Annotated in this window: 100 protein-coding genes, 5 tRNA genes and 1 pseudogene (1 of these 106 cut by a window edge); 25 read left to right on the top strand and 81 right to left on the bottom strand. The window is 72.4% G+C overall.

Annotated features, from left to right (window positions below; translation table 11 throughout):
* The 3 genes from secA to IEZ04_RS22940 form a co-directional block, all read right to left on the bottom strand.
* Positions 1–560 carry the start of a preprotein translocase subunit SecA gene (gene secA / locus IEZ04_RS22950; RefSeq protein WP_189218839.1) on the bottom strand. The gene continues 2,224 nt to the left of window position 1, outside the view, so only the first 560 of its 2,784 coding nucleotides appear in the window; its start codon is at positions 558–560; its stop codon lies beyond the left edge, outside the window.
* Between the two features lie 56 nt (positions 561–616).
* Complete coding sequence (locus IEZ04_RS22945; RefSeq protein WP_189218838.1) at positions 617–1,141, bottom strand: hypothetical protein; 525 nt, start codon at positions 1,139–1,141, stop codon at positions 617–619.
* A gap of 121 nt (positions 1,142–1,262) precedes the next feature.
* The gene (locus IEZ04_RS22940) at positions 1,263–3,200 is read right to left on the bottom strand and encodes an acyl-CoA dehydrogenase family protein (RefSeq protein ID WP_189218837.1); all 1,938 of its coding nucleotides are present in this window, start codon (positions 3,198–3,200) and stop codon (positions 1,263–1,265) included.
* Positions 3,201–3,533: 333 nt separating this feature from the next.
* Here IEZ04_RS22940 and IEZ04_RS22935 point away from each other — a divergent pair, with 333 nt between their 5' ends.
* A complete protein-coding gene (locus tag IEZ04_RS22935) occupies positions 3,534–4,547 on the top strand; it encodes a LacI family DNA-binding transcriptional regulator (protein ID WP_189218836.1) in 1,014 nt (337 codons plus the stop codon).
* 82 nt (positions 4,548–4,629) lie between these two features.
* On the opposite strand, the gene IEZ04_RS22930 is transcribed toward IEZ04_RS22935, so the two are convergent.
* From IEZ04_RS22930 to IEZ04_RS22905, 6 genes are all read right to left on the bottom strand, one after another.
* Positions 4,630–5,343 (bottom strand): glycoside hydrolase family 12 protein, encoded by a 714-nt coding sequence (locus IEZ04_RS22930; protein WP_189218835.1) that lies wholly within the window; start codon positions 5,341–5,343, stop codon positions 4,630–4,632.
* A 50-nt stretch (positions 5,344–5,393) separates the two neighbouring features.
* Positions 5,394–7,616, bottom strand: a complete 2,223-nt coding sequence (locus IEZ04_RS22925) for a glycosyl hydrolase family 95 catalytic domain-containing protein (RefSeq protein ID WP_189218834.1) — start codon at positions 7,614–7,616, stop codon at positions 5,394–5,396.
* On the bottom strand, positions 7,613–9,580 hold the full coding sequence (locus tag IEZ04_RS22920; RefSeq protein ID WP_189218833.1) for a beta-galactosidase: 1,968 nt from the start codon (positions 9,578–9,580) through the stop codon (positions 7,613–7,615). The genes IEZ04_RS22925 and IEZ04_RS22920 overlap by 4 nt, the downstream gene beginning before the upstream one ends.
* A gap of 91 nt (positions 9,581–9,671) precedes the next feature.
* Entirely contained in the window at positions 9,672–10,631 is a 960-nt protein-coding gene (locus IEZ04_RS22915) for a carbohydrate ABC transporter permease (protein WP_189218832.1), read from the bottom strand.
* On the bottom strand, positions 10,628–11,671 hold the full coding sequence (locus tag IEZ04_RS22910) for an ABC transporter permease (protein ID WP_189218831.1): 1,044 nt from the start codon (positions 11,669–11,671) through the stop codon (positions 10,628–10,630). Before IEZ04_RS22910 ends, IEZ04_RS22915 begins: the two co-directional genes overlap by 4 nt.
* Positions 11,672–11,700: 29 nt before the next feature.
* Positions 11,701–13,389, bottom strand: a complete 1,689-nt coding sequence (locus IEZ04_RS22905; protein WP_189218830.1) for an extracellular solute-binding protein — start codon at positions 13,387–13,389, stop codon at positions 11,701–11,703.
* 345 nt (positions 13,390–13,734) lie between these two features.
* On the opposite strand from IEZ04_RS22905, the gene IEZ04_RS22900 reads away from it, so the two are divergent.
* Complete coding sequence (locus IEZ04_RS22900) at positions 13,735–16,584, top strand: glycoside hydrolase family 3 C-terminal domain-containing protein (RefSeq protein ID WP_189218829.1); 2,850 nt, start codon at positions 13,735–13,737, stop codon at positions 16,582–16,584.
* Positions 16,585–16,627: 43 nt separating this feature from the next.
* On the opposite strand, the gene IEZ04_RS22895 is transcribed toward IEZ04_RS22900, so the two are convergent.
* The 3 genes from IEZ04_RS22895 to IEZ04_RS22885 form a co-directional block, all read right to left on the bottom strand.
* Positions 16,628–18,073, bottom strand: coding sequence for an aldehyde dehydrogenase family protein (locus tag IEZ04_RS22895; protein ID WP_189218828.1), 1,446 nt, complete (start codon positions 18,071–18,073; stop codon positions 16,628–16,630).
* Between the two features lie 170 nt (positions 18,074–18,243).
* Positions 18,244–19,851, bottom strand: coding sequence for a PucR family transcriptional regulator (locus IEZ04_RS22890; protein WP_189218827.1), 1,608 nt, complete (start codon positions 19,849–19,851; stop codon positions 18,244–18,246).
* A 92-nt stretch (positions 19,852–19,943) separates the two neighbouring features.
* Positions 19,944–22,349: an ATP/GTP-binding protein gene (locus tag IEZ04_RS22885; protein ID WP_189218826.1), complete on the bottom strand. Its 2,406-nt coding sequence runs from the start codon at positions 22,347–22,349 to the stop codon at positions 19,944–19,946.
* 238 nt (positions 22,350–22,587) lie between these two features.
* Between IEZ04_RS22885 and gabT the strand changes: the two genes are divergently transcribed.
* Positions 22,588–23,922, top strand: coding sequence for a 4-aminobutyrate--2-oxoglutarate transaminase (gene gabT / locus IEZ04_RS22880; protein WP_189218825.1), 1,335 nt, complete (start codon positions 22,588–22,590; stop codon positions 23,920–23,922).
* Positions 23,923–24,038: 116 nt separating this feature from the next.
* Positions 24,039–24,983 (top strand): phosphatase PAP2 family protein, encoded by a 945-nt coding sequence (locus IEZ04_RS22875; protein WP_189218824.1) that lies wholly within the window; start codon positions 24,039–24,041, stop codon positions 24,981–24,983.
* Here the strand turns inward: IEZ04_RS22875 and IEZ04_RS22870 are convergent.
* The 4 genes from IEZ04_RS22870 to IEZ04_RS22855 form a co-directional block, all read right to left on the bottom strand.
* Positions 24,889–25,689 carry an ABC transporter permease gene (locus IEZ04_RS22870; RefSeq protein WP_189218823.1) on the bottom strand — a complete coding sequence of 267 codons (801 nt, stop codon included), beginning with the start codon at positions 25,687–25,689 and terminating at the stop codon, positions 24,889–24,891. The two genes, IEZ04_RS22875 and IEZ04_RS22870, sit on opposite strands and share 95 nt — an antisense overlap.
* Positions 25,689–26,663, bottom strand: coding sequence for an ABC transporter permease (locus tag IEZ04_RS22865; protein WP_189218822.1), 975 nt, complete (start codon positions 26,661–26,663; stop codon positions 25,689–25,691). Before IEZ04_RS22865 ends, IEZ04_RS22870 begins: the two co-directional genes overlap by 1 nt.
* Positions 26,660–27,811, bottom strand: coding sequence for an ABC transporter ATP-binding protein (locus tag IEZ04_RS22860; protein WP_189218821.1), 1,152 nt, complete (start codon positions 27,809–27,811; stop codon positions 26,660–26,662). Before IEZ04_RS22860 ends, IEZ04_RS22865 begins: the two co-directional genes overlap by 4 nt.
* A 92-nt stretch (positions 27,812–27,903) precedes the next feature.
* Entirely contained in the window at positions 27,904–29,151 is a 1,248-nt protein-coding gene (locus tag IEZ04_RS22855) for a polyamine ABC transporter substrate-binding protein (protein ID WP_189218820.1), read from the bottom strand.
* A gap of 202 nt (positions 29,152–29,353) precedes the next feature.
* On the opposite strand from IEZ04_RS22855, the gene ybiA reads away from it, so the two are divergent.
* Positions 29,354–29,917: a riboflavin biosynthesis intermediates N-glycosidase gene (ybiA, locus tag IEZ04_RS22850; RefSeq protein WP_189218819.1), complete on the top strand. Its 564-nt coding sequence runs from the start codon at positions 29,354–29,356 to the stop codon at positions 29,915–29,917.
* Here ybiA and IEZ04_RS22845 read toward each other — a convergent pair.
* Complete coding sequence (locus IEZ04_RS22845; RefSeq protein WP_189218818.1) at positions 29,914–30,810, bottom strand: DUF4190 domain-containing protein; 897 nt, start codon at positions 30,808–30,810, stop codon at positions 29,914–29,916. The genes ybiA and IEZ04_RS22845 overlap by 4 nt on opposite strands.
* A 155-nt stretch (positions 30,811–30,965) precedes the next feature.
* Between IEZ04_RS22845 and IEZ04_RS22840 the strand changes: the two genes are divergently transcribed.
* Positions 30,966–32,093: an adenosine deaminase gene (locus tag IEZ04_RS22840; protein ID WP_229821196.1), complete on the top strand. Its 1,128-nt coding sequence runs from the start codon at positions 30,966–30,968 to the stop codon at positions 32,091–32,093.
* Positions 32,078–32,788: a glycerophosphodiester phosphodiesterase gene (locus IEZ04_RS22835; protein ID WP_189218817.1), complete on the top strand. Its 711-nt coding sequence runs from the start codon at positions 32,078–32,080 to the stop codon at positions 32,786–32,788. Before IEZ04_RS22840 ends, IEZ04_RS22835 begins: the two co-directional genes overlap by 16 nt.
* A 113-nt stretch (positions 32,789–32,901) precedes the next feature.
* On the opposite strand, the gene IEZ04_RS22830 is transcribed toward IEZ04_RS22835, so the two are convergent.
* A complete protein-coding gene (locus tag IEZ04_RS22830; RefSeq protein ID WP_189218816.1) occupies positions 32,902–34,350 on the bottom strand; it encodes a gamma-aminobutyraldehyde dehydrogenase in 1,449 nt (482 codons plus the stop codon).
* 421 nt (positions 34,351–34,771) lie between these two features.
* On the opposite strand from IEZ04_RS22830, the gene IEZ04_RS22825 reads away from it, so the two are divergent.
* The 4 genes from IEZ04_RS22825 to IEZ04_RS22810 all read left to right on the top strand — a co-directional run bounded on the left by IEZ04_RS22825 (position 34,772) and on the right by IEZ04_RS22810 (position 38,370).
* Positions 34,772–35,509: an ABC transporter ATP-binding protein gene (locus IEZ04_RS22825; RefSeq protein ID WP_189218815.1), complete on the top strand. Its 738-nt coding sequence runs from the start codon at positions 34,772–34,774 to the stop codon at positions 35,507–35,509.
* Positions 35,491–36,903 (top strand): hypothetical protein, encoded by a 1,413-nt coding sequence (locus IEZ04_RS22820; RefSeq protein ID WP_189218814.1) that lies wholly within the window; start codon positions 35,491–35,493, stop codon positions 36,901–36,903. The genes IEZ04_RS22825 and IEZ04_RS22820 overlap by 19 nt, the downstream gene beginning before the upstream one ends.
* A 118-nt stretch (positions 36,904–37,021) precedes the next feature.
* On the top strand, positions 37,022–37,429 hold the full coding sequence (locus tag IEZ04_RS22815) for a VOC family protein (RefSeq protein ID WP_189218813.1): 408 nt from the start codon (positions 37,022–37,024) through the stop codon (positions 37,427–37,429).
* Positions 37,430–37,671: 242 nt separating this feature from the next.
* Entirely contained in the window at positions 37,672–38,370 is a 699-nt protein-coding gene (locus IEZ04_RS22810; RefSeq protein ID WP_229821195.1) for an LAETG motif-containing sortase-dependent surface protein, read from the top strand.
* 109 nt (positions 38,371–38,479) lie between these two features.
* On the opposite strand, the gene IEZ04_RS22805 is transcribed toward IEZ04_RS22810, so the two are convergent.
* The 5 genes from IEZ04_RS22805 to IEZ04_RS36255 form a co-directional block, all read right to left on the bottom strand.
* Positions 38,480–39,514, bottom strand: a complete 1,035-nt coding sequence (locus IEZ04_RS22805; RefSeq protein WP_189218812.1) for an ABC transporter ATP-binding protein — start codon at positions 39,512–39,514, stop codon at positions 38,480–38,482.
* Entirely contained in the window at positions 39,515–41,206 is a 1,692-nt protein-coding gene (locus tag IEZ04_RS22800; RefSeq protein ID WP_189218811.1) for an ABC transporter permease, read from the bottom strand.
* Positions 41,182–42,267 carry a thiamine ABC transporter substrate-binding protein gene (locus tag IEZ04_RS22795; protein WP_189218810.1) on the bottom strand — a complete coding sequence of 362 codons (1,086 nt, stop codon included), beginning with the start codon at positions 42,265–42,267 and terminating at the stop codon, positions 41,182–41,184. Before IEZ04_RS22795 ends, IEZ04_RS22800 begins: the two co-directional genes overlap by 25 nt.
* A 248-nt stretch (positions 42,268–42,515) precedes the next feature.
* Complete coding sequence (gene rlmN / locus IEZ04_RS22790) at positions 42,516–43,622, bottom strand: dual-specificity RNA methyltransferase RlmN (RefSeq protein ID WP_189218809.1); 1,107 nt, start codon at positions 43,620–43,622, stop codon at positions 42,516–42,518.
* A 333-nt stretch (positions 43,623–43,955) separates the two neighbouring features.
* Positions 43,956–45,025, bottom strand: a protein-coding gene (locus tag IEZ04_RS36255) for an IS630 family transposase (RefSeq protein WP_428838057.1) whose coding sequence is annotated in 2 segments (ribosomal slippage) — positions 43,956–44,524 and positions 44,524–45,025 — 1,071 coding nt in all. Because the reading frame shifts where the segments join, the coding sequence is not laid out codon by codon here.
* Between the two features lie 102 nt (positions 45,026–45,127).
* On the opposite strand from IEZ04_RS36255, the pseudogene IEZ04_RS22775 reads away from it, so the two are divergent.
* Positions 45,128–45,358, top strand: a pseudogene (locus tag IEZ04_RS22775) (tyrosine-type recombinase/integrase); the annotation flags it as partial.
* Positions 45,359–45,775: 417 nt separating this feature from the next.
* Here IEZ04_RS22775 and IEZ04_RS22770 read toward each other — a convergent pair.
* The 5 genes from IEZ04_RS22770 to rpsB form a co-directional block, all read right to left on the bottom strand.
* On the bottom strand, positions 45,776–46,897 hold the full coding sequence (locus IEZ04_RS22770; RefSeq protein WP_189218806.1) for a phosphatidate cytidylyltransferase: 1,122 nt from the start codon (positions 46,895–46,897) through the stop codon (positions 45,776–45,778).
* A complete protein-coding gene (frr, locus tag IEZ04_RS22765; protein WP_189218805.1) occupies positions 46,897–47,454 on the bottom strand; it encodes a ribosome recycling factor in 558 nt (185 codons plus the stop codon). The genes IEZ04_RS22770 and frr overlap by 1 nt, the downstream gene beginning before the upstream one ends.
* A gap of 157 nt (positions 47,455–47,611) precedes the next feature.
* The gene (pyrH, locus tag IEZ04_RS22760; RefSeq protein WP_189218804.1) at positions 47,612–48,370 is read right to left on the bottom strand and encodes a UMP kinase; all 759 of its coding nucleotides are present in this window, start codon (positions 48,368–48,370) and stop codon (positions 47,612–47,614) included.
* A 211-nt stretch (positions 48,371–48,581) separates the two neighbouring features.
* On the bottom strand, positions 48,582–49,418 hold the full coding sequence (gene tsf / locus IEZ04_RS22755; RefSeq protein WP_189218803.1) for a translation elongation factor Ts: 837 nt from the start codon (positions 49,416–49,418) through the stop codon (positions 48,582–48,584).
* A 259-nt stretch (positions 49,419–49,677) separates the two neighbouring features.
* Positions 49,678–50,571 carry a 30S ribosomal protein S2 gene (gene rpsB, locus IEZ04_RS22750; RefSeq protein ID WP_189218802.1) on the bottom strand — a complete coding sequence of 298 codons (894 nt, stop codon included), beginning with the start codon at positions 50,569–50,571 and terminating at the stop codon, positions 49,678–49,680.
* Between the two features lie 309 nt (positions 50,572–50,880).
* Between rpsB and IEZ04_RS22745 the strand changes: the two genes are divergently transcribed.
* Positions 50,881–51,693, top strand: a complete 813-nt coding sequence (locus tag IEZ04_RS22745; protein WP_189218801.1) for a murein hydrolase activator EnvC family protein — start codon at positions 50,881–50,883, stop codon at positions 51,691–51,693.
* 145 nt (positions 51,694–51,838) lie between these two features.
* Here the strand turns inward: IEZ04_RS22745 and IEZ04_RS22740 are convergent, their stop codons facing one another.
* The 17 genes from IEZ04_RS22740 to IEZ04_RS22660 all read right to left on the bottom strand — a co-directional run bounded on the left by IEZ04_RS22740 (position 51,839) and on the right by IEZ04_RS22660 (position 65,351).
* Positions 51,839–52,396 (bottom strand): TetR/AcrR family transcriptional regulator, encoded by a 558-nt coding sequence (locus IEZ04_RS22740; RefSeq protein ID WP_189218851.1) that lies wholly within the window; start codon positions 52,394–52,396, stop codon positions 51,839–51,841.
* Positions 52,397–52,490: 94 nt separating this feature from the next.
* Positions 52,491–53,327, bottom strand: a complete 837-nt coding sequence (gene whiG / locus IEZ04_RS22735; protein WP_189218800.1) for an RNA polymerase sigma factor WhiG — start codon at positions 53,325–53,327, stop codon at positions 52,491–52,493.
* Positions 53,328–53,600: 273 nt separating this feature from the next.
* A complete protein-coding gene (gene dprA, locus IEZ04_RS22730; protein ID WP_229821194.1) occupies positions 53,601–54,800 on the bottom strand; it encodes a DNA-processing protein DprA in 1,200 nt (399 codons plus the stop codon).
* Between the two features lie 59 nt (positions 54,801–54,859).
* The gene (locus tag IEZ04_RS22725) at positions 54,860–56,482 is read right to left on the bottom strand and encodes a YifB family Mg chelatase-like AAA ATPase (RefSeq protein ID WP_189218798.1); all 1,623 of its coding nucleotides are present in this window, start codon (positions 56,480–56,482) and stop codon (positions 54,860–54,862) included.
* A complete protein-coding gene (locus IEZ04_RS22720) occupies positions 56,482–56,853 on the bottom strand; it encodes a YraN family protein (RefSeq protein WP_189218797.1) in 372 nt (123 codons plus the stop codon). Before IEZ04_RS22720 ends, IEZ04_RS22725 begins: the two co-directional genes overlap by 1 nt.
* Before the next feature lie 181 nt (positions 56,854–57,034).
* Entirely contained in the window at positions 57,035–57,343 is a 309-nt protein-coding gene (locus tag IEZ04_RS22715) for a DUF2469 domain-containing protein (protein ID WP_003965949.1), read from the bottom strand.
* A gap of 55 nt (positions 57,344–57,398) precedes the next feature.
* Complete coding sequence (locus IEZ04_RS22710) at positions 57,399–57,923, bottom strand: NUDIX hydrolase (RefSeq protein ID WP_373296346.1); 525 nt, start codon at positions 57,921–57,923, stop codon at positions 57,399–57,401.
* 213 nt (positions 57,924–58,136) lie between these two features.
* On the bottom strand, positions 58,137–58,883 hold the full coding sequence (gene lepB / locus IEZ04_RS22705; RefSeq protein WP_189218796.1) for a signal peptidase I: 747 nt from the start codon (positions 58,881–58,883) through the stop codon (positions 58,137–58,139).
* Positions 58,884–58,963: 80 nt separating this feature from the next.
* Positions 58,964–59,884, bottom strand: coding sequence for a signal peptidase I (gene lepB / locus IEZ04_RS22700; protein WP_229821193.1), 921 nt, complete (start codon positions 59,882–59,884; stop codon positions 58,964–58,966).
* Positions 59,823–60,950 carry a signal peptidase I gene (gene lepB / locus IEZ04_RS22695; RefSeq protein ID WP_229821192.1) on the bottom strand — a complete coding sequence of 376 codons (1,128 nt, stop codon included), beginning with the start codon at positions 60,948–60,950 and terminating at the stop codon, positions 59,823–59,825. Before lepB (IEZ04_RS22695) ends, lepB (IEZ04_RS22700) begins: the two co-directional genes overlap by 62 nt.
* Positions 60,943–61,785 (bottom strand): signal peptidase I, encoded by an 843-nt coding sequence (gene lepB, locus IEZ04_RS22690; RefSeq protein ID WP_189218794.1) that lies wholly within the window; start codon positions 61,783–61,785, stop codon positions 60,943–60,945. The genes lepB (IEZ04_RS22695) and lepB (IEZ04_RS22690) overlap by 8 nt, the downstream gene beginning before the upstream one ends.
* Positions 61,786–61,831: 46 nt before the next feature.
* Positions 61,832–62,182: a 50S ribosomal protein L19 gene (gene rplS / locus IEZ04_RS22685; protein ID WP_189218793.1), complete on the bottom strand. Its 351-nt coding sequence runs from the start codon at positions 62,180–62,182 to the stop codon at positions 61,832–61,834.
* Positions 62,183–62,315: 133 nt separating this feature from the next.
* Complete coding sequence (gene trmD, locus IEZ04_RS22680) at positions 62,316–63,149, bottom strand: tRNA (guanosine(37)-N1)-methyltransferase TrmD (protein ID WP_189218792.1); 834 nt, start codon at positions 63,147–63,149, stop codon at positions 62,316–62,318.
* Positions 63,149–63,703 carry a ribosome maturation factor RimM gene (gene rimM, locus IEZ04_RS22675; protein WP_189218791.1) on the bottom strand — a complete coding sequence of 185 codons (555 nt, stop codon included), beginning with the start codon at positions 63,701–63,703 and terminating at the stop codon, positions 63,149–63,151. Before rimM ends, trmD begins: the two co-directional genes overlap by 1 nt.
* Before the next feature lie 82 nt (positions 63,704–63,785).
* Positions 63,786–64,025, bottom strand: coding sequence for an RNA-binding protein (locus IEZ04_RS22670; protein ID WP_003973401.1), 240 nt, complete (start codon positions 64,023–64,025; stop codon positions 63,786–63,788).
* A 2-nt stretch (positions 64,026–64,027) separates the two neighbouring features.
* Positions 64,028–64,450, bottom strand: a complete 423-nt coding sequence (rpsP, locus tag IEZ04_RS22665) for a 30S ribosomal protein S16 (RefSeq protein ID WP_189218790.1) — start codon at positions 64,448–64,450, stop codon at positions 64,028–64,030.
* Between the two features lie 304 nt (positions 64,451–64,754).
* The gene (locus tag IEZ04_RS22660) at positions 64,755–65,351 is read right to left on the bottom strand and encodes a hypothetical protein (RefSeq protein ID WP_189218789.1); all 597 of its coding nucleotides are present in this window, start codon (positions 65,349–65,351) and stop codon (positions 64,755–64,757) included.
* A 485-nt stretch (positions 65,352–65,836) separates the two neighbouring features.
* On the opposite strand from IEZ04_RS22660, the gene IEZ04_RS22655 reads away from it, so the two are divergent.
* Positions 65,837–66,697, top strand: coding sequence for a class I SAM-dependent methyltransferase (locus IEZ04_RS22655; RefSeq protein ID WP_189218788.1), 861 nt, complete (start codon positions 65,837–65,839; stop codon positions 66,695–66,697).
* A 196-nt stretch (positions 66,698–66,893) separates the two neighbouring features.
* Here IEZ04_RS22655 and ffh read toward each other — a convergent pair whose 3' ends face one another.
* From ffh to nsdA, 5 genes are all read right to left on the bottom strand, one after another.
* Complete coding sequence (gene ffh, locus IEZ04_RS22650) at positions 66,894–68,456, bottom strand: signal recognition particle protein (protein WP_189218787.1); 1,563 nt, start codon at positions 68,454–68,456, stop codon at positions 66,894–66,896.
* Positions 68,457–68,579: 123 nt separating this feature from the next.
* Entirely contained in the window at positions 68,580–71,054 is a 2,475-nt protein-coding gene (locus tag IEZ04_RS22645; RefSeq protein ID WP_189218786.1) for a [protein-PII] uridylyltransferase, read from the bottom strand.
* Positions 71,055–71,073: 19 nt separating this feature from the next.
* Positions 71,074–71,412 (bottom strand): P-II family nitrogen regulator, encoded by a 339-nt coding sequence (locus tag IEZ04_RS22640; RefSeq protein WP_189218785.1) that lies wholly within the window; start codon positions 71,410–71,412, stop codon positions 71,074–71,076.
* Positions 71,409–72,773, bottom strand: coding sequence for an ammonium transporter (locus tag IEZ04_RS22635; protein ID WP_189218784.1), 1,365 nt, complete (start codon positions 72,771–72,773; stop codon positions 71,409–71,411). The genes IEZ04_RS22640 and IEZ04_RS22635 overlap by 4 nt, the downstream gene beginning before the upstream one ends.
* Positions 72,774–73,132: 359 nt before the next feature.
* The gene (gene nsdA, locus IEZ04_RS22630; RefSeq protein WP_373296344.1) at positions 73,133–74,653 is read right to left on the bottom strand and encodes a transcriptional repressor NsdA; all 1,521 of its coding nucleotides are present in this window, start codon (positions 74,651–74,653) and stop codon (positions 73,133–73,135) included.
* A 446-nt stretch (positions 74,654–75,099) separates the two neighbouring features.
* Here nsdA and IEZ04_RS22625 point away from each other — a divergent pair, with 446 nt between their 5' ends.
* Positions 75,100–75,756: a bifunctional DNA primase/polymerase gene (locus IEZ04_RS22625; RefSeq protein WP_189218782.1), complete on the top strand. Its 657-nt coding sequence runs from the start codon at positions 75,100–75,102 to the stop codon at positions 75,754–75,756.
* A gap of 144 nt (positions 75,757–75,900) precedes the next feature.
* Here the strand turns inward: IEZ04_RS22625 and ftsY are convergent, their stop codons facing one another.
* The 5 genes from ftsY to IEZ04_RS22600 all read right to left on the bottom strand — a co-directional run bounded on the left by ftsY (position 75,901) and on the right by IEZ04_RS22600 (position 83,709).
* Positions 75,901–77,100 (bottom strand): signal recognition particle-docking protein FtsY, encoded by a 1,200-nt coding sequence (gene ftsY / locus IEZ04_RS22620; RefSeq protein WP_189218781.1) that lies wholly within the window; start codon positions 77,098–77,100, stop codon positions 75,901–75,903.
* 207 nt (positions 77,101–77,307) lie between these two features.
* Complete coding sequence (locus tag IEZ04_RS22615) at positions 77,308–78,726, bottom strand: sugar porter family MFS transporter (protein WP_189218780.1); 1,419 nt, start codon at positions 78,724–78,726, stop codon at positions 77,308–77,310.
* 283 nt (positions 78,727–79,009) lie between these two features.
* A complete protein-coding gene (smc, locus tag IEZ04_RS22610; RefSeq protein WP_189218779.1) occupies positions 79,010–82,576 on the bottom strand; it encodes a chromosome segregation protein SMC in 3,567 nt (1,188 codons plus the stop codon).
* Between the two features lie 270 nt (positions 82,577–82,846).
* Positions 82,847–83,050, bottom strand: a complete 204-nt coding sequence (locus tag IEZ04_RS22605; RefSeq protein WP_189218778.1) for a hypothetical protein — start codon at positions 83,048–83,050, stop codon at positions 82,847–82,849.
* Between the two features lie 377 nt (positions 83,051–83,427).
* A complete protein-coding gene (locus IEZ04_RS22600) occupies positions 83,428–83,709 on the bottom strand; it encodes an acylphosphatase (RefSeq protein ID WP_189218777.1) in 282 nt (93 codons plus the stop codon).
* Between the two features lie 150 nt (positions 83,710–83,859).
* Here IEZ04_RS22600 and IEZ04_RS22595 point away from each other — a divergent pair, with 150 nt between their 5' ends.
* A complete protein-coding gene (locus IEZ04_RS22595; protein WP_189218776.1) occupies positions 83,860–84,858 on the top strand; it encodes a CAP domain-containing protein in 999 nt (332 codons plus the stop codon).
* A 116-nt stretch (positions 84,859–84,974) separates the two neighbouring features.
* Positions 84,975–85,409, top strand: coding sequence for a winged helix-turn-helix transcriptional regulator (locus IEZ04_RS22590; protein ID WP_189218775.1), 435 nt, complete (start codon positions 84,975–84,977; stop codon positions 85,407–85,409).
* Here IEZ04_RS22590 and mutM read toward each other — a convergent pair.
* From mutM to recG, 8 genes are all read right to left on the bottom strand, one after another.
* Positions 85,382–86,242: a bifunctional DNA-formamidopyrimidine glycosylase/DNA-(apurinic or apyrimidinic site) lyase gene (mutM, locus tag IEZ04_RS22585; RefSeq protein WP_189218774.1), complete on the bottom strand. Its 861-nt coding sequence runs from the start codon at positions 86,240–86,242 to the stop codon at positions 85,382–85,384. The genes IEZ04_RS22590 and mutM overlap by 28 nt on opposite strands.
* Before the next feature lie 584 nt (positions 86,243–86,826).
* Positions 86,827–87,633, bottom strand: coding sequence for a ribonuclease III (gene rnc / locus IEZ04_RS22580; RefSeq protein WP_189218773.1), 807 nt, complete (start codon positions 87,631–87,633; stop codon positions 86,827–86,829).
* Positions 87,634–87,652: 19 nt separating this feature from the next.
* Positions 87,653–87,826 (bottom strand): 50S ribosomal protein L32, encoded by a 174-nt coding sequence (gene rpmF, locus IEZ04_RS22575; RefSeq protein ID WP_003951102.1) that lies wholly within the window; start codon positions 87,824–87,826, stop codon positions 87,653–87,655.
* Positions 87,827–87,828: 2 nt separating this feature from the next.
* Entirely contained in the window at positions 87,829–88,482 is a 654-nt protein-coding gene (locus IEZ04_RS22570; protein WP_189218772.1) for a YceD family protein, read from the bottom strand.
* A 253-nt stretch (positions 88,483–88,735) separates the two neighbouring features.
* The gene (locus IEZ04_RS22565) at positions 88,736–89,842 is read right to left on the bottom strand and encodes a F0F1 ATP synthase subunit B (RefSeq protein ID WP_189218771.1); all 1,107 of its coding nucleotides are present in this window, start codon (positions 89,840–89,842) and stop codon (positions 88,736–88,738) included.
* A gap of 97 nt (positions 89,843–89,939) precedes the next feature.
* A complete protein-coding gene (coaD, locus tag IEZ04_RS22560; RefSeq protein WP_189218849.1) occupies positions 89,940–90,419 on the bottom strand; it encodes a pantetheine-phosphate adenylyltransferase in 480 nt (159 codons plus the stop codon).
* A 26-nt stretch (positions 90,420–90,445) separates the two neighbouring features.
* A complete protein-coding gene (gene rsmD / locus IEZ04_RS22555; RefSeq protein WP_189218770.1) occupies positions 90,446–91,033 on the bottom strand; it encodes a 16S rRNA (guanine(966)-N(2))-methyltransferase RsmD in 588 nt (195 codons plus the stop codon).
* 132 nt (positions 91,034–91,165) lie between these two features.
* Positions 91,166–93,391 carry an ATP-dependent DNA helicase RecG gene (recG, locus tag IEZ04_RS22550; RefSeq protein WP_189218769.1) on the bottom strand — a complete coding sequence of 742 codons (2,226 nt, stop codon included), beginning with the start codon at positions 93,389–93,391 and terminating at the stop codon, positions 91,166–91,168.
* A 172-nt stretch (positions 93,392–93,563) separates the two neighbouring features.
* On the opposite strand from recG, the gene IEZ04_RS22545 reads away from it, so the two are divergent.
* Together IEZ04_RS22545 and IEZ04_RS22540 are read left to right on the top strand one after the other, a co-directional pair.
* On the top strand, positions 93,564–95,402 hold the full coding sequence (locus IEZ04_RS22545) for an HSP90 family protein (protein ID WP_189218847.1): 1,839 nt from the start codon (positions 93,564–93,566) through the stop codon (positions 95,400–95,402).
* Positions 95,399–98,422, top strand: a complete 3,024-nt coding sequence (locus IEZ04_RS22540; RefSeq protein ID WP_373296343.1) for a tetratricopeptide repeat protein — start codon at positions 95,399–95,401, stop codon at positions 98,420–98,422. Before IEZ04_RS22545 ends, IEZ04_RS22540 begins: the two co-directional genes overlap by 4 nt.
* Positions 98,423–98,478: 56 nt before the next feature.
* Here the strand turns inward: IEZ04_RS22540 and fakA are convergent, their stop codons facing one another.
* Positions 98,479–100,209: a DAK2 domain-containing protein gene (gene fakA / locus IEZ04_RS22535; RefSeq protein ID WP_189218768.1), complete on the bottom strand. Its 1,731-nt coding sequence runs from the start codon at positions 100,207–100,209 to the stop codon at positions 98,479–98,481.
* 258 nt (positions 100,210–100,467) lie between these two features.
* On the opposite strand from fakA, the gene rpmB reads away from it, so the two are divergent.
* The gene (gene rpmB / locus IEZ04_RS22530) at positions 100,468–100,653 is read left to right on the top strand and encodes a 50S ribosomal protein L28 (RefSeq protein WP_003993230.1); all 186 of its coding nucleotides are present in this window, start codon (positions 100,468–100,470) and stop codon (positions 100,651–100,653) included.
* A 151-nt stretch (positions 100,654–100,804) separates the two neighbouring features.
* Here the strand turns inward: rpmB and thiD are convergent, their stop codons facing one another.
* The 3 genes from thiD to IEZ04_RS35020 all read right to left on the bottom strand — a co-directional run bounded on the left by thiD (position 100,805) and on the right by IEZ04_RS35020 (position 102,826).
* Positions 100,805–101,641: a bifunctional hydroxymethylpyrimidine kinase/phosphomethylpyrimidine kinase gene (gene thiD / locus IEZ04_RS22525; protein ID WP_189218767.1), complete on the bottom strand. Its 837-nt coding sequence runs from the start codon at positions 101,639–101,641 to the stop codon at positions 100,805–100,807.
* A 61-nt stretch (positions 101,642–101,702) separates the two neighbouring features.
* A complete protein-coding gene (locus IEZ04_RS22520; protein WP_189218766.1) occupies positions 101,703–102,668 on the bottom strand; it encodes a thiamine-phosphate kinase in 966 nt (321 codons plus the stop codon).
* Positions 102,665–102,826, bottom strand: a complete 162-nt coding sequence (locus IEZ04_RS35020; protein WP_229821190.1) for a hypothetical protein — start codon at positions 102,824–102,826, stop codon at positions 102,665–102,667. The genes IEZ04_RS22520 and IEZ04_RS35020 overlap by 4 nt, the downstream gene beginning before the upstream one ends.
* Positions 102,827–102,883: 57 nt before the next feature.
* Between IEZ04_RS35020 and IEZ04_RS22515 the strand changes: the two genes are divergently transcribed.
* A complete protein-coding gene (locus IEZ04_RS22515; protein ID WP_189218765.1) occupies positions 102,884–103,117 on the top strand; it encodes an Lrp/AsnC family transcriptional regulator in 234 nt (77 codons plus the stop codon).
* A 20-nt stretch (positions 103,118–103,137) separates the two neighbouring features.
* A complete protein-coding gene (locus IEZ04_RS22510) occupies positions 103,138–103,641 on the top strand; it encodes a DUF3515 domain-containing protein (RefSeq protein ID WP_189218764.1) in 504 nt (167 codons plus the stop codon).
* 15 nt (positions 103,642–103,656) lie between these two features.
* Here IEZ04_RS22510 and IEZ04_RS22505 read toward each other — a convergent pair whose 3' ends face one another.
* The 3 genes from IEZ04_RS22505 to IEZ04_RS22495 all read right to left on the bottom strand — a co-directional run bounded on the left by IEZ04_RS22505 (position 103,657) and on the right by IEZ04_RS22495 (position 106,732).
* The gene (locus tag IEZ04_RS22505; protein ID WP_189218763.1) at positions 103,657–104,814 is read right to left on the bottom strand and encodes a D-alanine--D-alanine ligase family protein; all 1,158 of its coding nucleotides are present in this window, start codon (positions 104,812–104,814) and stop codon (positions 103,657–103,659) included.
* An 80-nt stretch (positions 104,815–104,894) separates the two neighbouring features.
* Positions 104,895–105,905 (bottom strand): NAD(P)H-dependent glycerol-3-phosphate dehydrogenase, encoded by a 1,011-nt coding sequence (locus IEZ04_RS22500; protein ID WP_189218762.1) that lies wholly within the window; start codon positions 105,903–105,905, stop codon positions 104,895–104,897.
* On the bottom strand, positions 105,902–106,732 hold the full coding sequence (locus tag IEZ04_RS22495) for a lysophospholipid acyltransferase family protein (protein WP_189218761.1): 831 nt from the start codon (positions 106,730–106,732) through the stop codon (positions 105,902–105,904). The genes IEZ04_RS22500 and IEZ04_RS22495 overlap by 4 nt, the downstream gene beginning before the upstream one ends.
* 181 nt (positions 106,733–106,913) lie before the next feature.
* On the opposite strand from IEZ04_RS22495, the gene cofC reads away from it, so the two are divergent.
* Together cofC and IEZ04_RS22485 are read left to right on the top strand one after the other, a co-directional pair.
* Entirely contained in the window at positions 106,914–107,552 is a 639-nt protein-coding gene (gene cofC / locus IEZ04_RS22490) for a 2-phospho-L-lactate guanylyltransferase (protein WP_189218760.1), read from the top strand.
* A 9-nt stretch (positions 107,553–107,561) separates the two neighbouring features.
* Positions 107,562–107,765, top strand: a complete 204-nt coding sequence (locus IEZ04_RS22485; RefSeq protein WP_189218759.1) for a hypothetical protein — start codon at positions 107,562–107,564, stop codon at positions 107,763–107,765.
* Positions 107,766–107,910: 145 nt separating this feature from the next.
* On the opposite strand, the gene IEZ04_RS22480 is transcribed toward IEZ04_RS22485, so the two are convergent.
* From IEZ04_RS22480 to leuC, 4 genes are all read right to left on the bottom strand, one after another.
* Positions 107,911–108,594 (bottom strand): HU family DNA-binding protein, encoded by a 684-nt coding sequence (locus tag IEZ04_RS22480; RefSeq protein WP_189218758.1) that lies wholly within the window; start codon positions 108,592–108,594, stop codon positions 107,911–107,913.
* Positions 108,595–108,720: 126 nt separating this feature from the next.
* Positions 108,721–108,963 carry an SCO5555 family protein gene (locus IEZ04_RS22475; protein ID WP_189218757.1) on the bottom strand — a complete coding sequence of 81 codons (243 nt, stop codon included), beginning with the start codon at positions 108,961–108,963 and terminating at the stop codon, positions 108,721–108,723.
* A 312-nt stretch (positions 108,964–109,275) separates the two neighbouring features.
* Positions 109,276–109,869 (bottom strand): 3-isopropylmalate dehydratase small subunit, encoded by a 594-nt coding sequence (leuD, locus tag IEZ04_RS22470; protein ID WP_189218756.1) that lies wholly within the window; start codon positions 109,867–109,869, stop codon positions 109,276–109,278.
* 6 nt (positions 109,870–109,875) lie between these two features.
* Positions 109,876–111,306, bottom strand: coding sequence for a 3-isopropylmalate dehydratase large subunit (gene leuC / locus IEZ04_RS22465; protein ID WP_189218755.1), 1,431 nt, complete (start codon positions 111,304–111,306; stop codon positions 109,876–109,878).
* A gap of 228 nt (positions 111,307–111,534) precedes the next feature.
* Between leuC and ndgR the strand changes: the two genes are divergently transcribed.
* Positions 111,535–112,251, top strand: a complete 717-nt coding sequence (gene ndgR / locus IEZ04_RS22460) for an IclR family transcriptional regulator NdgR (protein ID WP_030577649.1) — start codon at positions 111,535–111,537, stop codon at positions 112,249–112,251.
* An 81-nt stretch (positions 112,252–112,332) separates the two neighbouring features.
* On the opposite strand, the gene IEZ04_RS22455 is transcribed toward ndgR, so the two are convergent.
* From IEZ04_RS22455 to IEZ04_RS22425, 7 genes are all read right to left on the bottom strand, one after another.
* On the bottom strand, positions 112,333–112,818 hold the full coding sequence (locus tag IEZ04_RS22455; RefSeq protein ID WP_189218754.1) for a DUF4188 domain-containing protein: 486 nt from the start codon (positions 112,816–112,818) through the stop codon (positions 112,333–112,335).
* 175 nt (positions 112,819–112,993) lie between these two features.
* Positions 112,994–113,066, bottom strand: a tRNA-Glu gene (locus IEZ04_RS22450).
* Positions 113,067–113,094: 28 nt separating this feature from the next.
* Positions 113,095–113,166 (bottom strand) — tRNA-Gln (locus IEZ04_RS22445).
* Between the two features lie 20 nt (positions 113,167–113,186).
* Positions 113,187–113,259, bottom strand: a tRNA-Glu gene (locus tag IEZ04_RS22440).
* 62 nt (positions 113,260–113,321) lie between these two features.
* Positions 113,322–113,394: transfer RNA gene (locus IEZ04_RS22435), tRNA-Glu, on the bottom strand.
* A gap of 55 nt (positions 113,395–113,449) precedes the next feature.
* Positions 113,450–113,521 (bottom strand) — tRNA-Gln (locus IEZ04_RS22430).
* Positions 113,522–113,614: 93 nt separating this feature from the next.
* A complete protein-coding gene (locus IEZ04_RS22425) occupies positions 113,615–114,349 on the bottom strand; it encodes an HAD family hydrolase (protein ID WP_189218753.1) in 735 nt (244 codons plus the stop codon).
* Between the last annotated feature and the right edge of the window lie 49 nt (positions 114,350–114,398).

Below are 114,398 nucleotides of genomic sequence, written 5' to 3'. Positions count from 1 at the left end.
CCGAACTCGGTGTTGGTGCCGTACGTGATGTCGCAGGCGTACGCGGCCCGGCGCTCCTCGGGGGTGGAGCCGGTGCGGATGACGCCCACGGTCAGGCCGAGGAACTCGTAGGCGCGGCCCATCCACTCGGCGTCGCGGCGGGCGAGGTAGTCGTTGACGGTGACGAGATGGACGCCGTCGCCGGTGAGGGCGTTGAGGTAGACGGGCAGGGTGGCGACCAGGGTCTTGCCCTCGCCGGTCTGCATCTCGGCGATGTTGCCGAGGTGGAGGGCGGCGCCGCCCATCACCTGCACGTCGAAGTGGCGCATGCCGAGGGTGCGGCGAGCGGCCTCGCGCATGGTGGCGAAGGCCTCCGGCAGCAGGTCGTCCAATGTCTCGCCGCCGGCGTACCGCTGCCTGTACTCGTCGGTGAGGGCGCGGAGTCCGTCGTCGCCCAGCCCGCGGAAGTCCTCTTCCAGGGAGGCGACCTGCCGGGCCGTGCGCTGGAGGCGGCGCAGGACACGGCCCTCTCCGGCGCGCATGATTTTTCCGGTGACGGAGGTGAGACCGAGAGCAGGCATTTCACTTACCCCCCAAGAAACCGACGGCCACGAAGCCGGGTCACTGATGCACCGGGTCACTGATGCACCGGATCGGTCGGCATTCCCGGAAGAGTCTCCTCCTCCGGGATATCCGCGAGGAGCCTGATCCACTGGTTGACCCGTTGCAGAATGCGGATGCTCCGCTGGTTGGCCTTGGATACCTCGCGCAGGACCGGGTCCGCGGCCAGGTCGAGCGCGTCGTGGAGCAGGTGGTGGATCACCGGTCGCTCGCCGGGGCGTCCGGCGGCCGGCAGGGCGTCGGCGTCGCGGGCGTCGAGTCTGCGGACGTGGAGGCCGTCGAAGCCGGTCACGGCTGGTCTCGGCGTCTCGTCGGCCACGGCCGGCGGGCACTCGTCGAGCAGGACGGCCAGGCTGTCACGGTGCCGCCGGAAGGCCTCGGGAGCCGCGGCGCGCAGCTCTCCGGCGAGGGGCAGTACCTCACCGCGTACCGTCCGCAGCGTTCCCGTCCGGTCGGCCCGCCGGAGACGGTGCCGTGCCTTTCGGCGGGCCCGTACGAGCTGTCCGGACATCCCCCGGCCGTTCGCGGAATTCTGGCGCATGTGCCGCCCCCGTTCACCCTTCGCTCATTGTTGACGCGTGTTTTCCCGGCGGCAAGCGGCGAGACGGCAACGGGGACGGCAGTGCATCACGGAGACGAATGGGGAAGTCGAAGGGAAAAGGTCAGCGAATGGGGCGGTGCACGTTCTCCCGCCTGCTCGGGCCGGGCGTCGCGTCGGCGATCCACGGTCCGTCGCCGGACGGGTCGACGACGCCGTCCTCCAGCCACTCGTACGTGCCGGACAGCACGCCCTTGACGACCTTGTGGTCGAGGTCGTCGGTGTTGGTCCACAGCCGGGCGAACAGCTCGTCGACGCGGATGCGGGCCTGCCGGCAGAAGACGTCGGCGAGCTGGTACGCCTCGCGGCCGTGGTCCCCGGTGGCGCGCAGGTGCTCGGCGCGTACGCAGGCCGCGCTCATCGCGAACAGTTCGGCGCCGATGTCGACGATCCGGCCCAGGAAGCCCTGCTTGGTCTCCATCCGGCCCTGCCAGCGGGACATGGCGTAGAAGGTGGAGCGGGCGAGCCTGCGGGCGCTGCGCTCCACGTGGCGCAGGTGGCCGGACAGGTCGACGTGGCCCTCCGGGTGGAACTCGGCGTACGCCCGCGGGAGCTGGCCCGGGCCCGCGACCAGCCTGGGCAGCCACTTGGCGTAGAACACGCCCGCGTTGGCGCCCGCCCTCGCCTTGTCGGCCAGGGTCTTGTCGGGGTCGATGAGGTCGCCGGCGACGGACAGGTGGGCGTCGACGGCCTCCCGGGCGATCAGCAGGTGCATGATCTCGGTGGAGCCCTCGAAGATGCGGTTGATGCGCATGTCGCGGAGCATCTGCTCGGCGGGGACGCCCCGTTCGCCGCGGGCGCGGAGGGACTCGGCGGTCTCGTAGCCGCGGCCGCCGCGGATCTGGACCAGTTCGTCGGCGATCGTCCAGGCCATCTCGGAGCCGTACAGCTTGGCGAGGGCGGCCTCGATGCGGATGTCGTTGCGGTTCTCGTCGGCCATCTGCGAGGACAGGTCCACCACCGCCTCCAGCGCGAAGGTGGTGGCCGCGATGAAGGAGATCTTCGCGCCGACCGCCTCGTGCAGCGCGACCGGCTTGCCCCACTGCTCGCGCGCCCCCGCCCACTCGCGGGCGACCTTCAGGCACCACTTGCCCGCGCCCGCGCACATGGCGGGCAGCGAGAGGCGTCCGGTGTTGAGCGTGGTCAGGGCGATCTTCAGGCCGGAGCCCTCCGGGCCGATGCGGTTCGCCGCCGGGACGCGCACCCGGTGGAAGCGGGTGACCCCGTTCTCCAGGCCGCGCAGGCCCATGAAGGCGTTGCGGTTCTCGACGGTGACGCCCGCGGAGTCCGCCTCGACGACGAACGCGGTGATCCCGCCCCGGTGCCCCTCGGACTTCGGCACCCGCGCCATGACCACGAGCAGGTCGGCGACCACGCCGTTGGTGGTCCACAGCTTCACGCCGTCGAGGACGTACTCGTCCCCGTCGGGTACGGCGGTGGTGGCGAGGCGGGCCGGGTCGGAGCCCACGTCCGGCTCGGTGAGCAGGAAGGCGGTGATGTCGGTGCGGGCGCAGCGCGGCAGGAACGTGTCCTTCTGCTCCTGGGTGCCGAACATCTTGAGCGGCTGCGGTACGCCGATCGACTGGTGCGCGGAGAGCAGGGCGCCGATCGCGGGGCTCGCGGAGCCGGCCAGGGCGAGCGCCTTGTTGTAGTACACCTGGGTGAGGCCGAGACCGCCGTACTTGGTGTCGATCTTCATGCCGAGGGCGCCGAGCTCCTTGAGCCCGTCGATCACCTCGTCGGGGATGCGTGCCTCGCGCTCGATGAGGGCCGAGTCGATCCTCGTCTCGCAGAAGTCGCGCAGTTTGGTGAGGAACTGCTCACCGCGCCGGGCGTCCTCGTCGGCGGGCATGGGGTGCGGATGGATCAGGTCGAGCCGGAAGCGGCCGAGGAAGAGCTCCTTGGCGAAACTGGGCCTCTGCCAGTCCTGCTCCCGGGCGGCCTCCGCCACTTGGCGTGCCTCACGTTCGGTGACACGGGGTTTGGCTGGTGCTGCGGACATGAGGGTCACCTCGCCGCGAATAGGGATCTTGGGGCCGGTACGTTACTCACCGGTTCTACTCGATCGTATTTACCCGATTCCGGGCACCGCCACCAGTCCTCGTGCAGCGATCGGCCGAATGGCGGCCGACGGCGCGTGGTCCGGCGCGCTCCGTACCGGCCGCGCCCCGACCGCGCGCCGACCGTGCGCCGACAAGACGTGTCGAAGCGCTTCGACAGTGGCGCCCTGCCTATGGACACCTTCAGACCGTCGAGTTACTGTCGACACACTCTCAGTCGCCCCACCCCACGACGCGCATCTGTCGAAGCGCTTCACAACCGCTTGGAGAGCCGGATGGTCACCCTCGCCGAGGTCGCCCAGCACGCAGGAGTCTCGGCGAGCACGGTGAGTTACGTCCTGAGCGGCAAGCGGTCCATCTCCGCGGGCACCCGGCAGCGGGTCGAGCGGAGCATCCAGGAGCTCGGCTACCACCCGAACGCGGGGGCCCGGGCCCTGGCGAGCAGCAGGTCCAACATCATCGCGCTGATGGTTCCCCTCCGCAGGGACATGTACGTGCCCGTGATGATGGAGATCGCCATCGCGGTGGCCACCTCGGCCCGCGCCCATGGGTACGACGTCCTGCTCCTCACCGGCGAGGAGGGCCCCGACGCGGTGCGCCGCGTCACGGGGAGCGGACTCGCCGACGCGATGATCCTGATGGACGTCGAGCTGGACGACGAGCGGCTGCCGCTGCTGCGGCAGACGGACCGGCCGTCGGTGCTGATCGGGCTGCCCACCGACACCACCGGACTGACCTGCGTCGATCTGGACTTCTCCGCGACGGGCGCGTTGTGCGTCGAGCATCTGGCGGCGCTCGGACACCGTGACATCGCCGTCATCGGCGAGGCACCCGCCGTCTACGAGCGGCACACCGGCTTCGCCGAGCGCACCCTCGACGGACTGCGCTCGCGCTCCCGCGAACTGGGGCTGCGGGTGCTGCACCGCCCCTGCGAGGGCGGGTACGACGCGATGGCCCTCACCCTCGCCCGGATCTTCGACGAACGCCCCGGCACCACGGGCTTCGTGGTGCAGAACGAGAACGCGGTCGAGCCGCTGCTCGCCCTGCTGCGCCAGCAGGGGCGCGCCGTGCCCGAGGACGTGTCCGTGGTCGCCGTCTGCCCCGACCAGGTCGCCACCCAGGCGTCGGTGCGGCTCACCGCGGTCTCCATCCCCGCGCAGGAGATGGGCCGGCGCGCGGTGGAGCACCTGGTCGCGAAGCTGGAGGGACACGGTGACGAGGAGATCGTGCTGCTCGCGCCGCGGCTGACGGTGCGGGCGAGCTCAGGGCCCGCGCCGAGCGGGTCCTGAGCCCCTCCGACGGGGGAGCCACCGGTCGACGGCGATCGCCTCCCGTCCGTGCTGCTCGTCCGGCCCGGCCGGCGCCGAGGCCTCAGCTGGAGGACACCGTCAGGTTGTCGGTCCGGAAGTCCAGGCCGCCGTTGGACGACGTGATCTCGTAGCCGAACTGCACGTCCCCGATGGTCTCGTTGCCGATCCAGCCCTTGGTGTCCTTGATCCACTTCAGGATCGGGAGGATGTTCACGGTGCCGGAGGTCGAGTCGGAGGTCCGCAGGAACGAGTAGACCTGGTTGGCGCCGTTGTCGCCCTTGTAGACGTTCCAGGTGTGGCCGCCGAGGGTGACGGTGCCCTGCGAGGTGCCGAGCGGGCCGACGGCGCCGTTGTGGTTGACCCAGAGCATGATCTCGTGGTCGTAGTCGGTGTCCCAGATGTCGTACGACGTGTTGTACGCGCCCGCCGACGGGACGGTGACGTTGTAGCTGCTGGTCAGCGAGGAGATCGAGGAGATCGGCTTGTTGATGATCTTCTTCGAGTTGGGGTACGACTTGATGCCGCCGGTGTCGGGGTGGTTCGCCCAGACGCCCCAGTTGGTGCCGGAGTTGGCCCAGACGCACTGGCTGCCCGCGCCGGAGCCCCAGATGTTGTTGTAGAGGATGTAGCCGTTCAGCGTGGTGTTGCCCCACTGGTCGCAGGTGTTCCAGACGGCGGCCTGCGCGGGGGCGGAGGCGAGGCCGACGGTGGCGCCGAGGGCGAGGGCGGGGGCCAGCAGGGCCTTGACGGCCTTGCCGAGGGTGCGGGTTGCCATGGTGTTCCTTCCATGGGGGGTGGGGGGATTGCGGGGGGTGTGGTGCGGGTTCACTGCGGCCCCAGGTCGAGGACGCGGTCCTCCCCGGCGCGCAGGTCGAGCGGTGACGCGCCGGAGGGAGTCCGGAGTTCGATGCGGTGGGTGCGGGTGGGGCGGAGGGTGGCCCGGAGACGGCCCGGCCCCCACTCCAGGTCGAGTCCGGCGGCGAAGCGCGTGCGGACGCCGCTCAGCCGGCCCTCGGGATACGCGTCGGGCAGTGCGGGCAGCAGTACCAGCCGGCCGGGCGTGGAGTGGACGAGCATCTCGATGATCACGGCGGGCAGGGCGTGGGCCGCGTCCGCGTTGTAGACGTCGCGGTGCGGGTAGTGCGCGCTCATCAGGGAGGCGTGGAAGTAGTCGCCGGTCAGAAGGTGGGCGAGGGCGGCGCCGACCCGTGTCCCGTCGCCGAGCCGGGCGGCGACGAGGGCGTGGTGCAGACGGCCGTGCGCGGAGTCGTTCCCGGCGCCGCGCAGTTCGAGCGCCCGGTGCGCGGCGGCGGCGAGCTCCGGGGTGTCGTACGGGGTGATCTCGTCGAGCGGCCAGACGCCGTACAGGTGGCTGAGGTGCCGGTGGTCGTAGCTGTCGTCGAGGCCCGGCCACGCCCATTCGGCGAGGGCTCCGTCGGCGTTGACCCGGTGCGGCGGGAGCCGGTCGGCGAGGGCGAGCCAGCGGTCCGCCCCGGTGGTGCCGGGGTGGTACGCGGCGGCGGTGCGCAGCGCGTGGCGGGCGGCGGAGAGGTCCATGGCCGCGTCGACCGCGCCCCAGCTCGCGTTGGCGGGACGGTTCTCCGGGGAGTAGGAGGGGACGACGGCGAGGCGGCCGCCGGCGTCGGTACGGGTCAGGAAGTCCTCGTAGAACAGGGCGACCTCGGCCAGGGCCGCGCCGGTGCGCGGGTCGCGTGCGCCGTGTGTCTCGTCGTGGTCGACGAGCGGCTTGAGCAGCCAGTCGGCACCGGCGGTCCACAGGTGGAGCGGGTACTCGCGGCTGAAGTGGTAAGTGTGCCCGCTCTCGCCGTCGGTGTGGGAGGGGGCGACCACACCCCGGGCGCCGAAGATCGCGCGAGCGTTCTCCCGCCAGTCGGGCAGCTGGCCGTGGACGAGCCGTGCGTGCGCCTCCGTGACCTCGGGGAGCGCCGCCGCTGCCGCCGAGGCGGTCTGCAGGTTGAGGTTGGCGTTGGTGGTGAAGGCACCGGACCAGGCCGTCTCCCAGTCGCCGGTCCACAGGCCCGTCAGCCGGGGCGGGAGCATCCCGGCGGAGGAGAGCAGGTGGTAGCGGCCGGCCGCGTGGAGCCGTTCGAGCAGGGCGGGGCTGTCCGGCCGCTTCAGCAGTTCGCTGCCGGGGAGCGCGCGGTCGGCGGGGCCGGCGGCCAGGTCGAGGGTGACGCGGGCGTAGGCGGTGCGGTGGAGGGCTGTGTGGCGGGAGAGGAGGTGGGTGTACGGGTCGCTCCCGGTGTGCGGCTCGTCGCCGGCGCCCGGGAGCAGTTCGCGCAGGGCCCGGCCGAGGGCCGTCACGTCCGGTTCGCCGGTGTGCCGTACGACGCGGGTGAGCAGCAGGACCGACCGCGCGCCCGCGATCCGTACGCCCGGCGGGACGAGGCCGGTGTGGCCGCCGGTCACCGCCACGAGGGTCACCCCGGTGTACGCGCGGTCGCTGTCCGGGTAACGGACGCACAGGCTGAGCAGGGCGCCCTCGGCGGTGAGGACGGCACCGTGGCCGGCGGCGAGGTCCGGCGGCGCGCCCGGCAGCCGGTGGTCCAGGGCGATGTCCAGCTCGGTGGCGGTGACGTGCTGGACGATCGCGTCGTCCGCGCGGGAGACGAAGACCCTGCTGCTCCAGCCCTCGCAGACCGCCTCCGTGACGCCTGTGGTGAAGTCGACGGAACGGCGGTAGCCGCGCGCGCCGGCGGACCGGGACCGTCGCAGCCGTACCTGGAAGGCGGGGTGGAACGGCTGCACCCACTGCAACCCGCGCCCGTCCGTGAACTCCTCGGCGGCGGTCGGGTCCCCGGCGAGCAGCCGGTCCTGTATCCCGGGCAGCCGGTCCGCGAGGCGCGGCGGGCGGGCCCGCTCCCCGCCGTTCGGACGGACCAGCGTGTGGTGGGTCACGACGGCCCGGTCGTCGTCCGGGTCGCCGAACACGAGGGCGCCGTGGCGGCCGTTGCCGGTCAGGAAGGCGTCCTCCCAGCGTTTCGCGGGGCGCGGTTCCCAGGTGCCGTGCGCCAGGGTCCCGGTCATGACGACAGCACCGCCACGCCGTACCGGCCGAGCACGACCGACCCGTCGGCCACCTCGCCCGTCAGCAGGTCACGATGCGTACCGGGCACGTCGACCGTGACCTCGTCCCGCCCGTGGTTGAGCAGGAACAGCGCGTCGCCCCGGCGGACCGCCTCCACCCCGTCGGGCAGCCCGTCGAGCACCGGCCGTACGCCCGCTCCCTCCGCGATCCGGGTCAGCAGGGTGCGCAGCGCCTCCGGCTCGGGGAGCGTGGAGAGGTACCAGGCGCGGCCCTTGCCCAGCACGGCGGGCAGTCCGTCCAGTTCCCCGCCCCGGTAGGGGACGGTCTCGTCGGCGGTGCCGTCGGCCTCCAGCTCCTCCGACCACAGGGTGCCCCGGAAGCCGTCGCACGGGACCGTCCCGCCCGCGGGCAGCGGCCACCATTCGTGCAGGGTGCGGATGCCGAACAGGCCGCGCAGCCGGGCGTCCATGCCGCCGGGCCGCACCCGGTCGTCCTCGTCGGCGATGCCGGTCAGGAAGCCGCAGACCAGGGTGCCGCCGCCGTGGACGTACGCGAGGAGGTTGTCGACGGCCGCGTCGGTGAGGAGGTAGAGCTGCGGGACGGCCACCAGCCGGTAGCGGGACAGGTCGTGCGTGGGGTGGGCGAAGTCGGTGGTGAGGTGCGCCTCCCACAGGGCGCGGTGCCAGGCGCGCAGGACGACGGGCAGGTCGGCGTGGGCGAAGGGGCGGGCCTCCTGGGTGCCGGCCCACCAGGAGTGCCAGTCGTGCAGGACGGCGACGTCCGCCTCGATCCGGGTGCCGGACACCCGGGGGCCGAGCGTGGCCAGGTCGGCGCCGAGCCGCTTGACCTCCTGGAAGACGCGGCCGTGCTCGCCCGCGTGGCCGAGCATCGCGGAGTGGAACTTCTCCGCGCCCTGGCGGGACCGGCGCCACTGGAAGTAGCAGACGGCGTCCGCGCCACGGGCCACGGCCTGCAGCGACCAGAGGCGGTTCAGGCCGCGCGGTTTGGGCTGGTCCACGTCCCGCCAGCCGACCGCGCCGGTCGCCTGCTCCATGAGCATCCAGGGGCCGCGGGCCTGGGAGCGGGTCAGGTCCTGGACGAGCGCCCCTTCCTGGGCGCCGTACGGGTCGCGCGGGTCGGGGTAGAGGTCGACGGAGACGACGTCCTCCTCGCCTGCCCAGCGCCACGCGTCCTGCCCGAACCACAGCGGCATGAAGTTGGTGGTCACCGGGATGTGCGGGGTGTGCCGGCGGACGATGTCGCGTTCGGCGGTGTAGCACTCGAGGAGCATGTCGGAGGTGAAGCGCCGGAAGTCCAGGACCTGGGTGGGGTTCTTCAGGTAGTGGGCACGGCGGGACGGCAGGATCTCCTCCCAGTCGCCGTAGCCCTGGCTCCAGAAGGCGGTCCCCCAGGCGGTGTTGAGGGCGTCGAGGGTGCCGTAGCGGTCCCGCAGCCAGCCGCGGAAGCGGGCGGCGGCCTCGTCGCCGTGGTCGTAGGTGCAGTACTCGTTGTTGATGTGCCACATCGTGAGGGCGGGGTGGCCGCCGTAGCGGGCGGCGAGGGCCTCGGTGATGGCGGCGGCGTGGCGGCGGTAGGTGGCGCTGGAGTGCGAGAAGTGCTGACGGCCGCCCCACCACTCGGTGCGGCCGTCCTCGTCGACGGGCAGGGTGTCCGGGTGCAGCCGGCCCAGCCAGGGCGGGGGCGCGGCGGTGGGGGTGGCGAGGACGACGCCGATGCCGTGTCCGTGCACCAGGTCCAGCAGCCGGTCCAGCCAGCCGAAGTCGTGGACGCCCGGGCGGGGTTCGAGTCGGGCCCAGGAGAAGACGCCGACGGTGACGGAGTTGACCCCGGCGTCCTTCATGAGGCGGACGTCGTCGTACCAGGTTTCCTCCGGCCACTGCTCGGGGTTGTAGTCGCCGCCGAGGAGAACGCGGCCGCGGGTGGCATCGCTGAGCTGAGGCATCAGGGCTTCCGGGACTTGGGCCCGCCGTGGCCGGCCGGGGACAGGCACGGCCGGCCACGGCGGGAGCGGGAGGGCGTGGCGGAGATCTGACTCATCCCTTGACCGCGCCGGTGAGCATGCCCTTCCGGAAGTGCTTCTGGACGAAGGGCGACAGGACGGCGACGGGCAGCAGGGCCATGACCATGACGGCCATCTGCACGGCGAGACCGGACAGTTCGCCGGTCTTGATGGCCTGGCCGAGGCCCACCGGTGCCTCCTGCTTCTGCACGAGCTGGATCATGACGTTCTGCAGCGGCATCATGTCCTGGTCGTTGAGGTACAGGGAGGCGTTGAACCAGGCGCTCCAGTAGCCGACGGCGTAGAACAGGGTGATCACCGCCAGGACCGCGCGCGACAGCGGCATGACGATCCGCCACAGGATGCGGACGTCGCCCGCGCCGTCGATGCGGGCGCTGTCGATCAGTTCCTGCGAGATGCCCATGAAGAAGCCGCGCAGGACCAGGATGTTGAAGACGCTGATCGCGCTCGGCAGGATCAGCGCGAGGTAGGTGTCCGTCAGGCCGATCGACTGCACCAGCAGGTAGGTCGGGATGAGTCCGGCGCTGAAGAACATGGTGGCCAGCAGCGTCATCAGGATCCAGCGGTGGCCCGGTGAGCCGGTGCGGGAGAGTCCGTAGGCGCAGAGCACGGACACCGTCATCGAGAACAGCGTGCCGACGAGCGTGATCCCGAGGCTGACGGCCGCGGCGCGGGTGACCTGGCCTCCGCTGAGCAGTTCCTGGTAGGCGACGAAGGTGATGTCCTCGGGGATCATCACCAGGCCGCCGGCCTCGTCGATGGTCCTCCGCGAGGACAGGCTGGTGACGACGACGATCCAGAGCGGGAAGACGATCGCGAGGCAGGCCAGGGCCAGGACGAGGCCCTTGCCCGCGAGCCCCGCCCTGCTGGGCTCCTCCTCCCAGACCGGCCGGGGCGGGGCGGCCCAGCGGCCGGGTCTCCGGGCGGGCTCCCGCACCGGCTGCCGTACGTCCTTGCCGATGACGGCGGTCATTTCTTGTACACCCCCTGCTCGCCCATGAGGTGGGCCACCTTGTTCGCGGCGAGGACCAGGCCGAGGCTCACGACGCCCTTGACGAGCCCTGCGGCGGCCGCGTAGCCGAAGTCCTGGTTGCGTACGCCGTTCCACCAGACGAAGGTGTCGAGGACCTCCGCCGCGCCGGGTCCGACGGCGTCCCGTTGCAGCAGGATCTGCTCGAAGCCGACGGTGAGCGCGTCGCCGACCCGGAGGACCAGCAGCAGGGCGATCACCGGGCGCAGCGCGGGCAGGGTGACGTGCCACATGCGGCGCCAGCGGTTAGCGCCGTCCATCGCGGCGGCCTCGTACAGGTCGGGGTTGACCGAGGCCAGCGCCGCGAGGAAGACGATGATCCCCCAGCCGGCGTCCTTCCACACGCTCTGCGCGGTGATCAGGAAGGCGAAGGTGTCCGGGTTCGTCATGATGTCCAGGCCGTCGTACCCGTTCTCCCGCAGCAGTTGGGAGAGGAGTCCCGCGCCGCCGAGGAGCTGCTGGAAGACGGCGATGACCAGCACCCACGAGAAGAAGTGCGGCAGGTACAGGACCGCCTGCGAGATCGCCCGCACCCGGGGCCGGACGACGCTGTTGATGAGCAGCGCGAGCAGGATCGGGATCGGGAAGTAGAGGACGAGCTGGAGGAAGAAGAGCACCAGTGTGTTCTTCACGGCGTTCCAGAAGGCGGAGTCCTCGATGATCCGCTGGAAGTTCTCCAGTCCGACGAAGGGGCTGTTCAGGATGGAGACGATGCCGTTGTCGCTGATGTAGGGGTCGTAGCTCTGGAAGGCGACGACGTTGCCGAGGATCGGCAGGTAGTTGAAGAGCAGGACCAGCAGTACGGCCGGCAGTGTCATCAGCAGCAGTACGCGGTCGCGTCTGAGCCTGGTTCTCAGGCCCGGTCTTCCGGTGGGCGGTCGCCTCCGGCGTCGGGGGCCGGTGGCGCCGCCGGACGCCACCGGGGTCTCGTTCTCCTTCGTCACGGCCTCGGCTCTGCTCCGGGGCACCGTGCTGTGGGACACGGCCGTCCTCCTCGCCTCGCGTGCGCCGGTCAGCTCGCCGCCGGGCCGTTCTCGTCGAGCAGCTTCCGGTACCAGTCGCGCAGTTCGTCGCCGCCCTTGCTGCGCCAGTCGGAGACGGCCTGCTGGACGTCGCTCATCTTCTTGCGGCCGCGGACGAAGTCGTCCTCCAGCTGTTCGAAGTCGTTGGAGAGGTTGGTCCAGCGGGCGGGCTCGGTGATCTGCATGCCGTAGAAGGACGACTTGCGGGTGAAGGCGCCCATCCGCTGCTGCCACTCGACCTGGCCCTTGGCGACCTCGGGGAAGTCCGGGTGGGCGATGGTCGCGGCGGGGCTCGCGATCATCACGTAGGCGTTCATCACGTCGATGTTGCCCTGGTCGGTCTTGGTGGGGACGCCGTCCTCGACCGTGTAGTGGGTGCCCTCTACGCCGTAGTTGGTGGCCATGTACTCCTTGGTGCCGTACGGCGCGGCGGTGACGTTGGCGACGGCCAGCACGTCACGGATCACGGACTCCTTCGCCTTCTTGTTGACGAAGGCGAAGATGGTCGCCGGGTTCTTGGCCCACAGCGTGGGGTCGCCGCCGTCGTGGCCGAAGACGTCCATGCCCCAGATCCTGAACTCCGGGTTCTGCACGGCCTGTTCGGCGGTGCGGCTCCACCACTGCGACAGATCCTGGGCGTAGATCAGGAACTCGCCGGCGGCGAACTTCGGGCCGGCGTCCTGGGCGCTGCTCTTGCCCAGCTCGGCGTCGGGGTGGACGACACCGGCGGCGAACAGCTTGCGCGTCCACTCCAGGGCTTCCAGGTACTCGTCGGTCTCGACGCGGTGGACCAGCTTGCCGTCGGTCTCGTTCCAGCCGAGCGACTTCTCCTCGCCGGAGGGCACGCCGAAGGCCTGGAACGCGGTCCACTTCATGTCCAGGCAGGCCCACCGCTTGGCCCTGGCGTTGGTGATGTCCTTGGCCAGCGCCATGAACGCGTCGCAGGACGTGGGGACCTCGTAGCCCTCCGCCTCGAAGACGTCCTGCCGGTACAGGGGCACGATGTTGGTGACGTACGAGGAGGGCATCGGCAGGCCGCGCAGCGCGCCGCCGAAGATCGAGCGCTGCCAGGCGTCGCTGGGGATCGCCGCGAGGTTCGGGTAGTCCTTGACCGCGTCCCCGGAGAGGTAGGGGCCGAGGTCGGCGAACTTGCCGATGACGGCGCTGGGGATCTTGCCGGACATGTTCCAGCCGGGGACGACCACCACGTCGGGGACGTCGCTGGAGGCGAGGACCGCGCCGAGCTTCTGGTCGTAGGTGTTGCCGTCCTGGTTCTGCCAGACCACGTCGACGCCGATGAGCTCGTTCATCGCCTGGTAGTAGGCGTTGTCCGCCTTCGGCGGGGAGCCCCAGAACGGTGACATGACGGTGACCCGGCTGCCCTTGCCGAGCTTCCGCGGTACGGAGGTCCTGAGGTCCGCCAGGTCGAGCTTGCCGGTGAAGCCGGCCGCCGAACCGTTCTTGCTGGGGATGTCGGGGGTGACGACGTTGCCGGCCACGTACGCCGGTAACAGCTTCTTGGCGTCCTTGCCCGAGGTGGTGCCGTCGCGGGAGCCGCTGTCCGGTCCACCGCAGGCGGTGAGCAGCGGCGCCCCTCCGGCCACTGCGGCGGCGGCGACCGCCGTCGAGGCGAGGAATCTTCTCCGGCTGGGAGCGGAGGCGGCGGAGTTCGGCGTCATTGCGTCAACCCTTCGTGGCGCACACCAGGACACCCGGCGGGGAGGCCGTCGGCTGCGGTGTCTTGAGCGGAACTGGCTGTGCAGAGACCGGTGCCCATCAACTCCGGAGCATCGGAACATCGGAGGGCTGTGCACACGGAGAATGTGCCCCTCGGCGTCGAAGCGCTTCGAAGTTGCTGCGAGGTTAAGTGAACCGCTGGGGGTGCACAAGGGGCGTACACGCAATTCCTCGGAGGTTTGAGAGAGGTCTGAGGGGACGGTGTCTTGACACTCGTACGGGGGGCGAATGAGCATCGAAGCGCTTCGAAAGGCGCCTCGCCGCTCCATCGCAAGGGGAACCCCACAGTGACCGCACAGACGCCACCCGTCCTGCCTTTCCGCGACCCGCGGCTGCCGCTCGCCCGACGCGTCGACGATCTGCTGGAGCGGCTGACGCTCGACGAGCGCATCGCGCTCCTGCACCAGTTCGCCCCCGCGGTCGAGCGCCTCGGCGTCGCCGCGTTCCGCACCGGCCAGGAGGCCCTGCACGGGGTGGCGTGGATGGGCCCGGCCACCGTGTTCCCGCAGGCGGTGGGCCTGGGCGCGACCTGGAACGAGGACCTCGTCCGGCGGGTCGGGGAGGCGGTGTCCACCGAGGCCCGCGCCATGCGCGCCCGCGACGACCGCGTGGGACTCAACGTCTGGGCGCCCGTGGTGAACCTGCTGCGCCACCCGCTGTGGGGCCGCAACGAGGAGGGGTACTCCGAGGACCCGGGGCTGACGTCCGCCATCGCGACCGCGTACACCCGCGGCCTGCGCGGTGATCACCCGGTGTTCTGGCGCACGGCGCCGGTCCTCAAGCACTGGCTCGCCCACAACAACGAGACCGAGCGCGACCTGACCTCCTCCTCGGTCCGCCCGCGGGTGCTGCACGAGTACGACCTGCGCGCCTTCCGCGACACGGTCCGGGCGGGCGCGGTGGCCGGGGTGATGCCCGCGTACAACCTGGTCAACGGCCGCCCGAACCACGTCTCCCCCTACCTGGAGGAGCATCTGCGCACCTGGACCGACGAGGACCTCCTCGTCTGCTCGGACGCGGGCGCGCCCTCGAACCTGGTCGACTCCGAGCACTACTTCGACACCCACGCCGAGGCCACGGCGGCCGCGCTGCGCGCCGGGGTCGACAGCTTCACCGACCACGGCACGGACAGCTCGAAGACCATCGACCGCGTCCGCACCGCCCTCGCCGAGGACCTGCTGAGCGAGGACGACATCGACCGGGCCGTGCGCCGCCAGCTCTCGGTCCGCTTCCGGCTCGGCGAGTTCGACCCCGAGGCGGACCCGTACGCGCACACGCGGGACTTCGACACCCCCGCCCACCGGGCGCTCGCCCAGGAGGCGGCCGAACAGGCGGTCGTCCTGCTGAAGAACGAGGGCGGTCTGCTGCCCCTCGCCGAGGGCACCCGCGTCGCCGTCGTCGGGCTCCTCGCCGACGAGTGCAAGCTCGACTGGTACAGCGGCACGCTGATCCACCGCTCCACCCCGCTGGAGGGCCTGTACGAGCGGTTCGGCGCCGGGCACGTCACCTTCGCCGAGGGGGTGGACCGGGTACGGCTGCGGACCCCCGCGGGGACGTACCTGACGGTCCGGGAGGCCGCCGGCGCCGGGGACGAGGCGCGCGGCGCGGACGGCGCCCTCGACCCCGCGCTGCTCGCGGGCCGCACCGACCTGCCCCCGCTCACCGCCGACGCCGACGGCACCGAGCTGGCCATGGCCGACTGGGGCGACGGCGTCCTCACCTTCCGCGCACCGGACGGCCGCTACCTCTCGGTCGCCGACGACGGGTACGTACGCGCCTCCGCGGACCAGCCCGGCGGCTGGGTCGTCCAGGAGACCTTCCGCCTCGAACCCCATGCTCACGGTCACCTCCTCAGGCACACGGGAACGGGTGGCCATGTCTCCGTCGCCGCCGACGGGGTGAAGGTTGCCGCGGCGGGCGAGGAACATCCGACGGTCTTCGAGCTCGTCGTCGCCGAACGCGGCGAGGACGCCGTCGCCCGGGCCGCCGCCGGGGCCGACGTGGTCGTGGTCGTCGCGGGCAACGACCCGCACATCAACGGGCGCGAGACCGAGGACCGCACCACCCTGCGCCTGCCCGCGCACCAGGAACGCCTGCTGCGCGCCGCCCGCGCCGCCAACCCGCGCACGGTCCTGGTCCTGACCTCGGCGTACCCGTACGCGGTCGACCACACCGGCCTGCCCGCGCTGCTGTGGACCGCGCACGGCGGCCAGGCCGCGGGCACCGCCCTGGCCCGCGTCCTCGCCGGCGACGTCTCCCCCGCGGGCCGCCTGCCGCAGACCTGGTACGCCTCCGACGCGGACCTGCCCGGCCTGCTGGACTACGACGTGATCGGCAGCCGCCAGACGTACCTGTACTTCGAGGGGACGCCGCTGTTCCCGTTCGGGCACGGGCTGTCGTACGGCGACTTCCGGTACGACGGCCTGGAGTGCGGTACGGAGGACGGCGGCGTCCGGGTGGCCTTCACCGTCACCAACACCGGCGACCGGACGGCCGACGAGGTGGCCCAGCTGTACGTGCGGGCCGTGGACCCGTCGGTGCCGCGCCCCCGCCGCGAGCTGGCCGCCCACCGCCGCGTCACCCTCGCGCCCGGCGCCTCGGCCCGGCTGGTCCTCCACGTCCCCCAGGAGGCGTTCGCGTTCTGGGACGTGGCGCAGGGCCGGTACCGCGTGGCGCCCGGTGCGTACGAGCTGCTGGCCGGCGCGTCCAGCGAGGACGTCCGCCTGACCGGCACGGTCCGGCTGGGCGGCGAGCCCGCCACCCCCCGTCCGGTCCTGGTGCGCGGTCTGGACGCCGCCGACTTCGACGACCAGCGCGGCACGGAGATCGTCGACCGGGCGAAGGCGGCGGGCGACGCGGTGACGCCCGTCGGCGCCGGCACGGGCGAACTGCTCTTCCAGGACTGCGACTTCGGCGACGGCGTCGCGCGGGTCACGGTGGAGGCGGCGGGCGAGGGCGAGATCGCGTTCTCCCTCAACGGCGGACCGGTCCTCGCGGTGCTGCCGCTGTCCCCCGGCACCCCGGGCCCGTACGACTACACCACGCTGAGCGCCGACGTCACGGCCGCGGGCGTGCACGACGTCCACCTCGGGCTGCGCGGCCCGCTGCGGCTCGCGCACGTCGGCTTCTCCGGGTGAGGAGCCCGTGGCGTGTCCCCGGCCGGGGACACGCCACCACGGTTCAGAGCTCGATGCCGGTGAGCACCAGCACCCGCTCGTACGTGTAGTCCTCCATCGCGAACCGCACGCCCTCGCGCCCGACGCCGGACTGCTTGACGCCGCCGTACGGCATCTGGTCGGCGCGGTAGGAGGGGACGTCGCCGACGACCACACCGCCGACCTCCAGCGCGCGGTGCGCCCGGAAGGCGGTCTGCAGGTCGTGCGTGAACACACCTGCCTGGAGACCGTACTTGGAGGCGTTGACGGCGGCGAACGCCTCGGCCTCGCCGTCCACCTTCTGCACCGAGAGCACCGGCCCGAAGACCTCCTCGGACGCGAGGGTCACGTCGGCGGGCAGGTCGGTGAGCACGGTCGGGGCGTAGGCGGCGCCGTCCCGCTCGCCGCCGGTCAGCAGCTTCGCGCCCGCGGCGACGGCCTCGTCGACCCAGGACTCCACCCGCTTCGCGGCGTCCTCGCTGACCAGCGGCCCGACGTCGGTGGCGTCGTCCTCCGGGTCGCCGGTGACCTGCGCCTCGACGGCGGCGACGATACGGGGCAGCAGCCGGTCGTACACCGCGGCGTGCGCGATCACGCGCTGCACGGAGATGCAGGACTGGCCGCCCTGGTAGTTGGAGAAGGTGGCGATGCGCGCGGCCGCCCGGTCCAGGTCGGCGTCGCTCGCCCAGTCGGCGAGGACGACGGCCGCGCCGTTACCGCCGAGCTCCAGGGTGCAGTGCTTGCGCGGCACCGAGTCCATGATCGCGTAGCCGACCTGCTCGGAGCCGGTGAAGGAGATGACCGGCAGCCGCTCGTCCTGCACGAGGGCGGGCATGCGGTCGTTGGGTACCGGCAGGATGCTCCACGACCCGGCGGGCAGCTCGGTCTCGGCGAGCAGCTCGCCGATGACCAGCGCGGACAACGGGGTGGCCGGGGCGGGCTTGAGGATGATCGGCGCGCCGGCCGCGATCGCCGGGGCGACCTTGTGGGCGCACAGGTTGAGCGGGAAGTTGAAGGGCGCGATACCCAGTACGACGCCCTTGGGGAAGCGGCGGGTGAGGGCGAGCCGGCCCTGGCCGCCCGCGTCGGTGTCGAGGCGCTGGGCCTCGCCGCCGTTGAACCGCCGGGCCTCCTCGGCCGCGAAGCGGAACACCGACACGGCCCGCCCGACCTCGCCGCGGGCCCACTTGACCGGCTTGCCGTTCTCGGCCGAGATCAGCCGGGCTATCTCCTCGGTACGCTCGGCCAGGCGCCGCGAGACGTGGTCGAGAGCCGCGGCGCGCACGTGCGCGGGCGTGGCCGCGAACTCGTCCCGTACGGCGTGGGCGGCGGCCACGGCCTCCTCGGTCTGTGCCTCGGTGGGCACGGAGACCGTGCCGACGAGCCGTCCGTCCCACGGCGAGGTGACGTCGTATCCGGTCTCACCGGTGGCCTGACGGCCGGCGAGCCAGAAGGCGTGGGTGGCAGTCATAGTCGTCCCGGCCCTTCCGCGCTTTCCGCGCTGGAGTGGTGTTCTGCGCCGCGTGTCCGCTGCGTGTCCGCCGCGCGTGTGCTTCCGGGCACCACCGTAGGACGCGTACACCAGGGGGTCGTTTGTCCGTCGTGTAGCACTCCGGGACGCGAACGCGCCGTTCCGTCGCGCTACTCCCCCGGTCCCGCCGTGGCCTTCAGCGCCAGCCACAGCTCCATCCGCGCGTCCGGGTCGTCCAGCGACCGGCCGAGGATCTCCTCCACCCGCCGCATCCGGTACCGCAGCGTGTGCCGGTGCACCCCGAGGTCGGCCGCCGCCGCGTCCCACTGACCGTGGTGCGACAGCCAGGCCCGCAGCGAGGCCACCAGGTCGCCGCGCCCGGTCGCGTCGTGCTCGCGCAGGGCCCGCAGCAGCCCCTCCGCGAACGCCCGTACCGCCTCGTCGGCGAGCAGCGGCAGCACCGAACCGGCGGCCACCTCCTCGTGCTCCACCAGCGCCCGGCCCCGCCGCCGGGCCACCGACAGGGCCTGCCCGGCCTGCCGGTACGCGGTCGGCGCGCCGGCCGGACCGGTGGGCGCGGACAGCCCGACCACCAGCCCGTCGCGGTCCTGCGGCCGCCCCTTGGCGCCGCCCGCGCCGGTGCGCGCCGCGCGCGTCCGCAGCGCGCACTCCCCGCAGGCGGCCACCGCCTCACCCCCGTCCGCGGCCAGGATCACCAGCCGCTCCCCCTCGGGCACGAGCAGGACCGGCTCCCCCGCCCGGGCCGCCGCGGCCTCCACGGCCTCCGTCAGCCGGGCCAGCGGCTCGCCGTCCGTTCCGGCGGGCGCCTCGGCGACGGCCAGCCGGAACGGCGCGTCCAGCAGGTCCCCGTACAGGTCCCCCGCCACCGCCCGGGCGTGGTCCGGCTCCGCGGCGAGCAGCATGCGCAGCACCGCCGCGCCGACCCGCTGCTCGGCCGCGGACAGCGACCGGGACCGCTCCGTCGTCAGCGTGAGCAGGGCGACGGCCGAGTGGACGGCGTACCGTTCGGCGGTGCCGAGCGCCGCGGCCGTGCCCACCGCCAGCGCGGCCCGGGTGCGCCGCCCGGTCCCCAGGGAGTGCAGCTCGACCCGGTCGTCGCCGCCCCCGCCCTCCGCGGCCTCGCCCCCGACCACCGCGCTGGCCGGCACCGGTCTGCTCCGCAGCCGCTCGACGTGCGCGGTGAGCCGCGCGGCCCGCCGCCCCGCCCACTCGGGGGCCGCCGCCACCACGGCTCCGGAGGCGTCGTACAGCGCGGCCCACCCGTCGACCTGCGCCGCGAGCGCCGCGAGCAGCCCCTCGGGGCCCGCGCTCAGCGCCTGCCGGGTGAGCTCGCGCTGTGCGGCGAAGCCGGCGGTCACGGCCCGGTACTGGTCGGCGGCGATGGCGGCGGAGACGGCCTTGCTGATCGCCAGGAACGGGGTGCGCCGGGGCACCTCCAGGAGCGGCAGGCCCTCCGCCTCCGCGGCGTCGACGAGCGCCCGGGGCACCGCCTCGTAGTGCACCCCGACGGCGAACCCGAGTCCGGCGACCCCGGCACCCACCAGCCGCCGCACGTACCGCCGCATCGCCTCCGGGTCCTCCGCGTCCAGCTTCAGCGCGGTAATCAGCAGCAGCTCCCCGCCCTCCATGTACGGCACGGGGTCGGCGAGCTCGCTCGCGTGCGCCCAGCGGACGGGGGCGTCCAGCCGGTCGGCGCCGGCGCGGACGGTCAGCTTGAGCGCGGAGTGGTGGACGAGGGAGGCGAGCGTGGGTGGCATGGGGCTTCGCGTTCTCTGGGCCGGGACGTGCCCACAGCCTATGCCGGTCGGCCTGCCCGGTACCGCCGCCTCCGGGCTCCCGCGAGCGCCGCTCAGCTCCGCAGGTCCACCAGCAGCGGCGGCGCGTGCTCGCCCCCCACGGTGGTCAGCGACAGCACCGCGTGCCCCGGCGGCACCTGGTGCGCGAGCTCGGAGGCGGACCACCGCTCCCGCTCGACCTGCCGTACGGTGACCGCCCTGGTGGTGACCTCCTTGCCGGTGACCATCTTGCGCAGGCGGTGCAGGGCACGGGTCATCGGCTGGTCGGCGAAGACGGTGTGCTGGGCCACGTCCTGGGTCTCCACCCACTCCGTGCCCCAGGCGTCGGCGAACCGGCTGCCGTCCCAGGTGGTGACCCCGGAGCAGGCCATGCGGCAGCCGACCGCGCCGTACAGCGGGCCGTGCAGGGGCTCGGGGACGTCGGCGATCGAGCGCAGCGCGAGCACGACGCCCGCGTTCCGGGTGCGCAGCCGCTGGATGCGCCGGACCGACTCCTCGGTGACCGCGCCCGCGGCGTCGTCGAGGAGGAGGCAGGCGAAGTGCTCCCGCCCGTCCCCGTGCGCGACGGCGGTGAACTGGGCCAGCACGAGCCGCGTGATCAGCCGCGCGGCCTCCTCGTGTCCCTGCCCGGGCAGGTCGATGCGGACGCGCAGCGGATGGTGGGCCACGGCGCGCAGCGAGAACGGCCGCACGGAGCCGCCGGCCGCGCCGAAGAAGTCGGCGAAGACGGGGCGGTCCAGCAGGGCGAGCCGGTCGGCGAGTTCCGGTCCGGGGTCGCCCGGGGCGCCGGCCTGGCGGAGGCGGGCGTCGAGCTCACGGCGCATGACGGCGCCCCGCTCGTCCGCCAGCGCCTCGCGCAGCGGCGTCAGCAGCGACGCCTCGCCCAGCAGGAGCTCCCGCAGGACGGGCAGCGTGGGGAAGGCGCCGTACGCGGCCCGGTACGGGCCGAGCAGCTGGGCGAGCGCGGTGACGGCCCGCCGCCGGGCGCCCGTGGCGTCCAGGTCGCCGACCAGGGCCTCGGCGAGAAACGCGGCCGCCTCGTCGGGGTCCTCGGCCCCGGCGTACGGGTCCAGGTCGTGGACGGACGCCCGGTCGCCGATGCGCACCACGACGTCGAACGCGGCGTCCGGCCCGAGCGGTGTCCCGGCCGCGCACACGGCGACGACGGCACAGCTGCCGGTCAGCGCCTGCAGGGCGAGCGACTCGGCCAGCGGGGCGATCACCCGCCGGGTCTTGCCCGAACCCGACGGTCCCACGACGAGGAGCGACGTGCCGAGGGTGTCCGGGCCGAGTGCCGCGCCGACGCCGCCGTAGGCGGGCGGTGTGCGCTCCCCCGCCGCCCACTGCCCGATGCGGACCTGCCCGGCGAGCAGGTCGTGCCGGGCGGTGCGGCCGGGCAGGTCGCGGGCGCCGGACGGGTGGGTGAGCGCGGCGGCGCCGTGGCGCAGGACGGCCTCGGTGAAGTCCGCGAGCCGTCCGCCGGACCGGGCCGTCGTCCAGGCGTGCGTGACCCGGGCGACGTCGACGTCGTTCATGCGGCCCGCCGCGACCTCGGCGGTGAGGACCTCCGCGGCCTCGTGCTGTCCGGCGTCGCGCAGCGCGGGCCAGCGGGCGGGGAGCTCTCCGGCGGGCGGCTGCGCGGCTTCGTCGCCCGCGGTGCCGCCGCGTCCCGCGAACCGGCTCCGCAGCAGCGGCCACCAGCCGCCGAGCCGGGCGAAGGGCCACAGCAGGAGCAGGGTGACGACGGCGTAGAGCAGGTTCGTGCGCCAGGGCGAGAAGAAGAAGTCGTACCCGCCGGTGATCAGCGTGACGAGCGAGAACAGCGGGCTCACGACGGGCAGTGGGCTCCAGCCGACGAGCGGGAAGGCCGAGGGGAAGACGAGGCTGAGCGTGACCAGGGCGGCCAGGGCCGCGAGGCCCGCGCGCGCGGGCTGTTCCCGGCGTCCGATGAGGTGCCGGACGATGCCGGCCCAGCTGCCCAGCCGTGCCATGGCGTAGACGAGCACGGCGAAGAAGAGCCCGTCGTAGACCACTCTGGCCTCCACGCCCTGCCATTCCCTGGGCGAGGCGAGGGTGCCTCCCCACCACCAGTCCTCCGGGGTGAAGACCCTGAGCAGGGCGAACTGGTACGGAATGGCGCCCCGGCGCCAGAACGACCACAGGACCAGCGCCACCACCAGGGGGATCAGCACGCCGGCGATGGTGACCGGGGAGAGGCGCTCCACCGCCTGGGCCGCCTTGGGCATGCGGTAGCCGAGGCGCCAGATGCCGGGGCGGGCGGCCGGACGTGACTCGTTGAGCCAGTCGGCGACCGCGGACGGGGGCCGCTCCGCGGCGGGCGGCGTACCCGGGGCGTACCTCGGCCTGGGCGGCGCCGCGGGCGGCTCCGGCGGCACCGCCGGACGCGGCACGGGATGCGCCTGCTTGCCCCAGGTGTCCTGCGTCCCGTCGCCGTTCATCGCCCCTGCCCCCTGACCAGCCGCTCCGTCCGCCACAGCGAGTCAATCTAACGTGCGAACCCGGGCAGTTCACCGTTTACGCGGCCGGAACCGCGCGGCCGGTCGCCGCTATGTCCACCGCGGACAACCCGGCGCCGCGACACCACCCACATGGAGCATGCCCAGCGCCTTCTCCCCGTCCTAGCCTGCGGGGGAAGAGGACAGTGACCAGCGACCGAAGACCCCCCAGGAGCCCCGCATGACCGCACTTCCGCAGGAGCGCCGCGTCGTCACCGCCATCCCCGGTCCGAAGTCACGGGAGCTCCAGGCCCGCCGTACCGCCGCGGTCGCGCGGGGCGTCGGCTCCACGCTGCCGGTCTTCGTCACGCGCGCGGGCGGCGGGATCGTCGAGGACGTCGACGGCAACCGGCTGATCGACTTCGGCTCCGGCATCGCGGTGACCACCGTCGGCGCCTCCGCCGAGGCCGTCGTACGCCGGGCGTCCGCCCAGCTCCAGGACTTCACCCACACCTGCTTCATGATCACGCCGTACGAGGGCTACGTCGCCGTCGCCGAGGCGCTGGCCGAGCTGACGCCGGGCGACCACGCCAAGAAGTCGGCCCTGTTCAACTCGGGCGCCGAGGCCGTCGAGAACGCGGTCAAGATCGCCCGTGCGTACACCGGGCGGCAGGCGGTCGTCGTGTTCGACCACGGCTACCACGGCCGGACCAACCTCACGATGGCCCTGACCGCCAAGAACATGCCGTACAAGCACGGCTTCGGCCCGTTCGCGCCCGAGGTGTACCGGGTGCCGGTGGCGTACGGCTACCGCTGGCCGACCGGCCCTTCGAACGCGGGTCCGGAGGCCGCCGCCCAGGCCATCGACGAGATCACCAAGCAGGTCGGCGCGGACAACGTGGCCGCGATCGTCATCGAGCCGGTCCTCGGCGAGGGCGGCTTCATCGAGCCGGCCAAGGGCTTCCTCCCGGCCCTGCGCGAGTTCGCCTCCGAGCACGGCATCGTCTTCGTCGCGGACGAGATCCAGTCCGGCTTCTGCCGCACCGGCCGGTGGTTCGCCTGCGAGGACGAGGGCATCGTCCCGGACCTGATCACCACCGCCAAGGGCATCGCGGGCGGGCTGCCGCTCTCCGCGGTGACGGGCCGCGCCGAGATCATGGACGCCGCGCACGTCGGCGGCCTCGGCGGCACGTACGGCGGCAACCCGGTCGCCTGCGCGGGCGCGCTCGGCGCCATCGAGACGATGAAGGAGCTCGACCTCAACGCGAGGGCGCGGGACATCGAGGCCGTCATGAAGGCCCGCCTGACCGCCATGGCGGAGAAGCACGAGATCATCGGTGACGTCCGCGGCCGGGGCGCCATGATCGCCGTCGAGCTGGTCGAGGACCGCGCCACCAAGGAGCCGGCCCCCGAGGCCACCGCCGCGCTCGCCAGGGCCTGCCACCAGGAGGGCCTGCTGGTCCTGACCTGTGGCACGTACGGCAACGTGCTGCGCTTCCTGCCGCCGCTCGTCATCGGCGAGAACCTGCTCGGCGAGGGCCTCGACATCCTCGAGCAGGCCTTCACCCGGATCTGAGCACGCGGTGGGCGCGCGACCCGGGGGCGGAGGCCGTGAAGAAGGTGTGCAAGGTGGATGGCAGCACGCCGGTCCGCCTGTCGTCGCCCCCGCTCCCTGTCGTAGGTTCTAGCCGGATGAGAGACACACCCCGCCCGCGGGCGACCACGGGCGGCACCAGGCCGGGGCCTCCCCAGCTCCGTCCCGGTCGCGCGGTCGCGCACAACACCGGGGCCTCCGGCTCCGGGTCTCCTCACCGATCGGACGGCTGCCCGCCCCAGACCCCCCGGGGCGCGCGGCACACCGGTCCGGTCGGCCGCTCCGGAACACTCCCCCCTGTTCCGGGGCGGCCGACCACCTCCCGCTCCCGCCGGAGCCGGGTCCTGTGGGCGCTCGTCGCGCCGCCCGCCCTGCTCCTCGTCCTGATCACCTGGCAGGTGGCCGCCCACGGTCCCCTCGCCCGCGCCGACGAGCGGATCGGCGGCCGTCTGGTGCGTCCCGGCGGTGTGTCGCAGTTCCTCGCCGATCTCGGCGGCATCCCGGTCGCGGTCCCGGTGCTGGCGGCCGTGCTGGCCGTCGCGGCGCTGCTCGCCCGCCGGGCGGAAGCCGCCCGCTGGTGGCTGCCGTCCCTGGTCGCGGCCCTGCTGATGGCGGCCGTCCCCCTGCTGGTCGTCCCGCTGAAGGAGCTGATCGACCGCCCGGGTCCGCCGGTGATGGCCCCGGAGACGGGCTTCTACCCGTCCGGGCACTCGGCGACCGCCGCCGTCGCGTACGGCGGGGCGGTCCTCGTGCTGTGGCCCTGGCTGCGCGGCGCGTTCGCCCGGACCGCGGCGCTGCTCGTGTGCGGCGCGCTGAACGCCGGGACCGGGTTCGGACTGGTCCGCCACGGCTACCACTGGCCCCTGGACGTGCTGGGCGCCTGGTGCCTGTGCGCGCTGCCGCTGACCGGTCTCGGGGTCTTCCTCTCCGCCCGGTCCCCCCGGGTCCCTACCCGCGCAGCTTCCTCCGGCGGTTCGCGCCGGCCGTCCCCGCCAGGACGACCAGCACGGCGAGGGCGAACATGGCCGTGCCGACGACGTTGATCTGCACCGGCGTCCCCCGCTGCGCCGATCCCCACACGAACATGGGGAAGGTCACGGTGGAGCCCGCGGTGAAGTTGGTGATCACGAAGTCGTCGAAGGAGAGGGCGAACGCCAGCAGCGCGCCCGCGCCGATCCCGGGCGCCGCGATCGGCAGGGTGACCCGCAGGAAGGTCTGCGCGGGCCCCGCGTAGAGGTCCCGCGCGGCCTCCTCCAGCCGGGGGTCCATCGACATGACGCGCGCCTTCACCGCCACGACGACGAAGCTCAGGCAGAACATGACGTGGGCGATCAGGATCGTCCAGAAGCCGAGCTCTGCGCCCAGGTTCAGGAACAGGGTCAGCAGGGAGGCCGCCATGACGGCCTCGGGCATCGCCATGGGCAGGAAGACCAGCGAGTTGACCGCCCCGCGCGCGCGGAAGCGGTACCGCGCCAGCGCGAAGGCGGTCATGGTGCCGAGGACCGTGGCGCCGAGCGTGGCCCAGAGGGCGATCTGCAGGCTGACCGCGAGCGAACCGCACAGCCCGGACACCCCGCACGGGTCACGCCACGCGTCGGCGGAGAACCCCTGCCAGGTGTAGTTGAAGCGGCCCTTCGGGTCGTTGAACGAGAACACGGTCACGACGAGGTTCGGCAGCAGCAGGAACCCGAGCGTCAGCAGGCCCGCGAGGACGACGAGGTGGCGCCGCAGCCGGTGCAGGAGAGCCATCAGACCAGGTCCTCCGTCCCTGCCCTGCGGATGTAGAGGGTCACCACGAGCAGGATGGCGGCCATGAGCAGGAAGGACAGCGCCGCCGCCGTCGGGTAGTCGAGCACCCGCAGGAACTGCGTCTGGATCACGTTGCCGATCATGCGGGTGTCCGTGGAGCCGAGCAGGTCGGCGTTGACGTAGTCGCCGACGGCCGGGATGAAGGTCAGCAGCGTGCCGGAGACGACCCCCGGCATCGACAGCGGCAGCGTGATCCGGCGGAAGGTCGTGAACGGGGTCGCGTACAGGTCGCCCGCCGCCTCGTGCAGCCGCCCGTCGATGCGCTCCAGGGAGGTGTAGAGCGGCAGCACCATGAACGGCAGGAAGTTGTACGTGAGACCGCAGACCACCGCGAGCGGGGTGGCGAGCACCCGCTCCCCGGCGGTGAGGCCGAGCCAGCCGGTGACGTCGAGGACGTGCAGGGCGTTCAGGGCGCCGACGACCGGGCCGCCGTCCGCGAGGATCGTCTTCCAGGCGAGCGTACGGATCAGGAAGCTGGTGAAGAAGGGCGCGACCACCAGGACGAGGACCAGCCCCCGCCAGCGGCCCGCGCGGAACGCGATCAGGTACGCCAGCGGATAGCCGAGCAGCAGGCACAGGACGGTCGCGGAGCCCGCGTACAGCACCGAGCGCAGGAACTGCGGCCAGTACGTGGACAGCGCGTCCCAGTACGTCGCGAAGTGCCAGGTGACCCGGTAGCCGTCCTCCAGGGAGCCGGTCTGCACGGACGTGGAGGCCTGGTACACCATCGGCAGCAGGAAGAAGACCAGCAGCCACAGGATGCCGGGCAGGAGCAGCCAGTACGGGGTGAACCGGCCTCCCGCGCGCGCGGGGAGCCGTTCGACGCCCGGGTACGGGCCGGCGCCCGGACGTTCGTCCGGGTCCTCGTCCAGGAAGCGGGCCGGGGGCGGGGGCGCCTTGGTGAGCATCGTCATGTGCGGGCTTCCTCCCCCGCCTCCGCGGCACCCGCCCGGGCGGCCGGGGCGGTGTCGAGGCCGAAGGTGTGCGCGGGGTTCCAGTGCAGGACGACCTCGGCGCCGGGGACGAGCCGGGGATCGCGGTCGATGTTCTGCACGTACGCCTCGAACCCCGGGCAGGCCGCGCTGTCGACGACGTAGCTCGTGGCGACCCCGGAGAAGCTGGTCGCGGTGATCCGCCCGGCGACACGGTTGCGGCCCGCGGGTATCCCGGCGGAGTCGTCCGCGTGGGTGAGGGACGTCTTCTCCGGGCGTATGCCGAGCAGCACCCTGCCGCCGGTCCGGACGGGCGCCGCGCACCGCGCGCGGGGCACGGCGAGCCTGCCGCCGCCCGCCGTGAGCACGACGTCGTCGCCGTTCGTGGAGTGCACCTCGGCCTCGATCAGGTTGGACGTGCCGAGGAAGTTCGCGACGAACGCCGTCCCCGGCCGCTCGTAGAGGTCGGCGGGCGCACCGAGCTGTTCGATGCGGCCCGCGTTCATCACGGCGACCGTGTCGGCCATCGACATGGCCTCCTCCTGGTCGTGCGTGACGTGCACGAACGTGATGCCGACCTCGGTCTGGATGCGCTTCAGCTCCTGCTGCATCCGCCGGCGCAGCCGGAGGTCGAGGGCGCCGAGGGGCTCGTCGAGGAGCAGTACCTCCGGGTGGTTGATCAGCGCGCGGGCGACCGCGACGCGCTGCTGCTGGCCGCCGGAGAGCAGGTGCGGCCTCCGCCGGGCCTGCTCGCCGAGCTGGACGAGCTCCAGCATCTCCTCGACCTGCTTCTTCACCGACCTGATGCCGCGCCGCCGCAGCCCGAAGGCGACGTTCTCGAAGACGTCGAGGTGCGGGAAGAGCGCGTACGACTGGAAGACCGTGTTCACCGGCCGCTTGTGCGGAGGCAGGCGGGTCACGTCCCGGTCCCCCAGGCACACGGTGCCCGCGGTGGGTTCCTCCAGGCCCGCGATCATGCGCAGGGTGGTCGTCTTGCCGCAGCCCGAGGCGCCGAGCAGGGCGAAGAACGAGCCCTGGGGCACGGTCAGGTCGAGGGGGTGCACGGCGGTGAGGGAGCCGTACGTCTTGCTGATGCCCGTCAGGCGGACGTCACCGCCGCGGTTCGTCATGGTCCTTGTCGTGCTCTCTGTCGTGCTCTCTGTCGTGCTCTTCGCCGTGTTCTTCGTCGTGTTGCGCGCCGTGCTGCTCGTCGTCACCGTCGTCACGCTCCCGTGAGCTTCGCGAAGGCGTCCTCGAAGGCCGTCTCCTCGGTGCTCGTCAGCGAGCGGAAGGCGAAGGATCTCGCGGCCAGGTCCCTGTCGGGGATGATCAGCGGGTTGTTCGCCGCGTCCGGGTCGATCTTCTCCAGCTCGGCCTTCGCCCCGTCCACCGGGCACACGTAGTTGATGTAGGCGGCGAGTTCGGCGGCCGCCCGCGGCTCGTAGTAGTGGTCGATGAGCCGCTCGGCGTTCGTCTTGTGGCGGGCCTTGTTCGGCACCAGCAGCACGTCGGTCGACGTGATGCAGCCGCTGTCGGGGATCAGGTAGCCGATGTCCGGGCTGTCCGCCCGGAGCTGGACGACGTCACCGCCCCAGGCGAGGCACGCCGCGAAGTCGCCCCTGGCGAGGTCGGCGGTGTAGTCGTTGCCGGTGAAGCGGCGTATCTGGCCGCGGTCGACGGCTTTCTGCAGCCGGGCGAGGGCCGCGTCGTAGTCGTCGCCGGTGAACTTCTCCGGGTCCTTGCCCATGTCCAGCAGCACCATGCCGACGGTGTCGCGCATCTCCGCCAGCAGACCGACGCGGCCCTTCAGCCTCGGGTCGTCGAGCAGGTCGGAGAAGGAGGTCACCTCGATGCCGTCGAGGGCCTTCTTGTTGTACGCGACGACGGTGGGGACGGCCTGCCACGGGTACGAGTAGGCGCGGCCGGGATCCCAGTCGGGATCGCGGAACTGGGCGGACAGGTTCGCGTAGGCGTGCGGCAGGTTGGCCGGGTCCAGCTTCTGCACCCACCCGAGGCGGATCAGGCGGCCGGCCAGCCAGTCGGTGAGCACGATGATGTCCCGGCCGGTCTCCTGGCCCGCGGCGAGCTGCGGCTTGATCTTGCCGAAGAACTCGTTGTTGTCGTTGATGTCCTCGGTGTACTCGACCTCGATGCCGGTGCGCCGGGTGAAGTCCTCGAGCGTCGGGTGGCGCCGGCCGCTGTCGTCGACGTCCATGTACTCGGTCCAGTTGGAGAAGGAGACGGTCCGCTCCCTCTCCGAGTGGTCCTCGGTGGACTCGCCGCCCCGGCTCCGGCCCGCCGGGGGGATCCCGCAGGCGCTCAGGGCCCCGAGGCCGCCGAGTGCGAGCGCGCCACCCGTGGAGGCGCGCAGCAGCGACCGGCGGGTCAGGGCGGCCCTGCCGTCTCTGAGGCTGCGCCGCACAGCGGCCCGGCGGGCCGGGGTCAGGCGGGCGGGCTCGTACTGCTCCATGCGTGTTGGTGCCCTTTCGAAAGGTACGGCCGCGGTCGGCGGCCCCTGGTCACGGTCGGGAGGTTCCCGGAGAAGGTGCGGTGCCGGTCCTTCCGGGCCACCGCCGTATTGTCCCGGATGGGGCAGGTGACACAGGCGACGCAGGAGGCGGACGAAAAAGGAAAACACATGATGTCAGTGCCGCGTGCCAGACTCCTCCCCCATGGGGAAGATCGATTCGTGGACCACCCTGACCGGGGAGGTCCGCGCGGGGGCGAGGGTCAGGTACCTGCACTTCTGGGGGCACCGGCCGCGGCCCGACGGGCGGGTCGGGGCGGGCTGTCTGAGCCAGTGGTGGCCGTCGCCGTTCACGGTGGACGGCGTGGAGTACGCCACGGCGGAGCACTGGATGATGGCGTCGAAGGCCCGGCTGTTCGGGGACGCGGAGGCGGAGCGGCAGGCGCTGACCGCGGGACATCCGGCCGCGGCGAAGAAGGCGGGGCGGCTGGTCCGCGGCTTCGACGACGCCCGGTGGGAGCGTGAGCGGTTCCGGATCGTCGTCGAGGGCAGCGTCCACAAGTTCACCGCGCACCCCGACCTGCGGGACTTCCTGCTCGGCACGGGGGACCGTGTGCTCGTCGAGGCCAGTCCGCTGGACCGGGTGTGGGGCATCGGACTGGCCGCGGACGACGAGCGCGCCTCCGACCCAGGACGCTGGCGCGGGCCGAACCTCCTGGGCTTCGCCCTGATGGAGGCACGGGAGCGGCTGCGGGCGGACGGCTCCTAGCCGACGGGGGACGCCGGGCCCGGCACGTCCGCCGCGTCGCTCGTCGTGTCGTACGGCACGACGAGCGACGTCGAGTAACCGTCGTCGAAGGGGTCGCTCTCGGTGGAGTCGAAGTCGTCCGGCAGCATGATGACGAGGACGAACAGGGCCAGGCCCAGGACGATGCCGGCCGCCCCGCAGATGATGCCGGCCAGCGCCTGTCCCGGGTTGGACGCCTCCCCCCGGCGGGCCTTGCCGCGCGCGATCACGCCGAAGACGATGGCCAGCACGCCCAGCAGGATGGTCACCGGCCACATGCAGAAGACCGCGGCCGAGACGATCCCGAGCGACAGCGCGGCGACCCCCATGCCGTTGCTCTGCCCGTACGGCGGTATGGGCCACCCGTACCCGGCGGCACCGGGGTACGGGGCGAACTGGCCACCGGGCCCGGGGTGGCCCGGGTACTGGCCCTGCGGGTACTGATGCGGCGGGTACTGGTGGGGCGGGTACTGGCCCGCGTACGGGGGCTGGCCGTACTCCGGCAGACCCGGGCCGTCCGGCGCGATGGGCGGCGGCGGAACGGGCCCGCCCGGGGCGGGCGCGGGGTAGGGCGGCGCGTAGGGGGCGCCCGCCCCCGGTATGGAGGTGAGCGTCCGCTGGTCGTGCGGGAAGGGCGGCCGGGGGGCGTCGGCGGGCGGCGCCCACGGGTCCGGGTCGGCGGGCTTGCCCAGGGGAACACCGGACGCCGTGGGTGCCGCGGGCGCGGCAGCCGTCGGAGGCGCCGGGACCGGGGGCCGGCCGGACGGGGAGGCGCCGTCCCGGGGCACCGCGTCCCGCGGGGCATCCCCCGGACGCGGATCCGGATGCGGGACCGGGCTGTCCGGCGCTCTGGGCGGCTGTGCCTCGTCGGACATGCGAAGGTCCCCTCTGTTGTACGTTCCGTCATGCTACGGCCCGCACCTCACGCGCGCGGACCGCCGCCTACGATGATCCCTGAATCACCGATCAGCCGATCATCCGCGTCCCCCGGCTCCGTACCGGACCGGGGACCCCGTTCCGGGGAGGAACCATGACCGACCACCACGCAGCACCCGACGGCCCCGCCGCGACCGGGCTCACCAGACCCGGGACCGCGCCCGGCCCCACCGGCCCCGACGCCGCCGTCCGCCCCGGCCTGCGGGAGTTCATCGCCGGACTGCCCAAGGCCGAACTCCACGTGCACCACGTCGGCTCCGCCTCCCCCCGCATCGTCTCGGAGCTCGCCGCCCGGCACCCCGACTCCAAGGTGCCCACCGACCCCGAGGCCCTGGTCGACTACTTCACGTTCACGGACTTCGCCCACTTCGTCGAGGTGTACCTGTCCGTCGTCGACCTCATCCGCACCCCCGAGGACGTCCGGCTGCTGACGTACGAGGTGGCGCGGGACCTGGCCCGGCAGCAGGTGCGCTACGCCGAGCTGACCGTCACCCCGTACTCCTCCACGCGCCGGGGCATCGACGAGCGCGCCTTCATGGACGCCATCGAGGACGCCCGCAAGGCGGCCGAGGCGGAGTTCGGGACCGTACTGCGCTGGTGCTTCGACATCCCCGGCGAGGCGGGACTCACCTCCGCGGAGGAGACCGCCCGGCTCGCCACCGACGACCGGCTGCGCCCCGAGGGCCTGGTCTCCTTCGGGCTCGGCGGACCGGAGATCGGCGTACCGCGCCCGCAGTTCAAGCCCTACTTCGACCGGGCCGTCGCGGCCGGACTGCACTCCGTGCCGCACGCGGGCGAGACCACCGGCCCCGAGACGGTCTGGGACGCGCTGACCGAGCTGCGCGCCGAGCGCATCGGCCACGGCACCAGCTCCGCGCGGGACCCGAAGCTCCTCGCCCACCTCGCCGAGCACCGCATCCCGCTGGAGGTCTGCCCGACCTCGAACATCGCCACCCGCGCGGTCCGCACCCTCGACGAGCACCCCATCAAGGACTTCGTGCGCGCCGGGGTCCTCGTCACCGTCAACTCCGACGACCCGCCGATGTTCGGCACCGACCTGAACAACGAGTACGCGGTGGCCGCCCGCCTCCTCGACCTCGACGAACAGGGCGTGGCCGCCCTCGCGCGGAACGCCGTGGAGGCGTCCTTCCTGGACCCGGCCGGCAAGGCCCGCGTCCTGGACGAGATCGACACGTACGCCTCCGCATGGCTCGCGGGCTGACGGGGGACGCCGTGCGCCCCGTGACGGCCGTGGCGCACCGCGGCGACCCGTACCGCCACCGGGAGAACACGCTGGCCTCGCTGCGCTCGGCCCTCGAGCGCGGCGCGGACGCCGTGGAGGTCGACGTCCGCCTCACCCGTGACGGCGTACCGGTGCTGCTCCACGACGCGACGCTGAGGCGGCTGTGGGCGCACGACCGGACGCTGGCCTCCCTCTCGTCGGCGGAGGTGCACGGCCTCACCGACGGCGGGGTGCCGACTCTGGCCGACGCGCTGCTCGCCGCCGAGGACGCCCGGCTGATGCTCGACCTGCCGGGCCTGGCCGGTGTGCGGGCGGCGCGCCGGATCATGGACGTCGTACGGGAGTGCGGGGCGGAGGACCGCGTGTACTACTGCGCGGGGCCGGGCGCGATGCTCGCGGTGCGCGCCGCCGACCCGGGCGCCGAAACGGCTCTGACCTGGAACTCGCTCGCCCCGCCGCGTCCGGCCCTGCTCGACGCCGTGCGCCCGCGCTGGCTGAACTACCGCTTCGGCCTGATCACCCCGGAGCTCGCCGCCCGCGTCCACCGGGACGGCTACCTGCTGTCGGTGTGGACGCCCGACACCCGGCGGTCGATGCGCCGGCTGCTCGCCGCGGGCGTCGACTCGATCACCACCAACCGGATCGACACGCTGAGCGCGCTGCGCACGACGTGAGATCCGCACGGCCCCGCACGGCGCGGCCCCGGGCGGAACGGTTCCGCCCGGGGCCGCGCCGTGCTCGTGCCTGGTGCCTCGTGTCTCGTGCTGTGTGTGCCTTGAGGGTGCCGTCACCCGTCCAGGGACGTCATCACGTGCTTGATCCGCGTGTAGTCGTCGAACCCGTACGCCGAGAGGTCCTTGCCGTACCCCGACTTCTTGAAGCCGCCGTGGGGCATCTCCGCCACCAGCGGGATGTGCGTGTTGATCCACACGCAGCCGAAGTCGAGCGCCCTGGACATGCGCATCGCGCGCGCGTGGTCCTTGGTCCACACCGAGGAGGCGAGTGCGTACTCGACGCCGTTGGCCCACTCCACGGCCTGCGCCTCGTCCGTGAAGGACTGGACGGTGATGACCGGCCCGAAGACCTCGTTCTGGATGATCTCGTCGTCCTGCTTGACCCCGGAGACGACGGTCGCGGCGTAGAAGTAGCCCCGCTCGCCCACCCGGTGTCCGCCGGCCTCCACCTTGGCGTGGGCGGGCAGCCGATCGACGAAGCCGGCGACCCGCTCGAGCTGTCCTGGGTTGTTGAGCGGCCCGTACGCGACGTCCTCGTCGTCCGGCAGCCCCGTCCTCGTCTCGGCGGCGGCCTTGGCGAGCGCGGCCACGAACTCGTCGTGGACCGACTCCTGGACGAGGACGCGGGTGGCGGCCGTACAGTCCTGGCCCGCGTTGAAGAAGCCGGCCTCCGCGATGCCCTCGACCGCCTTGGCGATGTCGACGTCCTCGAAGACCACGACCGGGGCCTTGCCGCCGAGTTCCAGGTGGACGCGCTTGAGGTCCTTGGCGGCGGACCCGGCGACCTGCATGCCCGCGCGTACGGAGCCGGTGATGGACGCCATCGCCGGGACCGGGTGCTCGACCATCAGGCGGCCGGTCTCGCGGTCGCCGGTGACGACGTTGAAGACGCCCTTCGGCAGGATCGAGCCGACGATCTCCGCGATGAGGACCGTCGACGCGGGGGTGGTGTCCGACGGCTTGAGGACGACCGTGTTGCCCGCCGCGATCGCCGGGGCGAACTTCCACACGGCCATCATCATCGGGTAGTTCCAGGGCGCGACCTGGGCGCAGACGCCGACCGGCTCGCGGCGGACGATCGAGGTCAGTCCCTCCATGTACTCACCGGCCGAGCGCCCCTCCAGCATGCGGGCGGCGCCCGCGAAGAAGCGGATCTGGTCGACCACCGGCGGGATCTCCTCGGTGCGGGTGAGCCCGACGGGCTTGCCCGTGTTCTCCACCTCGGCCGCGATGAGGTCCTCGGCCCGCTCCTCGAAGGCGTCGGCGATCTTCAGCAGGGCCTTCTGCCGCTCCGCGGGGGTCGTGTCGCGCCAGCCCGGGAAGGCGCGCGCGGCGGCCTCCATCGCGGCGTCGACGTCCGCCGCGCCGGACAGCGGAGCGGTCGCGTACGCCTCGCCCGTGGCCGGGTTGACCACCTCCGTGGTCCGTCCGTCGGCGGCGTCCCGGAACTCACCGTCGATGTAGTTGCGGAGCTTGCGCAGCCGTCCCGGCTCACTGCTCACTGCGGGCCTCCTGGAATCTCGTCGGGTCGTGTCGCGTCTCGTGGCGTCTTGTCACGCCTTGCGGCGTCGCGGCGGGTCTCGTCGGGGACTTGCGGGGTCGGACTGTCCATTCCCTGAGACCGTCACACTAGTCCGGGCGCCCGGATCCGGTGAGGGGGCGATGCGCGGAGCCCCGGGGACGGCCACGAGGACGCGCACGCCCGCCGCCCGCGGGAGGCGCGCGGGAGATGATCTTCCGCCTTGATGATCAGCACAGGCACCCGTGCCGTCCGTTCGAGTGAGAAACGGCGGTCCGGGGCCACGTACTGTCCGGCCCGGCTCCGACGGCTGCCTAGCGTTCCTGTAACCGATCGGCCGCGTCTTCGTTCCCCCGTCCGGGGGACTCCCCACGGCATCCTGATCCGAACCGAGGTGTACGCCCATGGTGGCCCAGCCGGACAGCGACGTGCTCTGGGCACGCGCCCTCACCCACGCGCACAACGGCTCGCCCGCGCTGCGCGGCGTCTCGATCGGCGTCCGCGAGGGCGAGATCCTCGCCGTCAGCGGTCCGCGCGGGAGCGGCAAGACCACGCTCCTGCGCTGTCTGTCGGGCCAGTTCCGCCCGCAGGAGGGCGAGGTGTGGTTCAACAGCACGCCCGTGCACACCATGGCTCCGCTCATCCGCGAACGGCTGCGCCGCGACCGGTTCGGCTGGATCGACCCCGAGCCGGTCCTCGTACCCGAGTTGACCGCATGGGAGAACGCGGCCCTGCCGCTGATGCTGCGCGGCGCCGGCCGCCGCGCCGCCAAGAAGGCCGCCCTCGAATGGCTGGAGCGGCTGGACATCGGCGCCGGCGCCCGCAAGCGCCCGCACGCCCTGCTGCACTCCGAGCGCCAGCGTGTGGTGGTCGCCCGCGCCCTGGCCGGCACCCCCACCGTCCTGTTCGCGGACGAGCCCACGGCGCCGCTGCACCGCGCCGAGCGCGCCCATGTCCTGCGCACTCTCGCCACGGCGGCCCGCTCGCACGGCATCACGGTCGTCCTCGCCACCCACGACGCGGACACCGCCGAACTCGCCGACCGCACGGTGACCCTGCTGGACGGACGGCAGGTGAACACCATCCACCTCCCGCACGCCTCCGAGGCGGAAGGCCGGACCGCGTGCTCGCTCTCCGTCTAGCCCGCGGCGCCCTCCCGACCGTCCAGCTGCGCCGCCTCCTGGTCACCGCGGCGTCGGGCGGGACGGGGTTCCTGCTGCTGTGCGTCCTGGGCCACGCGCTCACCCACCCGGAGGCGCCCGCGCAGTCCGCGCTGCGACTGGCCTGGTGCGCGGTGCCCCTGGCCGCCACGGTCTACTTCGCGGTGACGGTCGCCCGTACGGACCCGGGCACGCGTCCGCGACCCGGACTGTCGGCGATCGGGCTCGGCCCGGGCCGGCTGATGGCCGTCTCGGCGCTGACGACCGCCCTGTGCAGCGTCCTCGGCTCGCTGCTGGCCCTGGTGCTCTTCCTGTACCTGCGCGGCGAGCCCGCGCGGGCGCCCTTCGAGGGCGACGCCGCCCGCTCCCTGGCCCCCGGCGTGCCCCTGCCGCTGCCGGCCGCGCTCACCCTGCTGTCGCTGGTGCCGGCCAGCATGTCCCTGGCCGTCGCGCTGACGCTGCGCCCCGTCGGCCAGGGCCGGTGGCGGGCACTGGCGGCCGGCCGCGGACCGCTCGGCACACGACGGGCCGGCGCCGGCGGGAAACGGCGCGCGGACACCGCCGGCACCGCGGTGCCCGGCCGCGGACGGCGCACGGAGGCGGCCCGGCACGCGAGCCGCAGGCACGCCCGTACCGGCGCCCGGCGCGGCGGCAACGGCTCGCACGCCCTGTCCACGGTGCTGGACTCCCGCGACCCGGCGTTCGCCCCCGCCGACGCGCCCGGCGCGGACCAGGACCCGTACGCCTCCGGCACGCCCCGCAACGCGCCCGGCGGACTGCCGTGGGGCGTCGCCGTCCTCGCCCTGGGCCTCATGGTCGAGGCGTACGCGAGCCGTTCGGACTCCCCCTCCGGGCTCGTCGTCCCCGGCGGCTTCGCGAACGGCTCCGCCGGGGTGCTCGCCGGCTGGCTGCTCACCGCGCTCGGCCTGGTCCTCGCCGGGCCGGCGCTGACCCATCTGTGCGGATGGCTGCTGCAGGCCGTGCAGCCGGGGGCGCTGCGGCTGCTCGCCGGGCGCGTGCTGCAGGAGGAGGCGCGACGGATCGGACGCCCGCTGGGCGTGCTGTGCGCGGTGGCCTCCGGCGCCTTCACCCTGGGCACCGTGTACTCCGGTACGTCCGGTACCCGCTCCTCCGTCGGCCCGTTCACCGTCCTGGGCGGTCTGCTGGTGATCGGCTGCACAGCCCTGACGCTGGCCATCGTCGCGACCGAGGCGAGGGACTCCCGCGCGCACACCACCGCGGCCCTGGTACGGATCGGAGCCCCCGCGACGATGCTCCGCAGCGCCGCCCTGCTCCGCGCGGGCGCCCTGCTGGCCCTCTTCGGCCCGCTCACCCTGGCGGTGGCGGCACTGGCGGCCGCGCCGCTGGCCGGCTGAACACCGTACGGACGACAGCCCGGACACGTTCGAAAAAAAGTTCGCGCACACCGATGAGTTCCGCGAGCCGCTCCCGTCTGCCCCACGTACACGACACCACCGACGGGAGAGAGCACGTATGTACCAGCAGATGATTTTCGTCAACCTGGCCGTCAGCGACCTCGACACCTCGAAGAAGTTCTTCTCGGAGCTCGGCTACACGATCAACCCGCAGTTCACCGACGACAACTGCGCCGCCGTCGTGATCAGCGACACGATCGTCGCGATGCTCCTCTCGAAGCAGCGCTACGCCGAGTTCACCAAGAAGGAGATCGCGGACTCCACGAAGACGAGCGAAGTCCTGCTGTGTCTGAGCGCCGAGAGCCGCGAGAAGGTCGACGAGCTCTGTGACAGGGCGGTCGCCGCGGGCGGCACGTCGCTCGGGGAGGCCCAGGACTACGGCACCATGTACGGCCGTGCCTTCGACGACCCGGACGGCCACACCTGGGAGGTCATGTGGATGGACCCGGCGGCCGTCCAGGGCTGAGCGCACCCGGGGCGTCGGGCAACCGACGCCCAACGGGCCCAAACCCAGGGACAGTTAATAACCAGGCAAAGCCGAGTGCGGGGGACCGCTGTCGGATTGACAGTGCTTACGGCGCGCTTATAAACCTGTGAGCCACATGGGGACGTCACCGCCACACAGCGGTGCCCCCGTCACACTTCACTTCACCCCCCGCATTCCCGTGAAGGGCAATCGTGTCCATAACTTCGCGTATCGCACGACCCGTGCGATCCCTGGGTGTTCTCTCCGCCTCCGCCGCGCTCGTGCTCGGTGTCGCGGGCAACGCCATGGCCTGCAGCATCCACGACTTCTCGGCCGAGGCCCTGTGCGACGCCGACGGCAAGGGGATCATCAGCGTCACCGACGTGGACCCGACCGGCGTCACCGCCGAGGTCACCGTCTACCTGGAGAACAACGGCGCCGACGTGCGGCAGGTCGGCGAAGCCCAGAAGATCAAGGGCTCGCGCGAGGGCGCCACCATCACCTTCGCCGAGGACTGGGAGCCGAACGCCGAGTACCGCATCCACGTCACGGCCGAGGGCAACATCGTCGACGAGGACATCAAGCCCCATCTGAAGGCCCCCACCGAGGCCTGCACCGCCTCGGACGACGAGCCGCCGGCCGAGGAGACCCCGCAGTCCCCGGACGAGCCGTCCGACGAGCCGTCCACCACCGCCCCGTCCGCCCCCGCCGAGGCCCCGGCGCCGTCGGCGTCCGAGAGCACCGGGCCGACGGCCCCCGGGGACGGCGGCACCACCCCCGAGGACGGCAACGCCCCCGCGCCCGCCGGGGAGTCGAACCTCGCGGAGACCGGCGCCGGGTCCAGCACTCCGGTGATCATCGGCATCGCGGCCGCCTTCGTCGTGCTCGGCGGCGGCGCCGTGTACTTCGGCATGCGCCGCCGTGGCGCCTCGTCCCGCTGACGCACCGCCGGCCGTAGCGCCTCGGTCGTGACCGCTGTGATGGCCCGCCTCCCGGTCCGGGAGGCGGGCCATCACGTCGTCACCCGGTGGGCATGTGCGGGCCGCGGACTCAGGCGGTCCGCGCGTCCCCCAGGACGACGACGTCCGTCACGTCGAAGACCACGCCGACCTCCTCCCCGGGCTCCGGCGCGTCCCGCAGCGCGCACGCCGCCTCCAATCGCGGCGCGCCCTCCGGTTTCAGCTGGACGGCGACGTGGGTGCCCCGGAACGTCCGTGCGGCCACCGTGCAGCGCAGGCCCTCCCCGGCGGCGACGATCCGCACGCCCGCCGGTCTCACCAGCAGCGCGGCCGTCCCCTGCGGGGAGTCCCCGGGCACCGGCAGCCTGCCCCACGGCGTGTCCGCGGCCCGACCGCTCACGGTCGCCGTGACCACGTTGTCGAAGCCGAGGAAGCGGGCCACGAACGCGTCGGCGGGCCGCTGCCACACCTGGAGCGGCGTACCGGACTGGGCGATGCGCCCGTCCCGCATCACCACGACCCGGTCCGCGAGCGCGAACGCCTCGCCCTGGTCGTGCGTGACCGCCAGCACGGTGGTGCCGAGCCGCCCGAACAGCTCCCGCAGCTCCACCACGAGCCGCTCGCGCAGCGACCGGTCGAGCTGACCGAGCGGCTCGTCCAGCATCAGCAGCCGGGGCCGGGGGGCGAGCGCCCGGGCCAGCGCCACCCGCTGCTGCTCACCCCCGGAGAGGGAGGCGACGCCCCGCCGCGCGGCGCCCGGCAGCCCCACGAGCTCCAGCAACTCCCGTACGCGGCCGTCCTGTTCCGCACGCGGGAAGCCGTGCATCCGCAGCCCGAACGCCACGTTGCCGCCCACGTCCCGCTGCGGGAACAGCTGGTGGTCCTGGAACATCAGCCCCATCCCGCGCCGGTGCGCCGGGACGCGCGCCTGGTCGCGCCCGTCGAGCGACACCCGCCCGGAGTCCAGGGGCTGCAGCCCGGCCACCGCCCGCAACAGCGTCGACTTGCCGCTGCCGCTCGGCCCGAGCACACATACGATCTCGCCCTCGGCGACGTCCAGGTCAACGGCGTCGAGCACGGGAGGCCCGTCGAACCGTACGGTCGCGCCCTCGATGCTCAGCAACATCTAGAACTCCCCCGCCGTGCCCGTACGGGACGGGACCCGCAGCCGCTCCAGTACCAGCAGCGCCACCGCGCACACCACCATCAGAATCGTCGAGAGGGCCATCGCCTGACCGTAGTTGAGGTCACCGGGCCGTCCGAGCAACCGCGCCACGGCCACCGGCAGCGTCGGGTTGTCGGGCCGCGCGATGAACACGGTCGCGCCGAACTCACCGAGGGACACCGCGAAGGCGAACCCGGCCGCGACCAGCAGCGCACGCCGCACCAGCGGCAGATCGACCTCCCGCCACACCCGCCACGGCGAGGCCCCGAGGACGGCCGCCGCCTCCCGCAGCCGGGTGTCCACGGCCCGCAGCACCGGCAGCATGGTCCGTACCACGAAGGGGACGCCCACCAGCGCCTGCGCGAGCGGCACGAGGATCCACGAGCTCCGCAGGTCCAGCGGCGGCTCGTCCAGCGCGATCAGGAACCCGAAACCGACCGTCACCGCGGACACCCCGAGCGGCAGCATGAGCAGCGCGTCGAATCCGCGGACGAACCGGCCCGCGTCCCGGCGGGCCAGCGCCGCGGCGGCGAGCGCGCCGATCAGGACGGCGATGACGGTGGCGGCGAGCGCGTACTGCAGCGAGTTGACCACCGCCGCGATCGGCGCCACCAGGAAGATGCCGCCGTCCTCGCTGGTCAGGGCCTTGTAGTAGGCGAAGCCCGGCGCATCGAGGGAGCGCTGGACGAGGACGGCGAGCGGCAGGACGAGCAGCAGGACGACGGTTAGGAGGACGCCGCCGAGCAGCGCCCATTGCCCCGCACCGCGCGGCCGGCGCGCGGTCACCGAGGGGTCCACCAGCCGCAGCGCGGTCTCCCGCCGCCGCACGGTCACGGCGTGCACGGCGAGGATCGCGCCGACCGCCGCGAACTGCACGAGCGTCAGCACGGCGGCCGTGGCCAGGTCGAAGATCTCCGAGGTCTGCCGGTAGATCTCCACCTCCAGCGTGGCGAACGCCGGCCCGCCGAGGATCTGCACCACCCCGAAGGAGGTGAAGGTGAAGAGGAAGACCATGAGCGCGGCCGCCGCCACCGCCGGGGCGAGCGCGGGCAGCGTCACCTTCCGCCAGGCCGCGAGGCGGGAGGCGCCGAGCATCCGCGCGGCCTCCTCCTGGCGCGGGTCGAGCTGCGACCAGAGCCCGCCGACGGTACGGACGACGACCGCGTAGTTGAAGAAGACGTGGGCGAGCAGGATGGCCCAGACGGTGGTGTCGAGCCGTACGCCCCACAGCTCGTCGAGCAGCCCGCCGCGCCCCAGCAGGGCCAGGAAGGCGCTCCCGACGACGACGGTGGGCAGCACGAACGGAACGGTGACGACCGCGCGCAGCACCTGCTTGCCCCTGAACTCGAAGCGCGCGAAGACGTACGCGCCGGGGAGCGCGATCAGCAGGGTGAGCGCCGTGGAGGCGAGCGCCTGCCAGGTGGTGAACCACAGCACGTGCCGGACGCCGGAGTCCGCCAGCACCTCCCCGATCCGCCCGAGCTGCCAGTCCCCGTCGGCCTCGAGCCCGCGGGCGACGATCGCGGCGACGGGGTAGGCGAAGAAGAGCGCGAAGAACGCGACCGGCAGGGCCATGAGCCCCAGCCGGACCGCGTTCGCACGCGAGAGGCCCCCGGCGGTCCGGGGTCTCACTTCAGTACGAGCGACGTCCACGCCTTGACCCACTCGTCACGGTTCTCGGCGATCGTGTCCGGCGCCATGGTCTCCGGGTCGTCGACCTCGACGCTGTACTTCCGGTAGTCCTCCGGCAGCCGCGCGTCCTCCCGCACGGGGTCGACGAACATGTTCATCGGCATGTCCTCCTGGAAGGTCTTGCCGATCATGAAGTCCAGCAGCGCCTTGCCGCCCTCGGGGTTCTTCGCGTTGCTCAGCAGACCCGCGTACTCGACCTGCCGGAAGCAGGTACCGGTCGCGACACCCGTCGGTGCGGTCTCCGGCTGCGGGTCGGCGAAGATCGCCTCGGCGGGCGGCGAGCTCGCGTACGAGACGACGAGCGGCCTCTCGCCCCCGGCCTTCCTCCCGCCGGCGGACCCGGAGAACTCCTCGTTGTAGGCCTGTTCCCAGCCGTCGACCACCTTCACGCCGTTGGCCCTGAGCTTCTTCCAGTAGTCCTGCCACTGGTCGTCGCCGTACCTCGCGGCCGTCCCGAGGAGGAAACCGAGTCCCGGGGAGGAGGTGGCGGCGTTCGAGGTGACGAGAAGGTCCTTGTAAGCGGGCTCGGCCAGGTCGTCGAAGGAAGCCGGCGGCTCGAGGCCGTGCTCGTCGAAGTACGCCTTGTCGTAGTTGACGCAGATGTCGCCGGTGTCGATGGCGGTGACCCGGTGCCCGTCCGGGTCGGCCCGGTACTCCGGCGCCACGGACTCCGCTCCCTCGGCCTCGTACGGCTGGAAGAGCCCGTTGTCCAGGGCCCGGGACAGCAGGGTGTTGTCGACGCCGAAGAAGACGTCGCCCTGCGGGTTGTCCTTGGTCAGGATCGCCTTGTTGACGGCCTGCCCGGCGTCGCCGTCCTGCAGTACCCGGACCTTGTACCCGGACTCCTTCTCGAACGCCTCGAGTACGTCCTCGGAGGCGGCGAAGGAGTCGTGGCCGACGAGCGTGACGGTCCCGGTGCCGCCGCCCCCGCCGTCGCCGGAGCCGGACGACGACCCGCACGCGGCGAGTGTGACGAGGCCCAGGCCGACGGCCACGGCCGTGAACGTTCTGGTGGTGCTCACTGATGTCCTCCTGGAGTGACCAGGAAGAGACGCGGCCCCGCCCGGGAACCTCGCGGTTACCCGGGCAGGGCACAACAGCTCGAGTGGTGACCGATCTCCCTACCCAGAATGACCTGGGCGAGGTTCAGAGGGTCTGCGGTTGCTCCCGCACTCTCAGCGCTGTGGCGCTCCCCTGTCGGAATATGAAGATATGTGCGTTACCGGACGTGCTGGTCCGCCGGTCAGCGTACCCTCCGGCCGGGCCGCGCCTACCGCTCGGTGGCCGCCAGCTGGCCGCACGCCCCGTCGATCTCCTGACCACGGGTGTCCCGGATCGTCACCGGCACACCGTGGGCCGCGACGGCCTCCACGAACGCCTTCTCGTCCTCGGGCCGCGAGGCGGTCCACTTGGACCCGGGCGTCGGGTTCAGCGGGATGAGGTTGACGTGCACGGGCCTGCCCTTGAGCAGCCGGCCGAGCCGGTCACCGCGCCAGGCCTGGTCGTTGATGTCCCGGATCAGCGCGTACTCGATGGACAGCCGCCGCCCGGACCTCGCCGCGTACTCGAACCCGGCGTCCAGCACCTCGCGCACCTTCCAGCGCGTGTTCACGGGGACGAGCGTGTCGCGCAGCTCGTCGTCCGGGGCGTGCAGCGAGATCGCGAGCCGGCACTTGAAGCCCTCGTCGGAGAACCGGTGGATGGCAGGGACGAGTCCGACGGTGGAGACGGTGATGCCGCGCTGCGACAGCCCGAGCCCGTCCGGCTCCGGGTCGGTCAGCGCCCGGATCGCACCGACGACCCGCTTGTAGTTGGCGAGCGGCTCACCCATGCCCATGAAGACGATGTTGCTGAGCCGCGCCGGACCTCCCGGGATCTCCCCGTCCCTGAGCGCCCGCATCCCGTCCACGATCTGGTGCACGATCTCGGCGGTCGACAGGTTCCGGTCGAGCCCGGCCTGGCCGGTCGCGCAGAACGGGCAGTTCATCCCGCAGCCGGCCTGGGAGCTGATGCACATGGTGACCCGGTCCGGGTAGCGCATCAGCACGGACTCGACGAGCGTCCCGTCGAAGAGCCGCCACAGGGTCTTGCGAGTGGTGTCCTGGTCGGTCGACAGATGCCGGACGACCGTCATCAGCTCGGGAAGCAGCGCCTCCTGGAGCTTGGCACGGGAGGAGGCGGGGATGTCGGTCCACTGCTCCGGGTCGTGCGCGTACCGCGCGAAGTAGTGCTGCGACAGCTGCTTCGCACGGAACGGCTTCTCACCGACCGCGGCGACCGCCTCCTTGCGCTCGGCGGGCGTGAGGTCGGCGAGATGCCGCGGCGGCTTCTTGGCTCCGCGCGGCGCGACGAAAATGAGTTCTCCGGGCTTAGGCATGGCTCGTCCAGTGTCGCAGATCGACTTGCGTGACCTGGGGCCTCAACCGGGCGGGGTGGTCGTCGCTGGTCGTCCACGGGGGTCCTGGGCCGCCGTCGGACGGCCCAGGGACGGCCCCGCTCAAGGGGCCGGCCAGTTCACGGACCGCGCGACGGCCACGGCTTGACCTGCGCTTTTAGACCGTCTGGCACTCAATCGCCCCGCGAGTGCCCCATAAGGCAGGCACCACTCAGCGTTCCGGCGATGGGCCAGTAAGTAGCCGAGATCCCCGACTGCGAACGTTCCACCATGGACATGACTACGATCACCAGCGTGTCTACTGATTCAGGCGTTTTAGGGTCTGTCGAGGGCAAGGCCAGTTCCTGCGAGGAAGCCGTCGAGGATGTCGTGCCGGTACTGCAGTGCCTTGAGTCGGCTGCGGAGCACGGTTTCCCGGTCGTTGAGGGTACGGGCGGCCAGGTTGGCCAGGCTCCGCTTGAGGTGTGACCACAGTCCCTCGACCGGATTGAGCTCGGGAGCATAACCGGGCAGGAGGATCACCGTCAGCCACGTTCGTGCGGCCAGGAGTGCCTTCATGCCCGCGGAGAGGTGGGTGCTCAGCCGGTCCCACACCAGGATCAGCGGAGCCTTGAGCAGTTGGTGGGCGCCGTCGAGCAGGCCGATGTAGTCGTGCTCGCTGAGCGAGCGGCGTTCGCCTTTGCGGCCGGTGTGCCGGCGCGAGCGGTAGCACAGGCGGCCGGGCAGGCCGGGCCGGAAGCACAGCAGTCCGGCGACGGAGAGGCGGCCGCGGTCGCGGCCGGGCACCGTGACCGTCGGGGTGTGCCCGCGTCGGGCCCAGGTGCGGCCTTTCGGCGGTCGGTCGGTCAGGCCCGTTTCGTCCTCGAAGCAGATCCAGGCCCCGGTCGCCGCCCGGAGGGTTTTACCTCCGGCCAGGTCACCTCCCGCCAGGCGGTGATCGCGTCCTCGTCGCGTTCGGCGGCGAACCGGGCGGGCACCTGCAGGCTGTGCTCCATGCGGTGCAGCAGCCGGGTGACGGCCGAGACGCTGTAGGCGATGTGGAACTTCCGCCCGATCAGCGTCCGCACCCGGTCCGCGGTCCACACCTGGTCCTCGTCCCAGCCGTGGGCGGCCGGCCCCTCGGCCAGCCAATGTGCCAGCCTGGCCTGGAGGGACGGACTCAGCCGGCAGTCATAACCCGGAGGCCCCTTGGAACACAGTGCTTCCCGCCCGCCCGTCCTCCACGCGCGGCGCCACTGGTAGACCGATTTCTCACTCACCCGCAAGTGCCGGGCAATACACGGCACGTCCATGCCCTCCTCGAACAGGCCGGCGGCCTGCATCCGTACCTTCTCGCGGCGCTTGCGCTGCTCGGCGGTCAGCCCGCCTCCATCCGGATACCGCATATCCCCGGCCTACCAGCCACGACAGGACCCGTCACAGGGTCCGGCCAAGGCCCAGACCCTATGACGCCGAGATCAGTAATCGCCGAGGCCGACGAGGACGGCAAGTACGCGTCTGCCCGCGAGCACGGCATGCACGCGCTGCGGCACTTCTACGCGTCCGTGCTGCTGGACGCCGGCGAGAGCGTCAAGGCCGTGAGCCAGTACCTGGGGCACTCCGACCCGGGGCTGACGCTTCGGGAGTACGCCCACCTGATGCCGGCGAGCCAAGCACGTACGCGGAAGGCTGTCGACCGGGTGTTCCTGCCCGGACAGCCGGGCACGCGCAAGGAATGAATCTTTACTACGCGACATCAGTTCAATTAGCGGAGCGCCCGGACGGCCCTCCGTGGCTCAAGTGGGCCTTTCTGGGCGTGTGGGCGATCTGTGTTGTGTTCATTCTCTTCAAGCTGCGCCAGAACGGCTGGAAGTTCCCCCGGCGGCGTTGAGGCGGCCCCGGCCCGACCGCGTAGAAGAGGCTGCTGCGCGAGTCTAACGGCCCAGAGACGGCCCAGCCCCGTGCAACAGGCCCCCCACCCGCACCAAACGTGCAGGTGGGGGGCCTGTTCTCGTCTCTCGCCTGCCAGATCTCCGGGCTTAGGCATGGCCTTACCAGTATCGCAGACGAACGAAGAGGGACCCGCCGCCCTGTGGACAACGAGCCCCTCACCCCTGGAACAGCAGGTCAGACGCTTGGTACTGCTATCGCACCGATCAGCCCGCGCCCACGAACGCCACCATCAGCAGCCACACCACCGGAGCCGTGGGCAACAGGGAGTCCAGGCGGTCCATGATGCCGCCGTGGCCCGGCAGCAGGGTGCCCATGTCCTTGATGCCCAGGTCACGCTTGATCATGGACTCGCCGAGGTCGCCGAGCGTGGCGCTGGCGGCGACGGCGAGGCCCATGAGCAGGCCCTGCCACCAGGTGCCGCCGTCGATCAGGAACTGCATGGACAGCGCGCCCGCGACCATGGCGAAGGCGATCGCGCCGAACAGGCCCTCGCGGGTCTTGCCGGGGCTGATGCGCGGCGCGAGCTTGCGCTTGCCGAAGCGCCAGCCGACCGCGTACGCGCCCGTGTCGCTGACGACCGTCAGCAGCAGGAAGACCAGGACCCGCCACGGGCCGTCGTCCGCGGTGAGCATCAGCGCGACGAAGGTGGCCAGGAACGGCACGTAGAAGGCCGCGAAGAGCCCCGCCGTGACGTCCTTGAGGTAGCCCTCCGGAGGCTCCGTCATACGCCAGACGAGGACCGCCAGCGCGGTGAGTGCCATCGCCACCCACGCGCCGCCCGGACCCCGTACGTACCCGGCGACGACCATGGCCGCGCCGCCGACCGCGAGCGGTACCAGGGGCGCCTTGATGGCCTTGCGCTCCTGGAGGCGCGCCGTGAGCTCCCACAGGCCCACCACCACGGCGACCGCTATGACGCCGACGAACACGGCCTTGACGACGAAGAGCGAAGCGATGATCACCGCACCGAGTCCGAGACCGACCCCTATCGCGGCGCTCAGGTCCCGGCCCGCGCTCTTCTTCTGCGGGACGGGCTGCTGCGGGGAGTCGCTCATGGGCTCCGGTTCCTGCGGCACCGCCCTGTGGGACCGCACCGGCGGCATCTGGTCGCGGCCCGGGGGGCCGCCCGGCCGGGCGGCCCCCCGGTCGTCATCCTGGTTACCGCCAGGCGCGGGGACGTCGGGCACGATGGGCATGGGCCGAGTCTGCTGGGCTTCACGCGCATCGTAGGCGGGACCCGCCGGGGCAGCCCCCTGGACAGGTCCCCGGTCGGGTGGCCCCCAGTACCCGGCGTGTGGCGGCGCTCCCCAGGAAGAGTCGTTCATCAGACCTCGAGCAGCTCGGCTTCCTTGTGCTTGAGGAGCTCGTCCACCTGGGCGACGTACTTCGCGGTGGTGTCGTCGAGTTCCTTCTCCGCGCGGCGGCCCTCGTCCTCGCCGACGTCGCCGTCCTTGACCAGCTTGTCGATGGCGTCCTTCGCCTTGCGGCGGACCGAGCGGATCGACACCTTGGCGTCCTCGGCCTTGCCCTTGGCGACCTTGATGTAGTCGCGGCGGCGCTCCTCGGTGAGCTCGGGGAACACCACCCGGATGATGTTGCCGTCGTTGCTCGGGTTGACGCCGAGGTCGGAGTCGCGGATCGCCTGTTCGATGTTGCGCAGCGCGCTCTTGTCGAACGGCGTCACGACGGCCATGCGCGGCTCCGGCACCGAGAACGAGGCCAGCTGGTTGATCGGCGTCGGCGCGCCGTAGTAGTCGGCCACGATCTTGTTGAACATCGCCGGGTGCGCACGGCCGGTGCGGATCGCGGCGAAGTCCTCCTTGGCGACCACGACGGCCTTCTCCATCTTCTCCTCGGCCTCGAGGAGGGTCTCTTCGATCACCACTTGCTCCTGCGTGTCTTGAGTAGGCCCGGCTGCTGTTCTCCTGGGTCAGGGTCGGCGGCCGGCTGCGTCGCGTCTTATTCCTGCACGGTTCCCGACCGGCAGGACATTGTCCATCCCCCGGTCAGGGTCCGTGGCCCGGGCAGGGAGTCACCGGTCAGGCCCGGCCGCCCTGCTCACCCACGAGAGTGCCGATCTTCTCACCCTTGACGGCCCGAGCGATATTGCCCTCCGCCAGAAGCTCGAAGACGAGGATCGGGAGCTTGTTGTCCCGGCAGAGGGTGATCGCGGTGGCGTCGGCGACCTTGAGCTCGCGGGAGATGACCTCGCCGTAGCCGAGGGAGTCGAACTTGACCGCGTCCGGGTTGATCTTCGGATCGGAGTCGTAGACCCCGTCCACGCCGTTCTTGCCCATCAGGAGCGCCTCCGCGTCGATCTCCAGGGCGCGCTGGGCGGCGGTGGTGTCGGTGGAGAAGTACGGCATGCCCATACCGGCACCGAAGATGACCACACGGCCCTTCTCCAGGTGGCGGACGGCGCGCAGCGGGAGGTACGGCTCGGCGACCTGCCCCATGGTGATGGCGGTCTGCACGCGGCAGTCCACGCCCTCCTTCTCCAGGAAGTCCTGGAGGGCGAGGCAGTTCATCACCGTGCCGAGCATGCCCATGTAGTCGGAGCGGGCCCGGTCCATGCCGCGCTGCTGCAGTTCGGCGCCGCGGAAGAAGTTGCCGCCACCGATGACGACCGCGATCTGCGCGCCGTCACGGACGACGGCCGCGATCTCGCGGGCGATGGCGTGCACCACGTCGGGGTCGACGCCCAGGCCCCCGCCGCCGGAGAAGGCCTCTCCGGACAGCTTCAGCAGAAACCGGCCGCGTACTTTGCCGTCGTCGCTCTTCTGGGCCTTGGTCGTCATGGAGCTCTCGTCTCTTTACGTGGGTCACACATACGAAGAAGGCCATTGCCGGTGGGGCGTGTTTCGCATCCCGTACGGCAATGGCCTCCTCGTCAGATTCGCTGTCGTCCGTCACGCACGCGTGCGCAGAGGCGTACGCGAACGACGCGGACGACTGCTGTCGACCCTAGCGGGATTCACCCGCGGGTCGTGCGTCGATCGCGGGACGGACTCAGATGCCGACCTTGATGCGCGTGAAGCGCTTCAGGGTGACACCGGCCTCGTCCAGGACCTTCTGGACGGACTTCTTGTTGTCGAGCGCGTACGGCTGGCCGAGCAGCGTGGCGTCCTTGAAGAAGCCGTTGACGCGACCCTCGACGATCTTCGGCAGGGCGGCCTCGGGCTTGCCCTCCGCGCGGGTGGTCTCCTCGGCGACGCGGCGCTCGGCCTCCACGACCTCGGCCGGGACGTCGTCCTTGGAGAGGTACTTCGGCGCGAAGGCGGCGATGTGCTGGGCGACGCCCTTGGCGACCTCGGCGTTCGGCTTGTCCAGCTCGACCAGGACGCCGATCTGCGGGGGCAGGTCGGGCATCGTGCGGTGCATGTACGCGGTCACGAAGCCGTCCGCGAACTGCGCGAAGCGGTCCAGGACGATCTTCTCGCCGAGGTTGGCGTTGGCCTCGTCGACGTAGGCCTGCACGGTCTTGCCGGGCTCGATCTCGGAGGCGAGCAGCGCCTCGATGTCGGCCGGGGCGGACTTGGCGACGTGCTCGGCGATGGCCTGCGCCACGGCCTGGAACTTCTCGCCCTTGGCGACGAAGTCCGTCTCGCACTTCAGCTCGACCAGGACGCCGGAGGAGTTGTCGTCGGCGAGGACGGAGACCACGGCGCCGTTCTCGGCGGAGCGGCCCTCGCGCTTGGCGACGCCCTTCTGGCCCTTGATACGCAGCGCCTCGACGGCCTTCTCGACGTTGCCGTCGGCCTCGTCCAGCGCCTTCTTGCAGTCCATCATGCCGGCGCCGGTGAGCTCACGGAGCTTCTTGACGTCGGCGGCGGTGTAGTTCGCCATGAGTCTGTGAGTCTTTCTCGGAAGTCTCGAAGTCTGGAGGATCTGGATCCCCGGCGATCCCTGCGGCTTCGGGCCTCTCAAGCCTAGAAGTCCAGGGATCCGGAAGATCGAAGATCTACGGGGTCGTGATCCACGGAAGGCCGCGGATCACTGACGCACCTCTGACCTACGGGTGAACGGCGGGAGCGGTGGGAGCTCCTCCCACGCCCTGCGGCAGCGGGGGATCGTGCCACCGCTCCCGCCGTCAGCGCCCTGCGGGTCAGGCCTGCTCGGCGTCGGCGGCCGGAGCGTCGGCGGCCGGAGCGTCGGCGGCCGGGGCCTCGGCCGGCTTCTCGGCCTCGGCGGCCGGGGCAGCGCTCTCGGCACCCTCGGCGGACGCCTTCTTCTCACCCTCGAGCAGGTCGCGCTCCCACTCGGCGAGCGGCTCGCCCTGGGCCTTCTCGCCCTCGCCCTTGCCGGCGCCGGAGCGGGCGATGAGGCCCTCGGCGACGGCGTCGGCGATCACGCGGGTGAGCAGGGTGACGGAGCGGATCGCGTCGTCGTTGCCCGGGATCTTGTAGTCGACCTCGTCGGGGTCGCAGTTGGTGTCGAGGATGGCGACGACCGGGATGTTGAGCTTCCGGGCCTCGCCGACCGCGATGTGCTCCTTCTTGGTGTCCACGATCCAGACGGCGCTGGGCACCTTCTGCATCTCGCGGATACCGCCGAGGGTCTTCTCCAGCTTGGCCTTCTCACGCGAGAGGACCAGGAGCTCCTTCTTGGTCAGACCGGAGGAGGCGACGTCCTCGAAGTCGATCTGCTCGAGCTCCTTGAGGCGCTGCAGACGCTTGTAGACGGTCGAGAAGTTGGTGAGCATGCCGCCCAGCCAGCGCTGGTTGACGTAGGGCATGCCGACGCGGGTGGCCTGCTCGGCGATGGCCTCCTGCGCCTGCTTCTTGGTGCCGACGAACATGACCGTGCCGCCGTGGGCGACGGTCTCCTTGACGAACTCGTAGGCGCGGTCGATGTACGACAGCGACTGGAGCAGGTCGATGATGTAGATGCCGTTGCGCTCGGTGAAGATGAAGCGCTTCATCTTCGGGTTCCAGCGACGGGTCTGGTGACCGAAGTGGACGCCGCTCTCCAGCAGCTCCCGCATCGTGACGACGGCCATGGCCGTTCTCCTTGAGAATCTCGGTTGTGCCGCGGATGCCGGACGGCACCCGCGCCTGACGCCCGCGGTGCGCCGTGCCGCGAAGGACCGAGGGGCGCGGATACGAGCCACTGCCGTGGCCTCGTACCGGGGCGTGCGAAGTCGACCCGGTGGCCCGGGTCGCCACCAGAAGTGTACGGGACCGGCGAGGTACCGGGTGACGCCGATATCCACAACGGGCCGGTGCCCCACAGACCGCCACGGCGACCGCCTTGTCCGCGCCATGGTTCTCCCATGCGAGCGAGGCGATGTGCGTGGACTAAACGATGGATGCGAGCACTGCCGGCCCTGCTGTCGGGCGTGGCCGTCACCCTCCTGGGCGTGCTCCCACCGGGGGTGGCGACGGCCTGGGCGAGTGGCGGCGGGAGCGTCCACGGCGGCGGGACGACTGTGATGAGGTGGGCAGGGGCGGACCCGACCGAGGCAGAGCCCACCGGGACGGAGCCCACCAGGACCGAACCGGCCGGGACCGAACCGGCCAGCGCGGAGCCGCCCCGGACCGAACCGGCCGGGACGGAACCGGCCGGGACGAAGTCGGCCGGGGCAGCGGGGCCGGCGCCTCCCGGACGCGCGCGGCCCGGGAGCGGCGGGGCGGTGCCGGTCCTCGGGCGCATCTGGCCCGTGGGACCGGGTGGCTCCCGGCCCCGGGTCGTGCGGGGCTGGGAGCCACCGGCGACGCCGTACGGCCGGGGACACCGGGGAGTGGACCTCGCGGCGGCCCCGGGTGCGCCGGTACGGGCCGTCGCACCGGGCCGGGTGTCGTTCGCGGGCCGGGTCGCGGGGCGCGGAGTGGTGTCGGTGGAGCTGACCGGCACGGGCGAGCCACCCCTGCGGACGACCTACGGCCCGGTCCGGGCAGCGGTGGCGAAGGGGGACGAGGTGGCGGCCGGCGACATCCTGGGCGCCCTGGAGGCGGACGCGTCCACCCCGGGCAGGCCCCACTGCCCGTCGTCCTGCCTGCACTGGGGCCTGCTCAGGGCGGACGCGTATCTGGACCCGTTGTCCCTGCTTCCTCCGTCGCTCCTGCGCGGGGGGCCGTCGCGTCTGCTGCCGGTGGCCGGAGTGCCGGAACCCGGATCATGAGCACCGGCGACACGGCGCCGGGCGACCGGGGGACGGACCGCCACCCGCATACACACGGCGTGTGCCGGGGAGCCCGCCGGAGTACGGTCAGGGAGCCGCGCCCGGGCCGGAACCCGGCACCGCGCGCCCCGACGCGCGCCCCTGCTCAGCCCCTGACCCCCCGCAGGGCCATCGCGACCGCCGCTTCGGTGATCGCCTGGGGGTCCTCCGCCGCGCCCAGCTCGATACGCCGCACGGCCGCGTCGACCACGCCCTGGAGCAGCATCGCGGCCAGCCGCGGCTGTGCGTGCCCCATGGCCCCGAGAGCCTCGACGATCATGGCGACGAGTCCGCCGTGGGCGGCTCTGATCTTCTCGCGCGCTCCCGCGTCCAGCTCGCTCGCCGAGATCGCGACGACGGCCCGGTGCCGCCGGTCGCCGACCAGCGCCAGCTGTCGCCGCACATACGCCTCGACCTTGCCCTCGGAGGTGTCCTCCTCGGCCATGGCCATCTCGACCTCGGCCGCCCAGACGGGGAAGTCGACCTCGCAGAGTTCCTCCACCACGGCGGCCCGCGAGCGGAAGTACTCGTACACGGACGACCGCGCGAGTCCCGTGCGCTCGGCCAGCGCGGGGAACGTCAACGCGTCCGTCCCACCCTCGGACAGGAGGGATCGCGCCGCGTCCAGCAGGGCGGCACGCTGCATCGAACGGTGCTCGGCCACGGAGGCCGCTCGGATCCTTGGCACGTCAACCACTTTACGGAGAGTTCACCGGCGGCGGGAGCCGCCGGGCCCGACCGAACCGCGTCAGCCCACCTCAGCGGCCGAAACTCGCCAGCTTCGCGCGTAGCTGGAGCACGGACTTGGTGTGGATCTGACTGACTCTGCTCTCGGTCACGCCGAGGACGTTGCCGATCTCCGCGAGGGTGAGGCCCTCGTAGTAGTACAGCGTGACGACCGTCTTCTCGCGCTCGGGCAGCGTGTTGATCGCCCGCGCCAGGAACCGCCGCAGCTCCCGGTCCTCGGCGACCTCCACGGGGTCGTCGGCGGCGGTGTCCTCCAGCGTGTCCATCAGGCTGAGCCGGTCGCCGCCCTCGCCGCCGACATGCAGCAGTTCCTCCAGCGCCACGACGTTGGCCAGCGACAGCTGGCTGAACACGGCATGGAGATCCTCCACCGCGATACCCATCTCGGCGGCCACCTCGGCCTCGGACGGGGTGCGCCGCAGCCGTGCCTCCAGGGTCGCGTACGCCCGCTCGACGTTGCGCGCCTTCTGCCGGACCGAGCGGGGGATCCAGTCCAGCGCCCGCAGCTCGTCGATCATCGCGCCGCGGATCCGGGTGATCGCGTACGTCTCGAACTTGATCTCGCGGTCGATGTCGAACTTCTCGATGGCGTCGATCAGTCCGAACACCCCGGACGACACGAAGTCCGCCTGCTCGACGTTGGCCGGCAGGCCCACGCTCACCCGGCCCGCGACGTACTTGACCAGCGGCGAGTAGTGCAGGATCAGCTGCTCGCGCAGTCGCTCGTCACCGGTCGCCTTGTACGAGCGCCACAGCTCGTCGAGCGTCTCGGGGGCCGGAGGGCGCACCCCGACGCGGGCGGTGGGGGGAACTGCCGCCCGATCGGACCCGGAGGTGTGCTGGGGCATTCGTCGCCTTGTGCCGTTCTGCCGTGAACTGGTGATGCCTGCGCGAGGTGTCGGGGTGGTGCCGAGTTGCCGCCTGCGTCGGGATTTCACGTGAGCGTAGCGTGACTGGAGCGTCGCGGTGCGCGAAGGGAACGGGAACCCGCGTGCGCAGATTCGTTCCGCCGGGTGCTCCCCCGGGCTGCGTCCGCAGCCGTGCGCGGCCCTCGGGACGTGTCAACTCCCATGAACCGACCGGCTGTCGGAGCGGTCGCCCGGACGGCCGAACACGTCGGGTCAGCGTCCTCCCCGATCCGATGAGACGGAGATCATGGCCTGGCGTGTCAACTTCCAACCGTCGCCGTGTCGTTCGACATGACCAAGCGCTCGGAGCTCGTACAGCCTCCCGACCGTGTCGTCGGCCGTCGTGCCGGCACCGCGGGCGATCTCCTCGACCGGCGCGGCCCGGTCGGCCGGGACCGCGGCGAGCACAGCGAGGGCGCCGGGAGCGAGCAGGTCGCGCGGCAGGACCGGACCGCGCCGGTCGGGTGCCAGCTCTCCCATGTCCCCCACCAGTTCGGCGATCTCGGCGGCGTCGGTGACCAGCACCGCGTCGCCGCGCAGCAGCTCGTGCACGCCCGCCGACAGCCCGCTGGTCGCCGGTCCGGGCACACCCATCGTGAAGCGCCCGAGACGCTGTGCGGCGCGCGCGGTGGCGAGTGCGCCGCTGCGGTACGCGGCCTCTACGACCACGGTGCCGCGGGTGAGCGCGGCGATGACCCGGTTCCTGAGGATGAAGCGGCCGGGCGTGGGGTGTTCGCCCGGCGCCAGCTCCCCCACCACCAGCCCCTGGTCCGCGATCCTGCCGATCAGCTCGGTGTGCCCGCGGGGATAGGCCTGGTCCACCCCGCAGGCCAGTACGGCGACGGTGGCACCGCCGGCACCCAGGGCTCCGCGATGGGCGGCCGCGTCCACCCCGTAGGCGCCGCCGGACACGACGACCCAACCCCGTTCGGCGAGGTCCGCTCCCAGCACGGCCGCCATGTGGGCCCCGTACTCGGTGCAGGCCCTGGCCCCCACGACGGCGACGGACCGCAGGGCCCACATCCGCAGGCTCGCCCGGCCGCGCACCCACAGCCCGACGGGCCGCGCGTCCCCCAGGTCGTCCAGCTGCCCGGGCCACTCCCCGTCGCCGGGGCAGACGAACCGGGCACCGGCCCGCCGTGCGAGGGCCAGGTCCCGCTCGGGGTCGGCTCGCTCGGCGCGGGCGCACAGGCCCGCCCACCGCTTGTCCGACACCCCGGGCAGCCGGCCGCCGTTCCGGCCTCCGGACGACGGCCCCTCGTCCGGCATGCCCGGCAGCGGTGCGTCGCGCCGGGTGAGCTGCCGCGCCACCGCGCGGACACCCAGCTCCCGCAGCCACCGCCCGCCGAGTTCGTCCCCCGGTTCGAGGACCCGGGCGAGGAAGATCCGGTCGAGCCGCTCGGCGGAGGTCACCCCGCGGGACACACCGGTCCCGGCCCCAGGATCCTCCCCGCTCCTCCCGGCAGCCCGGCTCATGACAGCGCCCCGATCGCCATGGGTGCTCCGCGGGAGACACCGGTGCGCAGCTGCAGGGCGAGTGCGACGTCCATGGCGTCGGGGCGGTCGTGCCCCACGAGGTCGGCGACGGTCCAGGCGACCCGCAGCACCCGGTCGAGGCCGCGAGCGGTCAGCACGCCGCGCTCCAGTCCGCGCTCGGCGGCGTCCATCGCGCCGGGCGTCGCGTGCCACCGGCTGCGCAGCTCCCGCCCGGGGAGCTCGCTGTTGGTCCGCCAGGGCGTGCCGGCCAGCCGCAGCGCCGCCCGTTCCCTGGCCGCCCTGATCCGGTCGGCGACCACCGCCGTGGACTCACCGTGCGCCCCTCGCTCCGTCAGCTCCGCGCGGGTGACGGCTTCGACCTCGACCCGGAGGTCGACGCGGTCGAGCAGGGGCCCGGAGAGCCGGGACTGATAGCGGCGGACGGACGCGGGCGGGCAGTCGCACAGGTCGTCCCTGAGCGAGAACCGGCCGCAGGGGCACGGATTGGCGGCGAGCACCATCAGGAACCGCGCCGGGAACCGCACCACCCCCGCACTGCGGGCGATCACCACGTGCCCGCTCTCCAGGGGCTGACGCAACGCGTCCAGCACCTGACCGCTGAACTCGGGCGCCTCGTCCAGGAAGAGCACCCCGCGGTGGGCGAGCGACACCGCTCCCGGCCGTGCGATGCCCTGCCCTCCGCCGACGAGTGCCTGCATCGTGGCCGAGTGGTGGGGTGCGCAGTACGGCGGCGTGTCGACCATCGGCTTCCCCGCGGGGAGCAGGCCCGCCACCGAGTGGACCGCCGTGACCTCCAGCGACTCCTGACGGGTCAGCGCCGGCAGGACGGCCGGGAGCCGCTCGGCGAGCATGGTCTTGCCCGCGCCCGGCGGTCCCTGCAGCAACAGGTGGTGCCCGCCGGCCGCCGCGACCTCCACGGCGGTCCGCGCCGGGAGCTGCCCGACGACGTCGGCGAGGTCGTGCCCCTGGTCGTGCTGTGCGGCGCCCACGGCGTGCATGCCCGTGGCGGCGCCCACACCGGGCATGCGCAGCCCCGCCAGCAGCGGATCCGGGCGCCCGTCGCCCGGTTCCTCGTCGGGTACCGGTTCGTCCGTCAGTACCGCGATGAGCTGGCGCAGGCTGCGCACACCCAGCACGGAGACCCCCGGCACCAGCGCGGCCTCCGCCGCCGCGCACTCCGGAACCACGACCTGCTCGTAGCCCGCGTCGGCGGCGGCCAGCACGGCGGGCAGGACGCCACGCACCGGCCGCACCCGGCCGTCGAGCCCCAGCTCCCCGATCATCACGATGTCGGCGAGCACCCTCGGATCGATCCGCTCGGCGGCGCCGAGGACGGCGCACGCCACGGCGAGGTCGAAGCCGCTGCCCGCCTTGGGCACCGACGCGGGACTCAGCCCGACGGTGAGCTTCTTCTGGGGCCACTCGGCGCCGGAGTTCACCACCGCCGCCCGCACCCGGTCCCTGCTCTCGGTCAGGCTCTTGTCCGGCAGTCCCACCAGGGTGAACGCCGCGACCCCCGGCTCCAGGTCGGCCTGCACCTCCACGAGGACGCCCTCGACGCCCACCAGCGCCACCGAGCACGTACGGGCGAAACCCATCAGGCCACCCCCCTGACGTGCTCCACGAAGGGGGCGCCGCGGTCGGGGAGCGACACCCCGACCACGTCGACGCGGACGCCGCCGGGCGGTGCTCCCCCGTGCTCCTGGAGCCAGCGCTCCGCCAGGCCGCGCAGGCGCTCCGCCTTGGCGGGCGTCACCGCGGCCATGGGGTGGACGAACGACCCCGCCCTGCGGGTCTTGACCTCGCAGACGACCAGCGCGTCCCCGTCACGCGCCACGATGTCGATCTCGCCGGTCCTTCCGCAGCGCCAGTTGCGCCGCAGGACCGTCATCCCCGCTTCGGCCAGCCGTCGGGCGGCCAGCTCCTCCCCGTACCTGCCGAGCGCGCCGCGCGCCTTCGCTGTGCTCATGTCGGCACCACCTCCGGCGCCCACACTGAAGGCGGATCAGCCCGCTGGTGGATCTTGGTGGACGAGCGCTCACTTGTGGAGAACCCGCTCACCCATGCGGGTGAGCGGCGCACTGCACGGCGGGGGCTGCACCACGGGCTGCGCCGCGTCAGCGCGCCACCCCGCCCGCTCAGCCTTCCGCTCAGCCGCCCGGAAGTTCGAGGTCGCTCTTGTTGAGCTCCTCGATGTTCACGTCCTTGAACGTGAGAACGCGTACCTGTTTGACGAACCGAGCCGGCCGGTACATGTCCCACACCCAGGCATCCGCCATCGACACCTCGAAGAACACTTCGCCCTGGACCGAGTGCACCTGCATCTCGTAGTCGTTGGTCAGATAGAAACGCCGCTCGGTCTCGATCACGTATTTGAACAGACCGACGACGTCTCGGTACTCCCGGTAGAGCTTGAGCTCCATCTCGGTCTCGTACTTCTCGAGGTCCTCGGCGCTCATGGCATGTTCCCCTTCAGCCGTGCGTCCCCCTATTGTGCGTCAGCCCCGTGAGCCACTAGACGATTTCCGTGTCGAGGATCTCGGGCCTGGCCGGAGGACCTTCGTCGAGCAACCTGCGCAGCAGCTCGGCGAGTCTGGTCGGATACACCGTCTCATGTGACCGGGTCAGTTCCTGACACGTCCACCAGCGCGCTCCGGCGACGCTGCGTCGCTCCAGGTCGGTCAGCGCGGTGGCCCCGGTCACGGTCTGGCTCGTACGGGCCAGGTAGTACCACTCGTCCTGGTCCCAGCGGCGGCCCGCGAACGGGAAGGAGCACCTGCGGCGCCACAGCACGGGGCCGAGCTCGACCTCGGTGATGCCGGTCTCCTCGGCGAGTTCCCGCAGAGCGGCCTCCTCCCGGGTCTCGTCGCCCTCGACCCCGCCGCCGGGTGTGAACCACCAGTCGTCGGCGAGATCGTCCGGTTCGTGCCCGTGGAGCAGCAGGATGCGGTGCCGCGGGTCGAGAAGCACCACCCGCGCCACCTTGCGCACACCGTCACCGGCCACCTCCCGCACAACATCCCCGGTCACCTCCCGCACCCCTCCGGTCGCCTCGCACTCACCGTTGCCGTCCGCCTCCCGGGTCACCTCTCACACACCTGCCCCGGGCACCTTCCGGGCGGCCCCGCCTCCGTAAGCATGCCCATCCGGGCCCGTACCGTCGCTTCCGGGTCTCCGGCCGCCGTGCCCGCCCTTGCGGCCGGTTCCGGACCGGCCGCCGGCCGCGTCCCCGGGTGCGGGTGGGACGGCGGATCAGCGCACATCGGCCTGCCGTGTCCGGCTCGCACGGGCGCGTCCGCCCAGACCTCGCGCGACCGGCCCGTACGCGGCGCCGCCCAGGACGAGCACCGCGCCCGCCACGACGGCCACCGTGACGGTTCGCAGCGGCCCGGGGGCGGACAGCGGCCCGAGCGTCTCGAAGCCGGCGGGCCGGGCCAGCATGCCGTCCAGCGGCCAGACGACGGCGTCGACGCGCGCGTCCACGGAGGCACGCGGCACCGTGCCGCTGCCGGCCTCCGTGAGGTGGGCGGTGGAGTCCAGGGAGCCGCTGCGCTCGTCACCGAGGAGGAACAGCCGCCCCTCGGGCACCGTGATCTCCGGGATCCCCGTGGTCTCGGCGTCCTCCCCCTCGGGAAGATACGATTCCTCGATCTGCTTGCCGTTGACCGTCAGCCTGCCGCCCGTACAGCAGGCCACCGTGTCACCGCCGACCGCGACGACCCTCTTGACCATGGGCAGGTCGCCCCAGCTCTCCTGCCGGAAGACGACGACGTCGCCACGCCGGATCGCGGCGCCGTCGACGCGCTCGGCGAGGATCCGGTCCCCGGCCACGATGGTGGGCGCCATGGAGTCGGTCGGCACGGTGTAGGGCCGGTAGACGACCGCCCCCCAGGCGAAGCCGCCGAGGAAGAGCACACAGCCGAGGGCCACGGCCAGTCCCGACAGCACGCTGCCGAGCCGTCCGCGGCCCTCGTCGTCACGACGTGTCGTCCCGCTCATCCCAGTGCTCCCCGGTCGGAGAATCGACCTCCGGTCCCCCGTGCCGGGAATGCGGAAGATCGGCGATCTGGGACGGCACCCTACCGGGCGGTACCGCTGCCGGTAACCCTGCCGTTCCGGGCGTCACCGGCACCGAGGAGGCGGCGCCTGCGCCACAGGACCAGCGGCACCGCGCCCGCGAGACCGAGCGCACCGGGCGCGGCCGCGCCCAGGTTCTGGTCGAAGGCGTCGGGGACCGGCAGCGTGGCCCAGCGGGTGGGCGGCCACGCGATCACGATGGCGCGGCCCACGACCTTGTCGACGGGCACGAAGCCCTGGTTCTCGTCGTTCTGGTGGTAGCGGGAGTCCAGCGAGTTCTGCCGGTGGTCGCCCATGACCCAGATTTTTCCTTCGGGCACCGTGACCTTGAACTGACCGCCGTGGTCGTCCATGGAGCACGGGGTGTTCCCGGCGTACACGTACGACTCGTCCAGCGCCTTGCCGTTGACCTTCAGCGGCCCTGTGCCCTCGCACTCGATGGTGTCCCCACCGACGCCCACGACCCGCTTGATGAGGTCCTTCTCGTCCGCGGAGGGCATCAGACCGATCCAGCTGAGCACCCGCTGCACGGGATTGGGCTCGGGCGTGGGCTCGCCGATGAGCCAGTCGGCGGGGTCGTTGAAGACGACGACCTCACCGCGCTCGGGCTCGGAACCGAACCACGGGGTGAGCTTGTCGACCAGGACCCGGTCGCCCTGCTGGAGGGTGTTCTGCATCGAGTCCGAGGGGATGGAGAACGCCTGCACCAGGAAGGTCTTGATCAGTAGCGCGAGAACGAGCGCGATACCGATCAGGAGCGGCAGTTCCTTCCAGAAGGAACGCTGCTGCCTGGGGGGCTCGCGCTCCTCGCCGTCGTCCGAGGTCTCCGCGGCCCGCGGGGCGTCCGTCGCAGACGCGGCGTCACTCCCGGGGCCGGGGGAACCGCCCCGGTCTGCGGGGTCTTCGGCGTTCCCCGAGGTCACGCCGTTCTGCGCGGCCGGGGAACCGGTTGCGTCGGACCGCTCCGGCTGCTCCTCGGGGCCACCCTGTCCGGACCGTGAGCCGACCACCACGTCCCCCACATCCACTCCTCACTCCGTACCGCCGCCCGCGCCTCATCCGGTGCAGGCCCACCACTCCCATAACGAGCGGGAGTTCCGCAGGGGTCGGGAGCGGGATCAATTCGTTCGGATCCGCGGGGGCCACCTTATGCGAAGCAGCTGAGGCGGGTACCGGCCCGTTGGGCACGGACACGTAGGTGTCCTGCTGCTCCAGGCCGCTCCAGTGGCCGATCGGCCAGGCGATGACCACGGCCCGGCCCACGAGGGAGTCCTCGGACACGGTGCCGCTGTAGTCCTCGGTACGGTGGTAACGGGAGTCGGCGGAGTTGGCCCGGTGGTCGCCCATGACCCAGTAACGGCCCGGGGGCACCGTCACCTCGAACTTGATCGACGAAGGCTCGTTGCCGGGATGGACGTAGGACTCGTCGAGGGACGTGCCGTTGACGGTGACGCGCCCCTGGGCGTCGCAGCACTTGACGGTGTCGCCGCCGATCGCGACGACCCGTTTGATCAGGTCCCGTTCGTCGTCGGAGGGCAGCAGGCCGATCCACTGCAGCCCCTCCTTGACCTGCTTGATCCCGACGGGGTCGTCCTGCTGGACGGTCGTCTGGTCGTCCTCCAGCCAGCCGCCGGGGTCCTTGAACACGACGACGTCCCCGCGTTGCGGCTTGGCGCCGAACCACGGGGTGAGCTTGTCGACCAGGACCCGGTCGCCGATCTGGATCGTGTTCTCCATCGAGCCCGACGGGATCACGAAGGCCTGCACGAGGAACGTCTTCAGCACCAGGGCTATGAGTACGGCCACGCCCACGAGGAGCGGGATCTCCTTGAGGGCCGAGCGGCGCCGGCGCCGTTTGATCTTGCGGGCGAGCTTGCGCCGTTCGACCCGGCTGGGCCGGGCCGCACCGCCGGCCCGCCGGGACCCGGTGGGCAGCAGGTTGTCGGCGGGGGTGCTCGCGGCCCCGCGCGGTTTGCCGCGGTTACCCATGGGCACCGTCCGCGGCGGGCACGCGCGCGTAGGCGTCGGGACGGTCGATCCCGGCCCAGCGGCCGACGGGCCAGGCGATCCAGTCCGCCCGCCCGATCACCCGGTCCACGGGGATCATGCCGCCGCCCGGCGACCCCAGGTGGTCACGGGAGTCGCTGGAGGCACCGCGGTGGTCACCGAGCAGGAACAGGGACCCGGCGGGCACGACCACGTCGAAGGGCACGTCCGACGGGCTGTCCCCCGGGTGCAGGAACGCCGACTCGTCGACCGACCGGCCGTTCACCTCGAGCCTCCCCTCCCTGCCGCAGCAGACCACACGGTCTCCCCCCACGCCGACGACGCGCTTGACGTAGTCGGCGTCCCCGAAGTAGCCGGTGCCGTCGAAGACGACGACATCGCCACGCCGCGGCTCGGAACCGAAACGGTACGCCAACTTATTTACGAGCACGCGGTCCCCGATCCTCAATCCGCTCTCCATGGAGCCGCTGGGAATCTGGAACGGCTGCAGCACGAAGGTGCTGAGCAGCAGCAGGAACAGCAGGCAGACGAGCCCGGTGAGAGTGATCCGCCCGCCCGGCACCGAGTCGGCGGCCCGGTCCAGCCACGAGAAACGCGACCGTCCCTCGCGCGTCCCCGGCTCCGAGGTCTCCTCGGAGGGTCCCGAGTCGCTCTCGGGACCTCCCGACTCGGTCCCGGTTGCGTCCGAGGTGGTCTCGGCGCCGCCCGGGTCCTCCTCGGGACCGGCCGTCACCGGCCCGGAGTCGTCCGGGCCGGTCTCGGCCTCAGGGGTGCGGGAGGAGCGGTCGCGCTCCACGTGCTGTGCTTCGGTGTCCATCGGAGCCGCATGCTATCCGGCCAGGCCTGGACACCTGAGCGTGCGCTCAGTTTTCGCGCTTCTCCTTGATCTTCGCGGCCTTGCCGCGCAGCTCACGGAGGTAGTACAGCTTGGCGCGACGCACGTCACCGCGGGTGACGAGCTCGATCTTCTCGACGATCGGGGTGTGCACCGGGAACGTGCGCTCGACGCCGACGGAGAACGAGACCTTGCGGACCGTGAAGGTCTCGCGGACACCGGCGCCCTGGCGGCGGATGACGACGCCCTTGAACTGCTGCACGCGGGAGCGGTTGCCTTCGATGACGCGGACGTGGACGTTGACGGTGTCACCCGGGCGGAAGGCCGGGATGTCGTCGCGCAGCGACGCGGCGTCGACGGAGTCGAGCAGGTGAGACATTTCGTCTGCTTTCTTCGCTGATGCCACAGGTCATCAACGGGACTAGAGGTGCGATGAGAGCGTTGCGCGGGTCGGGTCGGGCGTCGTTCCCCCTGTGGCAGGGGCGCACACCGGACGGGCGCACAACAGCGGTCTATTCTTCCACGCCGTCCGTCCTGCGCCAAAATCGACCGTGCGGCACGCCCTCCGGGTCGGGTGCCCAGCCCAGGATGGAGAGCATCTCGCGGTCCTTCTTGTCGAACGCCTTGGGGTCGCACGACTCGATCAGGTCGGGCCGGTTCCGGGTCGTACGTTTCAGCGCCTCGTCCCGGCGCCAGCGCGCGATCTTCCCGTGGTGGCCGCTGAGCAGCACGTCCGGGATGCCGCGTCCGCGCCACTCGGGCGGCTTGGTGTAGACCGGCCCCTCCAGGAGGTTGGCCATGGCTCCGGGCGCGAAGGAGTCGTCCTGGTGGGACTCGGCGTTGCCGAGGACGCCGGGCAGCAGCCGTGCCACGGCCTCCGTGACGACCAGCACGGCCGCCTCGCCGCCGGCCAGGACGTAGTCGCCGATGGACACCTCGTACACGGGCATGCGGGCGGCGTACTCGTCGACGACGCGACGGTCGATGCCCTCGTACCGGGCCGGGGTGAAGATCAGCCAGGGCCGCTCGGAGAGCTCGACGGCGAGTTCCTGGGTGAAGGGGCGGCCGCTGGGCGTGGGCACGATCAGTACCGGCTCGCGGGAGCCCGTCTCGTAGCCGTCGGCCAGAACGGAGTCCAGCGCGTCGCCCCAGGGGCCGGTCTTCATGACCATGCCGGGGCCGCCTCCGTACGGGGTGTCGTCGACCGTGTTGTGCCGGTCGTACGTCCACGCGCGCAGATCGTGCACGTGCACGTTCAGCTGCCCCCGCGCGCGTGCCTTGCCGACGAGCGAGACGTCGAGGGGTTCCAGGTACTCGGGGAAGATCGTGACGACGTCGAGCCGCATCACGCCTCCTCCGCCCCGGAGTCCCGGGTCGAGACGATCTCCGCGCGGTCGTCGATCAGGCCGGGCGGCGGGTCGATCACCGCGCGCTGCTCCCCGAGGTCGATCTCGGTGACGATCTCCTCGACGAACGGGACGTAGACCTCGCTGCCGTCCGGGCGCTCCACCACGAACAGGTCCTGCGAGGGCAGGTGGGAGATCTCGGTGATGCGGCCGACCTCCGTGCCGTCCGCGGTCACCACGTCGAGGTCGATGAGCTGGTGGTCGTAAAACTCGTCCTCGCCCTCGGGGAGCTCCTCGGGGTCGACCTCGGCGATCAGGAGGGTGTTGCGCAGCGCCTCGGCGGCGTTGCGGTCGCGCACCCCCTCGAAGCGCAGCAGGAGCCGGCCGCTGTGGACGCGGCCGGTCTCGATGGTCAGCGGCCCGGCGGCGGCCGGGTCGGTGGCCAGGACGGCGCCGGGCGCGAGCCGCAGCTCGGGCTCGTCGGTGCGGACCTCGACGGTGACCTCGCCCTTGATCCCGTGGGCGCGGCCGATGCGAGCGACTACCAGCTGCACTTGCTTGGTTCTCCTGATCTACGACAACGGGCCGGGGACGGCCCAGTGGCCTTCCCCGGCCCGAGCCGGTGCTGTGTCTGCGTCAGCGGACGTGATCCACGTCGACGAGGTCGACACGGACACCGCGGCCGCCGATGGCGCCCACGACGGTGCGCAGGGCGCGTGCGGTGCGGCCGTTGCGGCCGATCACCTTGCCGAGGTCGTCGGGGTGGACCCGGACCTCCAGCACACGCCCGCGGCGCAGGTTGCGCGAGGCGACCTGCACATCGTCGGGGTTGTCGACGATGCCCTTCACGAGGTGCTCGAGAGCCTCCTCGAGCATGCTCAGGCCTCGGTCGACTCAGAGGACTCGGCGGCGGCCTCGTCCTTCTTGTCGGCCTTCTTCTTCTGGGTGATGGCCTCACCCTTGCCCTCGTCGTCGCCGCCGAGCGCCTCGAAGGACGGGCGGGTCGACTTGGGCTCGGCCACGAGCAGCGGCGCCGGGGCGGGCTCGCCCTTGAACTTCTGCCAGTCGCCGGTCTTCTTGAGGATGGCGAGCACGGGCTCGGTCGGCTGGGCGCCGACACCGAGCCAGTACGCCACGCGCTCGGCGTCGACCTCCATCACCGACGGGTTGTACGTCGGGTGGTACTTGCCGATCTCCTCGATGGCCCGGCCGTCACGGCGGGTACGGGAGTCGGCGACGACGATGCGGTAGTGAGGCGAACGGATCTTGCCCAGACGCTTCAGCTTGATCTTGACTGCCACGGGAGTGGGTTCTCCTGGATTTGACGTGGTTGGGCACGGCGGGGAAGCCGCGTGGGGTTGCGGTACCCGAGTGCCCGACGGACGCGTCAGCCGGAGGAGAGAGGGGTCCTGTGCGGCTGTCGAGTACAGCTAGCCATTGTGCCACACTCCGGGAGCACCGCAGGCCGCGGGTGCCCGGCGCACACGGCCGAGGGCATCCGGGATCCCGGATGCCCTCGACGGCGCCCGGAGGACGCCGCGACCGCGCACGGCCCGCCGGGACACGGCCGCCACGAGCGGCCGTCCGCACCGGCACGCCGTCGCCTCAGCCCGCCGCCGCGCCGACCACTTCGGGGATGCGGAACGGCTTGCCGCACCCTCCGCACACGATCGGCGCCTGCGCCAGCACCGACGGGACGACGCGGACGTTGCGCCCGCAGTCGCAGACCGCCTTCACCCGGACACCGCCCCCGGAGGAGCCGTGCCGGGCGGCCGGGCCGCGGAACGAACGGGCGGTGTCCGCGGTGGTCGCGGCGGTGTGCGCCTTCAGCGCGCGCTGGAGCCGCTCGATCGTCGGGCGGTAGCGCCGCTTCGCCTCGGGGTTGAGCGTCACCAGTGAGAAGCCGCTGCTGGGATGCGGTTCCTCGGGATGGTCGAGACCCAGCTCCTCGGCGATCGCGAGGAATCTGCGGTTGTGGTACCGGCCGGCACGGGAGGTGTCACGCACCCCGCGCGCGGCGGCGATGCCGTGGACTGCCTCGTGCAGCAGTCGTTCGAAGGAGAGCTCGTGCCCGCACGCGGACGACGACTCCCCGATCAGGGACTCAGGGGCGGCTAGATCCGGCAGCTCGGGGTGGTGCCGTTGAATATCGGCCCACGCCTGCGCCAGCTCTGCGGCGAGAACAGGTGGTGTCGTGCTCACGTAATGACAACGAGCCGGAGTCCCGCTGTGTTCCTATTCCAGGGCATCTCAAATAATTTGCACGTACCCGTCAGTTGCCACTGATGCGTCCCGACGAGGGCGGGTGCGCCGATCCGCGGAGAAGCCTCACAGCTCCTCCCAAGGCGGTACGTAGCGACACGTACGACCACCGTGTACGCGGCGTCCGCGCCCGACGACGGCGACGTTACCCGGTGCGCCGGCGGACCCCCGCACCGGCCCTGTTCCGCGCGCCGGATCAGGCGACCGCGCGATGGCGCGATGACAGGGGTCCACGTTGCCGGAATGTGAATTCTCACTACCTTCGAACACAGACACAGGCACTTCGCAAACCCTGTCCCACAGCCCCTGGACTCCGTGGAGGGCGCGGAGTTTCCTGGCATACAGGGGGGAGTGCGAGCGCACTGCACGGGGGACTGCGGAACCGGACACAGTGGCAACTCTCGGCGGATTGGGGCGCTTTCGATATGACACCTACGCTCGTGCGACAGCAACTGCCTCGCGCAGGGGCCGCGCCCCGCGTGGACCAGTGTGCACGCGCGCGTGACTGGGCCGAGATCCAGGAACGGATGCTGGTTCCGCTCTACGAGGCCGTCTACGAACGGCTGGAGGTGGGGCCAGGCACCCGGCTGCTCGGGCTCGGCTGCGGTTCGGGGCTGGCGCTGCTGATGGCGGCGTCCCGTGGGGCCGCGGTCACCGGTGTCGAGACGTCGTCCCCGGAGCGGGTGGCGCTCGCGCGGGAGCGTCTGCTGCCGGAGGCGTGGGGCACGCGCGCGCGTGCCGACGCCCGCGTCTTCGACGGCGCCCTGGCGAACCTGGCCGAGGCCCCCGGCGAGATGCCGTACACCCTCGTCACCGCCTTCGAGCCGATCGGCTGCGTGGCCGGTGACTCCGAGGGGCTGGGCGGCCTGCTCGCCGCGGCCGCACCGCTCGCCGGGCGGGGCACCCCTGTGGTGCTCGTGGGCTGGGGCCCGCCGGAGCGGTGCGTCGCCTCGTCGGTGCTCCGCGTCGCCACGAAGCTGGCCGAGCCGCTGCCGAGCGCGGGGAGCTGGCGGCCCGCCCTCCGGGACGACCTGGAGGATGTCGCCCACCGCGCGGGTCTGCGCCCCGACGGCTCGGGGCGGGTGGCGTGCCCGTTCGGCTACGCGGACGTGCCCAGCGCCGTACGCGGTCTGCTGTCGACGGGACTCTTCGACGCGGCCGTCGCGGCCACGGACCGGGCCCAGGTCGACAAGGAGCTGACCGAGGCGCTGCACGCCCACGAGCGGAGCGACGGGACGGTGTGGATGCCGAACGTCTTCCGGTACCTGATCGCCCGGACACCCTGAGCCCCTCCGGCTCCCCGGCCTCTCACGGGGCCGGGCCCGTCACGCGTCGCGCCACGGAAGCGGTCCCGGCCGCCCGTACCGGGACGCGTACGGGTGCCATGCGTGCGTACGGCGCCGGGAAGCACCCCGGCGCCGTACCGGCCCACGGGCGTCGGCCCACGGACCCGCGGACGTCAGCCCCTGTGACCCGGGGCCGTCAGCCCATGAACTTCTTGAACTCGTCCGGCAGTTCGAAGTCCTGGCCGCCCTGCTGGCCCGGCAGGCCGAACGCGCCGCCCGGGGCACCGCCCTGCGCGGCGGCGGCACGGCGGGCGGCCTCCTCCTGCTCCTGCTGCTTGCGCTTCATCGGGTTGCCGGAGCGCTGCTTGCCCTTGGCCTTCTTCGGCTGCTTCTTGGTCCGGCCGGGACCGCCGCCCATGCCCGGCACCCCGGGCATCCCCGGCATGCCGCCGCCCTGCGCCATGCGGGACATCATCTTGCGGGCCTCGAAGAACCGCTCCACCAGGCCCTTCACGGCGCTGACCTCGACACCGGAACCCTTGGCGATACGGGCCCGCCGCGAGCCGTTGATGATCGTCGGATCCTGGCGTTCGGCCGGGGTCATCGACTTGATGATGGCGGCCGTGCGGTCGACGTCGCGCTCGTCGATGTTGTTGATCTGGTCCTTGATCTGGCCCATGCCCGGCAGCATGCCGAGCAGCTTGGAGATGGAGCCCATCTTCCTGACCTGCTCCATCTGGGCCAGGAAGTCGTCCAGGGTGAAGTCCTGGCCCTTCTTGGACGCCAGCTTGGAGGCCATCTTCTCGGCCTCTTCCTGGCTGAACGTCCGCTCCGCCTGCTCGATCAGGGTGAGCAGGTCACCCATGTCGAGGATGCGGGAGGCCATCCGGTCCGGGTGGAAGGCGTCGAAGTCGTCGAGCTTCTCGCCGTTGGACGCGAACATGATCGGCTTGCCGGTCATGTGGCGGATCGACAGGGCGGCACCACCTCGGGCGTCACCGTCGAGCTTGGACAGCACCACGCCGTCGAAGCCGACACCGTCGCGGAAGGCCTCGGCCGTGTTGACGGCGTCCTGACCGATCATCGCGTCGACGACGAACAGGATCTCGTCCGGCGAGACCGCGTCCCGGATGTCCGCGGCCTGCTGCATCATCTCCTGGTCGATGCCGAGGCGGCCGGCGGTGTCGACGACGACGATGTCATGCACCCGGGACTTCGCGTACTCGATGGAGTCCTTGGCGACCTTGACCGGGTCGCCCACGCCGTTGCCCGGCTCCGGCGCGTACACCGCCACGCCCGCGCGCTCGGCGACCACGCTGAGCTGGTTCACCGCGTTGGGGCGCTGGAGGTCGGCGGCGACCAGCAGCGGCGAGTGGCCCTGCTCCTTGAGCCACTTGCCGAGCTTGCCCGCGAGGGTCGTCTTACCGGCACCCTGGAGACCCGCGAGCATGATCACGGTCGGCGGCTGCTTGGCGAAGCGGAGGCGGCGGGTCTCGCCGCCGAGGATGGTGACGAGCTCCTCGTTGACGATCTTGAGGACCTGCTGGGCCGGGTTGAGGGCCTTGGAGACCTCGCTGCCGAGCGCCCTCTCCTTCACGTTCTTGATGAAGGCCCGGACGACCGGGAGGGCGACATCCGCTTCGAGGAGCGCGATACGAATCTCGCGCGCCGTGGCGTCGACGTCCGCCTCGCTCAGGCGCCCCTTACCGCGCAGGTTCTTGAAAGTCGCTGAGAGGCGATCGGAAAGGGTATCGAACACGGCGACGTCGGTCCTCGGAGTCGGGGGCGTTTCGGGCTGCCCTCCAGGGTATCCGGCCCCGCAAGCGAATCGTCCCCGCCCGCTGCGGTCGGCGGACGGGGACGGGGACGGGACCCGGCGGGGTCACCCCCGCAGCATCTCCTCCAGCTTCCGCGCCACCGAGGCCGCCTCCTCCCCCGGCAGCGGCGCCCCCTCGTCGTCGGTGACGTAGAACGCGTCCACCGCGTTGGCGCCCAGCGTGGAGACGTGCGCGCTGCGCACCCGTACGTCCGCCTCCTCCAGGGCCCGCCCGATGCGGTGCAGCAGACCGGGACGGTCCTGGGCGCGGACCTCGATGACCGTGGCGTGCCGGGAGGCGGCCGGCGCGACGGTCACCCGCGGCGGCGGGGCCAGGACGCCCCGGCGCCGCGGATAGGCCGCGTCGCGCTCGGCCAGGCGCCCGGCGATGTCCAGCGATCCGTCGAGCGCCCGGACGAGGTCCGCGCGCAGCCGGGCCGCCTGCGGCAGGGAGCCGTACTCCGCCGCCACGCGCCAGTCGAGGACCAGTACGGAGCCCTCGACGCCGTCCGGCAGTTCCAGGGCCCGCAGCTCGGCCGTGCGGACGGTGAGCCGGTGCACGGCCAGCACGCCGGCCACCGCGGGCAGCACACCGGGCTGGTCGGGTACGGCGATGAGCAGTTCGACGCCGAGGGGCTCCGGCTCGCCGGACGCCTCCTCCGTGTCCTCCCCCGGCGGTCCGGTCTGGGCGCGCAGGGCCAGCACGGGGCCGCCCGTGCGGAACGCCTCCATGGCGAGCCGTTCCTCCTCGGCCGTGGGGGGCGCGGCAGACGCCGGCTCCTCGGGGACGTCGCCGGCGAGCAGGGACGCGACCCGTTTGACCAGGTCGGCCACGAGCGAGGCGCGCCAGGAGGACCAGGCGGCGGGCCCGGTGGCCAGCGCGTCCGCCTCGGTCAGGGCGTGCAGCAGCTCCAGGGCGCCCTGGGAGCCGACCGCCGCGGCGACGGAGCGGACCGTCGCCGGGTCGTCCAGGTCGCGGCGGGTGGCGGTGTCGACCAGCAGCAGGTGGTGGCGGACGAGCGAGGAGAGCACGGCCACGTCGTCGCGGTCGAACCCGATCCGGGTGGCCACGTCCCGGGCGATGATCTCGCCGGCCACGGAGTGGTCGCCGGGCCAGCCCTTGCCGATGTCGTGCAGCAGCGCCGCGACCAGGAGCAGGTCGGGGCGGTGGACGCGGCGGGTGAAGGCGGAGGCCCGCACGGCGGTCTCGATGAGGTGGCGGTCGACGGTCCACAGGTGCACGGCGTTGCGCTGGGGACGGCAGCGCACCCGTTCCCAGTCGGGCAGCAGCCGGGTGATCAGGCCTTCGGCCTCCAGCGCCTCCCAGACCTCCACGGTGGGCCGGCCCGAGCCGAGCAGGGTGACCAGCTGTTCGCGGGCCTCGGCGGGCCAGGGCGTGGGCAGCGGCCGGGCGGCGGCCGCGATCCGGCGCACGGCGTGCAGCGACAGCGGGAGGCCCGCCTGGGCCGCCGCGGCGGCCGCGCGCAGGGCCAGCACCGGGTCGCGCTCGGGGCGTGCGGCGCGGGCCAGCACCACCTCGCCGTCCTGCTCGACCACGCCCTCGGCGAGCGGGGAGCGTTCGGGGGCCGGTTTGCCGCCGCCGATCAGGGCGCGCAGCCGTGGCCGTACGGCGCGCGACCGCAGCACCCGCCCCACTTCACGCCAGGTCACGTCACCGGCGTACGAGATGACGCGCGCCGCCTCGTACACCTGGCGCAACAGGGTGTCGGCGTCCAGCAGGCCGAGTTCGGCGGCGACCTGGTCCTGTTCCTGGAGGGCGAGCCGGTCGGTGGCGCGGCCGGTGGCGAGGTGCAGCGCGTCGCGGACGTCGAGGAGCCGGCGGCGGGCGTCGGCGAGTCCCTCGCGGGGCGCGTCGGCGAGCCAGGATGCGGCGACCGCGCGCAGGGCCGTGGCGTCCCTGAGGCCGCCGCGGGCCTCCTTGAGGTCGGGTTCGAGCAGGAACTGCAGCTCGCCGTGGCGCTCGGCGCGCTCGGCGCACAGCTCTCTCAGCTGGGGCAGGCGTTTGGGTGCCTGGTTGCGCCAGTCGGCCAGGACGGTGGTGCGCAGGGCGGTGGTGAGGCCGAGGTCGCCCGCGAGGTGGCGGGCGTCCAGCAGGCCCAGCTGGACCTTGAGGTCCTCGGCGGCGGTCCTCCGGGCCTCGGCGGGGGTGCGCACGGAGTGGTCGAGGGCGAGGCCCATGTCCCACACCGGGTACCACAGGCGGTCGGCGAGGGCGGCGATCGCGGCCGGGTCGCCGCCGTCGTGGAGGAGGAGCAGGTCGAGGTCGCTGCGTGGGGAGAGCTCGCCGCGCCCGTAGCCGCCGACCGCGATCAGGGAGACCCCGCGCAGGCCCGGGGCGCCGGACGCGCCCCGGGCGCCCGCGTCGAAGAGCCCGGCCAGCCAGTCGTCCGTGAGCCCGGAGAGGGCGGTACGGCGCGGCGGCCCGGACCGCGCCCCCTCGGTGAGGAGGCGCAGCCGGGCCGCCGCGTAACCGCCGGGTCCCGAGTTCTCTGCTTCTGTCGTCACATCCGTACTCGTCACCCGGCGACTCCTGTTCTGTTCAGAGCGCGTCCGGGCCGCGCTCGCCGGTGCGGACGCGGACGGCCGTCTCGACGGGGACCGCCCAGACCTTGCCGTCACCGATCTTGCCGGTACGGGCCGCCTTGACGACGACGTCGATCAGCTGCTCGGCGTCGTCGTCCTCGACCAGCACCTCGATGCGGATCTTGGGGACGAGGTCGACCGTGTACTCGGCTCCCCGGTAGACCTCGGTGTGTCCGCGCTGGCGGCCGTAGCCGCTGGCCTCGGTGACGGTCAGGCCGTGCACTCCGAAGTCCTGCAGGGCTTCCTTGATCTCGTCGAGCCGGTGCGGCTTCACGACGGCGGTGATGAGCTTCATGCGTCCACCTTCTTGCTCTCGGCCTTGGTCTCGCCCTTGGTTCCGGCGTCCACGGCCGGGGCCGGGACGGTGGTGCGGGCCGCGCCGCCGCCCGCGCCGCTGAAGTCGTACGCGGTCTCGGCGTGCTCCACCTGGTCGATACCCGAGATCTCGTCGTCCTCGTCGACCCGCATCCCGATCGTCTTGTGGAGCAGGAAGGCGAGCAGCCCGGAGACGACGAAGGAGTAGGCGAGGACACCGAAGACTCCGGCGCACTGCTTCCAGAACTGGTCGAGGCCGCCGCCGTAGAAGAGGCCGGCCACGTCGGACTGGCCGCCGCCGGTGGCGAAGAAGCCGACCAGCAGGGAGCCGATGACACCGCCGACGAGGTGGACGCCGACGACGTCGAGGGAGTCGTCGTAGCCGAACTTGTACTTCAGGCCGACGGCCATGGCGCACAGCACACCGGCGATGGCACCGACGGCGATCGCGCCGAGCGGGGAGACGGAGCCGCCGGCCGGGGTGATGGCGACGAGGCCCGCGACGGCACCGGAGGCGGCACCGAGCGTGGTGAACGCACCGTGGCGGATCTTCTCGTAGACGAGCCAGGCGAGGACCGCGGCACCGGTGGCGACCTGGGTGTTGACGAACATCAGCGCGCCGACGCCGTCGTCGTTGCCGAGCCACGAACCGGCGTTGAAGCCGAACCAGCCGAACCACAGCAGGGCGGCGCCCAGCATCACCAGCGGAAGGCTGTGCGGGCGCATCGGGTCCTTCTTGAAGCCGACGCGCTTGCCGATGACGAGGATCACGGCGAGGGCCGCGGCACCCGCGTTGATGTGGACGGCCGTACCGCCGGCGAAGTCGATCACGCCGAGCTCGAAGGCCCAGCCGCCGGCGCCCCAGACCCAGTGGGCGACGGGGAAGTACACGATCGTGGCCCACAGCGCGATGAACAGCGCCCAGGCGGTGAACTTCACCCGGTCCGCGAGCGCGCCGCTGATCAGGGCGGGCGTGAGGACGGCGAACATCAGCTGGAAGACGGCGAAGACGTAGACGGGAATGGTGTAGCCGTCCCACAGCTCCGTGATGCCGATGCCGCTGAGACCGACGTAGTCCGAGTTCCAGCCGATGAGGCTGCCGGAGTCGGTGCCGAAGGCGAGGGAGAAGCCGTACAGCACCCACAGGACGGTGACGATGCCGAGACTGATGAAGCTCATCATCAGCATGTTCAAGGTGCTCTTGACGCGGACCATGCCTCCGTAGAAGAAGGCCAGACCCGGGGTCATGAGCATCACCAGGGCGGAACAGATGAGCATGAATCCCGTGTTGGCGGCAGACAGCGTCGGCTCGTCTGCTGCCAGGGTGATGGCTGCTGCCATCGGCGTCTCCTCGTCGTTGTACGGCCCCGTGCGGGCGAAGCCTTGAGCGGATGGAGGGGTGGGCCGGTTATGAGCCACGAGACTGTCGCAGCGCCGTTTCGGTCGACGCCCCTCGATGTTTCGCCGCAGTGACGAAGGCGCCCTGTCTGTTACGCGTCGATGAACCGCCGGATATCGGCCACGTCGATCGTTATCGTGACGCAACCTTCGGCGAAGCGCCCGTCGGCACGGGTGCGCGCGCTCTCGCGAACCGGCCGCGGCGGCCATCCGGCGACCTGGCGATGGGGGAGCCGAGTCGGGTTCTTCGGGGTGGCCGGCCGCGGCCGGAGTCGTCGGGACCCGGGGAGCCGGGGTCCGGTTCAGACCGCTTCGGCGGTCTCGGGCAGGTGGGCGGCGAGCTGGTCGGTGAGGTGCACGACCTCGGCCCGGTCGCCGAAATCGCGTACGGCCGTGTCGACGGTCTTCCGGATACGGGTGTTGACCCGCTCGGACCGTACTTTTTTCGCCACCCGCATGGCCGTCCCGACGAGCAGGGCGCTCTGCTCGGGCTCGCGCTGCAGCAGGTGCACGGTGGCCAGGCCGACGAGGTTGAGGGCGTAGGACCGCTGGTGCTCGGCGTCCTCGGCGAACAGCTCGACGGCCCGGCGCATCAGGGGCTCGGCCAGGGAGGCGTAGGTGGGGCTGCGGCCCGCCACGTAGGCGAGGTCGCGGAAGGAGTGGGAGTTCTCCCCGTACAGCTCGGCCTCGGAGAAGAAGCGGATCCAGTCGGGCTCCGGCTCGTCCCAGTCGGCGGCGTCGGCGAAGGTGTCCTCGGCCATCCGCACGGCCCGCTTGCACTTGCCCGGCTGGCCCATGTTGGCGTAGGCGCGCGCCTCCATCGCATACAGCATGGACTGGGTGCGCGGGCTCGCGCAGTCGCGGCTGCCGTACTGCGCCAGATGGATGAGTTCCAGCGCGTCGTCGGGCCGCCCGAGGTGGATCATCTGCCGGCTCATGCTGGAGAGGACGTAGGAGCCGAGAGGACGGTCGCCGGCCTCCTTGGCCGCGTGGAGGGCGAGCACGAAGTACTTCTGCGCGGTGGGCTGGAGCCCGATGTCGTAGCTCATCCAGCCCGCCAGCTCGGCCAGCTCGGCGGCCACCTTGAACAGCCGCCGGGTGGTGTCCTCGGCCTGCGGCTCCTGGAGCAGGTCCGTCACCTCGTGCAGCTGGCCCACGACCGCCTTGCGGCGCAGGCCGCCGCCGCACTGGGCGTCCCACTGGCGGAACATGACCGTGGTCGACTCGAGGAGGTCGAGCTCGGGCTTGGACAGCCTGCCGGGGCGGCGCGGGGCGGGCACGGGCGCGGACGCCTCGCGCGGGGCCGGCGGCGAGGGCACGAGCCAGCGCTGCATCGGTTCGATGAGCGACGGGCCCGCCGAGAGCACCAGCGAACTGCCGAGGAAGCCGCGCCGCGCCAGCATCAGGTCGCTGCGCGAGAACTCGCCGATCAGCGCCACGGTCTGCGGGCCCGTCCAGGGGAGGTCGACGCCGGAGGTGGACGGCGACTGGTGGGCGGCGCGCAGCCCCAGGTCCTCGACGGCGACGACACAGCCGAACCGCTCGGAGAACAGCTCGGACAGGATGCGCGGGATCGGCTCGCGGGGATTCTCCCCGTCGAGCCAGCGGCGGACGCGGGAGGTGTCCGTGGAGATGTGGTTCGCCCCGAGCTGGCGGGCCCGGCGGTTGACCTGGCGGGCGAGCTCGCCCTTGGACCAGCCGCTGCGCACGAACCACGAGCTCAGCAGCTCGTTGGGACGCTTGTCGGTGTTCACCGTGTTCGCCGTGCTCACTGTGTTCACCGCGTTCTCAGCGTTCGTCGCGCTTCCGCCGTTGCCGCCCACTGGAACGCCCCCATCCCTGGAACCACTTGTGCGCCGTATGCGCCAAGGCTTACCAGAATGCCGGTCCGCGGCCTCCCGCGTCCGTCGGTTCTCACCCGCCGAACGGGAACCCGACGCGCCTCCGGCATACCCGGGAGTGCCTGCGTCCCCAGGACTTGTGCACTCAAAGTAATCCTACGATCACCCCTCCAGCCATGGCGATTCCAGAAACGCCACCATTCGCCACCCCTTCGAATGAACTCACGGTCGCCTCCGCGCGATTGACTTGACGCATGGCGACCGCGAGCGGGCGGAGCGACGCACCCAGCGGCGCACACGGCCCGCCGCACCACCCGGTACGCCACTGCACGCCAGGCAAGTGAGCGGTTTGAACGGGGAAGAGAACTGTGCGTCACGGTACGCATCCGCCGCGTAACCACCGGCGCGACGGACCCGTTGGAGGGGGCATGGGCTTCACGATCGTCGGCATCCGGGAGATGCGATCCGGCTCTCGTCGGCGCGGCCGCTCGTCGGACTGCACCGCGGTGGCCGAGTTCACCGGGCTGTGGGGATGGGACGTGGTGCCCGGCGCACGAGCGGTATCGGGGGTGTGCTCGTGCGGCAGGGATCGATGTGGTGCACCCGGGGCGCATCCGCTCGGCTTCGTCGCCCCGGTGCTCGCAGGCGCCACACTCGACGAGGTGACGGCGGCCTGGCAGGAGGTTCCGGGTGCCTCCATCATGCTGCCGGTGGGTCGGGCGTTCGACGTCGTCGAGGTGGCGGAGGCCGCCGGGCGCCGGGCACTGGTCCGCCTGGAGCGCATGGGTCTCCCGCTGGGCCCGGTGATCGCCACGCCGGACGGCCGGGCCCAGTTCCTCGTCGCCCCGGGTGCCGCGGCCGGGCTGCCCCAGCTGCTCTACCGCATGGGGTGGGACGACCCGGCCGCCCTGGACCTGCGAGGTCTGGGTCCGGGGTCGTACGTCACGGCCCCGCCCTCGGACCGCGGCGGCCTGGGTCCCGCGCGGTGGCTGCGCTCTCCCGCCCTGGACTCGGCCACGAACCCTCCGGCGGCCCGTCTGCTGCTGGGCACGCTGGCGTACGTGGCGCACCGGTCACGCGTCTGAGCGGCCGCGCGGCCGTGCGCCGCAGGCCGTACAGCCGCATACAAGGGGGCCGCGCACGAGGAGCCGTACACAGTGAGGCGCCCGTCCCCGGCTGTGTCCCGGGGGCGGGCGCCTCTTCGTGCGCACCGGTGGTCGTACCGGTGATCAGTCCCCGATAAGCGCATCCACGAACGCTTCCGGCTCGAACGGCGCCAGGTCGTCGGCGCCCTCGCCGAGACCCACCAGCTTGACCGGCACGCCCAGCTCGCGCTGCACGGCGACCACGATGCCGCCCTTGGCGGTGCCGTCGAGCTTGGTGAGCACGATGCCGGTGATGTCGACGACCTCGGCGAAGACGCGGGCCTGGATGAGGCCGTTCTGCCCGGTGGTGGCGTCGAGCACGAGCAGCACCTCGTCCAGCGGGGCGTGCTTCTCCACGACCCGCTTGACCTTGCCGAGCTCGTCCATGAGGCCGGTCTTGGTGTGCAGCCGGCCCGCCGTGTCGATGAGGACGACGTCGGCGCCGATCTCCTTGCCCTCCTTGACCGCGTCGAAGGCGACGGAGGCGGGGTCGCCGCCCTCGGGGCCCCGTACGGTGTGGGCGCCGACGCGCTCGCCCCAGGTCTGGAGCTGGTCGGCGGCGGCGGCGCGGAAGGTGTCGGCGGCGCCGAGCACGACGCTGCGGCCGTCGGCCACGAGGACCCGGGCGAGCTTGCCGGTGGTGGTGGTCTTGCCGGTGCCGTTGACGCCGACGACCATCACGATGCCCGGCCCGCCGGTCTCGGGCTCGGTGCGCACGGCGCGGTCCGAGTCGGTGCCGACCAGGGTCAGCAGTTCCTCGCGGAGCAGTCCGCGCAGTTCCTCGGGCGTACGGGTGCCGAGCACCTTCACGCGCTCGCGCAGCCGCTCGACCAGTTCCTGGGTGGGCTGCACGCCGACGTCGGCGGTGAGGAGGGTGTCCTCGATCTCCTCCCAGGTGTCCTCGTCGAGGTGCTCGCGGGAGAGCAGCGTGAGCAGACCCTTGCCGAGCGCGTTCTGCGACCGGGAGAGCCGGGCGCGCAGCCGTACCAGACGGCCGGCGGTCGGTTCGGGGATCTCGATGACCGGGGCGGGCGGCTCCTCGACGGTGACGGGCGCCGTCGCCGTCGCGTCCGGGAGATCCACCTCCTCGATGGTTCTGCGCGCTTCGTCGCGCGGCGTCTCGGCCTCTTCGCCGACGTGCGGCTCGGCCGGAGGGGCGGTGATGTCGGGCGTCGCGGGCGGCGGCGGGGGCAGCTGCTTCTTTCTGCGGCTGCCGACGACGAGCCCGCCGAGCGCGCCGATCACGACCACGGCGATGACTACAGCAAGGATGACGATTTCCATAACAGCCCCAGTATGGCGCGACCCCCCGCTCGGCAGTTCGTTGTACGCGCACGGGCACGGGCCCGGGAGGAGGGACCGGGGAGCCTCCCCTGCGTACCAGGTACGAGACCGCCGCCCCGGCCCGGGGTGGACCGGGGCGGGGCGGCGGACGGAGCGAGGAGAGGGGCAGCGGGGACTTGGCCCGTCTCCCCGGGATCGGGAGGGCGGTCAGCCCATTTCCTCCAGTGCCTTGCCCTTCGTCTCCTTCACCAGCTTGAGGACGAAGGGGATGGAGAGCGCGGCGAAGACCGTGTAGATCACGTAGGTGACGGAGAGGTTCCAGTCGGCCAGCGACGGGAAGCTCGCCGTGATGGCCCAGTTGGCGATCCACTGCGCGGAGGCGGCCACGCCCAGGGCGGCCGCGCGGAGCCGGTTCGGGAACATCTCGCCGAGCATGACCCAGACGACCACACCCCAGGACAGGGCGAAGAAGAGGACGAACACGTGGGCGGCGACCAGGGCGATCCAGCCCTGGGTGGCGGGCAGCTTGCCGTCGACCAGGTCGTAGCTGAACGCCCAGGCCTCCAGGGCGAGGCCGATCACCATGCCGACCGAACCGATGATCGCGAGCGGCTTGCGGCCGATGCGGTCCACGAAGATCATCGCGATCACGGTGCCGACGATGTTGATGATCGACGTCGTGAACGAGTAGAGGAAGGAGTCCGTCGGGTCGACGCCCACCGACTGCCACAGCGTCGACGAGTAGTAGAACGCGACGTTGATGCCGACGAACTGCTGGAACACCGACAGGCCGATGCCGATCCAGACGATCGGCTTGAAGAAGAAGGTGCCGCCGAGCAGGTCCTTGAAGCTGGGCTTGTGCTCGCTCCTCATGTGGCTCTCGATCTCGGCGATCCGGGCGTCCGTGTCGATGTCCTTGCCCTCGACCTCGGTGAGCACCTCACGGGCGCGCTGGGTCTTGCCGGCGGAGATCAGGTAACGCGGCGACTCGGGGATCGCGAAGGAGAGCAGCCCGTACAGGACGGCGGGAACCACCATGACGCCGAGCATGACCTGCCATGCCTCGATGCCCAGCAGCTTGCCGCGCTGGTCGCCGTCGGCGGCGTGCAGGATGCCCCAGTTGACCAGCTGCGAGACGGCGATGCCGATGACGATCGCGGCCTGCTGGAAGGAGCCGAGCCGGCCGCGGTACGCGGCGGGCGCCACCTCGGCGATGTAGGCGGGGCCGATCACGGAGGCCATGCCGATGGCGAAGCCGCCGACGATCCGCCACATCGCGAGGTCCCACAGGGCGAAGGGCAGCGCCGAGCCGACGGCGCTGACGGTGAACAGCACGGCGGCGATCTGCATGCAGCGGATGCGGCCGATGCGGTCGGCGATACGGCCCGCGGTGGCCGCGCCGATGGCGGAGCCGATCAGCGCGATGGCGACGACCTGGGCCAGCGCCGCGGAGCCGATGTCGTAACGGTCCCGGATGGCCTCGACAGCGCCGTTGATCACGGAGCTGTCGTAACCGAAGAGGAAACCGCCCATCGCGGCCGCCGCCGCGATGAAGATGACGTGGGAGAGATGTTCGGGGTGTGCGCCCCGGGCTCCTGACTGGGGTGCCTGCGCTGTGCTGGTCACGTGAACTCCTCGGGCCACCGGCAACGTCGCCGATGTGAAATGAGCCCTTCGGTGGCGACAGCGTGGCGACTCAGTGGGGGCACGATGGCGGACACCTGAAGGTAAAAGCAACGTTGCAGAGACTATGCCTTCAAGTTTCGAAGTCAAGTAGTGATCGATGTGACTATCGAGACGAAGGATGAAGTGTTTGTGTTCAACTCTTGAAGAGAAGGAGGCTATGCAGCTCTCGACAGCCCCGTGTGCCCCTGAAACACGGGCGCAACCACGCACAAGGCCAGGAAGGTCATCGGCGCAGCCGCTGGCTGATGACCTTCGACACCCCGTCGCCCTGCATGGAGACGCCGTACAGCGCGTCGGCGACCTCCATCGTGCGCTTCTGGTGCGTGATGACGATCAGCTGCGACGCCTCCTGCAGCTCCTGCATGATCCGGATAAGCCGCTGCAGGTTGGTGTCGTCGAGCGCCGCCTCGACCTCGTCCATCACGTAGAACGGGCTGGGCCGCGCCTTGAAGATCGACACGAGCAGCGCTACGGCGGTCAGCGACCGCTCACCGCCGGACAGCAGCGACAGCCGCTTGACCTTCTTGCCCGGAGGCCGCGCCTCCACGTCCACGCCCGTGGTCAGCATGTGGTCGGGGTCGGTGAGGACGAGGCGTCCCTCGCCGCCCGGGAACAGCCGCCCGAACACACCCTCGAACTCCCGTGCGGTATCCCGGTACGCCTCGGTGAAGACCTGCTCGACACGCTCGTCGACCTCCTTCACGACCTGGAGCAGATCGGCGCGCGTCTTCTTCAGGTCCGCCAGCTGCTCGCTGAGGAACTGGTGGCGCTCCTCCAGCGCGGCGAACTCCTCCAGCGCGAGCGGATTGACCTTGCCGAGCTGCTGGTAGGCCCGCTCCGCGGCCTTGAGCCGCTTCTCCTGCTCGGCGCGGACGAACGGCCTCGGCCGGTTGCGCGGATGGTCCGGATCCTCGGGCAGTGCCTCGCCCTCGGCGGGCGGTGAGGGCGGTACGGGCCGGTGGGGGCCGTACTCGGCGACCAGACCGGCCGGCTCGACGCCGAGCTCCTCCAGCGCCTTCGTCTCCAGCTGCTCGATCCGCAGCCGTTTCTCCGCCCCCAGCACCTCGCCGCGGTGCACGGAGTCGGTCAGCTTGTCGAGTTCGGCCTTCAGGTCCCGGCCGGTGTTCCGGGCCTGGGCGAGCTCCTGTTCACGTCGTGTCCTGGCGGCCTCGGCGGCGGTGCGCTCCTCGTCCGCGCGGACGAGGGAGACCTCGACGTGGGCGAGCAGCTGCCGGGCGCCGGACGCCACGGCTCGCGCGACGGCCGCCTCGTGCGCGAGGCGCGCCCTGCGCTGTTCGGCGCGCGCCCGCGCCTCGCGTTCGGCGCGCGCGGCCCGGTCGAGGGAGTCGGCGCGTCCCGCGAGCCCCTTGACGCGCTCCTCATGCGTCCGTACCTGGAGCCGCGCCTCCATCTCGGTCTGCCGCGCGTTCGCCCCGTCGGCCGCGAGCCGGTCCCGTACCGAGGTGTCGGGTTCCTCCTCGGCCGGCATCTCCTCGGCGACCGCGAGCCGCTCGGCCAGCTCCTCGGCCTCCGCGACGGCCCGGGCCAGCGCCTCCTGGGCGCGGGCGGCGGCGGCCGCGGAACGCTCGGCCTCCCCGGCGGCGCCCCGGGCCTGTCCGGCGAGCCGTCCGAGCCGCTGGGCCACACCCGACTTCTCCCGCTCGGCCGCCCGCAGCCGCTCCCCCAGCTCCTCGACGAGCCCGGCCCGCTCGCGGCGCAGTTCGTCGGCCCGGTGCTGCTCCTCGGTCAGTTCCTCGCAGCGCACGGCGAGCTCCTCCAGCTCGGCCGCCGCCTCGTCCACGGATGCCTGTACCTCCAGCAGGCTGGGCGCCCCGGCGGACCCGCCGTGCGCGAAGTGCGCGCCGAGCACGTCGCCCTCGGCGGTGACGGCCGTGAGGTCGGGCCGCGCGTGCACGAGGTCCTCGGCGTCCTCCAGGGCACCGACCACGACGACGCCCCGCAGCAGACGACGTACGGCGGGCATCAGTTCCGCCGGGCCGCGCACGAGGTCGGCGGCGTAGGGCGAACCGTCCACCGGCGCGAGCGGGGATACGTCGTCAGGGGTGTCGGGGGCCCCGGAGAGCAGCAGCGCGGCTCGTCCGGCGTCCTGCTTGCGCAGCAGGCGGATCGCCTCGGCGGCGGACGCGGGGGTCGTCACCGCGACGGCGTCGGCCGCCGCGCCGAGGGCCGCCGCGAGCGGAATCTCGTAGCCGGGGGTCACCGTCAGCAGTCCGGCGGCCGGGCCGAGCAGCCCGTCGAGACGGTCCCGCGCACCGAGCAGGGCGCCGGTGCCGTCCTTGCGGCGCAGCCCCAGGGCGAGTGCCTCGTGGCGGGCCTGGGTCGCGGCCCGCTCGCGCCCGGCGGCGTTGGCCGCCTCACGGGCGGCGGTCAGGGCGGTCTCGGCCTCGGCCAGCGCCGCCCGGGCCGCCCGGTACCGCTCGGCCAGCTCCGTCTCCCCGGCGTCCAGGCCGTCGACCTCGGCCTTGAGCTCCTCGTACTCCTCCTGCGCGGTGACGGCACGTTCCTGCGCCTCGTCGCGGGCGGCGGCGAGGCGGTCGATCTCGGCCTGGGCGGAGGCGGCGCGGGAGCGGGCGGCGCCCACCTGTCCGCTGAGGCGGGCGAGTCCCTCGCGGCGGTCGGCGATGGCGCGGGCCACGTCCTTCAGCCGGCGCTCCTCGGCGGCGAGGCCGCGCTCCAGCTCGGCGCGGTGCGCGACCGTGTCCTCCAGCGCGTGCCGGGCCGCCTCCAGCATCGCCTCGAGCTCCGCCTCCTGCTCGCGGACGCGGGCGGCCTCGCGCTCCAGGTCCTCCGGGTCGCGTCCGCGCCGTTCCTCCGGGGGCGCCGAGGTGGCGCTCTGCACGCGGGCGTCGGCCAGCGAGATCGTGCCGCGCACCCGTTCGGCGAGCTGGGAGAGGTCGTACCAGGTCTGCTGGGCCCGTTTGAGGCGCGGGGCCAGCCGCCGCACCTCGTCCTCCAGCCGCGCCTCCCGCCGGAGCGCCCTGCCCAGTTCCGCCTCGGCGGTCTCCTTGCGTTCCTTCAGCGCGGCCTCGTCGGCGATCTCGGCCTGGAGTGCCTGGCGGAGCGTCACGAGGTCGTCGGCGAGCAGGCGCAGCCGGGCGTCGCGCAGGTCGGCCTGGATGACGGCGGCGCGGCGGGCGACGGCGGCCTGCCGGCCGAGCGGTTTGAGCTGGCGCCGGAGTTCGTCGGTGAGGTCCTGGACGCGGGCGAGGTTGGCCTGCATCGCGTCCAGCTTGCGCAGCGCCTTCTCCTTGCGCTTGCGGTGCTTGAGGACGCCGGCGGCCTCCTCGATGAAGGCGCGGCGGCCCATGGGGTCGGCGTGCAGCACGGAGTCGAGCTGGCCCTGGCCGACGATGACGTGCATCTCGCGGCCGATGCCGGAGTCGGAGAGCAGTTCCTGGATGTCCAGGAGACGGCAGGTGTCACCGTTGATCTGGTACTCGCTGCTGCCGCCCCGGAACATGATCCGGGTGATGGTGACCTCGGCGTACTCGATGGGGAGGGCCCCGTCGGAGTTGTCGATGGTCAGGGACACCTCGGCGCGGCCGAGTGGCGGGCGCCCGGTGGTGCCGGCGAAGATGACGTCCTCCATCTTGCCGCCGCGCAGCGACTTGGCGCCCTGTTCGCCCATGACCCAGCTCAGCGCGTCCACCACGTTGGACTTGCCCGAGCCGTTCGGGCCGACGACGCACGTGATGCCCGGCTCGAAGCGCAGCGTGGTCGCCGACGCGAACGATTTGAACCCGCGCAGGGTCAGGGCCTTGAGGTGCACGCCGTCGGACTCTACCCTCAGCCCCTCCGGGGGCGGCGCCCTCCGGCGCGCGGTGGACACCACGCGTCGCACGTTTGCGCGCCGGGTATCAGTTCATGAACGCTCGGTTTCACTCAGGAACGTGCAGGGCACATCAGGGGGAAGAGGGCGCGAGGACGACGCGGGGGCAAAGAGGAAGGGACGCCGAAGAGGCGTCCCTTGCAGATCTGACAACAACTTAGCGGTTGAAACGAGCTACCCAACCACTGCTGTCGTTGTGCGATGCAGTGATCAGGTGAGCGCAGGCTCCGCCTGGTGTGCGTCGATGCTTTCGACGAGCGAGTCGTGAGAAGCGGCAGCCGTCAGCGCGTCGTTCTCGGCCTGGATGCGTACGAGCTCGGTTTCCAGGTCCTGTACGCGCTGCTGGAGCCGTCGCATCTCGGCGAGGAGTCGCGGGTCGGAACCGCCGACGTAACCGAGAAGCGCCTTTGCCATGATGGATGGTCCTCCGCACTGAGTGACCGACCGAAGCGGTGTGGGTCGTGAGGGAATCGCACCCGTGGTGCTTGGCACTCTTCAGTTTGATGCCGTTGAGCCATGCCAAACAGCTAAGGTGCGCGGGGCTTTCAGCGTCTCACCAAAAAGTTTGACGGTCAACACGATCACGCCCCGCGTTGGCGGGCGACCCGGCGCACACGGCGGGGACGAGCGGCGCTGCGGCTTCCACGGGCCCCGGGAGGCGGGGAGATCGTCGGCTATCGCGGAGCCTGCCACGACAGGCGCTCCTTGGCAACCACCAGGACCTTTTCACTTCTGGAGGATGCCGACGGCGCGCTCCGCCCCCCGCGCCCCGTCGGCCGCACCGCCGACGATCACCGGATGGCGAAGCCGTCGTACCCCCCGCGGGGTGTGTCCCATATCTCGGTGACACCGTCCACGCGCCCGGGCGTGTCGTCTCCGCGCAGCCAGTCGAGCAGTTCCTCGCACCGCTCGCGCGCCCCTTCCGCGACCACCTGGACGCGGCCGTCCGCCAGATTGAGAGCAAAACCACTCAGGCCGCCGAGCTCCAGCGCCCTGGCCCGCGTGAACCAGCGGAAACCCACTCCTTGTACATGTCCGCGCACCCAGGCGACCAGCCGTGCATCCTCGTTCATGGCTGCACGGTAACGGGCCGATGTCACGATGAGCACTTCCTCCCCGGACGCCATGCTGTACCGTCCGGACGCAATGAATCTCATATGAAACTCACTCATTCGTGTGAGTTCAGTGAAGACGCTGACCGTAAGGTCGAGGAAGGCCAGGACATGGGACGCCACCGACGCTCCGCCGCCGGCCGCGCCGCCACGGGCCGCGCCACCGGAGCCCCGCACACCCACGACGCCCCCACGGAGCACTACGGCCCGGAGAACCTGTACGGCTTCGCCGCCGTCCTGGAGGCGGAGGCCGACGCGCCACCCGGACGCCGTTCGCACCGCAAGCAGAAGAGGACCGTGACGCCCGTGCGCACCGGTCTGCTCGGCGTCTCCGCGGCCGTCGCCCTCGGCACCGTCGCGGTGACCACCGGAGTCCTGCCCGGCGGCGGCTCCACCACGGTCACCGGCGGCGGCAGCACCGACAACACGGTCCAGCCGGCCAACTCGCCGTCGTCCCTGGAGACGCAGCAGGGCGGTTCGCGGGACGCCGCGGCCGACCGTGAGGACGGCTCCGCCAGCAGCCGCGACAACCAGCGCGAGGCCTCGCCCTCCGCCTCCCCCTCGTCCCCCGCGGAGACCACCCCCTCGACGGAGCCGTCCGAGGAGCCGTCGTCGAAGGCCCCGGCGGAGACCAAGGAGCCGGAGCGGACCGAGGCGACCGAGAAGCCCTCCGAGAAGGCGACGGAGAAGCCGGCCGAGCCGGAGCGGACCGCCCCGGCCGACACCTCCTCCGAAGCGCAGGCCGCGGCGCAGGTGCTCGCACTGGTCAACAAGGAGCGTGCCGCTGCGGGCTGCCGCCCGGTGGCGGCGAACAGCGCCCTGTCGCAACTGGCCTCGGCCTTCAGCGAGGACATGGCCGCGCGCGGCTTCTTCGACCACACCGACCCCGACGGCGCGAGCCCGTGGGACCGGGCGGCCGTTCTCGGCATCGCCGACCTGGGCGGCGAGAACATCGCCCGCGGGCAGGCCACGCCCGAGGCGGTGATGGAGGCCTGGATGAACAGCCCCGGTCACCGCGCCAACATACTGAACTGCGACTTCACGACCCTCGGCGTCGGCGTGCACCTCGGCGAGGGCGGGCCGTGGTGGACGCAGGACTTCGGGTACTGACCGCCGCGCTGGCATCCGGCGCGGCACCGCGGGCCCAGCGCTCACCGACGGATACAGCACTCACCGACAGTTAGCGCAATCTCCTGGTGAGCGCTGTGCCGCAGTACTCTCGTTCCATGGACACCACAGCTCGGGCGCTCCCTCGTCCACAGGACGCACAGGGCGCGGAGGACGGCGCCGACTCACTCCCGTTCGACGTGTTCGCCAGGAGCTGCCCCTCCCGCGGCACCCTGGAGCACGTGACCGGGCGCTGGGGCGCCCTGACGCTGGGCGCGCTGCACGAGGGCTCGCTCCGGTTCAACGCGCTGCGCCGCCGCGTCGACGGCGTCAGCGAGAAGATGCTCTCCCAGACGCTGCACGCCCTGGAGCGTGACGGCCTGGTGCACCGTGAGGCCCGGCCCACCAACCCGCCCCGCGTCGACTACACGCTGACCCCGCTGGGCCAGGAGGTCGCCGAGCGCCTGCTGTCCCTCATTCGCTGCGTGCAGGACCGCATGGACGACGTGCTGGCGGCGCGGGAGCGTTACGACGAGGCGCGCGGCGCCCGCTGACAGCGCGGGCAGTAGTAGCTGGACCGGTTCATCCAGGCGCGCCGCCGCATCGGTGTGGCGCACCTCCGGCAGGGCAGCCCCTCACGCCCGTACGCGTCGAGGGAACGGTCGAAGTACCCCGACTCGCCGTTGACGTTCACGTACAGGCTGTCGAAGCTGGTGCCGCCCGCGGAGAGGGCCGCGTTCATCACGTCCCGGACGTGGCCGAGGAGTTCCAGGGTGCGTGGCCGGGTGAAACCGGCGGTCGGGCGCTCGTAGTGGATGCGCGCGCGCCACAGCGCCTCGTCCGCGTAGATGTTGCCGACGCCGCTGATCAGGGACTGGTCCAGCAGGGCCCGCTTGATGGTGGTCCGCTTGCGGCGCAGCGCCCGGTGGAACGCCTCCTCGTCGAAGAGCGGGTCGAGCGGGTCGCGTGCGATGTGAGCGATCACGTCGAGCAGCCCGTCGGGGGTCGTGTCGTGCAGCGACAGGCCGCCGAAGGTGCGCTGGTCCACGAAGCGGAGCTCGGTGCCCAGGGCGTCCGCGAAGCGCGCGCGGATACGCAGGTGCTTCTCGTCGGGCGCGCCGTTCGGCTGCACCAGCAGCTGACCGCTCATGCCGAGGTGGGCGAGGACGGCGATGCCGGAGTCCTCGACCGGCAGCCACAGGTACTTGCCGCGCCGGCTGGGCTCGCCGATACGGCGGCCCCCGAGCCGGTGCGCGAAGTCCTCGGCGCCGGCGAGGTGACGGCGGATCGCGCGCGGATGCAGGACCTCGACGTCGTCCACGGTCCGATGAGCCACCCAGCGTGCCAGTCCGCGCCGTACGACCTCGACCTCGGGCAACTCGGGCACGGAACTCCTCGGGCAGGTGGGGGGCGGGGTACTCGCAGGGTAGCGCGCCGCTGGGGTCGCCTCGTCGGTCGCCCCGGTCGCCCCGGTCGCCCCGGTTGCCCCGGTTGCCCCGGTCGCCCCGGTCGCCCGGTCGTCCCGGTCGCCCGGTCGTCCCGGTCGTCCCGGTCGTCCGGTCGCCCCGGTCGCCCCGGTCGTCCAAGGCGTCCCGGCCGCCCGGGCCGCCCGCCCGGCCGGGGCAGGTCGTACGGCCGTCGCGGGAAGCTCCTACGCCACGGTCGCACGCCGCCGCAGCCGCCCGGCACGGACCGGCCGCCGCAACCTCCCCACCCCGCCGCCGGGGCGCGCCCTGCGGCGTCGGCGGCGGCCTCGTGTGCCGTGGTCGCCTGCCCGCGCAGCCTCCGCCCCGGCCGTCCCGGACGGGGCGTGCCCCGTGCCGTCGGCCGTGGGGCCCGTGCCGCGCGAGTGCCTCGGTCCGTTCGTCCGGCCGTCCCTGTTCCACTTCTCCGCCGGCCCGGCCGGGGGTCCCCGCCATGCGGGAACCCCCGCCGGACCGTGGTCGGGCGGGGGTTCCAGGAAGTCCGGCATCAGGCCGAGGCGGCGTCCACGCTGTCCTCGGGGTCCTCGCCGACGGCCTCCGCGGCCGCCTTCGCGCGCTCGTCCGCCGCGGAGCGGATCGCGCGCCAGGCGGACTCGGCCGCCTGCTGCTCTGCTTCCTTCTTGCTGCGGCCGGTGCCGGTGCCGTACGAGACGCCTCCGACGCGGGCGGCAGCAGTAAAGGTCTTCTCGTGGTCGGGGCCGGTCTCCGTGACCAGGTACTCGGGGACGCCGAGCCCCTCGGTCGCGGTGAGCTCCTGGAGACTGGTCTTCCAGTCCAGGCCGGCACCGAGGTTCGAGGACTTCTCGATCAGCGGGTCGAACAGGCGGTGCACCAGTTCGGACGCCGCGTCGAGGCCCTGGTCGAGATAGACCGCGCCGATCACCGCTTCCAGGGTGTCGGCGAGGATCGAAGCCTTGTCCCGGCCTCCCGTGCCCTCCTCGCCCCGGCCGAGCCGGATGAAGGAGCCGAGGTCGAGCCCGCGGCCCACCTCCGCCAGCGCCCGCGAGTTGACCACCGCGGCCCGCAGCTTGGCCAGCTGGCCCTCGGGCAGGTCGGGGTGGGTGCGGTACAGCGTGTCCGTGACCACCAGGCCGAGCACGGAGTCCCCGAGGAACTCCAGGCGCTCGTTGGTGGGCAGGCCGCCGTTCTCGTACGCGTACGAACGGTGGGTCAGCGCACGCACCAGAAGGGCGGACTCGACCTGGTAGCCGAGCCGCCCTTCCAGAATCGTGTGGGACGAGGCTGTGTTGTCCGCCCTCTTCCTGGCGCTGGAGTCCGCCTTGGCGTCAGACATCAGACCTCTCACCGGCCACTCAGACCTCGAGGACCTGGCGCTTGTTGTAGGTGCCGCACGACGGGCACGCGATGTGCTGCTGCTTGGGCTCGTGGCAGCGCTCGCACGCAACCAGGGTGGGGACCGCAGCCTTCCACTGCGACCGGCGGTGGCGCGTGTTGCTGCGCGACATCTTCCGCTTCGGAACAGCCACGGCTACTTCTCCTGCTTCTCGTCGACGCCCGACTCGGCGCCGCTCATCTCGTCCTTCTCGCCGTCTTCGAGTGAACCGGCGAGTCCCTGCAGTGCCGCCCAACGGATGTCGACGGCGTCGTGGTGGTGGTCCGGGTCGTCCGCGAGCCTGGCTCCGCACTGGGAGCACAGGCCGGGGCAGTCGTCCTGGCACACCGGCTGCATCGGCAGTGCGAGCACCACCGCATCACGCAGCACGGGTTCGAGGTCGAACAGGCCGTCCTCGAGAAAGAGCCTGTCCTCGTTTTCTGCGGATTCCCCGGCGTCGTCGGCCGGTTCCGCCTTCACGCGGCCCCGGTCGTCGGCGTCAGGGTACGAGAACATCTCCTGGAAGTCCGCTTCGAGCTCCAGCCCGAGCGGCTCCAGACACCTTACGCACTCCCCCTCGGCCCGTGCACGGGCGGTGCCTGTGACAAGCACCCCTTCCATGACCGACTCGAGGCGGAGCTCGAGCTCCACCGGGGCGCCTTCCGGCACCCCGACGACCCCTTGGATACCGAGGTCCTTGGGTGCGTCGACCGTACGGGTCAGGCGCTGCAGCGCACCAGGACGCCGCCCCAGCTCGTGCGTGTCGAACACGAGGGGGTTCCGGTGGTCGAGGCGGGCGTTCAGGGCCATTCCTGCTTTCGGTCTTCGCGGCTCGGGGAGAATACGCCACCCCGGTGTCCCGGGCGGCGGTCGGTCGCGGACGCCTTCGGTGTCCTGGGCGTCCTGGGCGTCCTTGCGGAAAGCGTCGGCATGAGCAGACAGCGCAGACCACGTGAACGTACGCGCGACCGAAGAGACAGGATACTGGACCATTCGGCTCCGGCCCAAACCGGTGGGCACCCGCCGGACAGCGGCCGCGGTCGGCCCGGGCCCCGCCCGGCCGTCAGTGGCCGCCGCGGCCCTGCTCGTACTGGCGCAGCTGCTCCGCGCTGATCATGCTGGTGTCGAACAGGCTCGTCTCGTCGAGCGCGTATCCCTGCTGCCGGCCCTGGTGCCCCTGATCCCCCTGCGGGGTCTGCGGGGCCTGGTTCGGGTCGTACGCGGGCTGCTGCGGGTAGGCGGCGTACGGGTCGGCCTGCTGGTAGCCGTACGGGTCCTGCTGGCCGGCGTACTGCTGCTGGTAGCCGTAGGGGTCCTGCTGCTGGTACGCGTAGGCGTCCTGCTGGTGCTGGTGCTGGTCGTACTGCGGCTGGGCCGGGATCTCCGCGGCCGCCGGGGCCGGGGAGGGCTGCTGGGTCCGCGTGCGCTCGGGGGCGTCGGCGAGCGCGGCGAGGTCCGCCAGGTAGTCCGCGTCGCTGGTGTGCCGCTTCTGCGCGCCGTCGTCGTGCAGCGCGAGGGCGCCCAGGTCGTCGGTGGCGATGCGGCCGTGCAGCTTCTCGCGGCCCCTGCCGACGGCTTCCAGGGTCTTGGCGAGGACCGCCTCGAAGGCGCCGAGCTTGGCGTCGACGTAGGCGTCGGCGTCGCGGCGCAGGGTCTCCGGGTCGTGGCTGCGCTCGGGGGCGTCGTCGTCCTCGGGGGCCAGGTACCCGTCCCCGTCCGTGCCCGGGCCGGTGCCGAGGAGCTTCTCGCGGCCCCGGCCGACCGAGCCGAGGGTCTTGGTGAGGACGACCTCGAAGTTGGCGAGCTTGGAGTCGACGTAGTCGTCGGCCTCCGCGCGGATCTCCTCGGCCTCCTGGCGGGCCTCGGCGAGGATGCGGTCGGCCTCGGCCTGGGAGCGGCGGGCGACCTCGGTGTCGGAGATCAGGGAGCCGCGCTGGGCGTGCGCGCCCTCGATGATCCGCTCCGCCTCCTGGCGGGCCTGCTCGACCATCTGGTCGCGGTCGCCGATCAGCTCCCGGGCCTCCGCGAGGGACCCGGGAAGCGCCGCCCGAAGCTCTTCGAGCAGCGCGAGCAGGTCCGCGCGGTTGATCACGCACGAGGCCGACATGGGCATGGCCCGGGCGCCGGAGACCGTCGCGACGATCTCGTCGAGCTTCTTCTGCACGTCCACCGTGTGCTCGCCACTCTCTGCAGTGTGTTGGAGAAGGACGGGTCGACTGTACGGCCACTCGCGACCCGCCCGACACCGGATGGCGGGTCACCGGCGCTCAGTTCTCGCCGAGCCGCCGGTTCAGGGCCTCCAGCACCACCGGCGGCACCAGGTGGGAGACGTCGCCGCCCCAGGTGGCGACCTCCTTGACGAGGGAGGAGGACAGGAAGCTGTACGTCGGGTTGGTGGGGACGAAGAGGGTCTCCACCCCGGAGAGGCCGTTGTTCATCTGGGCCATCTGCAGTTCGTAGTCGAAGTCGCTGACCGCGCGCAGGCCCTTGACGATGGCCGGGATGTCGCGCTGCTTGCAGAAGTCGACGAGGAGGCCGTGGAAGGACTCGACCTGCACGTTCCCGTACTCGGCGGTGACCTGGCGGATCAGGTCGATCCGCTCGTCGATCCCGAACAGGCCCTTCTTGGATTTGTTGATCATCACCGCGACGTGGACGACGTCGTACAGCTTCGCGGCGCGGGCGATGATGTCGAGGTGTCCGTTGGTGATCGGGTCGAACGACCCGGGACAGACGGCGCGGCGCACTTGTGGTCCCTCGCTCTCCGGTCCGGTCATCGTGCGTCTTCGCACGTAGAGGCGGCGCGACCGTACCAAAGCGTTCCCTCGCCGTAGCGACGGGCACGTAGCGCCTCGAAGCCCTCCGGCCAGACGAACTCCCCGCCTCTGGTGCTGCGCTCCACGGTGACCAGGGCGTCCTCCGCGAGCCAGCCCCCGGTGCGGAGTGTGAGCAGAATCTCCCGGAGATCGCCGTCCGCGACCGCGTACGGCGGGTCGAGGAAGACGATGTCGTACGGCTCGGGCGGCGCCGGGGACTGGGCGATCTGCTCCGCCTTGCCCGCCCTGACCTCGGCGCCGGGCAGGGCGAGCGCGCTCACGTTCGCCCGGACCGTGCGGACGGCGCGGGCGTCGGCCTCGACGAGCAGGGCGTGGGACGCACCCCGGCTCAGCGCCTCCAGGCCGACGGCGCCGGAGCCCGCGTACAGGTCGAGCACGCGCTCCCCGTCGAGCGGGCCGCCGAGCAGGGACTCCCAGGTGGAGAAGAGGGCCTCGCGCGCGCGGTCGGAGGTGGGGCGGGTGCCGCCGCCCTGCGGGACGGCCAGTCGGCGTCCGCCGGCCAGGCCGGCGATCACGCGGGTCATCTTCTCGGTCCTCGTCCTTGTCCGTGGTCGGGTCGGTCGGTATCGGTCGATTCCGTGACCGGTCCAGTCTCGCAGCCGGTGCCGGGGGCGGGCGCCGGTGGCGGTGACGGGACCGGAGACGTCATCTCCGGGTCAGCCCTTGTCCAGGTACTGTTCGCGCTCCGCGTCCAGCAGGGCGTCCAGGGCCGTGCGCAGGCCGGGCAGGCGCGTGAGGTCCGGGTCGGCGGCGACCACGGCCGCGGCCTCCTCGCGGGCCTCGGTGATGATCTCCTCGTCCTCGATGACGGCGAGCATCCGCAGGGAGGTGCGGGCGCCGGACTGGGCCTGCCCGAGGACGTCGCCCTCCCGTCGCTGTTCGAGATCGATGCGGGAGAGTTCGAAGCCGTCCAGGGTGGACGCGACCGCGTTGAGGCGCTGACGGGCCGCGCTCGCCTCGGGCATCTCGGTGACCAGGAGGCAGAGGCCGGCGGCGGAACCGCGGCCGACCCGGCCGCGCAGCTGGTGGAGCTGGGAGACGCCGAACCGGTCGGCGTCCATGACGACCATCGCCGTGGCGTTCGGGACGTTGACGCCGACCTCGATGACGGTGGTCGCCACCAGGACGTCGGTCTCGCCGGCCGAGAAGCGGCGCATCACGGCGTCCTTGTCGTCGGGCTGCATGCGACCGTGCAGGACCTCGACCCTCAGCCCCTGGAGGGGGCCCTTGGCGAGCTGGTCGGCGACGTCGAGGACGGCGAGGGGCGGGCGCCGGTCCGCTCCGTCCGCGCCGTCGTCCGGCGCCTTCTTCTTTTTCGCGCCGTCCGCGCCGCCCTCCTCGTCACCGATGCGGGGGCAGACCACGTACGCCTGGTGTCCGTTCGCCACTTCCTCCCGCACCCGCTCCCACGCGCGCGCGAGGAAGTGCGGCTTGTCGGCCGCCGGGACGACGTGGCTGGCGATCGGCGAGCGGCCCGCGGGCAGCTGGTCGAGGACGGAGGTCTCCAGGTCGCCGAAGACGGTCATGGCGACCGTGCGCGGGATGGGCGTGGCCGTCATCACCAGCAGGTGCGGCGGCTGCTTGCCCTTGCCGCGCAGGGCGTCGCGCTGTTCCACGCCGAAGCGGTGCTGCTCGTCGACCACGACCAGGCCGAGGTCGTGGAACTGCACCTTGTCCTCGATCAGCGCGTGGGTGCCGATGACGATGCCGGCCTCGGCGGTGGCCAGGTCCAGCAGCGCCTGGCGGCGGGCGGCGGCGCCCATGGAGCCGGTGAGCAGGACGACCTTGGTGGCGTGCTCGCTCCCGCCGAGCATGCCTCCCTCGGCCAGGTCCCCCATCATCTCGGTGACCGACCGGTGGTGCTGCTGGGCGAGCACCTCGGTGGGCGCGAGCATGGCGGCCTGCCCGCCCGCGTCGACGACGGCGAGCATGGCGCGCAGGGCGACCATGGTTTTCCCGCTGCCCACCTCCCCTTGGAGCAGCCGGTGCATCGGGTGCTCGGTGGCCAGGTCGGCGAAGATCTCCTCGGACACCTTGCGCTGGCCGTCCGTGAGGGTGAACGGCAGCCTGGCGTCGAAGGCGGTGAGGAGGCCGTCCGGGGCGGGCCTGCGGGCCACGGCCGGGAGCTGGGCGTCGGCGTGGCGGCGGCGGGCCAGGGCGACCTGGAGGACGAATGCCTCGTCCCACTTCAGGCGGGTGCGGGCGTCCTCGACGTCCGCCTTGGTGTGGGGGCGGTGGATCTTCAGCAGGGCCTCGGGCAGCGAGACCACGCCGCGGCCCGCGCGGAGGGACTCCGGCAGGGGGTCGACCGCCTCCTGGGCGCTCGGCAGGACCGTCTGCACGGCCTTGGCGAGCTTCCAGGACTCCAGCTTGGCGGTGGCCGGGTAGATCGGGATCAGGGCGCCCGCCCAGGAGTCGGCCGTCTCGGCCGGGTCTTCCGTGTCGCCGCGCAGCAGCTCGTACGCCGGGTGGGCGAGCTGGAGGCGGCGGTTGAAGACGGACACCTTGCCGGCGAAGAGGGCGCGCGTGCCGGGGAGAAGCTCCTTGTGGGGCTTGTGCACGCCGTTGCCGAAGAAGACGAGCTGGAGACGGCCGCTGCCGTCCGTGATGGTGACTTCGAGGCGCTGTCCCTTGCCGCGCGGGGCCTTGGCGGAGGCGAACGTGTGCAGGCGGGCGTCGGCGACCTGGGCGACCACCGTGACGTGCTCGTCCATGGGCAGGTCGGCGAGGTGGGTGAGCCGGCCGCGCTCCTCGTACCTGCGGGGATAGTGGTGGAGCAGGTCGCCGACGGTGTGCAGGCCGAGATGCTCGGCCATCACCTTCGCGGTGGCGGGGCCGAGCACCTTCTTCAGTGGTTCTTCCAGTGCGGGCACGAGATCCATTGCACACCACGCCACTGACAATGCCGTAAAGGCTCCGGGAACCCGCTGGTCAGGCGGGTGGCTCGCGGCCTAGGATGGCGCCCTTACGGCCATCCCCCTTCCCGCGGTCACCGCCCCACCGGCCCGCCCGACCCCGCGCCGTCGACCGTCCCCCACCCGCGGCGCCGTGACGATGGATTCGCAGACCTCACAGTCATCCCAGGCACCACAGTCACCCCATACGTTCCAGGTCGACCTGCGCGGTCTGGTGGACCTGCTCTCCCATCACCTCTACTCCAGCCCCAAGGTCTACCTGCGCGAACTGCTGCAGAACGCCGTGGACGCGATCACCGCCCGGCGCGCGGAGCAGCCGGACGCCCCCGCCACCGTGCGGCTGTACGCCTCGGGCGGCGCCCTGCGGGTGGAGGACTCCGGCATCGGGCTCACCGAGGCGGACGTGCACAGCCTGCTCGCCACCATCGGCCGCAGCTCCAAGCGCGCGGAGGGGCTGGAGTCGGCGCGCTCGGAGTTCCTGGGGCAGTTCGGCATCGGGCTGCTGGCGTGTTTCGTGGTCGCCGGGCGGATCCGGGTCGTCAGCCGCAGCGCCCGTACGCCGGACGCACCACCCGTGGAGTGGACGGCGAGCGACGACGGCTCGTACACCGTGCGGACCCTGGGTCAGGACGCCCGTACGGAACCGGGTACGACCGTGTACCTGACGGCGCGGCCCGGCGCGGCCGACTGGCTCGGCCACGAGCGGGTCCTCGCCCTGGCGCGGGACTTCGGCGCGCTGCTGCCGTACGACGTCCGCGTGGGCGACGAGGCGGTCACCGGTGTGCCGGCGCCCTGGGACCGCGGTCGTCTCACGCCCGCCGCCCGGCGGGTGGCTCTCGCCCGGCACTGCCAGGAACTGTTCGGCTTCGCCCCGCTGGACTCGATCGAGCTGGACGTGCCCCTCGCGGGCGTGCGCGGCGTGGCGTACGTGCTGCCGTCCGCGGTGAGCCCCGCCCAGCGCGCGGGCCACCGGGTGCACCTGAAGGGCATGCTGCTCACCGAGCGGGCCGAACAGCTGCTGCCGGACTGGGCCTTCTTCGTGCGCTGCGTGCTCGACACGGACAGCCTGCGGCCCACCGCCTCGCGCGAGTCGCTGTACGAGGACGAGACCCTCGCGGCGGTGCGGGAGGCCCTCGGCGAGAGGATCCGCTCCTGGCTGACCGGGCTCGCGGCGGGCGACCCGGAGCGTCTCGCGGCCTTCCTGTCGGTGCACCACCTGGGCGTGAAGTCGCTGGCCCGGCACGACGCGGAGATGCTGCGCACGATGCTGCCGTGGCTGCCGTTCGAGACGACCGACGGGCGGCTGTCCCTGGAGGAGTTCGCGCAGCGGCACCCGGTGGTGCACTTCACCCGGACCGTGGAGGAGTACCGGCAGGTCGCGCCCATCGCGTCCGCGCAGGGCGTCGGCGTGGTCAACGGCGGCTACACCTACGACAGCGAACTGGTCGAGGCGCTGCCGGCCGTGCGTCCGGGCACGGTGGTCGCCGAGCTGGACGCCGACACGGTGACCGCCCACCTGGACCTCGTGGACCCGGCGGAGGAGCTGGCCCTCGCGGGTTTCCTGTCCGCCGCGCGGGCCGCCCTCGACCCACTGGGCTGCGATGTCGTGCTGCGGGCGTTCCACCCGCTGTCGGTGCCCGCGCTGCACCTGGACGACCGGGCGGCCCGGCACGAGCAGGCACGCGCCGAGGCCGAGGAACAGGCCGACGACCTGTGGGCGGGCATCCTCGGCTCGCTCCGGGGCAGCGCCCCGCGCGCGCGGCTGGTGCTCAACCACCTCAACCCGCTGATCCGCAAGGTGGGCTCCCTGAAGGACCCGGAGCTGATCGGCACCGCGACCGAGTCCCTGTACGGGCAGGCCCTGCTGATGGCGCAGCGCCCCCTGCGGCCCGCGGACTCGGCGCTCCTGAACCGCGCGTTCATCGGCCTGCTGGAATGGGCCACCCACACCGAGTCCGGGGAGGACGGCCGCCGATGAGCGGATTCAGCGGCACCGGCGCGACCGGCGGCACCGACGGCATCACCGACATCTCCGACATCACCGATCTGCGCCGGGCGATGGCGGAGAACTACGACCAGCCGGAGGGCCCCGCCCGCAACGCGCGCGCGGAGCACCTGCTGGTCCGGGCCGAGAGGCTGGGCGTCCCGCTCGCCGTGATCGAGGCACTCGGGCACCAGCTGAAGGTCTACAACTACAGCTCCGAGAAGGACAAGATGTTCGTCCCCTTCGCGCGCCTGCTGCGCATGTGGGACGAGCGCCCCGAGGACTTCGACGAGTACGAGACGCACTCCCTGCACTGGGTCTTCAAGTGGATGTCGGCGGGCATGCTGAACCAGCCGCACATCCCGCTCGCCTCGATCGAGAAGTGGCTCGGTGAGATGGAGCGCCGCTACCGGCTCGCCGGGCACTCCGAACGGGCGGTGCGCAGCGCCGAGTTCAGCGTGGCCGCGCACGTCGGCGACCTCGACCGGGCCGGGGCTGCGTACACCGCGTGGCTGGCGGCCGACCGGGACGCCATGGCCGACTGCCACGCCTGTGAGCTGCACGGGCAGGGCTGGTGGCAGGCGCGGTGCGGCGACGACGCCGAGGCGCTCCGGCTGTGGGCGCCGGTGCTCCAGGGGGAGTACACGTGCGCCCACGAACCGCACACGGTCCTGGCCTCCTCCCTGCTGCCGCTGCTGCGCCTGGGCCGGCTGGACGAGGCCCGCGCCCACCATCTGCGCGGCTTCCGGCTCGTGCGGGCCATGGAGAGCATGCGCAGCGCCTACGCGGACCACCTGGAGTTCTGCGCGCTGTCCGGCAACGAGGCGCGCGGGCTGGAACTGCTCGCCGAGCGTCCCGCGTACTTCACGGACGACGGGGACCCCCGCAGCAAGCTGGACTTCATGGCCGTGGTGGCCCTGCTGACGGGCCGCCTGGTGGAACTCGGGCTGGACGGGCAGCGGGTGCCCGGGCCCGCCGGCCGCACCTGGACGGCCGGGGAACTGGCCGCCCACGCGCGCGGGGAGGCCCGGAAGCTGGCCGCGCGCTTCGACGAGCGCAACGGCACGCCGTACGTCGGTGAGCGCACCGAGGAGCGCATGGCCCGGCGGCCGCTGGTGGACCGGCTGCCGCTCGGGGTGCGCTCGCCCGGGCGGCTGCCGGTTCCGGCGCCGAGACCGCCGGCTTCCGTCGAGTCCACGACGACACCGGGCACCGCATCGGACACCGCGCCGGACTCCTCCCCCGGCCTGCCCGCGCTGCTCACCGAGGCCCGGCGGCTCACGGAGGCGCTGCACCCGGACGCCGTGGAGGCGTGGGCGGCGGTGGCGCGGGCCGCCGAGGCCGAGGGCGCGGAACTCGACGCGTACGACCGGGCGGAGATCGCCGACCACGAGGCGATGGGCCGCGGTCCGGAGGGACTGCCCCTGTTCGCGCGCGCGGCCGGGCTGTACGAGGAGGCCGGCGACCTCGGGGAGGCGCTGGCGGCACGTGCGCGCGGGGCGTCCGTCCTGGCCTTCACGGGCCGGACCGACGCTGCCCTGGAGGCGATCGCGGAACCGTACGAGCGGGTCCTCGCGCTGTTCGCCGAGGACGGCACCGGGGTACGGCAGACCGCGTCCGTGCTGATGGGCCGGGCACGGATCGCGATGCACCTTCTTGACGCCGAAGCCGGCACCGACGCCGGGGAGGGCCCCGGCGAGGACGCCGTCGCCGCCGCCGAGAGCGCCGTACGGGAGGTGCTGGCCCTCGCCGAGCCGCACGTCGCGGACGTACGGCTGGCCTCGCGGGTCGCCGAGGCGTGGGGCATGCTCGGGGAGCTGGCCGCGCGCGCGGGGGACCTCGCCGGCGCGGCGGAGCTGATCGCCCGGGCCGCGGAGACCTACGTGACGGCGGGGCTGCCCTGGTTCGCGGTGGAGCAGGAGGCGCGGCTGACCAGGGCCGCGCGGCACCTCGGGGACCTGGAGAACGCCGAGCGGGCGGCGCGGGCGGCGCTGGAGCACGGCGGACCGTATCTGCAGCCGGCGGGCCACGCGCAGCTCCACCTCCAGCTGGCCGAGGTGCTCGGCGAGGGCGGACGGTTCGGGCCCGCGGCGGACCACGCCCTGGAGGCCGCGCACTGGGCCGACGAGGCGGGCGAGGCGGCGATGGGCGCGTGGGCGCGGCACCAGCTCGGCGGCTTCCTGCTGCGGCAGGGCCGGTGGGCCGAGGCCGCGGAGGTGCTGGAGTCGGCGCTGCCCGACCTGACGGCCGAGCGGCACGGCGACGGCACGGTCGTACAGACGCAGTGGTGGCTCGGCGAGTGCCTCACCGAGCTCGGGGAGCACCGCCAGGCCGCCGAACGGTGGCTGCGGGCCGCCGAGATCGCCCGGCACTGGCCCGAACAGCGCGACCACGCCATGCTCGCCCATCTCGCCGCGGAGGCCCTCGAGCACGCGGAGCTGCCCGCCGAGGCCGAGCGCGCGTACACGCGCGCGGGCGACCTCTGGCGTGGGCTCGGCAACGTCTTCGGGTTCGTGCGCGCCTTGCGCGCGCGGGCGTGGATCGCGGCACGGGGCGAGGAGGGGTCCGGCCGGGCACGGGAGCTGATGGAGGAGGCGGTGCGGGAGTGCGAGGCCGTACTGCGGGCCGTGGACGATCCGGAGGCGGACGCACGGCGGCAGGCGGTCGCGGAGCTCGGTCAGTCGCACTACCAGTTCGGCGACCTGGTCGCCCGCTCGGTGACCGGCGAGGCCGGCAGCGCCGGGGCCCGGCGGGCGTTCGAGGAGGCCCTCGCGCACATGACGCGGGCGGCCGACGCGTACGCCTCGCTCGGTGACGCCGCCCTCGACGCGCGCGCCGACGCCGAACTCGCGGCCGTCCGGCTGGAGGCCGAGCTGGGCCGGTCCGCCGGGGCGTCGGCACGCGCGCGCGGGGTGCTGTCGCTGTGCGCGGGCCGCGACGACCCCGCCGCCGGGGCCCGGCGGGCGGAGGCCGAGCGGCTGCTGGAACTGCTGGAGGCGCAGGCCGAGGCGTGACCGGCTGCCTGCGGGTGGCCGTCCGCCCGGACGGACTCCCGCAGGCGGGCGGCCCGCTACTCGACCCCGATCAGCAGCAGCGCCCCCTGCCGGCCGCCCCGGTACACCACGGTGTCCACGGCGAGGTACGACTGCCGCACCCGGGCCCGGAGGTGGTCCGCGACGCCGTGCGGGGCCTCGTCGCCGAGGACCAGGGTGACCATCTCGCCGCCGGCGGCGAGCATCCGGTCGAGAACCGTTTCGGCGGTGGCCGTCACGTCGGAGCCGATGAGGGCCACGTCACCGTCGATCAGGCCGAGGACGTCACCGGCCTGGCAGATGCCGGCCGAGGTCCAGGACTGGCGTTCGGCGACGACGACCTCCGCGTGGCGGGTGGCTCCCGCGGCGGACGTCATGGCGACGACGTCCTCGTCGAAGCGGCGGTCCGGCTCGTGCACGGCGAGCGCGGCGATGCCCTGGACCGCCGAGCGGGTCGGGATCAGCGCGACGCGCACGCCCTCCGCGCGGGCCTGCTCCGCGGCGGCGGCCGCCGTGTGCCGCAGCTCCGCGTCGTTCGGCAGCAGCACCACTTCGCGCGCGTGGGCACGCCGTACGGCCTCCACGAGCTCGCCGCTGGCGGGCGGCTCCCCGGGGCGGACGCGCACCGTCGTGGCCCCGGCCTCCTGGTACAGCCCGGCCAGTCCCTCGCCCGGCACGACGGCCACGACCGCCCGCGCGGCCCGCTCCCGGGTCGGACGCGTGCTCTTCGTCACATGCGCGTCCCCGGCCGCGAAGTGCGTGATCCTGATGCGGTGGGGCCGTCCGGCCTCCAGGCCGGCCTCCACGGCGGCGCCCGCGTCGTCGACGTGCACATGGACGTTCCACAGCCCGTCCCCGCCGACCACGACCAGGGAGTCGCCCAGCGCGTCGAGCCGTCCCCGCAGCCGGGTCACGGCCGCGTCGTCCGCGTCCAGCAGGTAGATCACCTCGTAGGCGGGGCCGCCCGCCTCGCAGCCGCCGTCACCGCACCCGCCGTCCTCGCGCGTCTCCGGCATCTCCGGCTGCCGTCCCGCAACGGTCGTCCCCACGCGCGCGTGCCCGTCCACCGACCCCGGTCCGAGCCCTCCCGGCCCCGGCACCTCCCCCGTGAACGTCTGCACCAGCGCCGCCAGCACCGTCACCAGTCCGCGTCCGCCCGCGTCGACGACTCCCGCCTGCCCCAGGGCGGCGAGCTGCGCCGGGGTCGCCGCGAGCGCCACCCGCGCCCCCTCGTGGGCGGCCCGTGCGACCGCCTCGCAGCCGCCACCGGCCCCGGTCACCGCGTCCGCCGCGTCCGCCGCCGCGTCCGCCACCGTGAGCACCGTGCCCTCCACCGGGTGGGCGACCGCCTCGCGCGCGGAGTCGGCCGCGTGCCGCAGGGCCGTCCGCAGGCCGTGCCCGTCGGTGTGAGCGTTGTCACCGTCGGCCGCCAGCACCTGCGCCATGCCGCGCAGCAGCTGCGCCAGGATCGTCCCGGAGTTCCCCCGGGCCCCGATGAGCGCGCCGTGCGCCATGGCCCGTATCACCTCGGCGAGCGTGGGCACCGCCGCACGGCCGTCCACCGCCTCGTGCCCGGCGAACACCGCCTCGACCGCCGTGACCGCCGACTCCACGGTCAGGTACAGGTTCGTCCCGGTGTCCCCGTCGGCCACCGGGTAGACGTTGATCGCGTCGATCTCCTCCCGGGCCCGCCCGAGCGCCTCCAGCGCGAGCCCGCACCAGGTGCGCACCGCGAGAGCATCGAGGAATGTCTGCGGCACCTGCGGCACCTGCGCCTCCTTGAGCTGCTGGACTGGACGCAGCGTAGACCCCTGTCAGGTGTCCGCCGGAAGAGGGCCGAAACAGTGCCACGGGCGGGGTTCGCCCGCACCGTGGTAGTTTCGTTGTACGGGAGCAGCCGTTGTATGCTGCTCCGGTTGCCCGATCCCATCGGGCCATCTCCCTGGCAGCGCCACTCAGATCCTCAGATCTCGATCCCGGCATGCCGGGATCCACCGTAAGTGCATCTGAAGTCTTTGGAGTGACCCGTGGCTGCCAACTGCGACGTCTGCGGCAAGGGGCCGGGCTTCGGCAACAACATCTCGCACTCGCACCGCCGTACGTCCCGTCGCTGGAACCCGAACATCCAGCGTGTGCGTACCGTGGTCGGCGGGACGCCGAAGCGCGTGAACGCCTGCACCTCGTGCATCAAGGCCGGCAAGGTCTCGCGCTGACGCTCAGCGCGCGGCCACAGCCGGTTACGCTGCACGGAGCCGGTCCACCCGAGGGTGGACCGGCTTTTTGGTGTCCCCGGACACCCGGCCGGAGAGTCAGAGGACCGGCCGGCAGGGCAGACGCCCGTCCCGCGGGACGGGCGCCAGGCGCCTAGGACGCCGCGGTCCGCCGTCCTCCGGGCGGTTCCCCGAGCCGCCAGCCGTGGTCCACCGGCCCGATCCCGCCCCCCAGGGCGAAACCGGCCGCCACGGCCCCCGTCACGTACTCCTTGGCCGCGGTCACGGCCTCCGGCACGCTGTGCCCCTTCGCCAGTCCGCAGGCTATGGCCGAGGCCAGCGTGCAGCCCGTGCCGTGGGTGTGCCGGTTGTCGTGGCGCGGCGCGCGCAGCCAGTGCTCCTCGGAGCCGTCGGTCAGCAGGTCAACGGCGTCGCCCGGCAGGTGACCGCCCTTGATCAGCACCCAGCGCGGGCCGAACTCCAGCACGGCCGCCGCCGCCCGCCGCAGGCCGTCCTCCGACGTGACCCGGACGCCCGTGAGCTGGGCGACCTCGTCGAGGTTCGGAGTGGCCACCGTCGCGGTCGGCAGCAGCTCGGTCCGTACGGAGTCCAGCGCGGACGCCGCCAGCAGGGCGTCGCCGTGCTTGGAGACGCCCACCGGGTCGACGACCACCGGCGCGTCCGTGCCGGCCAGCAGCCCGGCCACCGTCCCGACCAGCTCGGCGGAGGCGAGCATGCCGGTCTTGACGGCCTGTACCCCGATGTCGTCCACGACGCTGCGGTACTGGGCCCGGACCGCCTCCACGGGCAGTTCCCAGGCGCCCTGCACGCCGAGCGAGTTCTGTGCCGTGACGGCCGTGAGCACGCTCATCCCGTGGGTGCCGAACGCGAGCATCGTCTTCAGGTCCGCCTGGATGCCCGCCCCGCCGCCCGAGTCGGACCCGGCGACCGTCAGGACCCGTGGCGGCGCGGTCGTGTCGTCCGTGGTCATCCCCCGATCCTCCCAGACCGTCCCGGCCGGACGGCCGGGGCCCCGACGGCCACGGGGACGCTCACGACTCGATGTCCGTGAAGTGGTCCCAGCCGCCCTGGTGCGTCCAGGGCGCCCCGTCCACGGTCACCTGGGGCAGCGCCGAGGGGCCCAGCACCTCGCCGATCACCTTCCAGCGCGCCGGCAGCTTCACGTCCGGCGGGAACGTCGCCACGATCGCGTGGTCCTCGCCGCCGGTCAGCACCCACTGGATGGGGTCGACGCCGACAGCCTGCCCGATGTCGTGCATCTGGGAGGGGATGTCGATCGCGCCCGAGCGGACGTCGATGCGCACCTTGCTGGCTTCGGCGATGTGTCCCAGATCGGCGATGAGCCCGTCGCTGACGTCGCACATGGCGGTGGCGCCGAGCCCGGCCGCGGCGGGCCCCGCGTGGTACGGCGGCTCGGGGCGCCGGTGCGCCTCCACGAACGCCCGCGGCGAGCGGAACCCGCGGGACAGCACCGTGTACCCGGCGGCGGACCAGCCGAGCCAGCCGGTGACCGCCACCACGTCGCCCGGCTGGGCGCCGGATCTGGTCACCGGCTCGTGGCCGCGCAGATCGCCGAGCGCGGTGATCGACACCATGATCGTGTCGCCGCGCACCACGTCGCCGCCGACCACGGCCGCCCCGGCGACCTGGCACTCGTCGCGCAGCCCGTCCATCAGCTCGGTCGGCCAGGTGACCGGGAGCTCGGCGGGGACGACCAGACCGAGCAGCAGCGCGGTCGGCACGGCGCCCATGGCGGCGATGTCCGCGAGGTTCTGCGCGGCCGCCTTGCGCCCCACGTCGTAGGCCGTGGACCAGTCGCGGCGGAAGTGCCGTCCCTCCAGCAGGATGTCGGTGCTCGCCACGACCCTGCGGTCGGGCGCGGCCACCACGGCGGCGTCGTCGCCGGGGCCGACCCGGACCGCCGGGGTGGTGGTGAGCCGCGCGGTGAGCTGCCTGATGAGCCCGAACTCGCCCAGCTCCCCCACGGTGCCCTTCATCGTCGTACGTCCCCTTCTCTGGCCGCCCGCTCCCCGTCGCGGGTCCTCGTGGTCCTCGGTGCCGTCGTGGTCGAGCCGGCCGTCACCGTCTTCTCGTCGGGCGTGCGCCCCTGTGCGTACGCCACGGCCTCCCGGGTCTCCCCCGGGCGAGCGGCCACGCGATACCGTGGCGTCCCTTTCCCCCACATGATCCTCGTGGCCGCCCTGGAGGTTCCGTGGTACAGGCGTACATCCTGATCCAGACCGAGGTAGGCAAGGCGTCGACCGTAGCCGACACGATCAGCAAGATGCCCGGGATCCTCCAGGCCGAGGACGTGACGGGTCCCTACGACGTGATCGTGCGCGCGCAGGCCGACACGGTCGACGAGCTCGGCCGCATGGTGGTCGCGAAGGTCCAGCAAGTGGACGGCATCACCCGCACCCTGACCTGCCCGGTCGTGCACCTCTAGCCCCCGTCTACGCTTGGCCGGTGAACTACTTCCGTCACCGGTACACCGGCCTGCCCGCCCTGGCGCTGCTGGTCGCCGCAGCGGGCTGCTCCTCGGCGGACGCCGGAGCCCGGGTCGCGGTTCCCAGTCCGGGCGCGAAGGCCGCCGGGCTGTGCCAGGACCTGGACGAGGCGCTGCCGGGGAAGCTGGACGGCCTCTCCCGTGAGGATCCGGAGCCCCGGTCCGCGCTGACGGCGGCCTGGGGAGGCTCGGCGATCATACTGCGCTGTGGCGTGGAACAGCCGCCGAAGATGACCGACCCGAAGGTGGCCACCGGCGGGGACCCGGACGCGGTGGCCGGCGGGGTGAACGGCGTCGACTGGCTGATGGAGCGCGCGGACGGGGACGGCGCGTACCGGTTCACCACAGCGAACCGGCTCGCGTACGTCGAGGTCACCGTGGCGGCGGGCCGTGACAGCTCGGCCGTGCTCATCGACCTGGCCGGGGCGGTCAGGAAGGCGGTCCCCGAGGGGATCGCCGACTGACGCGCCTGCCTGCCGTTACCGCAGGCCCGTCCGCCTCCGCAGCGCCGCCTGGAGCAGGCGGTCCACCAGCTCCGGGTACGTGACGCCGCTCGCCTGCCACATCTGCGGGTACATGGAGATCGGGGTGAACCCGGGCATCGTGTTGATCTCGTTGATCACGAACCCGCCGTCCTCGGCGAGGAAGAAGTCCGCGCGGACGAGCCCCTCGCAGGAGGCGGCCTCGAAGGCGTCGACCGCGAGCCGCTGCACCTCGGCGGTCTCCTCCCCGGTCAGCGGGGCGGGGACCAGGCCGGGGGTCGAGTCGATGTACTTGGCGTCGAAGTCGTAGTACGCGTGCGCGTCCGGCGGCGGGATCTCCGCGGGCACGCTCGCGCGCGGGCCGTCCTCGAACTCCAGCACCCCGCACTCGATCTCCCGGCCGCGCACCGCCGCCTCGACGAGGATCTTCGGGTCGTGGCGCCGGGCCTCCTCGACCGCCTCGTCCAGGCCCGAGAGGTCGTCGACCTTGGTGATGCCGATCGAGGACCCCGCGCGCGCGGGCTTCACGAACAGCGGCCAGCCGTGCTCGCCGGCGAAGTCGACGATCCTCTTCCGGGCGGCGGACCGGTCGCGCTCCCACTCACGGGGCCGGATCACCAGGTACGGGCCGACCCGCAGCCCGAACGAGGTGAACACGCGCTTCATGTACTCCTTGTCCTGGCCGACGGCCGAGGCGAGGACGCCCGAACCGACGTACGGGACACCGGAGAGCTCCAGCAGGCCCTGGAGGGTGCCGTCCTCGCCGTACGGGCCGTGCAGCACGGGGAAGACGACGTCGACCTCGCCGAGCGCCTTGGGGACCGAGCCGGGCTCGCTGTAGACGACCTCGCGGCTGGCCGGGTCGACGGGGAGGACCACCCCGCCCCCGTCCGACTCGGTGAGCTCCTCGACCTTCGGCAGGCGCCGGTCGACGATCGCCATCCGTTCCGGCTCGTCGGCCGTGAGCGCCCAGCGGCCCTCCTGGGTGATGCCGATCGGCAGGACGTCGTACTTCTCCCGGTCGATGGCGGCGAGGACGGCGCCCGCGGTGACCACGGAGATGACGTGTTCGGAGCTGCGGCCGCCGAAGACGACAGCCACGCGCGGCTTGCGGGGCTGCTCCGGAGGGCTCTGGGGGAGGTTCTCGGTGCTCATATCGCGTTGAGGGTACCCGGTGGTAAGGAGCGAGTCAGCGCCCCATCCGGCCGGTCGCCGGTCCCGCCCCGGACCGGCCGTCAGTGCCGTTCCGGCTTGGCGCTGCGCGACATCAGTTCCTTCAGCGCGACGACGGGCGGCTTGCCCTCGTGGACGATCTCGACGACGGTCTCCGTGATGGGCATGTCGACACCGTACCTGCGGGCCAAGTCCCGTACGGACTCGCACGACTTGACACCCTCGGCGGTCTGCCTGGTGACCGCGATGGTCTCCTCCAGGGTCATGCCCCTGCCGAGGTTGGTGCCGAAGGTGTGGTTGCGCGAGAGCGGCGAGGAGCAGGTGGCCACCAGGTCGCCGAGGCCCGCGAGCCCGGAGAACGTCAGCGGGTCGGCGCCCATCGCGACGCCGAGCCGGGTGGTCTCGGCGAGCCCCCGCGTGATGAGCGAACCCTTGGCGTTGTCGCCGAGGCCCATGCCGTCCGCGATGCCGACGGCGAGGCCGATGACGTTCTTGACGGCACCGCCGAGCTCGCAGCCGACCACGTCGGTGTTGGTGTAGGGGCGGAAGTACGCCGTGTGGCAGGCGGCCTGGAGCCGCTGGGCGACCGCCTCGTCGGCGCAGGCCACGACCGCGGCGGCGGGCATGCGGGAGGCGATCTCACGGGCCAGGTTGGGCCCGGTGACGACGGCGACACGGTCCTGGCCGACCTTGGCGACGTCCTCGATCACCTCGCTCATCCGCATGGCGGAGCCCAGCTCGACGCCCTTCATCAGCGAGACCAGCACGGTGTCCGGGGCGAGCAGCGGCATCCACTCGGCGAGGTTGCCGCGCAGGGTCTGCGAGGGGACGGCGAGGACCGTGATGTCGGCGTCCGCGGCGGCCTCCGCGGGGTCCGTGGTGGCCCGCACGGTGCGCGGGAGCTCGACGCCGGGCAGGTAGTCGGGGTTGGTCCGGGTGGAGTTGACCGCCTCGACGAGTCCGGCCCGCCGCGCCCACAGGGTGACGTCGCACCCCGCGTCGGCGAGCACCATGGCGAAGGCCGTGCCCCACGAACCGGTGCCGAAGACGGCCGCCTTGACCGGCTTGCTCACGTGCTCTGCCCCTCTTCCCGTGTCTGCGGTCCCCTGGCCTGCTCCGCCTGCCCGGTGACGGTCCGTGCGCCGCGGCTCCGGCCGCCGCGCCCCGCCTCGGCGGTCCGGCGCCGCTGCTCGATGCGGACCTGCTTCGGGTCGTACGGCGTCGCGGGCGCCTTCTCGCCCCGGATGGTCTCCAGCTGCGCGGTGACGGCGGCCATGATCACCTCCGTCGCCTCCTTCAGCAGGTCCGGGGTCATCTCCTTGTCGTAGAAGCGCTCGAGGTCCACCGGCGGGCCCGCGAGCACGTGGTGGGTCTTGCGCGGCAGGAGGTCCGGCTTCTTGGCGTACGGCGGAAGCAGCAGGTTGGCGCCCCACTGGGCCACCGGGATCACCGGGCACCGGGTCTGCAGGGCGACGCGCGCGGCGCCCGTCTTGCCGGTCATCGGCCACCCGTCGGGGTCGCGGGTGAGGGTGCCCTCGGGATAGAAGGCCACGCACTCCCCGCGCTCCACGGCGTCGATCGCGGCCCGGAAGGCGCTCAGCGCGTCGGTGCTCTCGCGGTAGACGGGAATCTGTCCGGTGCCGCGCATCGCGGCACCCACGAATCCCTTCTTGAACAGCCCGCTCTTCGCCAGAAATCGTGGAACGCGCCCGGTGTTGTACTGGAAATGCGCGTACGCCACCGGGTCCACGTGCGAATTGTGGTTCACCACGGTGATGAATCCGCCGTCGGCCGGAATGTTCTCCATTCCGCGCCAGTCCCGCTTGAGCAGCACCACCAGCGGCGGTTTGCAGATGACCGCTGCGAAGCGATACCAGAAGCCGATTCTGCGGCGGGGCACGCGGACACCTTCCTCTAGAAACCTGGGGCCGGCGCCCCCGGAGCCGCACAAGTGTGGCCCCGGGTCGACGGTCTGTCGAGGACACCGTACGCCCCGGTGGGCAAACCGCCAGGGTGCCCAGGTCACGTCGTGGCGGGGCGGCCGGGTCACAATGGCCGCGACAAGGAGGGACGGAACGCTCGTGCGGTGGACCCTGGTCGTGCCCCTGAAACCCCTGGCGCGGGCCAAGAGCAGGCTGTCGGCGACGGCCGGTGACGGGCTGCGCCCGGGCCTGGCCCTGGCCTTCGCCCAGGACACGGTGGCGGCCGTGCTCGCCTGTGCGGCGGTGCGGGATGTGGCGGTCGTCACGGACGACGCGCTGGCGGGCCGGGAGCTGTCCCGGCTCGGCGCGCGGATCGTCCCGGACGCACCGCGCGCGGGTCTGAACGCCGCGCTGGCGCATGCCGCGGGGGTGGTGCGGACCGCACGGCCGACGAGCGCGGTGGCGGCCCTGAACGCCGACCTGCCCGCGTTGCGTCCCGATGAATTGGCGCGGGTTCTCGAGACGGCCGCGGAATTCCCGCGCGCTTTTCTCCCGGACGCGGCGGACATCGGCACGACTTTGCTGGCGGCGGCTCCCGGCGTGGAACTGCGTCCGGTGTTCGGCACGGATTCCCGGGCGCGCCACCGGAACTCGGGCGCCGTGGAACTGACGCTCGACGCGGTGGACTCCGTACGCCGGGACGTGGACACCGGCGAGGACCTGCGGGCGGCGCTGGCGCTGGGCGTGGGGCCGCGCACGGCGGCGGTGGCCGCGCGGCTGCTGATACCGGAACAGTAGGCTGCGGCCATGCAGGCGACCGCGTACACGTACGACCCCGTGACCCGCAGCGGACAGGTACTGCTCGACGACGGCACCCCGGTGCCCTTCGACGCACCGGCGTTCGACGCGGGCGGCCTGCGGCTGCTGCGGCCCGGTCAGCGGGTGCGCATCGAGACGACGGGCGCCGGAGACTCCCGCAGGATCGTCCTGATCACGCTGCAGACGTTCTGATCCCGCCGCGGACCTCCTGACCGGCGCGGACCTCCTGACCGGCGCGGACGCCGTGCGGCCCGGGCGCCGCGGGCGGCGCCGGACACGCCGCGGGCCGGGCTCCCGAGGAGTCCGGCCCGGCGCGTGAGCACCCCGAGTTCCTTGATCACCTGCTGCGGGCGGCGGTCTTCTTGGCGGTGGTCTTGCGGGCCGTCGTCTTCTTGGCGGGAGCCTTCTTCGCGGTGGCCTTCTTCGCCGGGGCCTTCTTCGCGGCGGTCGCCGTCGTGGTCGCCTTCTTGGCCGGCGCCGCCTTCTTGGCCGTGGTCTTCTTCGCGGCGGCCGCCGTCGTCGTCTTCTTCGCGGGTGCCGTCTTCTTCGCGGCCGTGGTCTTCTTCGCAGCGGTCGGCGTCGCCGTCTTCTTGGCCGGCGCCGCCTTCTTCGCCGCGGTGGCGGTCGTGGTCTTCTTGGCGGTGGTCTTCTTGGTCGCGGCCTTCTTGACCGTCGCGGAGGCACCGCCGCTCAGGCTGCCCTTGGGCGCCTTCTTGACCGACACCTCACCGCCCTTGGGGAGCTTCTTCGTACCGCCCACCAGGTCCTTGAATCCCTGACCCGCGCGGAAACGGGGCACCGAGGTCTTCTTGACCCGAACACGTTCACCGGTCTGCGGGTTGCGCGCGTACCGGGCGGGACGGTCGACCTTTTCGAACGAACCGAAACCGGTGACCGAGACCCGCTGCCCGGCGACGACCGCGCGGACGATGGCGTCCAATACGGCGTCCACCGCGTCGGCGGCCTGCTGGCGCCCGCCGAGCTTGTCCGCAATCGCTTCTACGAGCTGCGCCTTGTTCACGTCTTCCCCTTCGGAGACATCGCCAGAACGAATGTGTTCAAGCTTTTTCGCACGTTAGGCAGATATATACCGCAAATCAAACACGAAACGGGCTAATCACCCTTGTGCCGCAACGGACTCGAACCGTCACGGAGTTCCCCGGCGGCCCTCCCGGGGGAATCGCCCCTCGTCCAGGTCCGCCATGAAGCTCTCCAGACGCCTTGCCGCACCGGCGAGATCGTGCTTGGCCGCGGCCGTAATGACCAGCAGCTTCCGGGTCAGCGCCATACGTACGCCCTCCGGGACTTGCGATGCGCGCACTCGCGAGTGCGCTTCCTTGAGTCGGTCCGCGACCGCCGTATAGAGCTCGAGTTGGCCGTCGTGTTCCATGCACAGATTGTGCCATCTGGGGCGAGTTGTCGCCTGCGCAGGGGGCAACTGCCGTCTCCCAAGGGTCGCTCCAGCACCTCGGTGCACAGTGGCACCAGGTGTCGAATACCCCGGCAATGACCCGTGTAACCAGCGCAGTTGACGGGTCCGCCGACCGCCTCCGCACCGCTTCCGGGGGCAGACACGGCTGTACCCCCAACCGTCCACGATTGGGGGTACAGAGGGGTCCGGCGGTGGCCGGAAATCATCCCTGCGCCGCGGCCTTCGGGTATGTCCCGCCGGCTGCGGCGCCGGGCCGTGTCCGGGCCTCGTTCAGACCGGGAGCGTCCTCGGCTTGTAGGAGGGCCGCTTGGCCTCGTAGGCGACGATGTCGTCCTCGTTCCGCAGGGTGATCGAGATGTCGTCGAGCCCGTTCAGCAGCCGCCAGCGGGAGTTCTCGTCGAGCTCGAAGGAGGCGGTGACGCCCTCGGCGCGCACCTCGCGGCTCTCCAGGTCGACGGTCACCTCGGCCTCGGGGTCGGCCTCGACGAGCTCCCACAGGGCGTCCACCGTCTGCTGCTCCAGAACGACCGTGAGCAGGCCGTTCTTGAGCGAGTTGCCCCGGAAGATGTCCGCGAACCGGGAGGAGATGACGGCCTTGAAGCCGTAGTTCTGCAGCGCCCAGACGGCGTGCTCACGGGAGGAGCCGGTGCCGAAGTCGGGTCCGGCGACGAGCACCGTGGCGCCCTGCCGCTCGGGCCGGTTGAGCACGAACTCGGGGTCCTTGCGCCAGGCCTCGAACAGTCCGTCCTCGAAGCCGTCCCTGGTCACCTTCTTGAGCCAGTGGGCGGGGATGATCTGGTCGGTGTCGACGTTGCTGCGGCGCAGCGGGACGGCCCGGCCGGTGTGCGTGGTGAATGCTTCCATGACTGATCAGACTCCAGCGGGCGCAGGGGTGTCGGCGTCGGCGAGGTCGGCCGGGGAGGCCAGATGGCCCAGTACGGCGGTGGCGGCGGCGACCTGCGGGGAGACCAGGTGGGTACGGCCGCCCTTGCCCTGCCGCCCCTCGAAGTTGCGGTTGGAGGTGGACGCGGAGCGCTCACCGGGGGCGAGCTGGTCGGGGTTCATGCCCAGGCACATGGAGCAGCCCGCGTGCCGCCATTCGGCCCCGGCCTCCTTGAAGACCACGTCCAGGCCCTCCTCGACCGCCTGCAGACCGACCCGCGCGGAGCCGGGGACGACCAGCATCCGTACCCCGTCGGCGACTTTGCGGCTCTTCAGGACCGAGGCCGCGGCGCGCAGGTCCTCGATGCGGCCGTTGGTGCACGAGCCCACGAAGACGGTGTCCACGCCGATGGACCGGAGCGGCTGCCCGGCCTCCAGGCCCATGTACTTCAGCGCGTTCTCGGCGGCCAGGCGCTCCGAGGCGTCCTCGTACGAGGCGGGGTCGGGGACCGACGCCGAAAGGGGCGCGCCCTGACCGGGGTTGGTGCCCCAGGTGACGAACGGCGACAGCTCGGCCGCGTCGATGACGACCTCGGCGTCGAAGACCGCGTCCTCGTCCGTGCGCAGGGTCTTCCAGTACGCGACCGCCGCGTCCCAGTCGGCGCCCTCGGGCGCGTGCGGGCGGTCCTTGAGGTAGGCGAAGGTGGTCTCGTCCGGGGCGATCATGCCCGCGCGGGCGCCGGCCTCGATGGACATGTTGCAGATGGTCATGCGGGCCTCCATCGAGAGCTTCTCGATGGCCGGGCCGCGGTACTCCAGGATGTAGCCCTGGCCGCCGCCGGTGCCGATCCGCGCGATGATCGCCAGGATCAGGTCCTTGGCGGTCACCCCCTCGGGCAGCTCGCCGTCCACGGTGATGGCCATGGTCTTCGGGCGGGCCATCGGCAGCGTCTGGGTGGCCAGCACGTGCTCGACCTGCGAGGTGCCGATGCCGAATGCCAGCGCGCCGAACGCGCCGTGCGTGGAGGTGTGGGAGTCGCCGCAGACCACCGTCGTGCCGGGCTGGGTCAGGCCCAGCTGGGGGCCGACCACGTGCACGACGCCCTGCTCGACGTCACCGAGCGGGTGCAGACGCACCCCGAACTCGGCGCAGTTCCTGCGCAGCGTCTCCAGCTGGGCACGGGAGACCGGGTCGGCGATGGGCTTGTCGATGTCGAGGGTCGGGGTGTTGTGGTCCTCGGTGGCGATGGTGAGGTCGAGCCGGCGCACCTTCCTGCCGCTCTTGCGCAGTCCGTCGAAGGCCTGGGGGCTGGTCACCTCGTGCAGGAGGTGCAGATCGATGAAGAGGAGGTCGGGCTCGCCCTCGGCGCGCCGGACGACATGGTCGTCCCAGACCTTCTCCGCGAGTGTCCTACCCATCGCTTTCCCTCCGGCCGGCCTGTCCGCGCCGGCCCAACTAGAGATCGGGGGTGGCGGCGCCCGTGTCTCCCGCGGAAGGGCCCGACCCGGTACGCGGTCCGGCCGTCCGTCTGACGGGTGTGTGCCGCCGGGCCCGTCCGGTTCGCGGGCCGCTGTGGCTCTCCAGGGTGGCGTGTTCCACCGAAAATTGAACTTGCGTTTCACAGAGTGAGACGCGAGTATCGTTGCATGGACAACAGTAGCGGCGTCGGCGTTCTGGACAAGGCAGCCCTTGTCCTGAGCGCTCTGGAGTCCGGTCCGGCCACCCTCGCGGGCCTGGTCGGCGCCACCGGACTGGCACGACCCACGGCCCACCGGCTGGCCGTGGCACTGGAGCACCACCGCATGGTGGCGCGCGACATGCAGGGCCGTTTCATCCTCGGCCCGCGGCTGGCCGAGCTGGCCGCGGCGGCGGGTGAGGACCGGCTGCTCGCCACGGCGGGCCCGGTGCTGACCCACCTCCGCGACGTGACCGGCGAGAGCGCGCAGCTCTACCGCCGCCAGGGCGACATGCGCATCTGCGTCGCCGCGGCGGAGCGGCTCTCGGGTCTGCGGGACACGGTCCCGGTCGGCTCGACGCTGACGATGAAGGCGGGCTCCTCCGCGCAGATCCTGATGGCCTGGGAGGAGCCCGAGCGGCTGCACCGCGGCCTCCAGGGCGCCCGCTTCACGGCCACGGCCCTGTCGGGCGTACGGCGCCGGGGCTGGGCCCAGTCCATCGGCGAGCGCGAGCCGGGCGTCGCCTCGGTGTCCGCGCCGGTGCGCGGACCGTCCAACCGCGTGGTGGCCGCCGTCTCGGTCTCCGGCCCCATCGAGCGCCTGACCCGCCACCCCGGCCGGATGCACGCCCAGGCGGTCATCGACGCCGCGGCCCGCCTCTCGGAGGCCCTGCGCCGCACCGGCTGACACCGACCGGATGCCACGTCACCCGCGTCCCCCGGGGACGGGCCCGCCTCAACGCCGCGGCGGCTCCTCCCCCGGCGGCGCTCACATCCTCCTCAGCCGGTCGGCCGCGCGGTCACCGCGGTGCCCCACCGGTACGACGCCGGTGGCCGCGCCCAGGCCGGACGCGGGCATGTTCACGTACACCGACTCGTAGGCGCCGGCCGGTACGACGTACGTCTCATGCCAGAACCCGACCCGGCCCCTTCCCGCGCGCAGCCGCCGGTTGAAGGCGGCCCAGGCCGGACGGTGCTCGCCGTCCCGCGCGCTCGCGTACGCGAGGAGCTTCTCGTGCGAGTCCCAGTACTGCACCAGGTACACCTCGCGCGGGCCGCCCACCAGGAACCTGTGCCCGAGCAGTCCGCTGCCCCCGTCCCGCACGAGCTCCCTGATCATCGGCCCCATGGCCTTCGCCACCGGCCACCAACTGCGCACGGCGGTGTAGCTGTTGACGCGCATCCCGATGAGGAAGACCACCACCTGGTCCTCGCTCGCGGCGGTCATGCGCCCTTCGATCGGCTTGTCCCTCATAGAGCCCCCACGCGCGGCCTCGTCGTCGGATCACCGGACAGTTCCAGTGTTCCCACCGGGGCGGCGGGGGTGAGGGCGCCGACGCAGGTGGGCCGAATCCCGACGCACGGGGCTGGGGAGACGACCGGGAACGCAGCGAAGGACCCTCCCGAGGGAGGGTCCTTCGCTTCTGCTGTACCCCCGACCGGATTCGAACCGGCGCTACCGCCTTGAGAGGGCGGCGTGCTAGGCCGCTACACAACGGGGGCGTGGATCTTACGTTTCCGCAGATCCGAGCTGGTCTACCTGGACTCGAACCAAGACTAACTGAACCAGAATCAGTCGTGCTGCCAATTACACCATAGACCAATGTGGTTTAGACCAGTCAGTACCCCCGACCGGATTCGAACCGGCGCTACCGCCTTGAGAGGGCGGCGTGCTAGGCCGCTACACAACGGGGGCCCTAGCGATCCTGCATCGAGGACAGCGGGAGCTACCCTGACTGCCTTCGCGGGAAGGATCTGTACCCCCGACCGGATTCGAACCGGCGCTACCGCCTTGAGAGGGCGGCGTGCTAGGCCGCTACACAACGGGGGCTTGCGGATGTGATCCGCGGGAGCAGATGCTATGCGTGATGCGAAGCATCTGCGAGCTGGCCTACCTGGACTCGAACCAAGACTAACTGAACCAGAATCAGTCGTGCTGCCAATTACACCATAGGCCACTGGAACGCAAGCCCCTGAGGGGATCATGTTCTAGTTTTGCGCTTCCGGTTCCCCGGCCTCTCGGCCCGCTCCCCGGCGGCGCAGAAAGAACATTACCCGAAGGTGGACGGGGCTCCAAAACGAGTATCCGCGCCAAGGATCGCCGGGAGTTCGGCCAGCGACGTGATCCGGCGCGGGCCGACGGGCGGATCGACCGCCGCGTACGGGCCCGTGCGGTCGATCCACACCGACAGCAGCCCGGCCCCGGCGGCCCCGCGGCCGTCGATCTCCGGGTGGTCGCCCACGTACGCGACCTGGTGCGGCGGCAGGTCCAGCGCCTCGCAGGCGGTGTGGAAGGCCCGGGCGTCCGGCTTGGAGAAACCGATGTCCGCGGCGCACAGCACGGCCTCGAAGCGGTCGCGGAGGCCGAGGACGCGCAGCTTGCGGTCCTGGACGAGGAGGCTGCTGTTGGAGAGCACGGCGTGCCGGTGGCTGCCGGCGAGGGCCTCCAGGACGGGCAGGACGTCCGGGAAGACCGCCCAGGCGCCCTCGTAGTGCCCGATGTACCGCTGGAACCAGGCGTCGGCCTCCGCGTCGGTCAGCGCCGGCTCGCCGAGGAAAACCCGCACCCGGTCGCGCCGCTGCCCCTCGAAGGTCGTCTCCCGCGCGGCGAACCGCGCCCACTGCTCGTCGGTGACCCGCCGCCAGCGCGCGAGGGCCTCCTCGACGGTGCCGTAGCCGTCGAGCAGGCCCTCGGCGGCCAGGTGCCCGCGCATTCCGGCCCGGTCGGCCGTCGTGTAGTCGAAGAGGGTGTCGTCGACGTCCCAGAGCACGGCCCGTATGTCCATGATCCGACGGTAACGCGGGGGGCGGGTGCCTGTCCGGTGATCACCCGCG

Source organism: Streptomyces ruber (assembly GCF_014648075.1).
Taxonomy (GTDB): Bacteria; Actinomycetota; Actinomycetes; order Streptomycetales; family Streptomycetaceae; genus Streptomyces; species Streptomyces ruber.
Note: the sequence above shows the minus strand (reverse complement) of the source record. Positions and strands in the feature narration are given on the sequence as shown.

Coding starts and splice junctions, on each gene's coding strand:
- IEZ04_RS22805 (WP_189218812.1), bottom strand. CDS start 39,514: ATGTTGCTGAGCATCGAGGGCGCGACCGTACGGTTCGACGGGCCTCCC.
- IEZ04_RS22865 (WP_189218822.1), bottom strand. CDS start 26,663: ATGACGATGCTCACCAAGGCGCCCCCGCCCCCGGCCCGCTTCCTGGAC.
- IEZ04_RS22720 (WP_189218797.1), bottom strand. CDS start 56,853: ATGAGCACAGCGAAGGCGCGCGGCGCGCTCGGCAGGTACGGGGAGGAG.
- rnc (WP_189218773.1), bottom strand. CDS start 87,633: ATGTCTGACGCCAAGGCGGACTCCAGCGCCAGGAAGAGGGCGGACAAC.
- IEZ04_RS22940 (WP_189218837.1), bottom strand. CDS start 3,200: ATGTCCGCAGCACCAGCCAAACCCCGTGTCACCGAACGTGAGGCACGC.
- IEZ04_RS22540 (WP_373296343.1), top strand. CDS start 95,399: ATGAGCGGATTCAGCGGCACCGGCGCGACCGGCGGCACCGACGGCATC.
- ybiA (WP_189218819.1), top strand. CDS start 29,354: ATGGGGAAGATCGATTCGTGGACCACCCTGACCGGGGAGGTCCGCGCG.
- IEZ04_RS22925 (WP_189218834.1), bottom strand. CDS start 7,616: ATGACCGGGACCCTGGCGCACGGCACCTGGGAACCGCGCCCCGCGAAA.
- rsmD (WP_189218770.1), bottom strand. CDS start 91,033: ATGACCCGCGTGATCGCCGGCCTGGCCGGCGGACGCCGACTGGCCGTC.
- IEZ04_RS22670 (WP_003973401.1), bottom strand. CDS start 64,025: ATGCTCGAGGAGGCTCTCGAGCACCTCGTGAAGGGCATCGTCGACAAC.
- IEZ04_RS22715 (WP_003965949.1), bottom strand. CDS start 57,343: ATGAGCGCCGAGGACCTCGAGAAGTACGAGACCGAGATGGAGCTCAAG.
- IEZ04_RS22930 (WP_189218835.1), bottom strand. CDS start 5,343: ATGGCAACCCGCACCCTCGGCAAGGCCGTCAAGGCCCTGCTGGCCCCC.
- IEZ04_RS22815 (WP_189218813.1), top strand. CDS start 37,022: ATGTACCAGCAGATGATTTTCGTCAACCTGGCCGTCAGCGACCTCGAC.
- ftsY (WP_189218781.1), bottom strand. CDS start 77,100: ATGGAAATCGTCATCCTTGCTGTAGTCATCGCCGTGGTCGTGATCGGC.
- IEZ04_RS22945 (WP_189218838.1), bottom strand. CDS start 1,141: ATGCGCCAGAATTCCGCGAACGGCCGGGGGATGTCCGGACAGCTCGTA.
- IEZ04_RS22545 (WP_189218847.1), top strand. CDS start 93,564: ATGGATTCGCAGACCTCACAGTCATCCCAGGCACCACAGTCACCCCAT.
- lepB (WP_189218794.1), bottom strand. CDS start 61,785: ATGGACACCGAAGCACAGCACGTGGAGCGCGACCGCTCCTCCCGCACC.
- rlmN (WP_189218809.1), bottom strand. CDS start 43,622: ATGCCTAAGCCCGGAGAACTCATTTTCGTCGCGCCGCGCGGAGCCAAG.
- IEZ04_RS22605 (WP_189218778.1), bottom strand. CDS start 83,050: ATGGCAAAGGCGCTTCTCGGTTACGTCGGCGGTTCCGACCCGCGACTC.
- IEZ04_RS22475 (WP_189218757.1), bottom strand. CDS start 108,963: ATGGAACACGACGGCCAACTCGAGCTCTATACGGCGGTCGCGGACCGA.
- IEZ04_RS22600 (WP_189218777.1), bottom strand. CDS start 83,709: ATGAACGAGGATGCACGGCTGGTCGCCTGGGTGCGCGGACATGTACAA.
- rpsB (WP_189218802.1), bottom strand. CDS start 50,571: ATGGCCGTCGTCACGATGCGGGAGCTGCTGGAGAGCGGCGTCCACTTC.
- IEZ04_RS22485 (WP_189218759.1), top strand. CDS start 107,562: ATGCAGGCGACCGCGTACACGTACGACCCCGTGACCCGCAGCGGACAG.
- IEZ04_RS22895 (WP_189218828.1), bottom strand. CDS start 18,073: ATGACTGCCACCCACGCCTTCTGGCTCGCCGGCCGTCAGGCCACCGGT.
- IEZ04_RS22920 (WP_189218833.1), bottom strand. CDS start 9,580: ATGCCTCAGCTCAGCGATGCCACCCGCGGCCGCGTTCTCCTCGGCGGC.
- pyrH (WP_189218804.1), bottom strand. CDS start 48,370: ATGACGACCAAGGCCCAGAAGAGCGACGACGGCAAAGTACGCGGCCGG.
- IEZ04_RS22905 (WP_189218830.1), bottom strand. CDS start 13,389: ATGACGCCGAACTCCGCCGCCTCCGCTCCCAGCCGGAGAAGATTCCTC.
- IEZ04_RS22845 (WP_189218818.1), bottom strand. CDS start 30,810: ATGTCCGACGAGGCACAGCCGCCCAGAGCGCCGGACAGCCCGGTCCCG.
- IEZ04_RS22915 (WP_189218832.1), bottom strand. CDS start 10,631: ATGACCGCCGTCATCGGCAAGGACGTACGGCAGCCGGTGCGGGAGCCC.
- IEZ04_RS22770 (WP_189218806.1), bottom strand. CDS start 46,897: ATGAACGACTCTTCCTGGGGAGCGCCGCCACACGCCGGGTACTGGGGG.
- IEZ04_RS22835 (WP_189218817.1), top strand. CDS start 32,078: ATGGCTCGCGGGCTGACGGGGGACGCCGTGCGCCCCGTGACGGCCGTG.
- leuD (WP_189218756.1), bottom strand. CDS start 109,869: ATGGAAGCATTCACCACGCACACCGGCCGGGCCGTCCCGCTGCGCCGC.
- trmD (WP_189218792.1), bottom strand. CDS start 63,149: ATGCGGCTCGACGTCGTCACGATCTTCCCCGAGTACCTGGAACCCCTC.
- IEZ04_RS22570 (WP_189218772.1), bottom strand. CDS start 88,482: ATGGCCCTGAACGCCCGCCTCGACCACCGGAACCCCCTCGTGTTCGAC.
- IEZ04_RS22725 (WP_189218798.1), bottom strand. CDS start 56,482: ATGGGTTTCGCCCGTACGTGCTCGGTGGCGCTGGTGGGCGTCGAGGGC.
- IEZ04_RS22870 (WP_189218823.1), bottom strand. CDS start 25,689: ATGGCTCTCCTGCACCGGCTGCGGCGCCACCTCGTCGTCCTCGCGGGC.
- IEZ04_RS22860 (WP_189218821.1), bottom strand. CDS start 27,811: ATGACGAACCGCGGCGGTGACGTCCGCCTGACGGGCATCAGCAAGACG.
- recG (WP_189218769.1), bottom strand. CDS start 93,391: ATGGATCTCGTGCCCGCACTGGAAGAACCACTGAAGAAGGTGCTCGGC.
- tsf (WP_189218803.1), bottom strand. CDS start 49,418: ATGGCGAACTACACCGCCGCCGACGTCAAGAAGCTCCGTGAGCTCACC.
- ndgR (WP_030577649.1), top strand. CDS start 111,535: ATGGACAACAGTAGCGGCGTCGGCGTTCTGGACAAGGCAGCCCTTGTC.
- whiG (WP_189218800.1), bottom strand. CDS start 53,327: ATGCCCCAGCACACCTCCGGGTCCGATCGGGCGGCAGTTCCCCCCACC.
- IEZ04_RS22625 (WP_189218782.1), top strand. CDS start 75,100: ATGGGCTTCACGATCGTCGGCATCCGGGAGATGCGATCCGGCTCTCGT.
- IEZ04_RS22885 (WP_189218826.1), bottom strand. CDS start 22,349: ATGAACGGCGACGGGACGCAGGACACCTGGGGCAAGCAGGCGCATCCC.
- thiD (WP_189218767.1), bottom strand. CDS start 101,641: ATGACCACGGACGACACGACCGCGCCGCCACGGGTCCTGACGGTCGCC.
- lepB (WP_189218796.1), bottom strand. CDS start 58,883: ATGAGCGGGACGACACGTCGTGACGACGAGGGCCGCGGACGGCTCGGC.
- IEZ04_RS22875 (WP_189218824.1), top strand. CDS start 24,039: ATGAGAGACACACCCCGCCCGCGGGCGACCACGGGCGGCACCAGGCCG.
- IEZ04_RS22425 (WP_189218753.1), bottom strand. CDS start 114,349: ATGGACATACGGGCCGTGCTCTGGGACGTCGACGACACCCTCTTCGAC.
- IEZ04_RS22595 (WP_189218776.1), top strand. CDS start 83,860: ATGGGACGCCACCGACGCTCCGCCGCCGGCCGCGCCGCCACGGGCCGC.
- IEZ04_RS22590 (WP_189218775.1), top strand. CDS start 84,975: ATGGACACCACAGCTCGGGCGCTCCCTCGTCCACAGGACGCACAGGGC.
- IEZ04_RS22640 (WP_189218785.1), bottom strand. CDS start 71,412: ATGAAGCTCATCACCGCCGTCGTGAAGCCGCACCGGCTCGACGAGATC.
- IEZ04_RS22745 (WP_189218801.1), top strand. CDS start 50,881: ATGCGAGCACTGCCGGCCCTGCTGTCGGGCGTGGCCGTCACCCTCCTG.
- IEZ04_RS22635 (WP_189218784.1), bottom strand. CDS start 72,773: ATGGCAGCAGCCATCACCCTGGCAGCAGACGAGCCGACGCTGTCTGCC.
- IEZ04_RS22890 (WP_189218827.1), bottom strand. CDS start 19,851: ATGCCACCCACGCTCGCCTCCCTCGTCCACCACTCCGCGCTCAAGCTG.
- IEZ04_RS22840 (WP_229821196.1), top strand. CDS start 30,966: ATGACCGACCACCACGCAGCACCCGACGGCCCCGCCGCGACCGGGCTC.
- IEZ04_RS22520 (WP_189218766.1), bottom strand. CDS start 102,668: ATGAAGGGCACCGTGGGGGAGCTGGGCGAGTTCGGGCTCATCAGGCAG.
- IEZ04_RS22505 (WP_189218763.1), bottom strand. CDS start 104,814: ATGAGCACCGAGAACCTCCCCCAGAGCCCTCCGGAGCAGCCCCGCAAG.
- gabT (WP_189218825.1), top strand. CDS start 22,588: ATGACCGCACTTCCGCAGGAGCGCCGCGTCGTCACCGCCATCCCCGGT.
- IEZ04_RS22455 (WP_189218754.1), bottom strand. CDS start 112,818: ATGAGGGACAAGCCGATCGAAGGGCGCATGACCGCCGCGAGCGAGGAC.
- IEZ04_RS22825 (WP_189218815.1), top strand. CDS start 34,772: ATGGTGGCCCAGCCGGACAGCGACGTGCTCTGGGCACGCGCCCTCACC.
- IEZ04_RS22935 (WP_189218836.1), top strand. CDS start 3,534: ATGGTCACCCTCGCCGAGGTCGCCCAGCACGCAGGAGTCTCGGCGAGC.
- leuC (WP_189218755.1), bottom strand. CDS start 111,306: ATGGGTAGGACACTCGCGGAGAAGGTCTGGGACGACCATGTCGTCCGG.
- rplS (WP_189218793.1), bottom strand. CDS start 62,182: ATGTCTCACCTGCTCGACTCCGTCGACGCCGCGTCGCTGCGCGACGAC.
- IEZ04_RS22655 (WP_189218788.1), top strand. CDS start 65,837: ATGACACCTACGCTCGTGCGACAGCAACTGCCTCGCGCAGGGGCCGCG.
- IEZ04_RS22855 (WP_189218820.1), bottom strand. CDS start 29,151: ATGGAGCAGTACGAGCCCGCCCGCCTGACCCCGGCCCGCCGGGCCGCT.
- lepB (WP_229821192.1), bottom strand. CDS start 60,950: ATGGGTAACCGCGGCAAACCGCGCGGGGCCGCGAGCACCCCCGCCGAC.